This is a genomic window from Marinomonas foliarum, assembly GCF_016906065.1.
Taxonomy (GTDB): Bacteria; Pseudomonadota; Gammaproteobacteria; order Pseudomonadales; family Marinomonadaceae; genus Marinomonas; species Marinomonas foliarum.
Map to the genome: position 1 here is coordinate 2,792,956 of NZ_CP070273.1, position 115,343 is coordinate 2,908,298.

96 protein-coding genes and 2 tRNA genes (2 of these 98 only partly in view) are annotated in these 115,343 nt (G+C 44.0%); 57 read left to right on the forward strand and 41 right to left on the reverse strand.

The annotated features are described in order from the left end of the window. From JSY38_RS12990 to JSY38_RS13000, 3 genes are all read left to right on the forward strand, one after another. Positions 1–776 carry the 3' end of an ATP-binding protein gene (locus JSY38_RS12990; protein ID WP_239543969.1) on the forward strand. The gene continues 1,516 nt to the left of window position 1, outside the view, so only the last 776 of its 2,292 coding nucleotides appear in the window; the start codon falls outside the window, past its left edge; it ends in the stop codon at positions 774–776. Beyond that, a complete protein-coding gene (locus tag JSY38_RS12995) occupies positions 776–2,134 on the forward strand; it encodes a sigma-54-dependent transcriptional regulator (protein WP_114412395.1) in 1,359 nt (452 codons plus the stop codon). Before JSY38_RS12990 ends, JSY38_RS12995 begins: the two co-directional genes overlap by 1 nt. 96 nt (positions 2,135–2,230) lie before the next feature. Then, positions 2,231–2,989, forward strand: coding sequence for a sulfite exporter TauE/SafE family protein (locus JSY38_RS13000; RefSeq protein WP_114412394.1), 759 nt, complete (start codon positions 2,231–2,233; stop codon positions 2,987–2,989). Between the two features lie 20 nt (positions 2,990–3,009). Here the strand turns inward: JSY38_RS13000 and ggt are convergent, their stop codons facing one another. The 10 genes from ggt to JSY38_RS13050 form a co-directional block, all read right to left on the reverse strand. Then, positions 3,010–4,770: a gamma-glutamyltransferase gene (gene ggt / locus JSY38_RS13005; protein WP_205113546.1), complete on the reverse strand. Its 1,761-nt coding sequence runs from the start codon at positions 4,768–4,770 to the stop codon at positions 3,010–3,012. A gap of 183 nt (positions 4,771–4,953) precedes the next feature. Beyond that, positions 4,954–6,567, reverse strand: coding sequence for a TRAP transporter large permease (locus JSY38_RS13010; RefSeq protein WP_114412392.1), 1,614 nt, complete (start codon positions 6,565–6,567; stop codon positions 4,954–4,956). Positions 6,568–6,583: 16 nt separating this feature from the next. Next, positions 6,584–7,261: a TRAP transporter small permease gene (locus JSY38_RS13015; RefSeq protein WP_114412391.1), complete on the reverse strand. Its 678-nt coding sequence runs from the start codon at positions 7,259–7,261 to the stop codon at positions 6,584–6,586. 169 nt (positions 7,262–7,430) lie between these two features. Beyond that, positions 7,431–8,423, reverse strand: a complete 993-nt coding sequence (locus tag JSY38_RS13020) for a TRAP transporter substrate-binding protein (RefSeq protein ID WP_205113547.1) — start codon at positions 8,421–8,423, stop codon at positions 7,431–7,433. 269 nt (positions 8,424–8,692) lie between these two features. Then, the gene (locus tag JSY38_RS13025; protein ID WP_205113548.1) at positions 8,693–10,786 is read right to left on the reverse strand and encodes a tRNA(Met) cytidine acetyltransferase TmcA domain-containing protein; all 2,094 of its coding nucleotides are present in this window, start codon (positions 10,784–10,786) and stop codon (positions 8,693–8,695) included. A gap of 93 nt (positions 10,787–10,879) precedes the next feature. Continuing rightward, a complete protein-coding gene (locus JSY38_RS13030; protein ID WP_239543970.1) occupies positions 10,880–12,856 on the reverse strand; it encodes a methyl-accepting chemotaxis protein in 1,977 nt (658 codons plus the stop codon). Between the two features lie 468 nt (positions 12,857–13,324). Beyond that, positions 13,325–14,812 carry a 2-methylcitrate dehydratase gene (gene prpD / locus JSY38_RS13035; RefSeq protein ID WP_205113550.1) on the reverse strand — a complete coding sequence of 496 codons (1,488 nt, stop codon included), beginning with the start codon at positions 14,810–14,812 and terminating at the stop codon, positions 13,325–13,327. Positions 14,813–14,878: 66 nt separating this feature from the next. Further along, positions 14,879–16,018, reverse strand: coding sequence for a bifunctional 2-methylcitrate synthase/citrate synthase (gene prpC, locus JSY38_RS13040; RefSeq protein ID WP_205113551.1), 1,140 nt, complete (start codon positions 16,016–16,018; stop codon positions 14,879–14,881). A 16-nt stretch (positions 16,019–16,034) separates the two neighbouring features. Then, positions 16,035–16,913, reverse strand: coding sequence for a methylisocitrate lyase (prpB, locus tag JSY38_RS13045; protein ID WP_205113552.1), 879 nt, complete (start codon positions 16,911–16,913; stop codon positions 16,035–16,037). 28 nt (positions 16,914–16,941) lie between these two features. Further along, positions 16,942–17,631, reverse strand: coding sequence for a GntR family transcriptional regulator (locus JSY38_RS13050; protein ID WP_205113553.1), 690 nt, complete (start codon positions 17,629–17,631; stop codon positions 16,942–16,944). A gap of 262 nt (positions 17,632–17,893) precedes the next feature. Here JSY38_RS13050 and JSY38_RS13055 point away from each other — a divergent pair, with 262 nt between their 5' ends. Together JSY38_RS13055 and JSY38_RS13060 are read left to right on the forward strand one after the other, a co-directional pair. After that, on the forward strand, positions 17,894–18,154 hold the full coding sequence (locus JSY38_RS13055) for a DUF5062 family protein (RefSeq protein ID WP_168822450.1): 261 nt from the start codon (positions 17,894–17,896) through the stop codon (positions 18,152–18,154). 285 nt (positions 18,155–18,439) lie between these two features. After that, positions 18,440–19,147, forward strand: a complete 708-nt coding sequence (locus JSY38_RS13060) for a DUF1826 domain-containing protein (RefSeq protein WP_205113554.1) — start codon at positions 18,440–18,442, stop codon at positions 19,145–19,147. Positions 19,148–19,171: 24 nt separating this feature from the next. On the opposite strand, the gene JSY38_RS13065 is transcribed toward JSY38_RS13060, so the two are convergent. The 3 genes from JSY38_RS13065 to JSY38_RS13075 all read right to left on the reverse strand — a co-directional run bounded on the left by JSY38_RS13065 (position 19,172) and on the right by JSY38_RS13075 (position 20,842). Continuing rightward, entirely contained in the window at positions 19,172–19,897 is a 726-nt protein-coding gene (locus JSY38_RS13065; protein WP_205113555.1) for an SDR family NAD(P)-dependent oxidoreductase, read from the reverse strand. Positions 19,898–19,925: 28 nt separating this feature from the next. Continuing rightward, on the reverse strand, positions 19,926–20,318 hold the full coding sequence (locus JSY38_RS13070; protein WP_205113556.1) for a thiol-disulfide oxidoreductase DCC family protein: 393 nt from the start codon (positions 20,316–20,318) through the stop codon (positions 19,926–19,928). An 83-nt stretch (positions 20,319–20,401) separates the two neighbouring features. Continuing rightward, complete coding sequence (locus tag JSY38_RS13075) at positions 20,402–20,842, reverse strand: DUF3429 domain-containing protein (protein WP_205113557.1); 441 nt, start codon at positions 20,840–20,842, stop codon at positions 20,402–20,404. Between the two features lie 271 nt (positions 20,843–21,113). Here JSY38_RS13075 and JSY38_RS13080 point away from each other — a divergent pair, with 271 nt between their 5' ends. Next, positions 21,114–22,490 carry a glycine--tRNA ligase gene (locus JSY38_RS13080; protein ID WP_205113558.1) on the forward strand — a complete coding sequence of 459 codons (1,377 nt, stop codon included), beginning with the start codon at positions 21,114–21,116 and terminating at the stop codon, positions 22,488–22,490. A 160-nt stretch (positions 22,491–22,650) separates the two neighbouring features. Here JSY38_RS13080 and JSY38_RS13085 read toward each other — a convergent pair whose 3' ends face one another. Continuing rightward, positions 22,651–24,612, reverse strand: coding sequence for a ligand-gated channel protein (locus JSY38_RS13085; protein WP_205113559.1), 1,962 nt, complete (start codon positions 24,610–24,612; stop codon positions 22,651–22,653). 195 nt (positions 24,613–24,807) lie between these two features. On the opposite strand from JSY38_RS13085, the gene JSY38_RS13090 reads away from it, so the two are divergent. Beyond that, positions 24,808–25,701, forward strand: coding sequence for a LysR family transcriptional regulator (locus JSY38_RS13090; RefSeq protein ID WP_205113560.1), 894 nt, complete (start codon positions 24,808–24,810; stop codon positions 25,699–25,701). Positions 25,702–25,767: 66 nt separating this feature from the next. Here JSY38_RS13090 and JSY38_RS13095 read toward each other — a convergent pair whose 3' ends face one another. Continuing rightward, positions 25,768–26,862, reverse strand: a complete 1,095-nt coding sequence (locus JSY38_RS13095) for an MBL fold metallo-hydrolase (protein WP_205113561.1) — start codon at positions 26,860–26,862, stop codon at positions 25,768–25,770. Positions 26,863–26,955: 93 nt separating this feature from the next. Here JSY38_RS13095 and JSY38_RS13100 point away from each other — a divergent pair, with 93 nt between their 5' ends. Beyond that, the gene (locus tag JSY38_RS13100; protein ID WP_239543971.1) at positions 26,956–27,429 is read left to right on the forward strand and encodes a GNAT family N-acetyltransferase; all 474 of its coding nucleotides are present in this window, start codon (positions 26,956–26,958) and stop codon (positions 27,427–27,429) included. Between the two features lie 12 nt (positions 27,430–27,441). Here the strand turns inward: JSY38_RS13100 and JSY38_RS13105 are convergent, their stop codons facing one another. Then, entirely contained in the window at positions 27,442–28,782 is a 1,341-nt protein-coding gene (locus JSY38_RS13105; RefSeq protein WP_205116820.1) for a Na+/H+ antiporter family protein, read from the reverse strand. An 840-nt stretch (positions 28,783–29,622) separates the two neighbouring features. On the opposite strand from JSY38_RS13105, the gene urtA reads away from it, so the two are divergent. The 16 genes from urtA (at position 29,623) to JSY38_RS13185 (ending at position 46,420) form a co-directional block, all read left to right on the forward strand. Next, positions 29,623–30,906 (forward strand): urea ABC transporter substrate-binding protein, encoded by a 1,284-nt coding sequence (gene urtA / locus JSY38_RS13110; RefSeq protein ID WP_205113563.1) that lies wholly within the window; start codon positions 29,623–29,625, stop codon positions 30,904–30,906. 122 nt (positions 30,907–31,028) lie between these two features. After that, on the forward strand, positions 31,029–32,651 hold the full coding sequence (gene urtB, locus JSY38_RS13115) for an urea ABC transporter permease subunit UrtB (RefSeq protein ID WP_205113564.1): 1,623 nt from the start codon (positions 31,029–31,031) through the stop codon (positions 32,649–32,651). After that, the gene (urtC, locus tag JSY38_RS13120; protein WP_205113565.1) at positions 32,648–33,781 is read left to right on the forward strand and encodes an urea ABC transporter permease subunit UrtC; all 1,134 of its coding nucleotides are present in this window, start codon (positions 32,648–32,650) and stop codon (positions 33,779–33,781) included. The genes urtB and urtC overlap by 4 nt, the downstream gene beginning before the upstream one ends. Further along, positions 33,778–34,629: an urea ABC transporter ATP-binding protein UrtD gene (urtD, locus tag JSY38_RS13125; protein ID WP_114412366.1), complete on the forward strand. Its 852-nt coding sequence runs from the start codon at positions 33,778–33,780 to the stop codon at positions 34,627–34,629. Before urtC ends, urtD begins: the two co-directional genes overlap by 4 nt. Beyond that, entirely contained in the window at positions 34,626–35,333 is a 708-nt protein-coding gene (gene urtE / locus JSY38_RS13130) for an urea ABC transporter ATP-binding subunit UrtE (RefSeq protein WP_114412365.1), read from the forward strand. Before urtD ends, urtE begins: the two co-directional genes overlap by 4 nt. A 53-nt stretch (positions 35,334–35,386) precedes the next feature. Beyond that, positions 35,387–36,325, forward strand: a complete 939-nt coding sequence (locus JSY38_RS13135) for an urease accessory protein UreD (protein WP_205113566.1) — start codon at positions 35,387–35,389, stop codon at positions 36,323–36,325. Between the two features lie 66 nt (positions 36,326–36,391). Continuing rightward, entirely contained in the window at positions 36,392–36,694 is a 303-nt protein-coding gene (locus tag JSY38_RS13140) for an urease subunit gamma (RefSeq protein WP_110575688.1), read from the forward strand. 61 nt (positions 36,695–36,755) lie between these two features. Continuing rightward, positions 36,756–37,073 carry an urease subunit beta gene (locus tag JSY38_RS13145; protein WP_205113567.1) on the forward strand — a complete coding sequence of 106 codons (318 nt, stop codon included), beginning with the start codon at positions 36,756–36,758 and terminating at the stop codon, positions 37,071–37,073. Next, the gene (gene ureC, locus JSY38_RS13150) at positions 37,073–38,779 is read left to right on the forward strand and encodes an urease subunit alpha (RefSeq protein WP_205113568.1); all 1,707 of its coding nucleotides are present in this window, start codon (positions 37,073–37,075) and stop codon (positions 38,777–38,779) included. The genes JSY38_RS13145 and ureC overlap by 1 nt, the downstream gene beginning before the upstream one ends. Before the next feature lie 23 nt (positions 38,780–38,802). Further along, positions 38,803–39,246 (forward strand): urease accessory protein UreE, encoded by a 444-nt coding sequence (locus JSY38_RS13155; protein ID WP_205113569.1) that lies wholly within the window; start codon positions 38,803–38,805, stop codon positions 39,244–39,246. After that, entirely contained in the window at positions 39,227–39,919 is a 693-nt protein-coding gene (locus tag JSY38_RS13160; protein ID WP_205116822.1) for an urease accessory protein UreF, read from the forward strand. Before JSY38_RS13155 ends, JSY38_RS13160 begins: the two co-directional genes overlap by 20 nt. Before the next feature lie 174 nt (positions 39,920–40,093). Then, positions 40,094–40,735 (forward strand): urease accessory protein UreG, encoded by a 642-nt coding sequence (gene ureG / locus JSY38_RS13165; protein WP_205113570.1) that lies wholly within the window; start codon positions 40,094–40,096, stop codon positions 40,733–40,735. A gap of 70 nt (positions 40,736–40,805) precedes the next feature. Beyond that, positions 40,806–41,405: a HupE/UreJ family protein gene (locus tag JSY38_RS13170; protein ID WP_205113571.1), complete on the forward strand. Its 600-nt coding sequence runs from the start codon at positions 40,806–40,808 to the stop codon at positions 41,403–41,405. A 57-nt stretch (positions 41,406–41,462) separates the two neighbouring features. Beyond that, a complete protein-coding gene (locus JSY38_RS13175) occupies positions 41,463–44,963 on the forward strand; it encodes a hybrid sensor histidine kinase/response regulator (protein WP_205113572.1) in 3,501 nt (1,166 codons plus the stop codon). Continuing rightward, complete coding sequence (locus tag JSY38_RS13180; protein WP_205113573.1) at positions 44,950–45,861, forward strand: response regulator transcription factor; 912 nt, start codon at positions 44,950–44,952, stop codon at positions 45,859–45,861. Before JSY38_RS13175 ends, JSY38_RS13180 begins: the two co-directional genes overlap by 14 nt. A gap of 115 nt (positions 45,862–45,976) precedes the next feature. After that, positions 45,977–46,420 (forward strand): GNAT family N-acetyltransferase, encoded by a 444-nt coding sequence (locus JSY38_RS13185; RefSeq protein WP_205113574.1) that lies wholly within the window; start codon positions 45,977–45,979, stop codon positions 46,418–46,420. A 139-nt stretch (positions 46,421–46,559) separates the two neighbouring features. Here JSY38_RS13185 and JSY38_RS13190 read toward each other — a convergent pair whose 3' ends face one another. The 3 genes from JSY38_RS13190 to JSY38_RS13200 form a co-directional block, all read right to left on the reverse strand. Next, a complete protein-coding gene (locus JSY38_RS13190; protein ID WP_205113575.1) occupies positions 46,560–48,455 on the reverse strand; it encodes a methyl-accepting chemotaxis protein in 1,896 nt (631 codons plus the stop codon). Between the two features lie 73 nt (positions 48,456–48,528). Next, positions 48,529–49,830 carry an SLC13 family permease gene (locus JSY38_RS13195; protein ID WP_239543972.1) on the reverse strand — a complete coding sequence of 434 codons (1,302 nt, stop codon included), beginning with the start codon at positions 49,828–49,830 and terminating at the stop codon, positions 48,529–48,531. A gap of 25 nt (positions 49,831–49,855) precedes the next feature. Further along, entirely contained in the window at positions 49,856–50,686 is an 831-nt protein-coding gene (locus tag JSY38_RS13200) for an amidohydrolase family protein (protein ID WP_205113576.1), read from the reverse strand. Positions 50,687–50,853: 167 nt separating this feature from the next. On the opposite strand from JSY38_RS13200, the gene JSY38_RS13205 reads away from it, so the two are divergent. After that, entirely contained in the window at positions 50,854–51,591 is a 738-nt protein-coding gene (locus JSY38_RS13205; protein ID WP_205113577.1) for a GntR family transcriptional regulator, read from the forward strand. 115 nt (positions 51,592–51,706) lie between these two features. Beyond that, complete coding sequence (locus tag JSY38_RS13210) at positions 51,707–52,036, forward strand: DHCW motif cupin fold protein (RefSeq protein ID WP_072840237.1); 330 nt, start codon at positions 51,707–51,709, stop codon at positions 52,034–52,036. Here JSY38_RS13210 and JSY38_RS13215 read toward each other — a convergent pair. Further along, complete coding sequence (locus JSY38_RS13215; protein WP_205113578.1) at positions 52,023–52,967, reverse strand: GlxA family transcriptional regulator; 945 nt, start codon at positions 52,965–52,967, stop codon at positions 52,023–52,025. The genes JSY38_RS13210 and JSY38_RS13215 overlap by 14 nt on opposite strands. Positions 52,968–53,093: 126 nt before the next feature. Between JSY38_RS13215 and JSY38_RS13220 the strand changes: the two genes are divergently transcribed. The 3 genes from JSY38_RS13220 (at position 53,094) to JSY38_RS13230 (ending at position 54,957) form a co-directional block, all read left to right on the forward strand. Further along, positions 53,094–53,612 carry a cysteine hydrolase family protein gene (locus JSY38_RS13220; protein ID WP_205113579.1) on the forward strand — a complete coding sequence of 173 codons (519 nt, stop codon included), beginning with the start codon at positions 53,094–53,096 and terminating at the stop codon, positions 53,610–53,612. A gap of 173 nt (positions 53,613–53,785) precedes the next feature. Beyond that, positions 53,786–53,862, forward strand: a tRNA-Ile gene (locus tag JSY38_RS13225). A gap of 282 nt (positions 53,863–54,144) precedes the next feature. Continuing rightward, on the forward strand, positions 54,145–54,957 hold the full coding sequence (locus tag JSY38_RS13230; RefSeq protein WP_205113580.1) for a TOBE domain-containing protein: 813 nt from the start codon (positions 54,145–54,147) through the stop codon (positions 54,955–54,957). A gap of 11 nt (positions 54,958–54,968) precedes the next feature. Here JSY38_RS13230 and modC read toward each other — a convergent pair whose 3' ends face one another. Genes modC through modA form a run of 3 tightly spaced genes read right to left on the reverse strand, consistent with a single transcriptional unit; the run spans position 54,969 to position 57,534 of the window. Then, positions 54,969–56,081: a molybdenum ABC transporter ATP-binding protein gene (gene modC, locus JSY38_RS13235; protein WP_205113581.1), complete on the reverse strand. Its 1,113-nt coding sequence runs from the start codon at positions 56,079–56,081 to the stop codon at positions 54,969–54,971. A 2-nt stretch (positions 56,082–56,083) separates the two neighbouring features. Next, positions 56,084–56,767 carry a molybdate ABC transporter permease subunit gene (gene modB / locus JSY38_RS13240; protein WP_205113582.1) on the reverse strand — a complete coding sequence of 228 codons (684 nt, stop codon included), beginning with the start codon at positions 56,765–56,767 and terminating at the stop codon, positions 56,084–56,086. An 8-nt stretch (positions 56,768–56,775) separates the two neighbouring features. Further along, on the reverse strand, positions 56,776–57,534 hold the full coding sequence (modA, locus tag JSY38_RS13245) for a molybdate ABC transporter substrate-binding protein (RefSeq protein WP_205113583.1): 759 nt from the start codon (positions 57,532–57,534) through the stop codon (positions 56,776–56,778). Between the two features lie 380 nt (positions 57,535–57,914). Between modA and JSY38_RS13250 the strand changes: the two genes are divergently transcribed. Together JSY38_RS13250 and JSY38_RS13255 are read left to right on the forward strand one after the other, a co-directional pair. Further along, entirely contained in the window at positions 57,915–59,306 is a 1,392-nt protein-coding gene (locus JSY38_RS13250; protein ID WP_205113584.1) for an L-cystine transporter, read from the forward strand. Positions 59,307–59,502: 196 nt separating this feature from the next. Beyond that, positions 59,503–61,494, forward strand: a complete 1,992-nt coding sequence (locus tag JSY38_RS13255) for a methyl-accepting chemotaxis protein (RefSeq protein WP_205113585.1) — start codon at positions 59,503–59,505, stop codon at positions 61,492–61,494. Between the two features lie 55 nt (positions 61,495–61,549). On the opposite strand, the gene JSY38_RS13260 is transcribed toward JSY38_RS13255, so the two are convergent. The 7 genes from JSY38_RS13260 to JSY38_RS13290 form a co-directional block, all read right to left on the reverse strand. Then, on the reverse strand, positions 61,550–61,963 hold the full coding sequence (locus tag JSY38_RS13260; RefSeq protein WP_205113586.1) for a hypothetical protein: 414 nt from the start codon (positions 61,961–61,963) through the stop codon (positions 61,550–61,552). 114 nt (positions 61,964–62,077) lie between these two features. Further along, entirely contained in the window at positions 62,078–63,463 is a 1,386-nt protein-coding gene (locus JSY38_RS13265) for a DEAD/DEAH box helicase (protein ID WP_205113587.1), read from the reverse strand. A 192-nt stretch (positions 63,464–63,655) separates the two neighbouring features. Next, positions 63,656–64,537: a transglutaminase family protein gene (locus JSY38_RS13270; protein WP_114412323.1), complete on the reverse strand. Its 882-nt coding sequence runs from the start codon at positions 64,535–64,537 to the stop codon at positions 63,656–63,658. Beyond that, the gene (locus JSY38_RS13275; protein WP_205113588.1) at positions 64,534–67,113 is read right to left on the reverse strand and encodes a circularly permuted type 2 ATP-grasp protein; all 2,580 of its coding nucleotides are present in this window, start codon (positions 67,111–67,113) and stop codon (positions 64,534–64,536) included. Before JSY38_RS13275 ends, JSY38_RS13270 begins: the two co-directional genes overlap by 4 nt. 28 nt (positions 67,114–67,141) lie before the next feature. Next, a complete protein-coding gene (locus JSY38_RS13280; protein ID WP_205113589.1) occupies positions 67,142–70,516 on the reverse strand; it encodes a transglutaminase family protein in 3,375 nt (1,124 codons plus the stop codon). Then, positions 70,513–71,457, reverse strand: coding sequence for an alpha-E domain-containing protein (locus JSY38_RS13285; RefSeq protein ID WP_114412320.1), 945 nt, complete (start codon positions 71,455–71,457; stop codon positions 70,513–70,515). Before JSY38_RS13285 ends, JSY38_RS13280 begins: the two co-directional genes overlap by 4 nt. Before the next feature lie 2 nt (positions 71,458–71,459). Then, the gene (locus tag JSY38_RS13290; protein WP_205113590.1) at positions 71,460–72,914 is read right to left on the reverse strand and encodes a circularly permuted type 2 ATP-grasp protein; all 1,455 of its coding nucleotides are present in this window, start codon (positions 72,912–72,914) and stop codon (positions 71,460–71,462) included. Between the two features lie 329 nt (positions 72,915–73,243). Here JSY38_RS13290 and JSY38_RS13295 point away from each other — a divergent pair, with 329 nt between their 5' ends. The 4 genes from JSY38_RS13295 to JSY38_RS13310 all read left to right on the forward strand — a co-directional run bounded on the left by JSY38_RS13295 (position 73,244) and on the right by JSY38_RS13310 (position 79,620). Next, complete coding sequence (locus JSY38_RS13295) at positions 73,244–74,449, forward strand: FAD-dependent monooxygenase (RefSeq protein ID WP_114412318.1); 1,206 nt, start codon at positions 73,244–73,246, stop codon at positions 74,447–74,449. Between the two features lie 180 nt (positions 74,450–74,629). Beyond that, entirely contained in the window at positions 74,630–76,969 is a 2,340-nt protein-coding gene (locus JSY38_RS13300; RefSeq protein ID WP_205113591.1) for a glucose/quinate/shikimate family membrane-bound PQQ-dependent dehydrogenase, read from the forward strand. A gap of 295 nt (positions 76,970–77,264) precedes the next feature. Beyond that, positions 77,265–78,590 (forward strand): Na+/H+ antiporter NhaC family protein, encoded by a 1,326-nt coding sequence (locus tag JSY38_RS13305; RefSeq protein ID WP_205113592.1) that lies wholly within the window; start codon positions 77,265–77,267, stop codon positions 78,588–78,590. 139 nt (positions 78,591–78,729) lie between these two features. Next, positions 78,730–79,620: a DMT family transporter gene (locus tag JSY38_RS13310; RefSeq protein ID WP_205113593.1), complete on the forward strand. Its 891-nt coding sequence runs from the start codon at positions 78,730–78,732 to the stop codon at positions 79,618–79,620. Positions 79,621–79,648: 28 nt separating this feature from the next. On the opposite strand, the gene JSY38_RS13315 is transcribed toward JSY38_RS13310, so the two are convergent. Further along, the gene (locus JSY38_RS13315; RefSeq protein ID WP_114410941.1) at positions 79,649–80,221 is read right to left on the reverse strand and encodes a TetR/AcrR family transcriptional regulator; all 573 of its coding nucleotides are present in this window, start codon (positions 80,219–80,221) and stop codon (positions 79,649–79,651) included. A 93-nt stretch (positions 80,222–80,314) separates the two neighbouring features. On the opposite strand from JSY38_RS13315, the gene JSY38_RS13320 reads away from it, so the two are divergent. Then, entirely contained in the window at positions 80,315–81,502 is a 1,188-nt protein-coding gene (locus JSY38_RS13320; protein WP_476738609.1) for an efflux RND transporter periplasmic adaptor subunit, read from the forward strand. 3 nt (positions 81,503–81,505) lie between these two features. Next, positions 81,506–84,634 (forward strand): efflux RND transporter permease subunit, encoded by a 3,129-nt coding sequence (locus tag JSY38_RS13325; RefSeq protein ID WP_205113594.1) that lies wholly within the window; start codon positions 81,506–81,508, stop codon positions 84,632–84,634. 92 nt (positions 84,635–84,726) lie between these two features. Here JSY38_RS13325 and phnE (JSY38_RS13330) read toward each other — a convergent pair whose 3' ends face one another. The 6 genes from phnE (JSY38_RS13330) to JSY38_RS13355 form a co-directional block, all read right to left on the reverse strand. Next, positions 84,727–85,524 carry a phosphonate ABC transporter, permease protein PhnE gene (gene phnE, locus JSY38_RS13330; RefSeq protein WP_114410944.1) on the reverse strand — a complete coding sequence of 266 codons (798 nt, stop codon included), beginning with the start codon at positions 85,522–85,524 and terminating at the stop codon, positions 84,727–84,729. A gap of 21 nt (positions 85,525–85,545) precedes the next feature. Next, a complete protein-coding gene (gene phnE, locus JSY38_RS13335; protein WP_205113595.1) occupies positions 85,546–86,340 on the reverse strand; it encodes a phosphonate ABC transporter, permease protein PhnE in 795 nt (264 codons plus the stop codon). Continuing rightward, positions 86,328–87,113, reverse strand: a complete 786-nt coding sequence (gene phnC / locus JSY38_RS13340; RefSeq protein WP_205113596.1) for a phosphonate ABC transporter ATP-binding protein — start codon at positions 87,111–87,113, stop codon at positions 86,328–86,330. The genes phnE (JSY38_RS13335) and phnC overlap by 13 nt, the downstream gene beginning before the upstream one ends. Before the next feature lie 105 nt (positions 87,114–87,218). Continuing rightward, a complete protein-coding gene (gene phnD / locus JSY38_RS13345; RefSeq protein WP_205113597.1) occupies positions 87,219–88,262 on the reverse strand; it encodes a phosphate/phosphite/phosphonate ABC transporter substrate-binding protein in 1,044 nt (347 codons plus the stop codon). 218 nt (positions 88,263–88,480) lie between these two features. Next, positions 88,481–89,848 carry a sigma-54-dependent transcriptional regulator gene (locus JSY38_RS13350; protein WP_205113598.1) on the reverse strand — a complete coding sequence of 456 codons (1,368 nt, stop codon included), beginning with the start codon at positions 89,846–89,848 and terminating at the stop codon, positions 88,481–88,483. Beyond that, a complete protein-coding gene (locus JSY38_RS13355) occupies positions 89,849–91,741 on the reverse strand; it encodes an ATP-binding protein (protein ID WP_205113599.1) in 1,893 nt (630 codons plus the stop codon). Positions 91,742–92,058: 317 nt separating this feature from the next. Here JSY38_RS13355 and JSY38_RS13360 point away from each other — a divergent pair, with 317 nt between their 5' ends. Together JSY38_RS13360 and erpA are read left to right on the forward strand one after the other, a co-directional pair. Further along, positions 92,059–93,645: a peptide chain release factor 3 gene (locus JSY38_RS13360; protein WP_114410950.1), complete on the forward strand. Its 1,587-nt coding sequence runs from the start codon at positions 92,059–92,061 to the stop codon at positions 93,643–93,645. Positions 93,646–93,714: 69 nt separating this feature from the next. Continuing rightward, positions 93,715–94,062 (forward strand): iron-sulfur cluster insertion protein ErpA, encoded by a 348-nt coding sequence (gene erpA, locus JSY38_RS13365; RefSeq protein WP_147270549.1) that lies wholly within the window; start codon positions 93,715–93,717, stop codon positions 94,060–94,062. Positions 94,063–94,133: 71 nt separating this feature from the next. On the opposite strand, the gene JSY38_RS13370 is transcribed toward erpA, so the two are convergent. Both JSY38_RS13370 and JSY38_RS13375 read right to left on the reverse strand, forming a co-directional pair. Beyond that, positions 94,134–94,976 carry a hypothetical protein gene (locus tag JSY38_RS13370; RefSeq protein WP_205113600.1) on the reverse strand — a complete coding sequence of 281 codons (843 nt, stop codon included), beginning with the start codon at positions 94,974–94,976 and terminating at the stop codon, positions 94,134–94,136. A gap of 100 nt (positions 94,977–95,076) precedes the next feature. Beyond that, complete coding sequence (locus JSY38_RS13375) at positions 95,077–95,379, reverse strand: YhbY family RNA-binding protein (RefSeq protein ID WP_114410953.1); 303 nt, start codon at positions 95,377–95,379, stop codon at positions 95,077–95,079. A gap of 99 nt (positions 95,380–95,478) precedes the next feature. On the opposite strand from JSY38_RS13375, the gene rlmE reads away from it, so the two are divergent. From rlmE to JSY38_RS13450, 15 genes are all read left to right on the forward strand, one after another. After that, a complete protein-coding gene (rlmE, locus tag JSY38_RS13380) occupies positions 95,479–96,099 on the forward strand; it encodes a 23S rRNA (uridine(2552)-2'-O)-methyltransferase RlmE (RefSeq protein WP_114410954.1) in 621 nt (206 codons plus the stop codon). 60 nt (positions 96,100–96,159) lie between these two features. Continuing rightward, positions 96,160–98,136 carry an ATP-dependent zinc metalloprotease FtsH gene (ftsH, locus tag JSY38_RS13385; RefSeq protein ID WP_205113601.1) on the forward strand — a complete coding sequence of 659 codons (1,977 nt, stop codon included), beginning with the start codon at positions 96,160–96,162 and terminating at the stop codon, positions 98,134–98,136. 32 nt (positions 98,137–98,168) lie between these two features. Continuing rightward, entirely contained in the window at positions 98,169–99,002 is an 834-nt protein-coding gene (gene folP / locus JSY38_RS13390) for a dihydropteroate synthase (protein ID WP_205113602.1), read from the forward strand. Then, a complete protein-coding gene (gene glmM, locus JSY38_RS13395; RefSeq protein ID WP_114410956.1) occupies positions 99,002–100,348 on the forward strand; it encodes a phosphoglucosamine mutase in 1,347 nt (448 codons plus the stop codon). The genes folP and glmM overlap by 1 nt, the downstream gene beginning before the upstream one ends. An 85-nt stretch (positions 100,349–100,433) precedes the next feature. Continuing rightward, the gene (tpiA, locus tag JSY38_RS13400) at positions 100,434–101,183 is read left to right on the forward strand and encodes a triose-phosphate isomerase (RefSeq protein ID WP_114410957.1); all 750 of its coding nucleotides are present in this window, start codon (positions 100,434–100,436) and stop codon (positions 101,181–101,183) included. A 3-nt stretch (positions 101,184–101,186) separates the two neighbouring features. Next, on the forward strand, positions 101,187–101,540 hold the full coding sequence (secG, locus tag JSY38_RS13405) for a preprotein translocase subunit SecG (protein ID WP_114410958.1): 354 nt from the start codon (positions 101,187–101,189) through the stop codon (positions 101,538–101,540). Between the two features lie 53 nt (positions 101,541–101,593). Beyond that, positions 101,594–101,679 (forward strand) — tRNA-Leu (locus tag JSY38_RS13410). A 329-nt stretch (positions 101,680–102,008) separates the two neighbouring features. Continuing rightward, positions 102,009–102,470, forward strand: coding sequence for a ribosome maturation factor RimP (rimP, locus tag JSY38_RS13415; protein ID WP_114410959.1), 462 nt, complete (start codon positions 102,009–102,011; stop codon positions 102,468–102,470). Between the two features lie 28 nt (positions 102,471–102,498). Next, positions 102,499–103,989 (forward strand): transcription termination factor NusA, encoded by a 1,491-nt coding sequence (gene nusA, locus JSY38_RS13420; protein ID WP_114410960.1) that lies wholly within the window; start codon positions 102,499–102,501, stop codon positions 103,987–103,989. A gap of 26 nt (positions 103,990–104,015) precedes the next feature. Then, entirely contained in the window at positions 104,016–106,586 is a 2,571-nt protein-coding gene (infB, locus tag JSY38_RS13425; RefSeq protein WP_114410961.1) for a translation initiation factor IF-2, read from the forward strand. 12 nt (positions 106,587–106,598) lie between these two features. Beyond that, positions 106,599–106,988 (forward strand): 30S ribosome-binding factor RbfA, encoded by a 390-nt coding sequence (rbfA, locus tag JSY38_RS13430; protein ID WP_012068746.1) that lies wholly within the window; start codon positions 106,599–106,601, stop codon positions 106,986–106,988. A gap of 9 nt (positions 106,989–106,997) precedes the next feature. Next, positions 106,998–107,924 (forward strand): tRNA pseudouridine(55) synthase TruB, encoded by a 927-nt coding sequence (gene truB, locus JSY38_RS13435; RefSeq protein WP_114410962.1) that lies wholly within the window; start codon positions 106,998–107,000, stop codon positions 107,922–107,924. Between the two features lie 111 nt (positions 107,925–108,035). Continuing rightward, positions 108,036–108,305, forward strand: coding sequence for a 30S ribosomal protein S15 (gene rpsO / locus JSY38_RS13440; RefSeq protein WP_012068748.1), 270 nt, complete (start codon positions 108,036–108,038; stop codon positions 108,303–108,305). A 179-nt stretch (positions 108,306–108,484) separates the two neighbouring features. Further along, a complete protein-coding gene (pnp, locus tag JSY38_RS13445) occupies positions 108,485–110,593 on the forward strand; it encodes a polyribonucleotide nucleotidyltransferase (protein WP_114410963.1) in 2,109 nt (702 codons plus the stop codon). A gap of 162 nt (positions 110,594–110,755) precedes the next feature. Continuing rightward, complete coding sequence (locus tag JSY38_RS13450; RefSeq protein WP_205113603.1) at positions 110,756–111,346, forward strand: LPP20 family lipoprotein; 591 nt, start codon at positions 110,756–110,758, stop codon at positions 111,344–111,346. Between the two features lie 56 nt (positions 111,347–111,402). Here the strand turns inward: JSY38_RS13450 and JSY38_RS13455 are convergent, their stop codons facing one another. Further along, complete coding sequence (locus JSY38_RS13455; protein ID WP_114411069.1) at positions 111,403–111,813, reverse strand: acyl-CoA thioesterase; 411 nt, start codon at positions 111,811–111,813, stop codon at positions 111,403–111,405. Here JSY38_RS13455 and JSY38_RS13460 point away from each other — a divergent pair. After that, positions 111,812–112,840 (forward strand): DUF3080 family protein, encoded by a 1,029-nt coding sequence (locus JSY38_RS13460; RefSeq protein WP_205113604.1) that lies wholly within the window; start codon positions 111,812–111,814, stop codon positions 112,838–112,840. The genes JSY38_RS13455 and JSY38_RS13460 overlap by 2 nt on opposite strands. Here JSY38_RS13460 and JSY38_RS13465 read toward each other — a convergent pair. After that, a complete protein-coding gene (locus JSY38_RS13465; protein ID WP_114410966.1) occupies positions 112,837–113,160 on the reverse strand; it encodes a hypothetical protein in 324 nt (107 codons plus the stop codon). The two genes, JSY38_RS13460 and JSY38_RS13465, sit on opposite strands and share 4 nt — an antisense overlap. A 312-nt stretch (positions 113,161–113,472) precedes the next feature. Here JSY38_RS13465 and JSY38_RS13470 point away from each other — a divergent pair, with 312 nt between their 5' ends. Together JSY38_RS13470 and glk are read left to right on the forward strand one after the other, a co-directional pair. Beyond that, complete coding sequence (locus tag JSY38_RS13470) at positions 113,473–114,537, forward strand: sensor domain-containing diguanylate cyclase (protein ID WP_114410967.1); 1,065 nt, start codon at positions 113,473–113,475, stop codon at positions 114,535–114,537. Positions 114,538–114,640: 103 nt separating this feature from the next. Further along, a protein-coding gene (gene glk / locus JSY38_RS13475; RefSeq protein WP_205113605.1) for a glucokinase crosses the window boundary here: on the forward strand, positions 114,641–115,343 show its 5' portion. The gene runs 272 nt beyond the window's last position; the window shows 703 of its 975 coding nt (coding positions 1–703); its start codon is at positions 114,641–114,643; the stop codon falls past the right edge of the window.

The following is a 115,343-nucleotide window of genomic DNA, read 5'->3' on the forward strand; positions in this document are numbered from 1 at the left end:
CTCGGCTTCGTCAAGAAATTGAGGAGCATAAAGGCACCCAGAGAGAGCTTATTCAAACTGCAAAATTAGCAGTGTTAGGGCAATTAAGTGCGGGTTTGAATCATGAGTTAAACCAACCATTAACAGCTATTCGAGCTTTTGCAGGCAATGGTTTAAAGTTTTTGGATCGTGGTCAATACGAGCAGGCCCACGTTAATTTACAGCACATAAGCCAACTAGGTCACCACATGGGTGACATTATTGCGCGCTTTAAAGTGTTTGCCCGCAAAGGTGATGTTCAGCAAGGTCCAATAGCTGTTCAAACGGCTATAATGGGAGCACTTAAAATCATGACCCCACGTTATAAGGAAGTGGGCATTGAATTGGTAGTGGCTGAAGATCAAGATTTTATCGTGAATGGCGATATGGTCTTTTTAGAGCAAGTCTTGGTGAATTTATTAGCCAATGCTGCCGATGCTATTTTAGAAGATTCAAATAATGAGCGTAGAGTATTTATCAAACAAAAAGCCACGCAAGATCAGATCGTTATTTGTGTACAAGACACAGGGAACGGCTTGAGTGAAGAAGCTACCAAACACCTTTTTGAACCATTTTTTACTTCCAAATCGTCAGGATTAGGCTTGGGCTTAGGGTTATCTATTAGCCAGCGAATTGTAGACGTGATGGGAGGTCAAATTGTTGCTCAAAACCTGACCAAAGGCGGTGCTGAGTTTTGTGTTAGTCTACCTCGCTTTAAGCATCAGTCATCTCAGTCTCTTATAGCAGAGGAACCCTAATGCCAGACAGTAAGAAAGTAATATTAATTGATGATGAGCAAGCCGTTCGGATTGCGATTTCTCAGACTTTACAGCTGGAAGACTTCGATGTTGCTGAGTTTGCTTCGGCGCAAGGCGTCATTGAAAAGCTTTCTCTTGATTGGTCTGGTGTGATTGTCAGCGATATTAATTTGCCCGGTAAAAGTGGTTTAGAATTATTTGAAGACGTTAAAAAAATAGACGCGGAAATTCCTTTTATTCTCATTACGGGGCACGGTGATATCAGCATGGCGGTGAGTGCCATTCGCGATGGCGCTTATGATTTTATTGAAAAGCCTTTTTCCAATGAAGATTTTCTAGACGTAGTACGCCGAGCCTCAGAAAAGCGACAACTTACTTTAGAGAACCGCAATTTACGTTTGGAATTGGCGGCGCAAAATGCCCCTGGACCACGGATTATTGGTAATACGCCAGGCATCCATCGTCTGCGTCAGGCGTTGTTGCATGTAGCTGATACCGGTGCGGATATTCTTATTCAAGGGGAAACGGGCACGGGCAAAGAGTTAGTGGCACGTTATATTCATGAACACAGCTCTCGCCGTGGTCATGCTTTTGTGGCAATTAACTGCGGCGCTGTGCCAGATTCTATAATGGAGTCTGAATTATTTGGTCATGAAAAAGGCGCATTTACGGATGCCAAGACGCAGCGTATTGGTAAGCTGGAACACGCCAACGGCGGAACTTTGTTTCTTGATGAAATTGAAAGCATGCCGATGTCTATGCAAATCCGCTTGCTGAGAGTGTTAGAAGAACGTCGCCTAGAGCGTTTAGGTTCTAACACGGCGATTGATCTGGATCTGCGTATTTTAGCCGCGACCAAGGTTGACCTCAAACAGCTAAGTGAAGGTGGAACCTTTCGTGAAGATTTGTACTATCGACTCAACGTTGTACGAGTCGATATTCCGCCGCTAAGAGAGCGCAAGGACGATATTTCTTTGCTCTGGCAGCATTTTTGTTTGGTGGCTATAGCCCAATATAAACGTGAGGCAGAAGCGCTTTCAGCCGCGCGAATGCACAGCTTGCTGAGCTACGATTGGCCGGGGAATGTCCGTGAGTTACGTAACCTAGCCGAGCGATATGTGCTGATGGGTGAGGCGGGGTCTTTCGAGTTTGATCAGATCATTATCAATGAAAACAACCCAGGCGTGATGACGCTCCCTGAGCAATTAGAGCGCTTTGAAAAAACCTTGTTAGAGCAAGAATTGCTGCGTCAAAAAGGTTCCATCAAAGGGACGATGGATGCACTTGGTTTACCGCGTAAAACGCTTTACGACAAGATGCGTAAGTACGATCTTGATAAAGATATTTATAAGCAATAATTTTCTGTATCACGAATAAGAATAGGGTGGCTGAGATTTCAGACGCCCATTTTGCTATCCTACCGCCTTTATTTCATGTGATTTCCTGTCGACGATATGAATTTAACAGCACTGCTTTTTGATCAAGTGTCTCCGCACTTATTTATCCTTCTTGTTATTGTGTCTGGATTAACGTCTTTTTTTACCGCCAGTTTTGGGGCGGGGGGTGGCGTTATGTTGCTTGGCGTGATGGCGCAGGTGTTACCGCCACAGCTTATTATTCCACTGCATGGCGTGGCTCAGCTTGGCTCAAACGCTGGTAGAGCGGCGATGAGCTGGCGTCATATTGACTGGAAGCTAATAGCAACATTTGTTCCAGGCGCCTTGTTGGGAGCTTTTATTGGCAGTTTTGTCTTGGTTTCGCTACCACCTGCTATTATGTATTTAACGATTGCGTTATTTATTTTGTATTTATGCTGGGGGCCAAAGCTACCAAAAATGGTGCTTGGTCCTTGGGGAACCGTCATTGCAGGCGGTGTGACGACCTTTATTACTTTGTTTGCTGGCGCAACGGGGCCGTTAGTGGCCGCTTTTATCAAGCAAATTCACGCTGACCGTTTTCGAACTGTTGCCACATTTGCGGCCGCGATGTCGTTACAGCATGTGCTGAAAATTACAGTTTTTGAAGTCGCTGGATTTCCGCTAGTTGATTGGTTGCCTTTACTGTTTTGTATGGTTATTAGCGGCGCAGTAGGTACTTGGGTTGGGCTTAAAGTACTAAAGCGTATGCCTGATCGTCATTTTCATCGAATTTTTAATATAGTGTTAACCGCTATGGCGTTAAGGTTGGTTTGGCAGTCCATTGCCTTACTATAACCTATTGAGAATGTTTGCTTTTAATCCCCTAACACCAAGCCTTCTCGTCTTGGGTCCGCGCCACCAGCTAAACCATTCGGCTGAATAACGATACCTTGCACTCCGGAATTTAAATCCTGTACCGACACCTTGTAGCCCATTTTCTTGAGCGCACTTTCGTATGATGCGGCTTGTGTACCTTTTTCTAAATCAAAGGTACCGAATCGATTCAGCATATTTGGCAAGTTAATGGCTTGTTGAATATCCATGCCCCATTCAAGGTGCGCGATAAGCGTCTTGGCCACGTAACCAATAATACGGGAGCCGCCAGGGGAACCAACTACCAAATAAGGTTTGTTGTCTTTCATCACAATGGTTGGCGACATAGAAGAACGAGGGCGTTTACCCGGTTCTAAACGGTTAGCAATCGGGTAGCCATCTTGGTGAGATTTAAAAGAGAAGTCTGTCAGCTCATTATTTAGCAAAAAACCATTGCTCATCATATTTGAGCCAAAAGCATTTTCAATTGTGGTGGTTACAGAGACGGCATTACCGTCTTTGTCGACAATAGAAATATGGCTGGTGGAAGGCAGTTCAATCGCTATGTCATTGGCTTGCTTGATCGGATGGCGCCATTCTGGCTCGCCAGCCTCAACACTCTCTAATGCTTTGTTTTTCGTGATGAGCTTGGCTCGTTCGGCCAAATACGATTTGTCTAATAAGCCTTGAGGCATCGGGACAAAGTCAGTGTCTGCCATGTAACGACCACGGTCGGCAAAGGCAAGGCGAGATGCTTCCCCAATTATTTGCCAAGCTTCTGGTGAGTTAGGGCCTAAAGCTGCAAGGTCGAATTGCTCAGTAATTCCGAGAATTTGCCCAACAGTTAAGGCGCCAGAGCTTGGTGGCCCCATGCCGCAAATGTCATATTCTTTATAAGGTAAACAGATAGGTGGGCGCTCTTTTATACGATAACTAAGGAAGTCCTGCTCTGACAGAACTCCTGGGTTGTCTATGGCGCCACGTACCGATGAAACAATATTTTTTGCGATTTTCCCTGTGTAAAACTCATCGGCTCCATACGTCGAAATAAAACGTAAGGTGTCATAATATTGGGTATTGGTTAATCGAGTGCCGGCTTGGACGGGTGTATTATCTAAATTGAAGAAGTAGCCTTTTGTTGATGGGTAGCGAGATAGACGCTCAGCGCTGCTCTGGATAGCATTTGCCAAGCGAGGAGACACGATAAAACCCTTCTGAGCCAGCTCTGTGGCTGGCGCTAATAAATCTTGCCAAGGTAAAGTGCCATAGCGTTTATGTAAGTCACCCATGAGTTTAACTGTTCCTGGAGTACCAACAGAACGACCACCTACTACAGCGTCATAGAAGGCTAAAGGCTTGCCGTTTTCATCTTGAAACAGCTCGGGAGAGGCCTCTTGCGGTGCAGTTTCTCGGCCATCAAAGGTAGTGAGTTTCTGATTAGCTGCATCGTAATATACTGCAAAAGCGCCTCCTCCTAATCCGGATGATTGAGGCTCAACCAAGCCAAGAACCATTTGTACTGCAACTAGGGCGTCAATCGCTGATCCGCCAGCTTTGAGAATATCATAGCCTACTTTGCTGGCTTCTGGGTTAGCTGTCGCCACCATGAACTTTTCTGCGTGAGCTAAGGTTTTATCTTCTATGCCGTTGGCTCCTTCTGGAGCAACGGTATCGGCGGCTTGCTCTGCTGCGAGAGCAAAAGAACCAAAAGTAAGTAAGGGAATAAGACGGAATGTTTTTAACCAACGGGTTGATAGCATCATTAAAATCCTTATAGATGCAAATGAATGATAAATGCTTTACTCCATCAGAACAAAAAACAGCCATAGAGTGAAGAGGAAAAAGTGCTGTAAAGTTGTAAACAATAAACAAAAAAAACGCCCCGAAGGGCGTCAAAATTTATGAATGTTTTCGTACATTATTAAGTGCGCTTTGGAATTAAATCGTTATTGAATGATTTCAGGTCCCATGATGCTGTACGGCAATGCAGTAGAAAGAGCTGGGATGTAAGTTACCATCACTAAGAACACCATCAATACTAATACAAATGGCATGGCCGCTTTTACGACACGCGCCAAACTCATACCAGTGATGCCGGAGGTAACAAATAGGTTCAAACCAATTGGTGGCGTGATCATACCGATTTCCATGTTTACCACCATGATGATACCAAGGTGAATCGGGTCAACACCTAGCTCCATTGCAATTGGGAATACAACAGGCGCTACGATAACCAAAAGACCCGATGGCTCCATAAACTGACCGCCAATTAGCAACAATATGTTTACAGCGATTAGGAAGGTAAACCAGTTAAAGCCAACACCAAGCATCCACTCTGTGATCATTTGCGGAATACGTTCTGCAGACAAGGTGTGAGCAAACAGCAAAGCGTTTGCGATGATAAACATCAGCATGATGGTTGTCTTAGTGCCTTCTAACATAACTTTTCGAGATTCTTCGCCAAACAAAGAAGGAAAAAAGCCACGTAGCATCATAGACAAGTTTCGCCCCCAAATAGGCACACCTGCAGACAAGCATTTACCAACGGATTCTTCTATTTTACTAGAACGTTTGTAAACATAGAAAATCGCCAAGGCAACGGACATTATAGCGCCCCAAATAGCACGGTCACCGCCGGTCACTGTTTCGCTGTCTGCGAACACGAAAAAGGACATGATTTCCCACACTAGGAAGAAGGACACACCATAAACGGTACCATTAAAACCAACTCGAGCATGCGGAGCATCGTTGTCGTTTGTCCATGTTTTACCTTTTAATGGGCCCATATCGCGGTAAACAAACAGTGCGATAAACATAGAGTACACAGCAGCAACAACAGCGGCTTCAGTAGGAGTGAATACACCACCATAAATACCGCCCATGATGATAACAACTAGGAACAAGCCCCAGCCTGCTTCTTTACCACCACGAATAAGATGGCCAAAACCTTTCCACTCTTCAGCAGGTAGCTTTTTGATACGTGCAACCACATAGATTGCTAGCATCAACATACCGCCAGCCATTAAGCCAGGGATAACACCCGCCAAAAACATACGACCAACAGATACGTCAACGGATGCCGCGTACACTACCATTACAATGGATGGTGGGATCAAAATACCCAAGGTACCTGCATTGGCAATGATGCCAGCTGCGAATTCTTTTGAGTAACCTACTTGTGTCATACCCGCAATGGCAATCGTACCTATGGCAACAACGGTTGCTGGAGAGGATCCAGACAAGGCTGCGAACATCATACATGCCAATACCGATGCCATCGCCAAGCCACCACGGAAGTGACCAACGCTGGCAATGGCGAAGTTAATCAAACGCTTCGCTACGCCGCCGGTCGACATGTAAGACGAGGCAATGATGAAAAATGGAATAGCGAGCAAGGTATAGTGCTGACCAGCACCAAACAGAGAGATCGCCACAGATGACAGAGAGTCATGTGAGAAGAAAGTAATAAATAGTATGGACGATAAGCCCAATGAAATACCAACCGGCAAGCCGATAAACAGCAGGATTAGTACCAATGAAAATAGAATGATTGATTCCATAATTAAGCTCCTACGCCTAGTCTTTCAAGACGTTTTGATTTTCTTTAACAAGATCTTGTGCTTCATGGCCACTGATCAACATTGCACGTTTGCCACGAGCGATATCGATAAAGGCTTGCAGAGATCGATAAGAAAGTAGAGCCAAACTAATTGGCAGAATAACAAGAACAATCCAACGGTGAACGCGTGGGCGCAAACCAAACATTTCTTGTACGAATTCAGGGTAACGGAGTTCTTCTGAACCTATGCCAATTTTGAACATTTTCAACCAATATTCGATTGCGCCACCGCTCACATCAACACCTAGCATTGCTAACCAAGTTGAGTCGAGCAAGATAAGTCCGTATAGCATAGCGGCCGCTGCGCCAAACAAAGACATAGCTTTTGTTACTGGCTTTGGAACTGCATTCAAAACGATATCGACACCTAAGTGAAGGCCAGTTTTGATACCGTAGCTCATGCCCAATAGGATTAACCAAGAGAAGGCGACTGTATTGAATTCAAGTGCAGCATCCCAGCCCGTGTTAAACCCATAACGAGCAATAACCTGTCCGAACGATACCGCCATGATTGAGGAGATAACGATCATTAGTAGATTTTCTTCAGCCCGTTCCATGACTTTTGGGAAGCGTTTCTCTAATGCCCAAAGAATAATAATAAAAATAAGTAAATAAAGGTGCGGCCAAAGTGCCATGGGGGTCTCCTTAACTAAGTGGACCAGAACAAATTAATAAGCAGGTTAGTGGTGCATTTGGTCGGTTTTGGGAGGTAATCTGCTCGGAGCAGATTAAGCCAAGAAAAAACCAGATGAAAACCACAGAAGCTGACCCTTTCGGGTCAGCTTACTGCTGGGTAAAAAAGAATTAAGCGCCGGCAGCAGCGTTAATCAAATCTTTACCGATGTAGCTTTCAAACTGCTTCCAAACAGGCTTCATAGTATCGACCCATTCTTGGCGCTGGGCTGGCGAAAGGGTATTGATCTTGCCGCCAGCTTTTAGAATGTTTTCACGGTTAGCCGCTTCTGCTGCTTTTACATTCAAGTTGGCTGCTTGTGTCACTTCATCAGCAATTTGAGTAAATTGAGCGCGGTCTTCAGGAGAAAGGCTTTGCAAAAACTCAGAAGACGTCATAAACAAGTAAGCTAACAACTGGTGGTTGGTTTCAGTTGTACTGTCTTGTACTTCGTAGAATTTTTTCGTGTAGATGTTTGACCAAGTGTTTTCTTGTCCATCTACAACACCTGTTTGCAAGGCGCCGTATACTTCGGAAAATGCCATTGCTTGAGGCGAAGCGCCCATTGCTGCAATCATTTGTTTTGCAACATCAGATGTTTGTACACGGAATTTCATGCCTTCTGCATCGCTAGGAACCAAAAGAGGTTTGTTGGCAGAAAAATACTTCATACCAGACATCCAGTAGCCTAGACCAACAAAGCCAGCGTACTCATCCATTTCGGTAAGTAGCTTTTTGCCTTCTGGTGTTTTAGTGAAGCGGATGGCGTGGTCCATATCTTTAAAGATGAAAGGTAGATCAAATACACCATATTTATCAGTGTAAGAACCGAACTTCGATAGTGAAGGGGCAAGTAGTTGAACGTCACCTAGAAGTAGCGCTTCAAGTTCTTTTGAATCACCAAACAATGTGGAGTTAGGGAAAACTTCAACACACAATTTGCCGTTCATTTCTTTATTTACGCGGTCTGCGAAGTTATTTGCAGCAACCACTTTAGGGTGAGTAGTACCACCAGTTACGTGGCTGAATTTAACAACACGCTCACCTGAATCACAGTTTGCTACCGCTGTACCAGCAGAAAGAGCAAGAGCTAAAGATGTAAGAGCAAGGCTGATTTTTTTCATTGTTATAAGACTCCAAAAACTGAATTATTATTGTTTACCTGGTTTTTAGCCTGATATTTCTCTAAGTCCATATCGGAGGCAGGCAGAGCAAAACAGGTGGTGCTTATCATACTGTTTACACAATCCGTGCCAAATCTTTAGATTTATTCTAACTGTATGAATTTATTGAGTTAAATTTATTCTTAGCAATTTTGGTGAAGATCTTTAATCATTTAATCGGGGGGATTGCACACATGAAATAGATTTAAATGGGTGGTTGGCCACCCATTTTATGAGTGAACAGTTGAAAGGAGTTTTTTGAAACTCTGGTGCATGGCTTTCTTACCGGATAGGTTCGAACTTTGACGTGTTTGTTCAGTATTTCTACCTAATGCCGCTTCTAACAACAGCTGATGACTTGGCTCTGTAGGTGTTAATTGACCCTGTAAGGCAAGATTGAATGTCGCCTTGAGGAAAGTGGGTCGAATACTGTCAAAAGGACGGTGATATTCTACAAATAGCGCAATATTGTGAGAATCTTGCTGTGTTAGCTTAACGAAATGCGGTACTTCGGTCTGATGGAAAGAGTACTGTCTCAAAATAAGTAAAATTAACTCAATAGATAAATCGGCATATTGTAAAAGTAGGTTCATTGAGAATTGCTCCATAAACCCTGAATGCCATTTCGCTGCTTGCTGAGTGGCTAGCTTTGTTAGTGGTTTTACCATCATGATTGAGTAACTGCCGCTAGCTTGATCTTTTGCTGTTCCCAATCGAACTGGTAGGTAACCATTTTTGAGCCAAAAAGACACTACATCGGGTGTCGCTGCAAAACTGGAGCATAAAAAATCACAGCGTTTATTTGCCGACTCTTCTATGTAGCTCAGCAGCTGACTTGCTAACCCCGTGTTTTGCTGAGACTGTTCTGTTGCAATACGGCTGATACGCCAGTAGCCGTACTGTCCAGCGTTTTCTAGCCCTTCGTGAGCGAGCAACGATTGCGGTACTAAGTGTCCCCGAGGACGGCGTTTTCCTTGCATTACCGCTAGACTCAAGTCTTCTGGTAAATGTCCCTCTTCAGTTACTATTGCAACGCTGTGTATTTGCTCTGCTGTCATCGAAATAAAGCTGGTTACGGATGGGTCATCTAATATCCAGCGCAAGTTATCTGCTGACGTTTGATAGTGGGCGCTTACTAATAATTGGAAAGTATCGTTGAGTAAGTCGGAGTTTTCTAACCAGTTTTTACCAGTGAGTATTTTTTTTGCGGTTGTGCCATTGGGTGGCTTAACTGAAACACTGGTATTTACTATCTGCTCTACTTGCTCTTTAGGTGCTAGCAAGAGCGTGTTGTTTATCCAGTTTTCCAGTGGGTCATTTTCCCCCCATCGAATAGGTTGGCTTAAAACAAGCTGTTGTAACGCCAATGACTTGGTGGTTTTTTGTGATGCTAGATGTCGGCAGAAACGAATTCCAAAGCCTTTCCCTGAGCCTTCGTAACCATAATTCGTTGTACTAAACAGGCAGTGATTGGCTTTTTGGTTTAATGCCATTAGCAAAGGTAACGGGATCATTGAGGCTTCATCTACAAACAGAAAATCCCAATACGTTGAATCATCTACTAGAGCGTCAGGAGCATAGAAAGGCAGCTCGGCGTTGGACGATCCAAGGAGGCTTTCAAACCGAGCTTTTAGACTCACAATGGCATCTTGGTTGGGCGCAGTAATTGCTACACGTTTCCCCGCTTTTAAAAGCTTGGCCAAGCTATCACCTAGTAAGGTGGATTTCCCGCGGCCACGAGGCGCAATCAATACGTAAGATTGTGCTTGTTCAGCAAATAAACATGATTGAGCACTTGATTGTTCTGGTGTTAGTGGCGCATTGGCATTCAGAGGGGGCAGTTCTGGTAACGAGGAGACTTGCTGAGGCTCTAGCCATTGAAAAGGCGAAGTGCTTTTTAAGTGTTCGAGTAGATACTGTTTGAAATTTGAATAAACCTGTTCAGGCTCGTATGGCCAAGGCAAGTAACGAGATAGCTCTTGGTCGGCCATTTTCAACCAGTCTTGGTTTGGTAAAGCGATAGCAAAAAGGCCATTGCCACGAACTGTGCCCGATAAAATAGCTAGGCCACCTGCTGAGACTCCTTGGGTTAAATCCACTAAAACTGCGTCATAATTACTGCCGAGCTCTTGTCTAGTGTGTTTAAAAGAGCGAGTTTTAACTTGCTTTGTTTTCAAGAGTGGAACAAGTAATTCGTCATATTGACTCACATCATGAGCAGCAATAAGCGGTGCAGAGAAATTTTTACACAGACGAAGAAACTCTGACAAAACCTCGCAAAGCGAGCCTTTTAAAATAAAGCAATGGCGGTGGTAGTCAGACATATAAATAAAATTTCCTTGTGGTCACACTATCATACTGTGACCACAAGGAAGTGCCAACGAATGCTGATGCAAAGTTGGTTGTTTTTTCAAAGGTTATTTTTTCAAAGTGAAGATTGCCAAGTCTTTTTGTAACTGAGAGGCCAATTCACGGATATGTTGGCTGTGCTCTTGGGAGGTATTGGCAAGTCCAAGGGTGGCAATAGCCGACTGCTGAAGCTCTTCCGCGTTTTGATTAATCTGTGTTGAAGCGACACTTTGCTCTTCCGTTGCCGCTGCAACATTATTTATACCCATTTCGACGTTTAGCATCGATTGATAAATCTTCGTTAAAAGACTATGAGCATAATTCGCTTGTTGTACGCTGTTGTCGACTTGGTTACGGCCTTGCTCCATGTCATTTACCGCAGATCGGCTATTGCTTTGCAATTTCTCAACCACATTGCGAATTTCTTCAGTAGATTGCTGTGTGCGTTGTGCAAGCACTCGTACCTCATCAGCAACAACCGCAAATCCACGTCCTTGTTCGCCTGCACGGGCTGCTTCAATAGCAGCATTAAGAGCAAGCAAGTTGGTTTGTTCGGCAATATTGCTGATGACAGTAACAACATCTCCAATATTTTTTGAACTTTCTTCTACTTGCTGAATGGTGTCCGAGGCTTGGCTAAACGCTGAAGATAGGGCGCTTACTGTCTCTTCTACAGTTTGTACTGCGCTGTTACCATCTTCTGTTAGCTTTCTGGCGTTAATCGATTCTTCAGACACTTGGTTAGAGCTTTGAGCTACTTCTTGAATAGAGGTTGCTATCTGTGTGATAGCAGACCCAACCTGGGCGCTAGAATCTTGGCTCTCTGTAGCGCTTTGGCGCAAGTTAGTATTAGCGTTGGAAATGCCTTCCGTTGATGCCAGTAATTCCTGACTGGAGCGTAAAATGTTCTTAACAAGATTAATTAAGTTATCACGCATTCGAATCGAGTCGTTTTGTAATAAGTCGATTTCGTTTTTGCTGTCTGAATCTTTTTTCTGTTCAAAGCGGAAAGACAGATTGCCTTTACCTAACTGATTCAGCGCAGAAGATATTTCTTTTAACGGTGCTAAGGAATAGCGGATAAACCACCATAATACGACGCTCAAGACTAGTGCCGCTATTACGCATACACCAATAATCGCCCAAATGATGCCATTAATTTCTTCTTGATATTCATCGTTATAGGATTTCAACGTGACTACCCAGTTCCAGCCCTTTACATGCTGATAAACCGCTTTTGATGAACGTGCCTTGTCACCTTTGCCGGCAATTTTTAATGCATAAGACACGATGCCGCTGTCTTCTTGATACATTTTTTTAAAGGTATCTTTTAATTCAGGGAATTCCGTATAGAGATTCTTTCCCGCCAAGCTTGGGTGAATAAGTAGGGTTGCCTCATTACTGCCAGTGTCAGTGACGTAAATGTAACCGCTTTTTCCAAATTGCATGGCATTAATTGATTTGGCGGACGATTCAAGAATTGCGGAATAAGGAATAAGCAGTTCAATCATCAAGTTTGGGTTATTGGGAATATTCTCATAATGGCTAATGTATTTCTTGTTCCACAACAGTGTTTGAGCAATCTGGGCTGTGTTGGTTTGCTGGGCTTTTACAGCCGCGGGTATGTCAACAATACTACCTGCGGCGATACGATCCGTTGAGTCTTTTAGGGTAGTGCTCGCTCTTACCAAACCTTTAGTTGTTTTTACTAGCAAACTCGCTTCAAGTTGAGCGGAATGAGCAAAGTCGGTTAGAAATTTTGCGTTCTCATTAATGACTTGATTATTCAACGTTAGAGTAGGAGGTAGCTGATTATTGATAAGCGTAGTTTGCTCATTATCGATTGAGATAGATTCAAGTTGGTTGACTAAAATACCGCTGAAACGATTGGCCGTTTTGGTGAGAAGTTGATATTTGCTTTCTAGCTGCTCAGCCACAAGCGCGGCTTCTTTTTGTTGATGGCTGCTGACTATATCATTGATTTGGTAGCTAAATAATCGATCAATAATTAAAACAATCAAAGTGAATATTACGAGAATACTCATGAACGCACCAAAACTAAGCTGCTTTGGTAGCGAGGTTTTTTTAAAAACAGAAATCATATAGCAAAGAATCCTTGCAATTTTTTGGATAGGGAGGAATGTCCTGTATGAGACTTGTTTTTATTTTCGGTGAAAGATACATGTAAGAAGTGTTGGTTACAATTTCCTTACACTCTTCTTTTTGTGGCTTTTTGTGAGCGAAAAGAATCAAAGGTAAGAACCGATAATAGATAGGCTGTCTTTACGTATTAGAAAGTAGGCTTGTGAGTGTTTTATAACCACAAGGCTATAATTCTGACTTAAGCGTAGATAAATCTCTTTGTAAGCGATTGGTGAAGGTGCGAATTATATCGCTTTGTTCTTGTGGTATATCGGCTAGATACAAAATGACAGGCAGAGTTAAGGAAGGTGGATTTAAGCAAAGAAATAAGCGCCGAGTGATTCAGCGCTTATTTGGATGACATCGATGGTTTACGCAATAACAAATAAATCCATGAAGCGATTCACTGCCGTGCTTTCAAGAGCGGCTTGATCCTTGCAAAGCGTAAAAATGTTTTGGCATTGGCGGCTTGGGAAGCGTGTTGCCAAGTTGTTTTTAAACTTTTGTTCTAACAAAGGAATGCCTTCTTCACGACGGCGACGGTGTCCGACCGGGTATTCCACCACCACTTCTTCGGTACTGCTGCCATCTTTAAAGAGCACTTGAATTGCATTAGCAATAGAGCGCTTGTCGGCTTCTAAATATTCTGCGGTGAAGTGTTTGTCTTCGACGATCTCCATCTTGTTGCGCAGCTCATCGATGATTGGGTTGGCGGCATGAAAGTCATCTTCATAATGCTCGGCGATCAGATTACCAAACGCCAATGGCACCGCGGCCATGTATTGCAAGCAATGGTCACGATCTGCGGCATTCGCCAATGGGCCGGATTTGGAAATAATACGAATCGCCGATTCATGAGTACGAATAACGATTTTATCGATGTCGGCTAAACGGTCTTTCACAAGTGGATGCAAAATCACGGCTGCTTCAGCAGCGGTTTGAGCGTGAAACTCGGCTGGAAAAGATATCTTGAACAAGACGTTTTCCATCACGTATGAGCCATAATCTTGTGAGAAAGAAAACTCACGTTGGTCATCAGGCTTGATGGCTTGATCTTTGTTGGTTTTCGAGAAAGACACGTCATAAAAGCCCCATTGATCGGCCGTAAGCACACCGGGGATACCCATTTCGCCACGCATCGACATATCGGCCAAACGCACTGCGCGAGATGTGGCATCGCCCGCTGCCCAAGACTTACGCGAGCCAGCGTTTGGCGCGTGACGGTAAGTACGCAAAGCTGAGCCATCGACCCAAGCTTGCGAAATCGCCGCCATGATTTGCTCTCTGTCGCCGCCCATCATTTTAGTCACCACAGCCACAGAGGCTACGCGCACTAATAACACGTGACACAACCCTACGCGGTTGAACGAGTTTTCTAGGGCGATAACGCCTTGTATTTCATGGGCCATCACCATGGCTTCTAATACTTCACGCATGGTCATCGGGCTTTCGCCATTGGACAGTCGAACTTGTGAAAGGTGATCGGCGACAGCCAAAATGCCACCTAGGTTATCGGAAGGATGCCCCCATTCTGCCGCCAACCAAGTGTCGTTGTAATCTAACCAGCGAATGATACAACCAATATCCCACGCTGCTTTTATAGGGTCGAGGGACAAAGACGTACCTGGAACGCGAGCACCATTTGGCACTACTGTGCCTTGTACTATGGGGCCAAGATGTTTGGTACATTCTGGAAAGCGTAGGGCAAGCAAACCACAGCCCAAGGTATCCATTAAACAGTTACGTGCTGTGTCGAGGGCTTCTTGGCTTTCGACTTTAAAGTTCAGTACATAATCCGCGATATCTTGGATAACTTGGTCGTAATCAGGGCGGTTGTTTAAATCTACATTGTTGCTCATTTCTTATCCTTAATTGCGCAAAGGTCTCATGTGTTTGTTTGTTTGTTTGTTTGTTTGTTTGTTGGACTAATGACGATCGTCGATATCCACCCACTCTGAATGATCTGGCCCTGTGTAATCAGCGCTAGGTCTAATAATGCGGTTTTTAGCTCGTTGTTCCATGACATGAGCGGCCCAGCCAGTGACACGGGAGCAAACAAAAATAGGCGTAAATAACTTGGTGGGAATGCCCATAAAGCGATAAGCGCTGGCATGGAAAAAGTCGGCGTTGCAGAAGAGTTTTTTCTCGCGCCACATGACGGCTTCACAACGTTCTGAGACCGCGTATAAGTGATCGTCACCGACGTCTTCGCTGAGCTTTTTGGCCCATTTTTTAATGATGTCATTGCGTGGGTCTCGCTCACTGTAAATAGCATGACCAAAGCCCATGACTTTTTCTTTATTGGCGAGTTTTTGCATCAAGGCCGCTTCGGCTTCGTCTGGGGTTTTCCATGGTTCTATCATGTCCATCGCTGCTTCATTGGCGCCACCATGAAGAGGCCCACGTAAGCTGCCAATACCGCCAGTGACGCAGGAAAACATATCAGACAAGGTAGAAGCGCAAACACGAGCGGTAAAGGTCGAGGCGTTAAACTCGTGTTCAGCGTACAAGATCAAAGAGGCGTTCATCACTTGGGTGTGAAGGGCGCTTGGTTCTTTGTCATGCAGCATGGTGAGAAAATGACCTGCCAAGGAAGGCACATTGGCATTGTGTGTATTCACGCGAACGCCATCGTGGCTGAAACGATACCAATAAACCACCATAGCTGGCAGCGTTGCGACTAATCGATCGGCACTATGTAACGCCAACGAAGGTTGTTTTTCAAAAGGCAGCTCAGGTTCAAGGTTGCCTAAAAAAGAACAACCTGTGCGCATCACATCCATTGGGTGAGCACTGGCGGGAATCAGTTCTAATACCGCTTTTAGCTCGTCAGGTAAGCTGCGCAAGCTCATTAATCTTTGTTCATAATCGTGCAGTTGAGTGCGATTAGGTAACTGACCATGCAACAAGAGATAAGCGACTTCTTCAAAGCTGGCTTTGTCTGCTAATACATCGATATCGTAGCCACGATAGGTTAATCCGGAAGCGGCTTTGCCAACGGTACAGAGTGCGGTTTCGCCTGCGCTTTGGCCACGTAGGCCTGCGCCAGAAAGTACTTTAGCCATTTTCCTACTCCTGTTCTTATTTTTTAGAGAAAAGTGCGTCTAATTTATCTTCGTATTCATGGTAGTTGAGAAATTCGTAAAGCTCGTTGCGAGTTTGCATTTCATCGACCACATTGCGCTGGTGGCCATCGTTTAATAAATGCTGATAGACATTGAGGGCTGCTTTGTTCATAGCGCGAAATGCGCTGAGCGGATAAAGCACCAAATCTACGCCAGCGCTGGCTAATTCTTCTTTACTAAACAGCGGTGTTGCACCAAATTCGGTGATGTTTGCCAATACAGGCACTTTCACCGCAGCGACAAATTCTTTGTATTGATCCAAGGTGATCATGGCTTCTGGGAAAATCATGTCCGCCCCAGCGTCCACACAAGCAATGGCGCGTTCGATGGCCGACTCCATGCCTTCTACAGCCAGAGCATCGGTGCGAGCCATGATGACAAAGTCGTCGTCAACTCGCGCATCTACGCAGGCTTTTACACGGTCGACCATTTCGTCTTGGCTGACAATGGCTTTATTGGGGCGATGACCACAGCGCTTTTGCTGGACTTGATCTTCAATATGCACCGCCGCCGCGCCGGCTTTTTCCATTTGTTGAATGGTTCTGGCGATGTTAAAGGCACCACCAAAGCCAGTGTCAATGTCGACTAATAGTGGCAAGTTAGAGGCAGACGTAATGCGTCTTACGTCTTCTAACACATCGTGTAAATCTGTCATGCCAAGGTCTGGCAAACCATAGGAAGCGTTCGCCACTCCACCGCCAGATAAATACAGCGCATGATGACCAGTTTGTTCTGCCATCATGGCGCAATAAGCGTTCACAGCGCCAACAACCTGCAGTGGCGATTGGGTTGCGACGGCTTGTCTAAAACGGGCGCCTGCTGAAAGTATTGTCATTATTTTCCTCTCTTTAGAACGATTTTAATTAACTACGGGAAGCGACAGAGGAATGCTCCATCGCTTGCTTTAATAGCTGGCTGGCGCGGCTGATGTGACGGCGCATGAGTAGTTCTGCGAGATCACCTTCGTGATTGGCAATCGCATCGAGAATGGCTTTGTGCTCTCGTAAGGCTTGGCGTGGATCGCTGCGTTGGTCGGCTGTGTGGCGACGATACATGCGAATCACTGCATACAGTTCTTCGGTCAATAAACGAATAAGCTTGGCGTTGCCGCTGGCGTGAATGATGCGTAAGTGAAAATCGTCGTTGCCGCCTTGTTGCACGTAATGTTCGTCTTGATTGGCATCTAGGTGTGCTTGGTGCTTATCGAGCAATGCATACAAGTTGTTTATTTCATCTGATGGCATCTTGCTGGCGGCTAAGCGAGCGGCCATGCCTTCTAATGCTTCTCGCATGGTGAAGGTGTCGAGCATATCTTGAGTGTTCAGTTCTATAACACGAGCACCCACATTGGCGGTGCGGGTGACAAGACCAAGACCTTCTAATTTCACGATGGCTTCTCTTAATGGCCCGCGGGAAACGCCATATTGTTTGGCGAGCTCTGGTTCAGATATCTTGCTCCCTTGGGGGATCTGTCCTTGCACAATGGCATTAGTGAGCTGTTGGGCGATGTCTTCAGACAGTGTCGCAGATTTGATAGAAATAAGGTTGTTCATAAGAAGACGAAATACTTTGTTGTTAACAATATTGCTAGTTATAGTCTGGTTTTAGCGGTTTATCAAGGTAGATTGTCGACAATAAATTGAATTTGCTCTTATCCTTTGGTCGTACTTAAGTGTTTTATCTAGATGTTGGAAACAGCTAACAGAATGTTTATTAAGGTGTTTTTTACCTTTATTTGTTTGAAATGCTGGGTTGGTGATAAAAAACTGATAGAGTCGAGGAAATCGTGTGATGCACCAGTAGATAAGGAACACCATGAAAAAAATTAAAAATGAAGCCGCTCTTAGTAAAAAAGCCATTCAGGTTGGCGAAAATTATGCGCTTAAACGTGGCTACGCAGGCTTTTCTTCAACCATGTCGGCCAATGAAAAAACCGAAGCAATTTATCGATTATTGGTATTGGATAAGCTGGTGGTGGCATTGCCAGCGGATAAAGAAGACTTGCCAAGCATGAAGCACAAACTTGCGTTGTGGATTCAAAAGCTATTACCTAAAGACGATCCTCTTTTGAAGTAATAATAAGGCGCTAATCGCCAAAGGTATCGTGTTTCTCACTTCATGCATCAATTATGGTGACGTGATTTTTTGTGTTTAATTTTCTCTCCTCCTCTTCTTCTTCTTCTTCTTCTCATAAAAGATCACCATCCTATTTCTTTCTTCTATATCAATATTTACGAGAACGTGGACTTGTTTGTCGTATTTCTATACTTTATTTTAATTATGTTATAACGTAACATTTAAATTGTTGCTTATATATATTGAGAGGATGTTGTTGTGAGGGGAAACCTTAGTCTGCAAAGAATGCCACAATCGGTTGATTTGAAAAGTAGTCATTATAATTTGATTGATATGAAGGGCTTAAAGCAAGAGGACTCAGGTGAAAAGCCAGCCTTGCTGAGTGTTGTTAAGTCTTCTCATGAAGAGGTGCTTGCTGATATTTATCAAAACCACATCAGCATGGCGGTTTGGCAAAGACCCCTCGGGCATATTTCGCAATATACTGAGAGTTTATTGGAGTCTTCGCCTGACTTCGTTTTTAAATCTCAGGGAAGCTCAGAGTACTTAAATACTATGTTAAGGAAGCTTTTGCCCGAAGGTCAAGATAGGGATCTGTTTCTGGAGGATGTGACTCTATTAGTTGATATGTTCGCATGCTTATTTGACCTTGAAGAAGTCGGTTTGCGGTTGAATGTTTTGTCCAGTGCAATGTGTCCACGCTTCCACGTAGATAAAATTCCCTGCCGATTAGTATCGACGTATGCCGGAAGTGGCAGTGAATGGCTGCATGAAGCCCACGTAATTAGAGACCGCCTAGGACTGGGTGGTCATGTGACTGATCACAACAGCGGCTTACACGAAAAAGGGCGTATTAATAGATTAAAGGTGGGTGATGTAGCCTTAATGAAGGGAGACGAGTGGCCAACGTCTTTGGGGAGAGGTGTTGTGCATCGTTCGCCATCCGCAAGTCTTGAAAATAAGCGCTTATTTTTAAGCTTGGATATGATTTAGCAAATTGAAAGTTATCAGGTGTTATTACCACTCAATCGCTTGATTGTTCCAATCAAGATAAGCGGCTTTATTGTCCATGGTGACATTTTCCATAATGGATAAAAGCTGTGTCGCCACAAAATCTGCTGTAAAGAGCTTATCTTTTGGGACAGATCGCTGGAATGGTTTAGATAATGGAGTGTCTGTGGTGCCAGGGTGAAAAGCGATGAGCTTGACGTTTTTGGCTCTTCGGGCGTATTCCACTGAGCTGGTTTGAATCAGCATATTTAGAGCTGCTTTTGAGGATCGGTAGCTGTACCAACCTCCAGTTTTATTGTCTGAAATACTGCCAATGCGAGCGCTGAAAAGTGCCACTTGGGTATTTTTTTCGCCTTGTAAAATTGGTAATAAACGGCTGAGCCACAACATAGGGATGATAGTATTTGAGTGTAAAACGGCTGCTAACTGAGAGGCACTTATCTCTTCTAACTTCCTTTCCGGCGTCATGCTATCGTTGTGTAATATGCCATTACAAATCAATACCTTGGTAATTCTTCCTGAATAACCAGAAAGCGCTTGGCAAATTTTTTGAATACTCGCCTCACTGTAGTCTGATTCAAACCAATGTATTTTACTGGCAGTGTCTTCGCTTGGTAAAGCGCGGCTGATGGCAAAGATACCAAGGCAGTTTTGGTTTTCTTGAAATCGTTTTATAGTAGCTTGAGCAATGGCACTGCTGGCGCCAATCACAAGCGCATAAAAAGATGACATATGATGCTCCTAAATCAATGGTAACGCATTAAAGATCACAGCGATCTTTCTCACAGAGTTCACAGCGAGGTTTGCCAGTCACAAAGGATGATATTTGGTGGCGATAGCGTGCAAATACCTTGTAGCCCATATCTGCGAAAACGCGAATGACTGGCCAGCGCAGGACCTGCATCCATTTGTGTTTTTCTACTAGTTTCCAAGCAAGACACGTGACGTCTAATCCTTGGATAATCTTTCCATTGGTCAGCTGGCCGTGAAGTAATCTATCCGCTTCAACTGGATCAATATGCGGGAATTTCTCCGTGAAATTATCTGCGTGAATGTCTTCTAGTTGCAGTCTTTTTTTTGTATCTAAGGATTGAAGTGTCCGCATTTCTGCAGCGCAAAGAGGGCAATGGCCATCGTAGAAAATGGTTAGCATGTATCATTACTCTTTTAGTGAGTTTGTCGAGTAATGATACGTTTGGGAAAGAGACTTAGATCAGTTTGTTTAAGCTAGCACTATTAATAATGCGGGTATAAAACCAGCAAATGCATAATACAGACGAGCGATGTAATGCCAAAGTGGAGCGTCAAATAGGCTTTGTTTACATAGGATGGCTTCAACCATCTTGCTTCTAGCCAGAAAAGAGTAATGAAGCCTAGCAACAGCAATACGACTGACAATTCAGGTGTATTCAGCAGTAACGAGCACCATGCTGAGAGCAAAACGATATTAGAGGAAATCAATAATATTTTACCGGCACCACTTTCCGGTTGCTCTATTACTCGTCCCCAAATAATACCACTGAGAAAGCTCAGGATAATGGCTCCATAGGTTGCAAAAATTGTTACACCAGTTTTACCAAATAGAGTGCTGTGAGAAAGATTCAAATAAGTGGCTAAAATAAATGGAACTATGCTCAATGTAGCGAGAGTGACCACTACAGACTTATAAAAACGCATGTTGTTACCTTTGAAAAAGTACCGAAAAATATAAATATGAAAACAATGCGAATTATCTAACAAAATAGACTTTAAAACAGTACTTTATATCCTTGTTTTATCCTATTTATGTACAAATAAGTGTAAAGTTTTTTGTAGTGCTCTAATCAAGAATCGCCATTGAGCGAAATTGGGTCAACGAGTACAATGGTCGGCTATCATTACTTGAACATGATGCCAAATTGGCTCTCATGTCCTTATTTAACGAATTTTGCTTAAGGTGTGTTTAGAAATGCCAGCTAAAACAATGGATGAACTCGTCTCCCTATGTAAACGTCGCGGATTTATTTTCCAAGGCAGTGAAATCTACGGTGGTATGCAAGGTGCTTACGATTACGGTCCGCTAGGTATTGAATTAAAAAACAACCTAAAAGCCGCTTGGTGGCGCGCCATGGTTTATGAGCGCGACGATGTAGAGGGTTTGGATGCTGCGATCATTCAAAACAAACACGTCTACAAATATTCTGGTCATGAGGATACTTTTACCGATCCAATGGTAGATTGCCATGAGTGTAAATCTCGAATGCGTGCTGACCACATGAAAGATATTAAAGTCTGTGACAACTGTGGTTCTACCAATGTGACCGAGCCTCGTGATTTTAACTTGATGTTTAAAACCAACGTTGGCCCAATGGTGAACGAAGAGTCTTATACTTATCTTCGTCCAGAAACAGCACAGGGTATCTTCACGAACTTCAAAAACGTGGTTGACTCGACTTCCCGTACTTTGCCATTCGGTATCGCACAGATTGGTAAATCTTTCCGTAACGAAATCACACCACGCAACTTCATCTTCCGTGTTCGTGAATTCGAACAAATGGAGTTGGAGTTCTTCTGTAAGCCAGGTGAAGATGAGAAATGGCATGAATTCTGGGTTGGAGCACGTAAACAGTGGTGGTTAGATCAAGGTCTTGCCGAAGAAAATATCCAGTTTGAATACGTGACAGGTGACGATCTAGCTCATTATTCTAAATCTACTGTAGATATCTTGTACAAGTTTCCACATGGCTTTGAAGAATTAGAAGGTGTTGCGAACCGTACCGATTACGATCTAGGCTCTCACACGAAAGCACAAGAAGAGTTTGGTCTTTCTGCAAAAGTGAAAAAGAACGAGCATTCCACAGCTAAGTTGGCTATCCGTGACCTTGAAGCGAACAAATGGGAAGTTCCTTTCTGTATCGAACCTTCTGCTGGTCTAGATCGTGGCCTATTGGCTGTAATGACAGAAGCTTATACAGAAGAAGAACTACCAAACGGTTCGACTCGTACAGTGCTTAAGTTCAAACCGCATCTAGCACCGATCAAAGTTGCTATCATGCCGCTTAAGAAGAACAAGCCAGAGATCGTTGCGCTTGCGAAAGAGTTGAAGAACAAGCTGCAGAAACTAGGTCTTGGTCGCATTCTTTATGAAAACACAGGTAACGTAGGTAAAGGCTACCGTCGTCATGACGAAGTAGGTACGCCTATCTGTGTCACCGTCGACTTCGATTCTATCGAACAAGAAGGTGCACCAGTGACGGTTCGTGATCGTGACACAATGGAACAAATCGTTGTGCCAGCGGCAGAACTGCCTGCTTACGTGATTAACTATTTCATAAACCAAAACTAATTTTTGTTGATGACCTAAAAACCACGACTCGTTTGAGCGTCGTGGTTTTTTTTCGTCTATGATTTGGTCTGATGGAAAAAGTGAAGACAAAAAAAGACCGCAAGCTAGGTTACGGTCTTTGTGTGCATTTAGCACAAAGGGAAATTCAAAAAAGCATAAACTAGAAGACTACTTTTACTTTAGCATTATAGCGACGACCATCTAATACTTTGTTGTAAGTATCATAATCTACTTTTTCATCAAACAAATTGTATACGCCCGCATAAACAGACACTGCATTGGTTACGTTGTAGCTGATGCCTGTATCTACAAAGGTATAGGAAGGGATTGCTTCCTCCATTGATGTGCGGCCTAAACCTTCACTAGATGATCCTCGGTAGTTAACGCGAGTCCAAGAAGTTAGCTTAGGTGTTGTATCCCAGTTTAGTGTTGCATTAGCCATGTGTTCTGGCAGACGATTTAATGGTTTTCCGGCAAAATCACCCGTTTTTTGTTCTGAGTCTGTATAGGTGTAGTTCGCTGCTAAAGACACTGTTTCTGTGAATTGATGTGAAAAGGTAAGTTCAACTCCTCGCATTACTACTCGATCGACGTTTATGCGGTCCCTAGTGAAATCATAGATGTGGCCTTGATAGTTACAAGCCGAGTTACATAGTTCTCGCTCTGTGATTTTGTCTTTATAATTTGTATTGAAGATGGTTGCACTGATTTGTGTAGTTCGCTGATTATCCCAGTAAAGGCCAATTTCGTGGCTGGTACTTTCTTCTGGCTTTAAGTCTGAGTTACCTAGTATTACAGCGTTTCCGCCATTACCACCTGTTGCTTGTCCCCAGCCATCTGTTCCTTGACGAAGATCAGGTGAACGGTAACCTGTACTGATACCACCTTTAAGTGTCCAGTCAGGTGCAAAAGTCCAGTTACTATATAGTCGTGGTGATACGTTGGAACCGTAGTTTTCATCTTCGTTATAACGTAAGCCGCCTGTCACAGAGAGATCGTCAGTGACAAAATATTCATCTTCTACAAATAATGACGTGTTCCAACGAGTAAGCTCGTTCAGTCCATTCGAAAGAGTGTTGCTTTCGTCTTTTAGCTTTTGATAATCGAATTGTCCACCAAGGGTCAATATGTGAGCGTCGAATGGAAGTATTGTTTTGTTGTTTAGTACCGTATTTTGATAGTTCATATCGCGACTAGGGTTGTTGATTTCTTCGTGAGTTAGGTAAGTTTCAAGGTGGTTGCCACTTACCTTTGCATTGTGTGTGATGGCATAATGCTCACGATCGTACTCAACATCACTATCAGATGATGCCCTTCCTCCCGCAGATTTTCCTAAGCTGACCGTCCTGTTTTGTGTTTCTTTGCCAGCTTCAAAGGTTAGATTTTGTCTTTCTGACAAAATCCAAGAAAGTTTAGCTGTACCATTTGTAATTTCTTGATCTGCATAGCCATTAGCAATATCGTCTTCATCACGTTGTGAAATTTGACCATAAAGTTGTAAGCCGAGTTTGTCTTTGATTAAAGGGCCGCTCAGCATTAAGTCAGCCTGTTGGCTATCTCCTGACACTGAACTGTCTTGACGTGTTGTGCTTAATGACAGCTCACCACCCCATTTATCTTGTACTTTTTTAGTGATGATATTAATGACACCACCAAGCGCATCTGAGCCGTACAGTGAAGACATTGGGCCACGGATTACTTCGATGCGCTCAACAGCAGATAATGGTGGCGTCCAGCCTTGCTCGATACCTGGACCATCACTATTTGGTCTTGTCTCACGTGAGCCTTGGCGTTTTCCATCGACAAGTATAAGAGTGTATTTGCCGCTCATTCCACGCATGGAGATATCACTTGATGAGCCACCGCCTGTTACCATAACACCAGGCACATCTTTTAAGGCATCTGTGACATCTCTATAGGCTTTCTTTTCAAGCTCTTTTTGGGTAACGACAGTGATAGACGCAGGGGCATCAGTGATTTGTTGCTCATACCCAGAAGCCGACACAACCAATTTATCTAGGTCAACAGTATTCTCTTCTGCTAATAGCGTTGCTGAATAAGTGGTAGCACTGATTAACGCTGCCAGTGTTGTAAGTTTATAATTGCGAGCTGAAGGGGCCATTATGAACAATTTCTCCATAGTTGTGTTGGAACTAATTTTGTATAATTAAGTTCTAAAAGATATTAAGAATGCTTATCATTTGTATTATCTAGCAATATGATTTTTTTGTGTTGATACGCTCTGTTCCTTTTTTTGCAACAACTTTTAAAAAGGGTCCGTGTTTAGGGCATTTAAAAATGAGTCAAGGGAAAGTAAATGTACGATTTAAATGAAGTGAGGACGTTTGTGTCCGTTATGGAGACAGGCAACCTTAAGGATAGTGCACAGGAGCTTGGTGTATCAAAATCCACGTTAAGTCGCCGCATTAGCCACTTAGAAGAGGCGTTGAAGCAACCCTTATTACGCCGCCAAGCCAATCGATTGATTGCCAACGAAGCGGGTATAAAATTTTTACCTTTTGCCAAAAAACTGCTCCATGTCGCCGATGAAGGACACAAAGCGGTTGAAGAATTGAAAGATGAAATTAGTGGGTCGTTAGTTGTGTATGTTCACACAACGCTAGTTCGAGGTTGGTTTTCGGGACTCATGTTTGATTTCCTAGAAGAGTTTCCTCAGGTCAATATTGAAGTCCGCACTGGCAATCAGTTGTTCCAAGAAATAAAAAGCAACGATATATGCGTGTGGGTTGGTGAGCCGGTTAATGAACAGTTACGATCTGAGCAGATTGGTGCTCTATGCCAAGGTTTGTATGCCAGCTCAGACTATTTGGAACGCATTGGTATGTTAAATCATCCGACAGAGCTTAATCATTACGCTTGGGTTGATACCTTAAAGAATGAACAAAACAACATCACCCTAGAGCATGAGATAGAGGGCGATGTATCGTTTGATCTGCCGCAATCACGTCTTACGGTAGACCAATATATTTTGCATGCAGAAGCTATTATTCAAGGTAAAGGCGTTGGCTTATTGCCCCATTATTTTGCAGATAAACATATAAAACGACATCCTGAAGTGTTTGTCTCGTGCTTGCCTGAATGGCAGGGCAAGCCACTTCCGGTTTATCTGCAATATCCTTTTGGTCACCTACCCAAAAAAATGCAGACACTGATCCAATATCTACGAGAAGAAGCGAAAGCATTTTATTGACGATAGTTTCAGCGCTTGGTTATCAGAAGATAGCAAAGCGCCGAGGTCTGACGAAAGGTGGGCTGATTAAGGTGCCTGTTGCCACCAAGGCGTTAACGGCGGCAAATCGATAATGGAAAATATACGACCAAATTCTGGAGTGCTTAACGTCACTTCACGACGCTCAGCTTCAGTAACTACCCGATCAAACGGATCATGCCAGGTATGAAACGCCAAATCAAAAGTGCCATTATGAATTGGCATCATCACTTTACCCTGTAAATCCATATGTGCTTGAATACTTTCCTCTGGCTTCATATGGATATCCGCCCAGTCTTTATCGTAAGCGCCTGTTTCTACCATGGTGAGATCAAATGGCCCGTACTTGTCGCCAATCTCTTTAAATCCTGAAAAATAGCCAGAATCACCGCTGAAGAAAACGCTTTCTTGTGGCGTTTTAATGACCCAAGATCCCCACAAGGTGGCATTGCCATCGCCCATTCCACGACCAGAAAAATGTTGTGTAGGCGTAAAGGCAACCAAACCTTGGCGAGTCTGAAGTTCTTGCCACCAATCGAATGTAACAATTTTATTGGCCTCGACTCCCCAATTAATGAGATCCCCATCGACTCCTTTTGGCACCAGAAACTGTTGCGTTTTCGCGAGCAAAATTTTGATGCTCGCTTTGTCTAAATGATCGTAATGATTATGGGAAATCAAGACTTTATCGATAGGAGGTAAATCTTCTAAACTAATTGGCGGCTGGTGGAATCGTTTTGGTCCAACAAACTGAAACGGTGATGCACGATCCGAGAATACAGGATCAATCAGCCAATACTCTCCATAGACTTTTAATAAAATAGAAGAATGACCAAGTTTAACCATATGCAGCGTATCACTACTCAGCGCCTCTAAATCGGCTCGGCTAACAGGTCGTAACGGAATATTAATATCTGGTGTGGTGTCGACTTTTTTCTCAGTAAAAAAACGAACCCATAACGCCGCAGTATCAGAAAAAGACATAGGGTTACGTGGTGCAGTATTATGAAACTTCAAGCCTTCATAAGGAGCAGACGTGACTTCCTCAATAGGGCTCACTTTTGCCTTAATACTATTATTTACGATATAAATCGCCAGACCCAGCATAACGATCAAGGCAGCAACAAGCTTGATGAAAAACATAGAACACCACTTTTAAATTAGATAGTTGATTATAATTTGGGCTAATGGAATAAAAACAACACAATAAAAAAGAAAAGAATTAGAAGGATGGATATGGTTACTATTGAAAAGATGACGACTCAACACCTAGCAGAGGTTATTACACTGGGTGTTGTGGAAGCGCAGAAGCAGTTTGTTGGTAGCATTGATGACATTCTAAAAAATGCCAATGCGCAAATACGTCCCCATGTTATTTTCACAGAGGATCAAATAGTTGGCTTCTTTTTGATCGATACCACGTACGCAGAAAAATATGACTTTGTCAGTCAATCTCATTCAATCGGCCTGCGTAGCTTCTTTATTGACAAAAAGTATCAGGGAAAAGGTTATGCAAAACAGGCGATCTTGGCGTTATCAAACTACCTAAGCGAAGCTTATCCTAATCATTCAACAATCTACCTCACGGTAAATTGTCAAAATCCTATCGCCAAGGGACTGTATTTAAAGGGTGGGTTTGAAGACACCAACACCCTTTACCATGGCGGTGCTGCGGGTCCACAGCACATTATGGTCAAGGCGTTGGTGTGAGGCGTGTGTTGCTTATAGAACCATTGCGGCAATCCAAGCAAAAATAACCATGCCAAAGTTAGCGTGCATAAAGGTAGGAATCACCGAGTCACGCACGTGATCGTGTTGGCCATCGGCATTGAGGCCAGAGGTCGCGCCAAGAGTGATAGTCGACGCAGGAGAGCCAGCATCACCCAATGCTGCAGAAGCGCCTAACAAGGCGACGGCTGCCATTGGCGAAAAGCCTAGCGTCAGAGCAAGGGGAATATAAATGGGCGCTAGAATCGGCACACTGGCAAAGGAGTCACCAAAGCCGATGGTAATGAACAAGCCAACAATCAACATTATCGCAGCGGCTAGCGCTTTGTGATCACCAATCAGTTCAGCCGAGGCTTGTACCAAAGGCTTAATTTCCCCAGTTGCTTCCAAAACGCCAGCAAAGCCAGACGCGATGGTAATAATCACTGCAATCTGCACCATCATGCGCATGCCTTGCGTGAAGACATCGTCTTGCTGGTCCCAACGGAAAATACCGGCAAGGGATAAAATCATAAAGCCAAGCATGGCGCCAACAAGCAATGAATCAAAAGTGACTTGAAACACCAAAGTGACCGCAACCGCAATCAGCGTCATCACCAATTGAAATGGTTTGATTACCGTGTCTTTGGTTTTCTCTAGATGTTCTAAGGCAACGTCATTCGTTGTGTAGTCGCGCGGTTTGCGGTAAGAGAAAAACACCGCTACCAACATACCCGCAAGAATTCCCATCACCGGCAAAAACATTGCTTTTGGTACCATGTCAGCCGTCACCGCTAAACCGTAGGCAGAACCAACGTCGTTGACGTTTGCTAGCAGAATTTCATTTAAGAAAATCGCCCCAAAGCCAGTTGGTAACAACAAATAACTTGAGCTGATAGAGCACGCTAATACACAGGCAATGGCGCGGCGGTCGATGCGTAATTTATTAAAAATCACCAACAGTGGGGGAATCATCACGGGAATAAACGCAATATGAACAGGCACCGCGTTTTGCGACAAAATCGAAGCAACCATGAAAATTCCATAAAGCAGCCACTTCACCTTACTTTGGTGTTTTGTATCTTCATTGCCCAGCATGCTCACCAACTTTCTAGCGAGTAAATCGAGCACACCGCTGCGAGCAAGAGCAACCGCAAGAGCACCCACCATAATGTAGGTCATACCAACTTGTGAGCCGACCAACAAATTGTCATTGATCGCGGCAATGGCTTCTTCAGTAGACAATCCACTGTGCAAACCGCCCACTAAAGCGGAAGCAATCAAAGCAATCGTAACTGGCACTCGCGAAACACAAAGGAAAATCATCAGTCCAATCGCCAACACCACAGAGTTAATTGGCAAACTACCAGGATTCAGAATTCCAAAACCTAAGATTAAACAAACCACACAGGCAATAGCCATCACCTTTAATGGTGGCTTATTAGGCACATTCATAACGTTTTCGTTCATAGCATCCACATTTTGTATTTGGGGAGAAGAGATAGGCAGCGCCGTTAGCACGGCAGAAGGATTGAGCAAAGACCTATTCACAGAAAATAACGCGACTAATTTAATTTTTAATCGATCAACTGTAAACGGATTTATCGAGGAAATGTTTCGCAACTAACTATGTTAGGTAGAGAGACACCCAAAGTGAACACAAAACGGCGAATGTCTATTAATTCACTCGCCCATAAAAGGTTTTGCTTGCCGCTTCGGACAGTGTTATGTCAGTCCAATCTATGCCTTCTACACGTTAGGTCAGAAGATAAATATTTATACAAAAGGGTTTACTAGGCAATCTATCTTAAAGCGAATTTTTGCTTTTCTTTAAACTGAAGTTTTTGGGCGCTAGCAAAAAGTTACCCGTTTAGCCTTTTTCTGAATTGAAGAGCGGAATAAAGGCTGGGAATACAAAGCGTTCGAATGGAGCTTAAATTCCCCGTCGGGCTAAAGCCGCGACCTACCTTACAATTGGCAAGGCCGGGGTGAAAAGGGGTATGAAGACCCCTTTGCTTGAAGAAAGGGGAGGGAACAAAACCGCCCTATACGTCATTTGACGTATAGGGCTAAGTCATTTCGCGCATACCTTTCTTTCAGTGATTTTTTAATACTGGCTCTACAGATTAGAGGTTTTCTAAAAACCTCACCTGAAGACTCAAAAATATTATAAATCACAATAGGACGGCTCCAACTATGAAAATCAAAACGCTTACTTCTGCGATTGTGCTCTCTGGTGCAACGCTTATTGCGCTTCCTTCGCTGGCAGCAGACACAATTAAGGTCGGTGTGTTGCACTCCTTGTCTGGCACCATGGCGATTTCTGAAACCACGCTAAAAGACACTGTCTTGATGATGGTGGATGAGCAAAACAAAAAGGGTGGTTTGTTAGGTAAGAAGATCGAAGCTGTGGTGGTTGACCCAGCATCAAACTGGCCATTGTTTGCAGAAAAAGGTCGCGAGTTATTAACCAAAGACAAAGTGGATGTGATTTTTGGTAGTTGGACATCGGTTTCTCGTAAATCGGTATTGCCAGTATTGGAAGAGTTGAACGGTTTAATGTTCTACCCAGTTCAGTACGAAGGCGAAGAGTCGTCTAAAAACGTGTTCTACACAGGGGCTGCGCCAAACCAACAGGCGATTCCTGCGGTGGATTATTTGATGAACGATCTTGGCGTAGAGCGCTTTGTGCTCGCTGGAACAGATTACGTTTACCCTCGTACCACCAACAAAATTCTTGAGGCGTACCTAAAAGCCAAAGGTGTTGCAGCAAAAGACATCATGATCAACTACACGCCATTTGGTCATTCTGATTGGCAGTCTATCGTATCTGACATCAGTAAATTCGGTAGCGAAGGTATGAAAACTGCCGTGGTGTCTACTATCAATGGTGACGCAAATGTACCTTTCTACAAAGAATTGGGTAATCAAGGTATTTCATCTGAAGACATTCCTGTTGTGGCTTTCTCTGTTGGTGAAGAAGAGCTTTCTGGTTTAGATACAAAACCATTGGTTGGTCATTTGGCGGCTTGGAACTATTTCCAAAGTGTTGAAACACCAGAAAACGAAGCCTTTATTAAAGCGTGGCATGCCTACACTAAAAACTCTGATCGTGTAACCAACGACCCAATGGAAGCCACTTATATCGGTTTCAAAATGTGGGCGAACGCAGTAACGAAAGCGGGCACAACAGATGTTGATGCGGTTGAGCAAGCCATGATCGGCCAAACAACGCCAAATCTAACCGGTGGTGTTGCGGTAATGAACAAAAACCATCACTTGAGCAAACCTGTGCTAATTGGCGAGATCCAAGACAATGGTCAGTTTGAAGTGGTTTGGGAAACCGATGGCGTGGTGGCGGGTGATGCGTGGTCTGACTTCTTACCAGGTTCTAAAGATCTGATTTCAGATTGGACGGCGCCGATTAAGTGCGGTAACTACAACACCAAAACCAAGTCGTGTTCTGGTCAGAATTATTAATTTGACCCATCCCCAGGGGTAACCTCGACTCTCTGTCTAGCGGCTGAATAGCTAGTCTAGTCAGAGAGTCATTTTTCTCTTCAAATCGAGTTCTGATTTAAAAACCTTCCGATACATGGAGTATGACCTTGAGACGTATCACCGTGAAATATTGCATCGCACTTTGCTGCTGTCTTTTTGGGCTTTTATCCTTTCCCAGCTATGGCGCGGAGTCGACGTCTTTGGACCCTCTTTTAGTCGAGTTGGGTGAAGCAAAGATGAAAGACGTAGAGCCGATTCTGGTCAGAATTGAGGCTGCATCTGACGACAGTATTTTGCCCCTTTTCCGTACTTTATTAGAGGGCAATTTGTATTACATCGAAGCGGAAGGTCAGGTTGTTGGTCAGTCCGATGTGAATGGTGAAACTGTTTATAAAGATGTATTTACTCAACAAACTCGAACGGATCTTCAGAAAGGAGATGTGGATAAAATTCGAGTAAACAATAAATTACGTGGCTATTTACGCAATGCCATGGCCCGAATTCAACTCACTGCGAAGTCGCCTGGTGTGCGTGAAAGTGCGGTTAGAGAGCTCTTGTCTAAATTAGATGACGACACGGTCGAGGTTTTAGAAGGCCTTTACCCGAATGAGCCGAACAAAAAAGTTAAAGAAGCCATGGGATTGGCGCTTGCTATGAATACGGCATCACAAACGGGGTTGGCACCTTCTAATCGCATTGCGGCGATTGAAAAAATGTCCACAAGCTTAGAAAGTGATGTACGAAACCTGCTGACTCGACTTACCCGTGACGACAGCGCCGCTGTTGTGAGTGCTGCCAATGCGGCATTAGAAAAAATCGCGCAACGAGTGAACCGTTTTGCCTTTGTCGACCAGTTGTTTTTTGGTTTGAGCCTTGGCTCAGTATTGTTGTTGGCATCTATTGGCTTGGCGATTACTTTTGGTGTGATGGGCGTTATCAATATGGCCCATGGCGAAATGATCATGTTGGGTGCTTACACCACATATGTGGTGCAGTTGATTATGCCGAATTACATCGATTACTCGATTTGGGTAGCGATTCCTGCTGCCTTTTTAGTATCTGGCTTGATGGGCGTATTGATAGAGCGCTTAGTTATTTGTCGTTTGCATGGCCGTCCATTGGAAACCTTGCTGGCCACTTTTGGTATTAGTTTGATCTTGCAGCAATTGGTACGGACGATTTTCTCACCGCTTAACCGTCAAGTATCCACGCCTAGCTGGATGAGTGGCTCTTGGGAAATTAACCCCGTTTTATCTTTAACGCTAAACCGTTTGTATATTTTAGCCTTTGCCTTGTTGGTGTTCATCGTCTTGGTGATTGTATTGAAGAAAACCTCTCTGGGGCTAAACGTTCGTGCTGTCTCGCAAAATCGCAACATGGCAAAAGCCATGGGGGTAAAAACCAATTGGGTCGATGCGATGACCTTTGGTTTTGGGTCTGGTATCGCAGGTATTGCTGGTGTGGCGTTAAGTCAGCTGACCAATGTTGGACCAAACTTGGGTCAATCTTACATTATCGATTCCTTCATGGTGGTGGTGTTCGGTGGCATGGGCAACTTGCTTGGCACCTTGGTAGCGGCCTTTACATTGGGTATCGCGACGAAATTTCTTGAGCCAACCACGGGGGCAGTTCTCGCGGCTATTCTGGTGTTGGTGTTTATTATTCTCTTTATTCAAAAACGTCCTAAGGGACTCTTTCCACAAAAAGGGAGGGCGGCAGAATGAAACGTCTTACAGCTTGGTTTTCTGAAGGGCGCTCGACGGGCAAACACACTCTGCCATTTGTGGTGATTTTATTAAGTGTGACTATTTTGGCCTCGGCGGCGAATCTATTGTTACCCGCTGACTCAGTTTTCTATGTCAGTACTTACACCATTACCTTATTGGGCAAGTATTTATGCTACGCCATGTTGGCGCTAGCGGTGGACATTATCTGGGGTTATTGCGGTATTTTGAGTTTAGGTCACGGGGCATTTTTCGCCTTGGGCGGTTACGCTATGGGCATGTATTTGATGCGCCAAATCGGTGATCGCGGCGTGTACGGCAACCCATTACTGCCCGACTTTATGGTGTTTTTGGATTGGAAAGAATTGCCTTGGTTTTGGTTGGGCATGGATCAGTTTTGGTTCGCTATGTTAATGGCGGTGCTGGTGCCTGGCTTGTTGGCTTTTGTTTTTGGTTGGTTGGCGTTCCGTTCTCGGGTAACAGGCGTTTATCTCTCCATCATGACGCAAGCCTTAACCTATGCATTATTGTTGGCGTTCTTCCGTAACGAAATGGGCTTTGGTGGCAACAATGGCTTGACCGATTTTAAAGAAATTCTTGGCTTCAGTTTACAAGCCGACAGCACGCGGGTTGCCTTGTTCTTGATCACGGCCATCTTGCTGGCTGTGGTGTTTGTCGTAAGTCAGAAGATTCTTGCTTCTCGACTTGGCAAGGTGGTGTTGGCGATTCGTGATTCAGAATCCCGTTCACGTTTTATCGGTTACCGTACCGATCGTTACAAGGTGTGGTTGTTTGTCTATTCCGCTGTGATTGCCGGCATTGCAGGTGCTTTGTATGTACCGCAAGTGGGCATTATCAACCCGGGTGAATTTTCTCCGATTAACTCTATCGAGATGGTGATTTGGGTTGCCGTAGGTGGTCGTGGCACCTTGATTGGTGCGGTGATCGGTGCCTTGTTAGTGAACTACGCGAAAACCCGTTTTACCGCAATTATGCCAGATGCTTGGTTGTTCGCCTTAGGCGCTATGTTTGTGCTGGTTACCTTGTATTTACCAAAGGGTTTGATGGGGTTGTATGGGCAGTTAAAGGCTAAGCGAAACAGTGTAATGAAAAAGGAGTCACAAGCATGAGTACGTTAGATAGCACCCGTGAACTCTTCCGTCGAGATCAGGTTTGGCCATTTTTGGCTCCAGCGCAGGCCGAGGTAAATGTCGGTAATCAGATGATTCTGTACGTGGAAGATTTGAATTTGAGCTTCGACGGCTTCAAAGCGCTAAACAATCTTAACCTTTATATTAACGATGGCGAATTGCGTTGTTTGATCGGTGCCAATGGCGCGGGTAAAACCACTTTGATGGATGTAATTACCGGCAAAACTCAGTGCGATTCTGGCACGGTGTTCTTTGGGCAGAATCACAACTTATTAAACAAAGACGAAGCGGAAATTGCTCAGCTTGGTATTGGTCGTAAATTCCAAAAGCCAACTGTGTTTGAAGAGCAAACCGTGTTTGACAATTTAGAGTTGTCTCTTAAAACTGACAAACGTGTCTTGCCGACCTTGTTCTCGCGTTTAACACCGACACAAATCGACCGCATTGATGAAGTATTAAAAACCATTGGTTTGGCTAAGCATAGATTCATGTTGGCGGGTGCCTTGTCTCATGGTCAAAAACAATGGTTAGAAATCGGTATGTTGTTGGTGGCAGAGCCAAGACTTTTGTTGATCGATGAGCCTGTAGCTGGCATGACAGCACAAGAGACAGAACGCACGGCGGAGCTACTAACCTCTCTGGCTGGAGAGCGAACTGTGATTGTGGTCGAACACGATATGGAATTTGTGCGCAGTATTGCTCGCACAGTCACCGTTTTGCACCAAGGCTCAGTGTTGGCCGAAGGCACAATGGACCAGATTCAAAGTAATAAAGACGTGATTGAAGTGTATCTTGGTGAAGAGGCTGCGGCAGGAGAACAGGCATGATATCCATTAACAAGGTTGATCAACTTTACGGCGGCACACAGATTCTTTGGGGCTTGGATTTAGAGATAGTCCCCGGCTCGATTACTTGCATCATGGGTCGTAATGGCGTGGGCAAAACGACCTTGCTGAAAGCCATTATGGGGTTGCTGCCGATCAAAAGTGGCGACATCACCATGGAAGGCGAAACGCTAAACAAGCAAAGCGCAGAAAAGCGAGCTTACTCAGGCATTGGTTACGTTCCACAAGGTCGAGACATTTTCCCCATGCTTACTGTGGAAGAAAACCTGCGTATCGGTTTGCCTGTTCGTGGTAAGCGCACGAAAGACTCTCCAAAGGATATTCCAGAGAAAATCTTCGAGCTTTTTCCAGTATTGAAAGACATGCTGCATCGTCGTGGTGGTGATTTATCTGGTGGACAACAGCAGCAATTAGCCATTGGCCGTGCCTTGGTATTAGAACCAAAAGTCTTGATCTTAGACGAGCCTAACGAAGGCATTCAGCCCAACATTGTTAAGCAAATTGGCGATGTGATTTTAAAGCTGAACGAAGAAGAAGGATTGACCGTTATCTTGGTGGAGCAAAAGCTCGGTTTCGCTCGTCGCGTAGGTAAAGAGTTTCGTCTGATGGAAAAGGGACGCATTGTTGCGGCAGATAAAATGGAGAACCTTAACGATACTTTGATAAAGCAGTATTTGGCGGTCTGATTTTTGCATTGGTTGGAATCAGCAGCCACGCGAAAGACGCTTATAGGGCATCAATGAATAATAAACATAACCTTGCTTTGGCAGAAGAATACGACCAAAAACCGCTGCCAGAAACTCAAATGCCAGAGCGGGGAGAAGCTTCCCACTGGCATGCATTTCTGACATTAGGCTTTTCTCAAACAACTCGCGGTACCGTGTTGAAAACCTGTGATCACAAAGGGCCTTTGTACGTGCAAAAGCCTTTTTATCCTGAAGGTCGAGACACGGCGCACGTCTATTTATTGCATCCTCCAGGTGGTTTGGTTTCGGGGGATTGTCTCACGATTACGGCAAACCTAGCCGAAAATACTCATGTTTTGATCACTACTCCGGGTGCAGGGCGGGTTTATCGTGCTCGGAAGGATAAAACGCTACAACATCAAATTACTCAGTTGAACGTCGCTGAAAACAGCTTAATGGAATGGTTGCCACAAGAAACCATTCTGTATCCCAATGCCCACACACGACTTGAAAATCGTATCGATCTTGCGGATAACGCTAAGTTTATCGGCTGGGAAATCACCTGTTTTGGCTTGCCAGCCAACCAAGAAGATTTTGGCGAAGGGCAGGCAGAACAAGGCTTTCAGATTCGTCAGAACGATCGTCTTAAGGTGCGTGAACGATTGGTTATTGATGATAGTAGCCGTGCTGTTTTTTCAGCCAAAGCGGGATTAGATGGTAAGCCAATTAATGGTTTGATGATCGCAGGGCCGTTTGATTTAAAGGAACCTTCTAATTCAGTCAACCATGACGAATTGATCGACTCCCTACGCCAGCACTGTACCCAACATGGGTCATTAAGTGGCGTGAGTCTTGTAGGTGAATACATCTTAGTTCGCAGCCTTCACGATGATTCGGAACAAGTAAAACAGCTATTTATTCAGTGTTGGCGAGATATTCGCCCGGCATTAATCAACAAAAAATACAATGAACCGAGAATTTGGTCGACCTAAAAAGGTGCGCGCGCTCTTTTTTGGTTCAACGAAAACAATCATAAAGATAAGTAACGGAGCATAAAAATGGAACTCCTCCCAAGAGAAAAAGACAAGCTGTTGGTATTTACCGCTGCCTTACTAGCCGAACGACGTTTGAATCGCGGCCTTAAATTGAATTATCCCGAAGCCATGGCGTACATCACTATGGAAATTATCGAAGGCGCTCGCGATGGTAAAACCGTGGCGGAATTAATGGCCTATGGCAAAACCTTATTGAGTGCGGAACAAGTAATGGACGGTGTGGTTGAGTTGATCCATGAAGTGCAGGTGGAAGCGACGTTCCCAGATGGGACGAAGTTAGTCACCGTTCATAATCCTATAAATTAATGACTACTCGTTACGTCATTAAACGTGTGTGTCAGGTTCTTTTTTTTAAAAGGAAAACATCATGATCCCAGGTGAAATACAGGTAGCCGCTGGCGATATTGAGCTCAATGTGGGCCGTAAAACGGTGAAAATTCGCGTCGAAAATACCGGTGATCGCCCTGTGCAAATTGGCTCCCATTATCATTTTTACGAAGTGAACCCAGCCTTGTCTTTTGATCGCACAGTGACTAAGGGCTTTCGCTTGAATATTGCTTCTGGCACCGCAGTGCGATTTGAACCCGGCCAAGGCCGTGAAGTAGAGCTGGTCGAATACGCTGGCACGAAAACTATTTATGGTTTTCGTGGTGAAGTCATGGGCAAATTGGTAGGAGCAGAATAATGGCGACGATGGACAGACAAAGTTACGCGCAGATGTTCGGTCCGACTACGGGTGACCGTGTGCGTTTAGGCGATACCGATATTTGGATTCAGGTGGAAAAAGATTTCACCGTGTATGGCGACGAAGTGAAATTCGGCGGCGGCAAGGTTATCCGCGACGGCATGGGACAAAGCCAAGTGACCAACGACGTGGCTGTGGATTTAGTGATTACCAATGCCTTGGTGTTAGATCATTGGGGCATAGTAAAAGGCGACGTTGGCATCAAAGAAGGCCGTATTTTTAAAGTCGGTAAAGCCGGTAACCCAGACGTGCAAGATAACGTTGATATTGTGGTTGGACCGGGAACGGAAGTGATCGCTGGTGAAGGTTCTATTTTGACCGCGGGTGGCATCGACGCGCACATTCACTTTATTTGTCCGCAACAAATTGAAGAAGCGTTAACCTCTGGCGTCACCACCATGATTGGCGGCGGTACTGGCCCTGCAACAGGAACCAAGGCGACAACTTGTACACCGGGGCCTTGGTATCTTGGCAAGATGTTACAAGCCACAGACAGCATGCCGATGAACTTGGGCTTTTTGGGCAAAGGCAACGCCAGTTTGCCAGAAGCTTTAGAAGAACAACTGGAAGCAGGTGCTTGTGGACTGAAACTGCACGAAGATTGGGGCACCACGCCAGCGTCGATTGATTGCTGTTTGAGTGTCGCTGAAGCCTACGACGTGCAAGTGGCGATTCACACTGACACCTTGAACGAATCTGGCTTCGTCGACAGCACCATTGATGCCTTTAAAGATCGAGTGATTCACACTTATCACACCGAAGGCGCAGGTGGCGGTCATGCCCCTGATATTATTCAAGCCTGTTCCAATCCGAATGTCTTGCCATCCTCAACTAATCCAACGCGCCCTTATACTCACAACACGGTCGATGAGCATTTAGACATGCTCATGGTGTGTCACCATCTGGACAGCAATATTGCAGAAGATGTGGCGTTTGCAGATTCACGTATTCGCAAAGAAACCATTGCCGCGGAAGACATTCTTCATGATCGTGGTGCTTTCAGTATGATTTCGTCTGATTCTCAAGCTATGGGACGAGTAGGCGAAGTGGTGACTCGTACATGGCAAACCGCTCACAAGATGAAGCAGCAGTTTGGTTTGTTGGCAGAAGATCAAGAATTGGGCGCGGATAACTTTCGGGCTCGTCGCTATATTGCCAAGTACACCATTAACCCAGCCATTGCCCATGGTATTAGTCATGAAGTTGGCTCGATTGAACCGGGAAAAATGGCGGATTTAGTCTTATGGAAGCCAGCCTTTTTTGCTGTAAAACCTTCGATGATCATTAAAGGCGGTATGATTGCCAGCGCGCCAATGGGTGACCCAAATGCCTCAATTCCGACGCCACAGCCCGTGCATTATCGCCCTATGTTTGGTTCATTCGGCAAAGCTGCTGCGGCCACGTCTGTGACCTTTGTTTCACAGGCAGCATTGAACAATGGCTTGAAAGAATCCCTTGGTTTAGATCGTACCTTGGTGGCCTGTAAAAACACTCGCAATATTTCCAAGCTCGATATGATTCACAACGATTGGTTGCCGAACATTACCGTTGATCCGCAAACCTATGAAGTGCGAGCGGATGGGGAATTATTAACCTGTGAGCCAGCTGAAGTATTGCCCTTGGCTCAGCTTTATACTCTCTTTTAGGGGCGTTTTTTTAGGAACAGCATATGCTAGATATTTACGAAAGGTTAGGCACCCATTGTCACGATCCAGTCCACACCACAGTGACGCTAACCCATGAACAGCGTGATCGTGGTAGATTGAAACTTATAGGTGACAATGACGAAGAGGTTCGAGTTTTTCTTGAGCGTGGTAAGCCGCTGTTAGTCGGTGAATTTTTAAAGTCCGAATGCGGCAGGATAGTTCAAGTGACTGGCGCAGTAGAAGACGTCGCTCATGCTAGCTGTGAAGATTGGGAAGCCTTCTCCAAAGCCTGCTACCACTTGGGCAATCGTCACACCAAAATTCAAATTGGCGAACGCTGGCTACGCATCAAACCTGACCACGTTTTAGAAGACATGTTGCACATGCTTGGCTTGATCGTTATCCATGAAGAGGGCGTTTTTGTCCCAGAATCTGGAGCTTATAGTCATGGGCACAGTCACCACTAACATTGATACCACTGATATTAGCTTGCTGCGGCTTTTGCAGTTAAGTAGCGTCGGTTTGCCTGTGGGCGGCTTTGCTTTTTCTCAAGGCATGGAATACGCCATTGATCAAGGCTGGGTAAAAAACAAAGCTGAGGTGTCTGACTGGATTAGCTTGCAGTTGCAACAGTCGGTAGCACGTGTGGATTTACCTGTGCTGCGGTTATGTATGGATGCCGCTAAGCGGCAAGACACAGAAAGATTATTTGAACTGAATGATTTAGTACTGGCCTGCCGAGAAACCAAAGAGCTGCGACTGAATGATACTGCGATGGGTGAAGCCTTGTTTCGTCTAATGGGCAGCCTGCAAATAGACACTCCGTTTAAGCGTTTAGACGAGATGAGCTTTGTCACCTTATTTGCTATTGCAGCTAATTATTGGGGGGTGAAAATAGATCTTGCTTCACTCGGTTTTGCTTGGTCTTGGTTGGAAAACCAAATTGCGGCCGCTACCAAGCTGGTTCCCCTTGGGCAAACCCAAGCACAAGAATTGTTAGGTGAATTACAGACAGACATTCGACACGCCATTGCCATGTCATTAACCATTGAAGAAGACCGTGTTGGCGCAGGCCTACCGGCCATTGCCATAGCCAGTGCTCAGCATGAAACACAATACTCACGGCTATTTCGGTCTTAGGCGAATCGGTCAACTTAGCCTTATCTACCATAATGAGGAATTAGTTTTGTAGGTCGCGGCTTTAGCCCGACAAGGCGTGATTTGTTGTGGCGAGTTTTTGTCGGCATAAATGCCAACTTACAAGCGATTGGTCTAACCATAAGATTTCGAATTTATTTTTAAAAGGAACCTAGTATGAAAAAACAAACCTTACGAATTGGTGTGGGTGGTCCAGTAGGATCAGGTAAAACCGCATTACTGCGTTCTTTATGTAGCGCGATGCGTGACTATTACAACATTGCCGTGGTGACCAATGATATTTATACCCAAGAAGATGCGAAGTTCTTAACCCAGCATGAAGCCTTGGATGCGGACCGTATCTTGGGAGTGGAGACAGGTGGTTGTCCGCACACGGCGATTCGTGAAGATGCATCAATGAACTTGGCGGCGATTGATCAATTGCTAGAGCGTCATGGCGAATTGGATGTGGTGTTTGTGGAAAGTGGTGGCGACAACTTGAGTGCGACCTTTAGCCCAGAGTTATCCGATTTTACCATTTATGTTATTGACGTTTCTGCAGGTGACAAGATTCCTCGTAAAGGCGGTCCTGGTATTACGAAATCGGATTTGTTGATTATTAATAAAACGGACTTAGCGCCTTTGGTTGGTGCGTCTTTGGATGTGATGGCGCACGATGCCAAGATTCAACGAGGTGATCGTCCGTTTATCTTTTCGAATCTCAAAAAAGCCCAAGGCTTGGATGAGATTATTCAGATCATTGTGTCTGAAGGGATGTTGGAAGCAAAAGAAATACCTGCAGCGAAAGCTGTCGTTTAAATGGCTACTGTGCTCGTAACGTCGTTGGGAAGTATTAAGTTCAGGTTTTCGAAATATTAGGAGAAAAATTATGAATGCGTTGAAAGAAAGAGCATTGAAAACAAAAGGTTTGTTGGTAGCGGCTTCGGTATTGGCTTCTGGTTCCGTGTTTGCTCATCCGGGGCATGAACAAGCTTCTAGCTTTATGACGGGATTTGCTCACCCAATGGGCGGTTTGGATCATCTTTTGGCCATGGTGGCGATTGGTCTTTGGGCAGCGAGCATTGGTGGTCGCGCTTTGTGGGCGATTCCAGCGGCGTTTGTCGTGACTATGTTGTTGGGCGGCGGCTTAGCGGTGGCGGGATTAAATGTGCCATTTGTTGAACAAGGTATTCTATTGTCTCTCGTCGTATTGGGTGCTTTGGTGTTGTTTGCTAAGCGTTTACCAACAGCGGCTTGCATGGCGATTGCAGGGGCTTTTGCGTTATTCCACGGTGCAGCGCATGGTATGGAAATGCCTTTGAGTGCCAATGGTCTGCAATATGCGTTGGGTTTTGCTTTGGCTACGGCGGGCTTGCATGCGGCTGGTCTGGGTTTTGGTCAGCTGATGACGAAAATTGGTACGCCTTTAGCGACGCGCATTAGTGGCTCTGCTATTGCGCTAGCGGGTTTGGTACTTGCTTTTGCCTAACTCATTTTTGTCTCCTAAGCTAAAAAGCGTCATTTTATCGTCTAAGCACGAGATTCTATGACGGCGGCACAAAAGATCTTTAAAGTGCGACGCCACTACAATAAGTGGGTCGCCGATCAAACCATGGAAGATTACGCTCTACGCTACACTTCTCGGCATGACAACGGCTCCAAGCAGGGCCATGCGATGAGTATTGAGCGTGTTGGTCATACCGCGCTTGGTGCAACCGCGTTTTTGGCGTTGGAAGGACTGGCTGCGGTTATTACCCTCGCTTATGGTTTTACCAATGCAGTAGCGGCTATTCTCACTGTGTTGGCGTTGTTTTTCGTCACGGGTTTTCCCATTGCCTATTATTCGGCCAAGCATGGTCTGGATATAGACTTATTGACCCGAGGCGCGGGCTTTGGTTACCTTGGATCGACTATTACCTCGCTGATTTATGCGACTTTCACCTTTATATTCTTTGCCATTGAAGCGGCTATTTTGGCCTCTGCAATGGAGGTTCTATTAGGCATTCCTTTGGCCTTGGGTTATGCGCTCTCGGCCATATTTGTTATTCCCATTGTAACACACGGTATTCGTGCTATTAGTCGCTTTCAAAACGGTACCCAGTGGATTTGGTTGGTGTTACAAGTAGCGGCGATTGGCGTAGTGGTGACGCAGGAATACCAAAACTTCGAAGGCTGGACACAATATGCACCAGCTGATTTGCCGCAAAGCACGCATTTTGATTGGGTTTTGTTTGGCGCAGCAGCGTCTGTCTTGTTTGCCTTAATGGCGCAGATTGGCGAGCAAGTCGACTACTTACGCTTTTTTCCTATAAAAACCAAACAAAACCGCCGACGCTGGTGGTTTTGGCTGATTTTAGCGGGTCCAGGTTGGGTGTTTATTGGTGCCATCAAAATGTTATTGGGTTCGTTTTTGGCTTACTTGGCGATTTCCGATGGCGCTTCAGCGATACAAGCCACCGATCCAACCTATTTGTATCAGCGCATCTTTTTCTTTTTAACCACATCGCCTACCACCGCTTTGCTTTTGGCGGCGGTGTTTGTGTTTATCTGCCAGATGAAAATCAATTTAACCAACGCCTATGCGGGTTCTATTGCTTGGTCGAATTTTTTCTCACGCTTAACTCACTCTCACCCCGGTCGTGTTGTCTGGTTGGTATTCAACGTAACTATTGCATTATTGCTGATGGAATTGGGGATTTATCAGGCTTTGAGCGCTATTTTAGGCGTGTTTGCCATCGCTGCGGTGAGTTGGTTAGGTAGCTTGTCAGCGGATTTATTAATCAACAAACCGTTGGGTTTAAGCCCTAATTATGTCGAGTTTAAACGCGCGCATTTATACGACATTAACCCTGTCGGAACGGGCTCGATGTTGATTGCGACCACGTTAGGTTTAGTGAGTTATTTAGGTGTCTTTGGTGAAGTGGCGAAAAGCTTGTGTCACTTTATATCCTTAGGTTCGTGTTTTGTGTTTGTGCCGCTGATTGCGTGGCTCACCAAGGGTAAATATTACCTAGCGCGCCAAAGCCCTGAATTGATTCCGATGATTGAGCTGGCAAAACAACACAGCCCTAAGTATGTCACTCTGACTTGTGGGATTTGTGAGAATGCGTTCGAAACGGAAGACATGAGTTTTTGCTCTGCCTACATGCAGCCGATTTGTTCTTTGTGTTGCTCCTTAGATGTACGCTGTTTAGATAGCTGTAAACCACAGGCAAGCATTGGGCAGCAGAGTGACTATTTCTTAAAGCTTTTTTTACCTAAGAGACTCGTTAAGGCGCTGAGCTCTCGCTTTGGTCGTTTTGCCTCTTTGTTGCTAATAATCAATATTATCAATGCCGCACTGATGATGTTGATTTATACGCAAATGGCACCGACATCGCTGAATGAAGAAGTCTTGTTAAAAGAGACTATGTTGGCACTGTTCTTTACTCTGTTGATCGTTTCTGGCGTCTTATCATGGTTGTTTGTTCTCGCTCATGAAAGTCGTGTGGTGGCGCAGAAGGAGTCTAATAGGCAAACGAGAAAATTGATTCGTGAAGTTGATGCTCACCAAGAAACCGACCGTGCCTTGCAAGGGGCAAAAGAACAAGCCGAGCGTGCAAATGAAGCGAAAAGTCGTTATCTCACCGGGATTAGTCATGAGTTACGCACACCGCTGCAGTCTATTATTGGCTATGCACAGCTCTTATCTGAGAAGGCCAATACGCCTTCTGGGCACCAGAATGGCTTGGATATTATTCATCGCAGTGGTCTGTATTTGGCAGATTTGATCGAAGGTTTATTGGATATTTCCAAGATCGAAGCAGGGCGTTTTGATCTATATCGCAATACGGTGGATTTACCGAAATTAATCGATCAGCTAAACAGCATGTTTGCTATGCAGGCGCGTGACAAAGGCATTCAATTGCAGTCAAAAATTCTCGCACCATTGCCACAACATGTCATAACGGATGAAAAGCGTTTGCGGCAAATTTTGATCAATCTGTTGTCAAATGCCGTGAAATACACGCCAAAAGGTTCGGTATTGTTCGAAGTCAATTATCGTAATCAAGTGGCCGAGTTTGTTATCCGAGATACGGGTGTAGGCATTAAAGAAGGCCATTTAAAGCGCATATTTGATCCATTCGAGCGAGTACGTGACATCAGTACTGGCAATTTACCTGGCACAGGCTTGGGCTTGACCATAGTGAAACTGCTAACGGACATTATGGGTGGTGATTTGCAGGCGCATTCAGTGGTGGGTGAAGGCAGTGAATTTCGCGTTAGCTTGATGCTACCTTGGGTGAGCCAAGGAGATGCTTCTGCTTATGAATACAAACGCATAGTAAGTTACCGTGGCTATCAGCGTACTCTGATGGTAGTGGACGATGATCCTGTGGTACGTGGTTTGCTATCTGATATTCTCGTCCCGTTGGGTTTTAATGTATTAGAAGCCTCCGACGCTGAAGCTTGCTTGGATGAGCTGGATTCCTGCTCGCCAGATTTATTCGTATTAGATGTCTCCATGCCCGGTATGAATGGGTTGAGTTTAGCTAAGTTGCTACGTGACCGAGCTTACAGTACGCCAATTATTATGTTGTCGGCTGATGCCAAAGAGAACCAACGTAAGCCAGATGAGCAAGCAGCGTTTAATCAATATTTGGTTAAGCCTGTGAACAATAGTGATTTGTTGGATGCCATTAAAAACTGGCTAGTGCTGGAGTGGGTGTATCAAGAAACGGAAGTTGATGTGGTGGCACCTGTTGTTGAAAGGGGTACAGACCACTGTGAAGAAAATATACTGGAAGCGTTAGATCTGCAGACAGTTGCTATACCAGACCATGAAAGTGTCCGCGAGCTGATGGCATTTGCTGAAATGGGGTACAAAAAAGGCGTCGGCGGTTTGCTGAATCAGCTGGCTAAAACAGATGTCATTGACCCGAGCCATTTACAGCAACTGGAGAGCTTGTACAAAAGTTTTCAGTTTGATGCGATTGTGCTTTATATACAGAAATATTCACGCGTCACTAGCGACGTAAATGAGAAGCCTAATTATGAATCCGAGTAATAAAAGTGACATTGTTTTAGTGGTCGACGACTCGCCAGATGCGTTGAGCCTAATTCATGACACCTTGGAAGCGGCTAATATGGATGTGCTTGTCGCACTTGAAGGAAAACAAGCCTTAACCATTGCCCGACGGATTCGTCCTGACATTATTTTGCTGGATGCCATGATGCCAAATATGGATGGTTTTGAAACTTGCAGAGCTTTAAAAGCTGAGCAAAGCTTGGTATCGATTCCGGTTATTTTTATGACGGGGTTGAGCGACACTGATGACATTGTGCGTGGCTTAGAAGCCGGCGGCGTGGATTATCTCACCAAGCCAATTCAACCCAATGAACTGATTGCTCGCATGCGCGTGCATTTGTCGAATGCGCGTTTAAGCAATAACGCGCAATCGGCTCTTGATAGCATGGGACAGTATTTGATGACGACAACCTATGCAGGGGAAATTGCTTGGGCAACGCCGCAAACTTATGCTTTGCTTGCCAAAGCTCGCGCCAGCAGTGAATGGCAAAGTACGGAATTAGCTCTACAAATACGACTTTGGTTAGCTCATCACCCCGTTGTCGGCAACGTCTTGAAACTCAGCGGCTTGGAATACCCTTTGGCGCTGAAAATGATGGGTGTCACCGAACAAAAAGAAGTGCTATTACGTCTTGAAGACGGAGACAAACCCACCGGCCCGGCTTTATTAAAGAAAGAACTCGACCTTACGGATCGTGAGTCAGAAGTCTTGCACTGGATTGCCAATGGGAAAACCAACCGTGAGATCGCTGAAATTCTTGAAATGAGCCCGCGCACAGTCAACAAGCACTTAGAGCAAATTTTCCCAAAACTAGGTGTGGAAAACCGCACCTCCGCTGCCGCTATTGCTCTGCGAATTTTATCGGCAGATCGATAGGTTTGGTAGGATGTTTGCTATTGTTTAGGCTTAACTTTAGGTAAGCACTTTCTTATTTTATATATGCACAGATTATTCTATGCTGCCATTTTACCGCATCAAAAAAGGTGTCCTAATGTCTATTGAGCAATCCATCGAGTTATCGCTTCCTATCGTTTATAAGGTGGATCAGGCTATAACGGCTAAGCAGTTTGTTGAGTTGCTGGCGAAAACGACATTGGGCGCGCGTCGTCCCATCAATGAGCCTGAAACAATAGAGGCTATGTTGGAAAATGCTAATTTGCTGATTACGGCATGGCAAGGCGAGGCCTTGGTAGGCGTGGCGCGTTCGGTGACGGATTTTGCCTTTTGTTGTTACTTATCGGACTTGGCGGTGGATGAATCTGTGCAGGCAACGGGGATTGGTAAAACGCTTATCCGAATGACCAAGGAAGCCTTACAGCCTAAGTGTTCTTTGATTCTTTTGTCCGCACCGCAAGCGGTGGATTATTATCCTAAGATTGGTTTTACTCAACATAATAGTGCGTGGGTATTGACGAATATTGATGACTTAAAGTAAGGCATCTATTAGGTGAGTAACTAATTGAATTATATGGGGTTTTGTAGGTCGTGGCTTCAGCCCGACAAAACGTGATTTGTCGTCACGTTTTGTCGGCCTAAAGGCTCGACCTACAGTTATCCTCTTGAAGAAAGGCTACTTAGATCTGGAACTGGCCGACTTCGCTGTCTACTTGCTTGGCAAGTTGGTTAAGTCGTTTCGATTGTTCTACACCTGTTTTACTTTCATTGGCTAAATCGGCCGCCACTTGGCGAATGGTCTCGCTGTTTTGGCTGATTTCATTAGTCACTGCTGTTTGTTCTTCTGCAGCGGTAGCAATTTGCGTTGCCATGTCTGAAATGCTGATGATGGCATTGGCAATTTCTTCGAGGCTCTCTGTCGCTGCATCAGCATCCGCAACACTGGTTTGTGCTTTGGCGCTGCTGTTTTGCATTGAAGTAACCGCTTTTGATGTTTGCTCTTGTAGCTGCTCAATCATTTTTTGAATTTCTTCAGTCGAAGCGTGAGTACGTTGAGAAAGCGTACGCACTTCATCTGCAACCACGGCAAAGCCTCGACCATGTTCGCCGGCACGAGCTGCTTCAATCGCAGCATTAAGGGCTAGCAAGTTGGTCTGTTCTGCGATGCCGGTAATGGTCGATAGAATGCCACTAATTTGTTGAGCGTGATTGTCTAATTCAGAAATTTGTCCAGTAGCAAGGCTCACTTCGTTGGCAAGTTGGTGAGTCGAATTACGACTTTTTTGTACTTGCGCACTGCCTTTTTGTCCCAGCTCAACAGAGTGACCAGCGGCTTTGGCTGTTTGCTCTGCGTTGCCCGCGATTTCGTGAGTTGCTGCCGCCATTTCAGTAACAGCAGAAGCGACCATGTCGATTTCTTGCTGTTGAGTGGCAACACGAGAGGCGCTTTGAGTCGACGAGTTCGATACATTTTGAGCTTCGTTTGCGACGTCTTTAGAAAGTACTTTTAAGCGTTCAACTACGCCATGCATGTGACCCACAAAGTCATTAAAGCCTTGTGCTAAGACGCCAATTTCATCGTCACGTTTTACCTCTATGCGAGCGCGTAAATCGCCTTTGCCTTTAGATATATCTTGTAGTGCTTTAGAGACGCGCGTTAAGTCGCTAAATATCACTTTAAATAACCAATACAAGAAACAGCTAAATGCCACAAGCAGAACCAATGCAGTGATGATCTGACGAACCAATACTTTATAAACTGGGGCCATTAGTTCACTTTTGTCCATGGTGAAAACTAAGGTCCAATCTGTATTAGGAATATTCTGAGCGTAAGCAAATACATCTCGGTCATTTAATGTTTCTTCGGCTAGCCTATCTTCTTTTGCAAGCTTGGATAGTGCGCGAGGTGCGAAAATAGAGGAAATAGATTCGGCTTTTTTCATCACCATGTCTTTGTCAGCATGGGCAATAATATCGTTGTTGGATGCGACCATCATGGCAGAGCCTGAACCCGGGATATCAAGCTCAGCAACTTGTTTGGACAGCTGATCCAAACTTAGATTTGCGCCGACCGTACCAAAGTTTTGGCCGTTTTTTGTGACAGGATTCGTTAAGATGATAACTAATTCTTTGGTTGTAGAGCTTAGATTTGGGCCAAGAATACTTGGTTGGCCAATGCTCATTGCTTCTTGATACCAGCTCTTTTGGCGAGGGTCGTAACCCGGGCGTTTCGCGTCTAACGTAGGATCTTGACGATACATTTTGCCATCATTATTGCCGTAATAGGTTAAGGCAAATTTACCACTGTCATAAGCTTGTTTAATCGCAATATAAGGTGATTGATCAGGTGCCCGTTCTAGCGTGTTAGCAAGCGAAGCCGCAATGACTTTTCGGCTGTTTAGCCACTCACTTGTGTTATCGCCATAGGCTTTTGAGAAATGGCGAATATCTTTTACCAATGAATCGCGCATTTGCTGTGTCAGAGAAAGGGTAGTTTCTGTGACTAGATATGCCGTTGTGATAACAACAGCAAGAATGCTGACACTCAGTATCCGAGTGCGCAAAGAAAGAGTCATGAGGGTATCTCCATATATGTAAAAAAAGGCGCAGCACCATAGTGATGCATACGCCCAAAGAGGTTATCCGTTACTAAAGCACAAAAGTGATTAGCAAATTAAAGAGTAGGGCCGCAGCAAAGCCCAGTGGGGCAGCGCGAAACAGAAGTTGAGGGAACAGTTTCGTTCGACTTTCTTCTGTTGGGCAAGCCCCTAGAATCAAACTTCCTCCAGAAGAGAAAGGCGATATAGCTGTGGCCTGAGCACCGACTACGATACAGATGAATAGCATCATCGGATCCAATGACAGACTTTGTGCAATTGACGGTACGATTGGGAAAAGCGCTGGCGTAACCACGCCCAATGTACTGGCAAAAAGGGACATGAAAGCAGCAACAATACCGAATACAACGGGTACTAGCGCAGCTGGGATTGAAGTACCAATCCAAGAGGCAAGGTCATTTATTGTACCGGCTTTTATCGCTACCGAAATCAACATACCTACGCCACAGATCATAATAAGCGTCGACCAAGGCACTGAGGCAATGGCTTTTCGCTCGTCTCCAAGTTTCAATAATAAAGCGATGACAGAGAACACGCTGGCGATTAGGCCTATGTTCATCTTGGAATTAATAAAGCTAATCGTCTCATTATCAGGTAATAGAAGATGCGAAATGGGAGCAAGTAGTACTAAGCCCATCATGATAAGAGTGAGAGTTAAGGTTTGTGCTTGCTCTTTATTGAATGGCGTAGGGCGTTCTACTTGGAAGTCATTTTTGGCGACATTAGCACGGTGTTTAGTGAAAAACACCAATGCGGTAATCACAATTAAAGGAATAATAGCCGTGCTTAAGAAAATGCCAATGGAATTTATGAAGGCTTGGTTTTCGGTAACACCAGCGCTGGCCATTATACCGCGGAAGATAATGCCGCTTTGGCTAGACATGAAATTCGCGCCAGTTAATGCGCCGTAACCAACCGACATAGAACCAATCACCATGCTCATGCCTGTACGTTGGCAAAGCAATAGCGTGATAGGTGCCATAAAAGCTAAAACTGTGTAGTAGCCTGCTCCAAGTGCTGAAATGATAGTCGTCGTGATGTAAATGGCGTATGGCAACAAATGAGGAAAGCGGCGGCAACGATACATAAGATGCTCGGCGAGCTTTTCTAACGTACCATTGATAATGGCAAAACTGTAAAACAAGGACACCGAAAAAATGATGAAGAAGATCTTCAATGGCCACATTTTGATAATGTCATTAGGGCTTAGTCCAAGCGCAAAGCTGCCGATTAAATAGGCGAAAGCGATAGCGAAAAGACCAATATTTATACGGGTTTTGTACCCTAAAATAATGGAAAGAAGGATCGCTCCTACAACAAGTGAACTCATCATGATTATTTCTCTTCTTTGTTTTTATCTAAGGTTGGAATTTAAACAATTTGCTTGGATTCGAAATTAGAATTTTGTCCCGTTCATCCATGTTGGGTAGTAGCGCTTCCATGAAGTTATATTGACTTGTGTAGTCTGTTTGCGCTTCAAATTGCGTATTTGGCCAATCACTGCCCCATAAAAAGTAATCTGAATGACCATAGGCCGAACGCAGGGTTGCTAGCATTTCTTTTGCTTGCTCTATGTCAGCATTGCAGCGGTAAGCCGCCGACACTTTTGTCCAGATTGGCGCGCCACTGCTCAATAAATCTAAAAAGTCTTGGTGAGCTGAGTTAGATGGGTCAATTCCTTCATTTGTACGAGCAAAATGATCAATGACCACTTCGACACCAGATTCTAGAATTGCAGGCAGAAAAGTTGCTAAATCGTCGATTTCGCGCTGGATCTCCACGACCCATTTACGTTGTGCCAATTTGCTTAAGAAGGTTTGCCAAAGGAGAGAGGTGTAATTCTCTAACGGCTTTTTAATTAAGTTGAGGCGAATACCAACCACTCCATTAGCATCTAACGCATCCAATTCACTATCGCTAATAGTGGGATCAACAACAGCAATGCCTTTTAGTTTTTCAGGGTGTTGACGCAATGCTCGCACCATAAAACTGTTGTCAGTGCCTAAAAAACTGGGCTGAACCAATACACCATGAGAAATACGATGACCTACTAAATGCGTTAAGAAGTCTTCAGGCAGCGCATTATAGTCTGGCGCGTACCTGCGTTCAGCAGTCATAGGCAAATCAGTGCGAAAAATATGCGCATGAGTATCTATGCCTTTTATTGTTTTTTTTGTGTCCGAAATCATCAAGAGACCTTTATGTACATGTATCAAATCAATTTACAGTAAAGTAAATGTATATTTATGTAATTCATATATATGAATATATGTATTTATGGTTAATAAGTCAACAATCGTAGACAGCTTTGCTGTGCGGGCATTAGAATGACTTTCTTTAAAAATGAGGGAGTAAAATGTCGCTCTTTAAGCCTGGTCACGATCATCGATTGCCGCTTTATCAGCGTGTGCGTGATGAACTGCTAGAAAATATTAGTGCTGGGAATTGGCTGCCGGATAATCCAATTCCTACAGAAAATGAGCTGACGAAAATTTATGGCGTCGCTATCGGTACTATTCGAAAGGCCGTTGATACCTTAGTTAATGATGGTTTGCTCTATCGTAGCCAGGGGCGTGGTACTTTTGTTCGTCGTCCAGACTTTAATGCTTCGTTATTTCGCTTTTTCCGTCAAATGTCTTCTGATGGGCGCTTTGTTATGCCCAAAAGCCAACTGCTGTCTAGGACTCTCAAAAAGCCACCGCAATATGCTACCGAAGCACTAAAGATAGGAGGAAATGACGAGGCTATTTGCCTTGAGCGTTTACGCTTCTTGGAAGATCGAGTGGTATTAACGGAAGAAATTTGGCTACCAGCGCCACTTTTTGCCAGTCTGGTCGATTTAGAGTTATCTGAATTTGGCAATTTGCTATACCCATTTTATGAGCAACAATGTGGACAGCTTATTGCTTCGGCGAAAGAAACCTTAACAATAGCTTCAGCAAGCACGAGCATTGCTAAGGCTTTGAACACAGATGAAAATAGTCCTGTTGCTGTCATTGAGCGAGTGGCTTATGGCTACGACAAAACGCCTTTAGAATACCGAATTTCTCATGGTTCGGCGGAGACATTTTGTTACCAAATAGAGATCGCATAAATATTCAATATAGTGCTTGACCAAAGCTCTTTGCTAACGCTTACTACTTCTCATGTTATGCCGCTCAAATAGAGCGACATTGTTCTTGTTAGTAGAAGGATTCTAAGGCGTCGTTATGAAGATTACAGATTTACCCTTTGGCATAACAGATTGGCAAGGTGTCGAAAAAACGACCCACAAAGGTGAAAGCGGTTTTGCCTATTGGCAGACCAAGCAGTTCGGCGATATTCGCGTTAGAATTGTGACCTATTCTGCAGGGTATTTAGCGGATCATTGGTGTACCAAAGGTCACATTCTTTTTTGCATGAGCGGCGAGCTGAAAACAGTATTAAAAGACGGCCGTACCTTTGTTTTATCCGCAGGTATGAGCTACCAAGTGGCTGATGATGCCGAGCCACATCGTTCATCCACCTCGGAAGGTGCAACGCTGTTTATCGTTGATTGAGCGACACAAAACGTTGTCGAAAAGCACTGGGAGTTAATCCCATAATCTTCTGAAAGGCTTTACGGCAACTGCCCGCATCTTCATATCCTACTTGCAGGGCGATGCTCTCGAACGGCAGCGTTGTTTGTTCTAAGGCATCGCAAGTTGTTTGAATACGGATACGCTGCAAATATTCATTTGGGTTGAATCCAGTGCATTTAGCGAAGCGTCTTAAAAAGGTTCTCGGCGTTAATTTAGCGAGATCTGCCATGCTTTCTGTACGTTGCCTTTCAGCAAAATGCCCTTGCAAATAATGCTGAACCGTCAAAATTGCTGCATCACCATGGTCGAAATTAGGTTGAAACTGTTGGTAGTAGCGTTGCTCTCTTTTACCTGTATCAATTACTAATGTTTTGCCTAACTGACGAACGATATTAGCATTCGTCAGTACTTGTACTACTTCCATGGCCAAATCCACCCAAGACATCATGCCGCCAGCACTGATGATATCGCCTTGATTGATCAAAATCTTAGAGGTATCTATCGCTTGTTTCGGAAAGCGTTCTTTGAATAAGGCTTCTAGTGCCCAATGCGTCGTCATTTGGTGTTTATCTGTGTGACCTGTGTAAGCCAAAAAGAAAGCGCCAGCGCAGGCACTGCAAAGTATGGCGCCTTGTTGATGCTGTGCGATTAAAAACTCATTGATATCGGTATTTATCTTGCTGTAACTGGCTTTATGTAAGCTAGGAGGCAACAAAACTGCGTGATAGTGTAATTGCGTGTCTAAGTCTTTCTGTAAGTCTGCCTCGTGTAAAATATGCGTAGTGATACGAGCTTCCAAACCTGTTTCTTTGCAGGCTTCATTGGCCAGATCGAACGTTTCTGCAAAACCATAAACGGCTGATAAAAGAGAATATGGATAAGCAAGCACAGCGATTTGACAATGTTTCAAGGATCTATCCTGTTTGTCATTTTAGTCTTCTAATATGTCAAATTTGACACTGTAATGGAATCCGTCGTTTTGCGATTCTAGAGTTCTTGATGAAGGTCTTTTTAGATAACAGAATAGGAGCCAACAATGAGCCAAACTGCATTATTAGTCATCGACGTACAAAATGACTATTTTGACAATGGCAGCTTTCCTCTATGGAATGCCGATGAAACCTTAAAAGAAATATTTAACGCCATTCAAGCCGCGAAAGAGCAAGATGCAGCCGTGATACTTGTGCAACATGTGGCCGCAAGCGAATCACCGTTATTTGCTGAAGGCAGCGAAGGGGTGAAATTACACCAATCGATTCTAGATGCCGCACCAGATGCACCTATCGTAACAAAAGCACACGCGGATGCGTTTCAAGAGACAAACCTAACGCAACTGCTAGAAGAACTGGAAGTCGACCGCTTGGTTATCTGCGGCATGATGACGCAAAACTGCGTAACGCATACCGCCATTTCAGATGCCGTCGACCCTTATCAAGTCAGCATTTTGGCCGATGCTTGTACTACTCGTGAACAGCTACTGCACCTAATTGCCTTAGAAGCGATTAAGACCAAAGTGACCTATACCGAAATAAAGTACGCTTTTGAACGAGTTTAAATTTGCTTGTGCAGTAAATCGAAAGCGCGAAAAGGCAGAAAACAAAAGGGCTAGGCAAGTGGTTGATTGAAAAATAGCCTGTTTATCAACCACTTTCGAAAATTTATTACACATAAATTGCATCGACTTCTTGGCAAGCGGCAAGCATATCGCTATAATCTGCAACGCTTTTAGGGCCTGTAGCTCAGTTGGTTAGAGCATCCGACTCATAATCGGCAGGTCCCCCGTTCAAGTCGGGGCAGGCCCACCATATAAAATAAGCCTCTAGAGGGTTAGTTAACGCTAACTTCTAGGGGCTTTTTTATTGCCTACGATTTTTGGGTGTTCTAATAGATGTCCTACACTAAATTGTGTAAGCCATTACCCTCACTTTCATATCGACTGATATGTCATTAATGCTTTCTCGACATTAAGTTTTTTACTTCTTCTCGTTGGTTTATCTGATGATGTTTTCCAATACCATGGGTATTAAAATTGTCTTTAATATAAACTGGTTAGTAAGATTTTAGATGCGATTAGCACACAGGTTTTTATGACGGATAAGAAAACAGCATTGGCTGGGTTAAAGGGAGAGGTTTTCCTATTAACCGAGCAGCATAAACCTTTTGCGTCGGCGCAGATTGAGTTGTTGGCAGCGATTGATACGTGTGGCTCTATTTCTCAGGCGGCGAAGCAGGTGGGGATTAGCTATAAAACCGCGTGGGATCGTATTGATGCGATGAATAATATGTCGGCTCAGCCTTTGGTTGTTCGTTCTACGGGTGGCGCGCAAGGTGGCGGAACGCTGTTGACCGAGTTGGGGCACAGGGTGATTTCAGGTTTCCAAGCTTTGCAGGATGAGCATCAGAAATTCATTGAGCGCTTAGGCGATAAACTGCATAACCTAAATGATGTGGCGAGTTTTATGAGGAGCGAGAGTGTGAAAACCAGTGCGAGAAATCAATTTAGAGGCACGGTTAGCAATATTGCTCTCGGTGCTGTGAATACTGAGGTGGAGTTGGATATTGGTACTAATCAATCCATCATTGCGATGATCACTCAGGAAAGTGCTGAGCAACTTGGGCTGAACAAGAACAGTGATGTGGTGGCTTTGATTAAGGCGTCTTCAGTGATTTTAAGCACGAATACTAAGGTGGTCACCAGCGCTCGAAATAAGTTGGTCGGTACTATTTCTCGTTTGTTGCCTGGTGCGGTGAATACGGATGTGACATTGGATATTGGTGGAGGCAAGTCTGTGTCTGCTGTTATTACGAATATAAGCGCAACAGAGTTGGAGCTGGAAGTAGGGCAAGCAGCCTGCGCCTTGTTCAAAGCGCCAAGCGTTATTCTACTGAAAGACGCGTGACGCTGGCTCGGTTATCTGACCAGTGCCACGCTTTTAATTTGTGCCCAGAGCGTTTTTCCTGCCACCAAGGCTAAGTGATCAACGGATCGGTAGGTCAGTCTTGCAATAAGCGTGTTTTGCTCTGTCTGTAAGCGGACTAACGCCATGGCTGGGTCTTTGTCGGGAATAATGTCGAGCACACTGACTAGCAGTCGGTTCAATATGCTGGAATCTTCATGGCAAGTTAGCGTTAGACTCACATCGGTGGCGAGTATTCTGACTCGAACCTGCTGACCAAGACTGTCGCCGTTGTTACGAATCCATAAGTCACTGCCAGCACAAGATACTTTTGATAAGTGCCACTTCTCATCTTGTTGGACAATCTGGCCTTGCCAGATTACGCCTGTGCCATTATTGAACAGCAATGGTGATGTTAGTTGCGAGAAAACCTCTTCTACCTGTCCTTGAGTGGCGACTTCGCCATCTTCCATCAGTACAACATGATCCGCTAGGCGCATCACTTCTTCGACTGAATGGCTGACATACAAAATGGGAGTTTTGAGTGTGGACTTCAGCTTTTCGAGGTAAGGTAAAATCTCTTGTTTTCTTGCGTTATCCAGTGAAGCTAAGGGCTCATCCATCAGTAATAATTTGGGTTGAATTAATAAGGCACGCGCGATAGCAACACGTTGTTTTTCACCGCCAGAAAGCTGCTGCGAATTATTCTTTAGTATGGATTCAATGCCCATTAAGTCGATGACTTGGTCATATAAATCAGCGGGTAAGGGAATGCCGCTGCGTTTAATGGCGTAATCTAAATTGCCTTTTGCGGTTAAATGGGGGAAAAGGCTGGGTTCTTGGAAGACATAACCTAATGGCCGTTTGTGTGTCGCTAGGAAAAAACTATCGCTTTGCCATGTTTCCCCCTTCATCACAAAATGCCCTTGTTGCGCTTTTTCTAATCCGGCAATACAGCGCAATAGCGTGGTTTTTCCTGAACCTGATTGCCCAAAAATAGCGGTGACGCCGTTGTCTGGTAACGTGAGATCGACATTTAAAGCAAAGCGAGATGTTGGATGCTGTAGGTGAAATTTGGCGTGTAGGCCTTGTTCTGTATTTTCCCCTACAATCTTGTTGGTTGGCATGGCTATTTCGCTCCCCACAGGGTGTTTTTTCGTTGGAAGCTATAAAGGCTGAGTAACACCACAAAAGAAAATATGATCATGATGGCAGCGAGCTTGTGAGCTTGGTCGTATTCCAAGGCTTCAACATGGTCATAAATTTGTACGGATACTACGCGAGTTTGTCCGGGAATGTTGCCGCCTATCATTAATACAACGCCAAATTCGCCGACCGTGTGCGTAAATCCTAAAATAGCAGCGGTAATAAAGCCTGGTTTCGCTAATGGTAAAACAACGGTAAAAAAACGATCCCAGCTTCCTGCTCGCAAGGTGGCGGCCACTTCTAATGGTCGCTCGCCAATGGCTTCAATGGCATTTTGTATGGGCTGAACAACAAAAGGCAGAGAATAAAATACCGACGCGACTATTAACCCCCAAAAAGTAAATGGCAGTGTTCCTATGCCTAATTCTTGAGTTAATTGACCAATAAAGCCGTTGGGGCCCATGGCGATCAGTAGATAAAAGCCTAATACGGTGGGTGGGAGTACAAGCGGTAGGGCAACGATGGCGCTGATGGGGCCTTTTAAACGCGAACGAGTGCGTGCTAGCCACCAAGCGATTGGGGTTCCGATGAGTAGTAGAATCACCGTAACTGTGGTTGCTACTTTAAAGGTTAGCCAAATGGCTTCTAAGTCTGACGTAGAAAGCATATTGGCTGTTATTCCGTTTTATAACCGTATGAATGGATGATGTTACGGGCTTTGTCGCTGCGTAGATAGTCAAGCAGACCTTTTGCTGCGGCGTTATTGTCTGCCTTTTTCAATAGCACGGCATCTTGGCGTATTGGGCTGTATTGATCCGAGGGGATGATCCAGCTTGAGCCTGATTTAATGTGTCCTTTGCTCATTATTTGTGACAGGGCGACGAATCCTAAGTCGGTATTGCCCGTGCTGACAAATTGATAGGTTTGCGAGATGTTTTCGCCCATTACCCATTTTGATCGTGTCTTTTCTGTGAGTCCTAAGCCTTTTAGCACTTCCATTGCTGCGACACCATAAGGCGCCAGCTTTGGGTTGGCTAAGGCCAGTTTATTAAAATCTCCGTTTTTTAAACGAGCGGCATTGTTGTCGATGAAATCGGCTTTAGACGACCACAAAGCCAAGGCGCCAATGGCATAGGTGAAGCGACTGTTTGGGATTATGGCACCGGCTGTTTCTAAGGCGTCGGGTTTGTTTTGATCGGCGGATAGAAAGACATCAAAAGGTGCACCATGTTGGATTTGAGCAAAGAACTTACCAGAAGAGCCGAAGGATAAAATGACTTTATTGCCAGATTCTTCCTCGTATTGTTTGGCGATGTCTTTCATGGCGGCAGTGAAGTTAGATGCGACGGCTGCGTGGACTTCTTCGGCATAGGTTGAAGAGCTAAGCATCAAAAAACTGACTAGTATGATGCTGAGATAGTTGAATAATCGCATGGTTTTATCCTGATCTAACTGTTTGGAAATAGTATGAATATCGATTCGTTATATATTGCGTTATATAGCGAAGTGGCGCAAGAAGGATTGTGCTTGGTTGACGCTTTCAGTTAGCTTGGTTTTTTTCATGATTCTTTTTTGGTGAGCTTGATCGAAGAGATTTCCAAGATGGTATGGCTTGTGATTTCTGAATGTGTTTATAAGGCGTTCAAGTTTCTTCCTTATTCGTTTTTCTTATATAAGGTAATGATTTTTCCTTCTTATCCATTTAGTCAGCATTTTGTTAACATTGCTGCAACTTATCGGTTTTCGGTGTTTATTGATGTTTAGATAAGCAAGGAGCCGGTGTTCAATGACTAATTTGTTAAGGTTTTTTCTCCATGTTGTATCCCATTATTAACTTAGCGGTGTTCGCTTTGTTAATCGCGTTGTTGTTCAAACTGCAAAAAGCGAAAAAGACGTTATCGACTCAAGTATTTACAGGTTTGGGTCTTGGTGTGGCGTTTGGTGCTGCGTTGCAGTTTATCTATGGTGTTGGCAGTGCTGAAACCAATGAAACGTTAGAGTATGTGAATATCGTTGGTTATGGCTATGTTAGCTTGCTGAAGATGATCATTATGCCGTTGATTTTAGTGTCTATTATTGGCGCGATAATCAAGGTGAAAGACACGGGCTCTTTGGGCAAGATGTCTGGCGGTATTATCGGTATCTTGTTGGCGACCACTGCGGTTTCTGCTTTGATCGGCGTTTTTGTTAGTAACTTATTTGGCTTGTCAGCTGACGGTATCGTGCAAGGTGCGCGCGAAATGGCACGTGGTGCGGCATTGGAAACACGTCTTGATGGTCTGGCTAGTGTTTCTTTTGCTGACATGATCACATCGTTCTTCCCTGGCAACCCTTTCGCTGACTTAGCGGGTAGCCGTCCAACTTCAACCATTGCTGTGGTTATCTTTGCTGCGTTTGTTGGTGTGGCTGGTGTAACAGTTGCTCGTAAAGAGCCAGAATTAGGCGCTAGTTTTGAGCGTTTTGTTGATGTAGCTCAATCTATTGTTAGAACCTTGGTTCGTATGGTGTTAAGCCTTACGCCATATGGTATTTTGGCGTTGATGACTAAGGTGGTTGCTGGTTCTAATGTCGATGACATACTGACGTTGCTGAACTTCGTTGTGGCTTCTTATGTGGGTCTAGCACTGATTCTTGTCATGCATTTATGTTTGTTGGCATTTAACGGTATTTCACCACTACGTTACTTCAAGAAAGTATTGCCTGTGTTGTTGTTTGCTTTTACGTCTCGCTCCAGCGCAGGAACGATTCCATTGAATATCGATACTCAGGTCAAACGCCTTGGTAACGGTGAAGGTGAGTCAAACTTTTCGGCATCTTTTGGTGCGACGATGGGGCAAAATGGTTGTGCTGGTTTGTACCCAGCCATGTTGGCCGTGATGATTGCACCAACCGTGGGCATTAATCCATTGGACCCTAGCTTTATTATTTCACTGATTGCCATCGTTACCATTAGTTCATTTGGTATTGCAGGCATTGGTGGTGGCGCGACGTTCGCGGCTTTGATTGTGTTGTCGGCGTTGGATATGCCTGTTGCATTAGCTGGCTTACTGATCTCTATTGAGCCTTTGATCGATATGGGGCGTACCGCTGTGAACGTTAATGGTGCCATGACCGCAGGCAGTATCACCTCGAAATGGCTTGGTCATACTGACTCGAAAGTGTTTGGACAAGATGAAGTGCCAGAAGCAGAGCTGAGAAACAGTTAACTCTATTGGGTAGTGAAATTTTGTTTATATAAAACCACCTTCGGGTGGTTTTTTTGTTTCCGACATATCGAATTAAATAGACATTTAGGAAGTAAGAAAATTACTTGAAATCTAGATGATGTAAAAAATAAGTACTGGGCATGCAAAGTGCATAATTTAATCTAAGCTTTCTTAAAACAACGACAAGGAGAGGCTAGTGTCCTTATTCTCAAACCTAAAAGTGTCTCAATCGGTAGCCATTGTTGGTATTTTACCATCGCTGTTTGCCATTATTATTGTGGGTTTTTTAGTCAAAGATTTAAACGAACGTGTTCATGAAGGGCGTATCGCAGAGGACATGGTGAAGTTATCGTCTGTTTTAGATGGTGTGGCTCATAATTTTGCAGTTGAACGGGGTTTGAGTGCGGGCTTTTTAGGCAGTAAAGGTAATAACGGAAGAGATGCTTTATTGGCCCAGCGTAAAATTGCGGACAATGCGGAAGCCGCATTGAAAAATCTAGAGAGTCGTTCTTTTGAAGTTCTTACAGTAGAGCGCCTAGAACGCTTAAGAGCGCCTATTTTAGCTATGTTAAAAGATAAGAATCAAGTTCGACAAAAAGTTGATGCTTTGGCAGCCGATAATGGCGCATTTGATTTTTATTCAGAGGTGAATCGCCAAGCATTAAATTCCATTCAACGCGTTATTTTGGACATTAGCAACCGAGATATCGCCAAAGCATTAGAGGCTCGCTTAAGTCTATTGTGGATGAAGGAGCGTGCTGGGCAATATCGTGGTGCTTTAAATGGAGTGTATGCCGCCCAGACGACAACATTAAAGCGTCAATCACAGATTGCCGCATTCATTGAAGATGAGAGTCATCAGCTAGAGCACTTTATGGTGACGGCGTCAGATAAAGAAGAAGCGTTACTGAATACGGCGATGAGAAATGATAATTGGAAGGCCGTCACACAGGCGACAGATGCTTTTTTGGCAACGAAAGAGGTTTCTTCTGTGAATGGTCCTGCAGATTGGTTTGGACTTGCTACGGCGAAAATAGGTTTGATAAAAGGGGTTGCGGATAAAATTAGCTCCGAAATTAATAATCTCAGTGCTACGTTAACGTCTCGTAGTGAACTTTACCGTAACGGTTTGATTGTTGGTTTTATTGTATTGATTACACCGGTAATTTTCTTGGCGTTCTCGTTGACACGTTCTCTGTCCAAACGTGTAGAGCGTATCAGCCAAGCGTTATCAAATGTCTCTTCAGAGCGTAATTTGGTGGGACGAATTGAAAATACGTCAAAAGATGAGTTGGGCGAGATTATTCAATATTTAAACATGCACCTGGACCATTTGAGTGAATCTTTTCATTTGATGGTGGATATGGCGTCTGTATCAAAAGAAAGTATGAATGTGCTCAGTGGCTATTCTAGAAGCGCATTACAAGAAACCAAAGACCAATTTAATCAAACGGATCTTATGGCATCCGCAGTAGAAGAAATGTCGCTGACCAGTAATACGATTTCCCAAGATATGCTGTCTTCAGCAGACGCTACTGAGAGTATTCGAGAGCAAAGTACCCAAGGGTCAGCGCGTATGCAGACGATTCTACAATCCATTGCTAATTTGTCTTCAGAAGTGAATGGTGGATATAAAGCGGTGCAGTCTGTTACGAGTCATACAGAGCAAATTAGCAGTATTTTGCAAACCATTGAATCCATCGCTGAGCAAACCAATCTATTGGCATTAAATGCTGCTATTGAAGCCGCCCGTGCTGGTGAACAAGGGCGAGGTTTTGCGGTAGTGGCGGATGAAGTAAGAACGCTTGCTCAGCGCACGCAGAACTCTACAGAAGAAATTCGTTCTATGATTGAAGCCTTGGTCGGTTCTGGTAAGAGTGCGCTACAATCCATGGATCAGTGTGCCAGCATGGCTACGCAAACTTCTGATGTTGTCAGCGAAAACGTCACCATGATGCAGGGCTTGTTTGATGCGATTGAGCAATTAGCTCAAACAATTGAGCGTGTTGCTACCGCGTCAGAAGAACAATCTCAGGTATCGGAAGAAATTAATAAGAATATTCAGAATGTCAGCGAACGTTCGGAGCGAATTCTGGATATGGTGAACAAAACTGATGAAGGTTCTGTTCAGGCTGGAGAGCGTTTTGAAAGTGTATTGAAAGAAATTAGCTCTTATAAATTGAGTTAGTGATTGCTAAGGATGGCATCAGGTTTTGTAATTGAGAACCTGATGCCATCCTCTTCTAATAAGTCTGCTCAATATTGTTTTTTTCCATAAAAGCTTCGCTACCAAAAGCGCCAAGTAAAGTGCCTAAAGAAATAGATAATGCGATGATGAAAATAAGAGATTTGATCGATGGATTTTTTATTCGTTTTCTTAGGGTGAAGTAAGACAGCAGCGCAGCTAAGTATAGAACGGCAGCATTTAGGTTAAATAAGAAGTAAGACATAATTTCGAATGCCCAAAGAGATTCGCTGTTTTTATACTGGTTTAGAGACAGTGTTGTATAGGCGAAGGCGAGGAATATGGCTGTAATGGCTGGCAGGATTTTATAGACAAATAGCTTTTCTTCTTTCAATAAAACATAGCCTATTCGAAGAGAGAAAAGGAAGCAGATTGCCCAAAATAAAAACAGAGGAAGAAGAATGATTCCCATGACACATCCTTGAAATAAGTTAGTTGTTATCTAATTTTATGCATTGTCCAAAGAAAAGCCACAGTGGCGAGTGCTCACTGTGGCTTTATTTATTGTAGCAGATGTGTCAAAAAATTAATCAGGCTTACGATTACGACGCGCTGGCGCTAGAGGCTTGCTACGCAGACCTTGGCCTGGTGTCATTTCTGCTTTTGGTGCTGCTGGGCGACGGTTACCAGATTTAGGTGCATTACCTTTCGCTGGATTGCCACCCTGTTTCGCGCCATTGCCTTGTCTTGCTGCACCCTGTTGATCACGTGGTGCTTTTGGCTTTTTAGGTTTGTTTGGTTTGATTGGACGCGTATCCAGAGTGGTATCAGGCAACATGTGTGTTGGCATGAAGTCATCTTCGTAGCGACGCTCAATGAGCTTCTGAGTTAAACGTTCAATAGCGCGTAGCTGGTCTAATTCATCTGCAGCAACCAATGAAATTGCTTTGCCTGTTGCACCCGCACGGCCAGTACGACCAATACGGTGAACGTAATCTTCAGCCACGTCTGGTAAGTCAAAGTTGACCACGTGAGGTAGCTGTTCGATATCTAGTCCACGAGCGGCGATGTCGGTTGCCACAAGGATTCGAATGCGGCCTTCTTTAAAGTCTGCTAAGGCACGAGTACGTGCGCCTTGGCTTTTATTGCCGTGAATCGCGCTGGCACGAATACCGGCGTCTTCTAGCTGTTTGGTGATTTTATTAGCGCCGTGCTTGGTGCGAGAAAATACTAAGGCTTGATCCCAGCGACCTTGGGCAATCAGTTGAATTAACAATTCCGTTTTACGTTTTTTGTCGACAGGATGTAACCATTGCTCAACAGAAACGGCTGTCGCGTTGCGCGGCGTAACTGAAATTTCAACAGGGTTGTTTACTAAACCTTTTGCTAGCTGGCGTATTTCTGGAGAGAAGGTTGCAGAGAACAATAAGTTCTGACGTTTCTTTGGAAGTATCGCTAAGATTTTTTTGATGTCATGGATAAAACCCATGTCCAACATGCGGTCGGCTTCGTCTAGAACAAGGACTTCTAGCTTATCGAAACGTACGGCTTTTTGATTGTACAAATCCATCATGCGGCCAGGCGTGGCGATAAGAATATCAGCGCCGCGGCGAAGGGCCATCATTTGAGGATTGATTTTTACGCCACCAAATACAACAGTCGATTTAAGACCTAAATGCTGACCATAGTTTTTTACGCTTTCAGCAACTTGAGCCGCTAGTTCACGTGTTGGCGTTAATACCAATGCACGGACTTGATTGCTTTGCGCGTGTTCGCCTTTACTTAGAATTTCAAGCAAGGGTAGGGTAAAACCGGCTGTTTTGCCTGTCCCTGTTTGAGCCGCGGCCATCACATCTTGGCCTTCAAGAATGGCTGGTATTGCCTGAGCTTGAATTGCAGACGGCTCAGTATAGCCTTGATCTTCAATGGCTTTTAGGATGGGGGCAGAAAGCCCAAGTTTGTCGAAACTCATAGATGTTCTCATGTTTTATAAAGGCAGGTGCAAAGCTGAAAAGTCAGGTTATGCAAGAATTTCGCGAAGCTTACCTTATATCGTCTCTACATGCTATGTAGTATGGCTTTTGCTCGATAATTGTACATATTTAAACAGCACAGAAACTGTGAAATATGTACCTGATTATAACGAGCAAAGGGCGGTTTCTCGTTAGACCCGCTTTACATCTACCGAAACTGCTAATTGCTGAGAGCCACCACCTTCAAATATGACGCCTTGCAATGGAGTGACATCGGCATAATCTCGACCCCATGCGGTGACTATGTGTTGGTCGCTTGGCATCAAATCATTAGTTGGATCAAATTCTACCCAGCCTAATTCTGGAATAAGTACGGCGAACCAAGCGTGAGACGCATCAGCACCAACAAGCTTTTCTTGCCCCGGTGGTGGCAAGGTTTCTAGGTAGCCGCTCATATAGCGTGCTGGAATGCCAACCGAGCGCAAGCAGCCAATCGCTAAGTGAGCGAAATCCTGACACACGCCACTGCGTTGTTTAAGTACTTGTTCAAGTGGTGTCGCAACGGTTGTCGTTGTTGGGTCGAATTTGAACTCGGAGAAGATCTTATGGGTGAAAGCCAGCGCCGCCTGCAAGACTGGTTTGTCGTCAGCAAAAGTACTTTGCGCATAAGCTTTTAGATCTTCTGAACAGCGTATTTGCGGCGAATCTAGTAAGTATTCTTTTGCCATACGTAATTCAGGTGTGTTTGGATTAGCTAATTGCTCACGTAACTGACCACAGGTAAGCGAGCTCTGCGTTTGCCATTGCAGCACATCTAATGGCGAGATTTCGAAATCGGTAGTGACATCAATCACGAGTTTCTTGTGCGCTTCTTGAATCGAAAAATAAAACGTCTGATTACCGAAATAATCTTCGCCATCATTTTGATAAACTGGTGGCGGATTGATTTGTACTTTTTGATGTAAGCAGCGCTGATTACGCGTGTCTCGTGGTAACAGGTGAGCCATGTTGTAACATAAGCTCACCGGTGCTCCATAAGTATATTCTGTTATATGGCGAACGCGGTATCTCATAGACTTATCCCTATGGCGACTTCAGTCAATGACTGCGGTCCAGCGGTATGGTCAAAATACTTATCACTAATGAGGACAGTGAATTGCTCAAGCTGATCTAAAAGCTCGGTCATGAGTTGTTCTAACTTCAGACGGCTTTGGCTGTCTATGTCGACTTCGGCAAGCTCTTCCAAATCGGCAAGCTGAATATCATTGAGCGACTTTAAGATGATCTTGTTTTCTGGGCTTAAGCCTGCGGTTTTTGTTTCATTTCTTGGTAGTTCTTTAATGCATTTACGCAGCTGCTCTACTTGGTAGAGTAAAGAGCGAGGATTACTGCCATCAATCATTAATAGATCCAGTCCGTAAGCAACACGAGCGCGATTACGATAACGGCGACGGAAAGAAATCAACGCTTCTACGCTTAACAAAACGGATTCTAAAATTTGTTGCTGTGGTCCTGATGAAAGCGGTGTAGTTAACGCGGAACGTAGCAAAGTTGCCGTTTGCAGAGCCCGTTCGGTACGTCTGCCAATTTCCTGAAATGTCCAATCTAAACCGCGTAACATGCTTTCATGGTTTAATCCGGAGAGCGCCAACAAGGAAGTAACTAGGCTGTCTAATGACTCTTCTGGCGCAGAAGGCAGGCCGTTCGTGTAAGCGCGGTCTAGCTCATGGATATGGTCGCGCAGTTCATTAATGATGATGCGAGTATCTGCAGACAGCATCTCTTTGACTTGTTCGCTGCAACTTAACATGGCTTGTAAATTGGCTTTGATTGACCCAGCACGGCTGCCATCGGTAATCATAGAGATTAGTTCAGCTTCTGGGTTCTCTAGCAAATTTTCGTCGGCTTCTAAGAAGCCGGGCAAGCAACCAGTTTGTGTCGATGCCATTTCAAGGAGCATGCGTCGGCTTTCTTCTGGCAGTGGATCGATACCATTCATCTGTTTAAAAATAGTCCGTAATAAACGCATGCTAATTTCAGCTCGTTCTGCATAGCGCCCCATCCAAAATAGGTTCTCTACCACTCGGCTTGGTAAGTTTGCTTGTAAGGCTTCGTCTTGCAGTAATACTTGATCGTTAAGTAACGTTTTTGGTGCTTCTGGCTCTGCCGCAATAATCCAGGTGTCTTTGCTTTTTGAGTTAGAAATGCTGGAAACAATAGCTTCTTCTGTTGATTCGCCAACACGCGATAAACCACCAGGCATGACTGTGTAACCGGTCGGATTAGCAATGGTGAAGGCTCGTAACAAGCTTGGTCTCGATTGTAAGTTTCCGTCTAACCAAGTGGGAGATATGGAGCCCGGAATATAGTTTTGTGCGGTGAAAAGGTGCGGTGCTTTTTTAATTTTTTCTACGATGTTGAGCTTTTTTTTCTCAGTCAGTGTATGACCATAAATGCTCTTACTGCTATGGCTGCGAATCGCAGGTTTGATAATAAGATTTCCAATATTGGCGATCACATAATCGAGATCATCTTTATCACCACACCACCATGTTGTAACTGATGGCAAAGTGAGTTGTTCACCTGTTAAAAATTCGCTAATAGCAGGTAAGAATTTAATCAAAGCGGGCGCTTCTAAAATACCGCTGCCCAATGGGTTAGCAAGTACAACATTGCCTGCTCGAACTACTTCTAATAAGCCTGGAACACCAAGGAAAGAGTCCGCTCTTAGTTCAGCTTGATCGCAATAGGTATCATCGACACGACGTAAAATCACATCAACACGAGCTAAACCGTTTAAGGATTTCATCCAAACAGCGCCATTACGTACAGTTAAATCACTGCCTTGCACCAATGGAAAGCCAAGGTAGTTTGATAAGTAAGCTTGCTCAAAATAGGTACTGCTGTAGGCGCCGGGTGATAGCATGACGATACGAGGCGTGTCCGTCCATTGGCTGGCAAGTGAAGACAGCATGTTTTTGAAGGCTTGAAAGAATCCTGCCAGACGACGTACTTGGCTATCACGGAAACTGTTTGGAATAACGCGAGATACAACGGTACGATTTTCCAACGCATAGCCTGCGCCATTTGGTGCTTGGGTCCGATCGCCAATGACTTGAAATTGGCCTGTATGGTCACGCACGAGATCGACGGCATGATGTAATAATTGATGGGCACCAGGAACCATAACACCGTGGCATTGGCGTAAAAAACCTGGATGACTAAAAATAATCTCTGAAGGAACAATGCCGTTTTTTAGTAACTCTTGTGGACCATAAAGGTCTTTTAAAATGAGGTCGAATAAGTTTGAGCGTTGCGATAAACCTTGTTCGATGGCAAGCCATTCATCGGTTGGGATAATATTAGGAATAAGATCCAGCGACCAAACACTGGGTGTGAGTGGGTCACTGGTTAAATTATAGGTAGCGCCGTCTTCGCGTAAAATACGCTGTGCACGGCGCTGTCTGTCGAGCATTTCTTCGTCCGATAGATTGCTTATACTACGCAGCAAATCGTGCCAATGTGCGCGTGGTTGGCGATCTTCCGTGAAGGCCTCATCATAAGCATTTATCGGTTTATCATAGGCGAAAGATAACGTCGGTTTTTCATCTATTACCGACGTTACAAAGTTACCTGTTTGAAGTTGCATAATGAGCTTGAGCCTAAAAGATTAATTATTAGAGAACATTATACTGCTTCCTTAGATCTAATGTATGAGGATATTCATTTATTGGCTCTTCTGCTGGTGGCGACATAGCGCGAGGCTTGTCTCCATTCGGGTAAAAAGAGCGCAGTGCACTAAAGGCTGGCGGTGGGGATAATGTGCCTTGAGTGAAGCCATGATCCCAAAAACGGTTAACTCGGCGTGCTTCTGCTTCGTTGCTGTTGACCGGTACATTATCGTAGGTTCGTCCACCAGGATGAGACACATGATAGGTACAACCGCCAACAGATAAGCCGTTCCAAGTATCAATCAAATCAAATACTAGCGGCGCATCAATGCCCAAAGTGGGATGCAACGCAGATGGTGGCGCCCAAGCTTTATAGCGAACCGCACCCACGTATTCGCCTTTACGGCCAGTGGAACGAATCGGCACGCGGCGACCATTACAGCTCAGCACGTAACGTCCATCGGTTAAACCAGATAGTTTTACCTGCAAGCGTTCGACGGAAGAGTCCACATAACGAGCGGTGCCCGATCCGGTAATTTCTTCACCTAATACATGCCAGGGCTCAATTGCCCAACGAAGCTCAATTTCCATATCATCGATTTTTTGACGACCGTAATGAGGGAAACGGAACTCTTCAAATGGAGCCAACCATTCTAATTTGAATGGGAAACCATGGCGCTGAAGGTCTTCGACCACTTCTTTCACATCTTGCCAAACAAAATGCGGCAGCATGAATTTGTCATGAAGGCTTGTGCCCCAACGTACCAAAGGTTTTTTGTAGGGGTCTTTCCAAAAGCGTGCCACTAAGCAGCGCAACAGCAGCATTTGTACCAGAGACATGTGCGGATGCGGTGGCATTTCAAAACCACGGAATTCTAATAAACCTTGTCGACCACTGGCGCTGCCAGCTGCGTAAAGCTTATCGATACAGAATTCAGAGCGATGGGTGTTGCCTGTGATGTCGACCAGCAAGTTACGCATCAAACGATCGGCTAGCCATGGTTCATCGACTAAGCCTTCCGGCATGTTTTGGAAAGCAATTTCCATTTCATACAAGGCTTCATCGCGACCTTCGTCTGGACGTGGTGCTTGGCTGGTTGGGCCAATGAACATGCCAGAGAAAAGGTAAGACAATCCCGGGTGATGCTGCCAGAAGGTGACTAAACTTTGTAGTAACTCAGGGTGACGCAGCAGCGGACTATCTGCTGGCGAGCTACCACCCAGTGTCACGTGATTACCACCACCAGTGCCTGTATGGCGACCATCCAGCATGAATTTTTCCGCGCCAAGGCGAGAAAGATAAGCTTGGTGATACAAGGTTTCAGTATTGTGAACCAATTCTTTCCAGCTCGCCGCAGGGTGAATGTTAACCTCGATAACCCCTGGATCTGGCGTGATCAAAAACTTTTGCAAACGTGGGTCTTTTGGTGGTTCGTAACCTTCGACAACAATAGGTTTATCAAGGGCTTTTGCCACCGCTTCAAGATGCTCAAGAACCTCGACAAAATGTTCAAGATGCGTCATGGGTGGCATGAACACATGCAAGCGCCCATCACGTGGTTCGATACACAAGGTAGTGCGAATGACTTTTTTCAGCGTTTTTTCTGGCGCTAGCTTTTCAGGTCTAGAAGCGGGCGCTACTGACTTCTTAGCGAAGTGCTGTTTGGCGACGCTGTCTAGTACTGCGTTGTCTTTTTTGTTCGCTAAAGGTTGACGAGGATCGAACGGATCGCGTTCAGGAATGCGATCTTCTTCCGCTTGCGCAGGCAAAGAATTCAGCGGCAAACGATAGCCCATTGGGCTGTCGCCTGGAATCAAGGTGATAACGTCACTGCGCATCGGCCAAAGTGAACTGTTCCAACGATTGTTTACCGTATCGAACTCTAACGGTAAAACGTAGCCTGTTGTAGTGCTTAAACCACGGCTAAGCAGTTTCGCTAGACGGCGGCGCTCTAAGTCGTCTTTCAAATCGGCTTTGGTTGGGTCTGCATCTGCGGGAAGCGATTGCTCCATCCACAAATAATACAGGGTGTCTTCGTAAGTACTTTGAAGGTATTGCTTATCCAGTGCGAGCTTATCACACAAGAGTTCACCAAAGGCTTGTGCGTCTTTGATGGTGTGTTTGTAGTCTTTGTCTACGCGCGCTAAATATTTCGGATCATTCCACAGGGCTTCGCCGTCGGTACGCCAGAAACAACCCAGTGCCCAACGTGGTACTTCTTCACCCGGATACCATTTGCCTTGGCCATAATGAAGTAGGCCGTTAGCACCGAATTCTTGCTTCATTTTGATTAGCAAGTCTTTGGCTAATTTGAGTTTTTCTGCGCCCAACGCGCCGGTGTTCCACTGTTCTGAATCCATGTCGTCGATGGATACGAACGTTGGCTCACCACCCATTGTCAGACGGACGTCACCGTCTTCAAGCTGTTTGTCGACCGCAAAACCTAGGGCTTTGATGGTGTCCCATTCGCCTTCGGCATAGGGTTTGGTCACACGTGGGTCTTCGTGGATACGAGTCACTATGTTGCTGTAGCTAAATTCGCATTCACATTCGTCAATTAAGCCTGTGATCGGCGCTGCGGAAGCTGGTTCTGGAGTACAAGCTAATGGAATGTGACCTTCGCCAGCGAATAGCCCTGAAGTTGGGTCTAATCCAACCCAGCCTGCGCCTGGTAAAAACACTTCACACCATGCGTGTAAGTCGGTGAAATCTTCTTCAGGGCCTGATGGGCCGTCGAGAGCTTTCACATCAGAGGTTAGCTGGACAAGGTAGCCAGATGCGAAGCGTGCCGCTAAACCAAGGCTGCGAAGAATTTGTACCAATAGCCAAGAGGTGTCTCGGCAAGAACCTTTTTTCAGGGTTAAGGTTTCTTCGCAGGTCTGAACACCTGGCTCTAGGCGGATTCCGTATCCAATATCGCCCGCTAAACGACTATTTATTGCCACGAGAAAATCGTTGATTGGTGTGTTTTTACGATCAACAGTCGATAGCCATTTATCTAATAAAGAACAAGATTCGGTGACTTGTAAATAAGGTTCTAGCTCCTTTTTCAGGGCTTTGTCGTAGGCAAAAGGATACTCTTCCGCGTAGCTTTCCACGAAGAAATCAAATGGATTGATCACCGTCATATCAGCAATAACTTCTACGTAAAACTCTAGCTTATTGGTCTTTTCAGGAAATACTAAGCGAGTTTGGAAGTTACCAAATGGGTCTTGTTGCACATTAAGAAAATGCGTTTCAGGCAATACTTTGAGCGAGTAAGCATGGATTTTTGTACGTGAGTGCGCCGCCGGTTGCAGTCTTAAAACGTGGGGAGCCACATTGATAAAACGATCAAACTCGTAGGTAGTCTTGTGCTGTATTGCGACTCTAATGGTCATGCAGCGTCTCCTTGCCGAAAATGAAACCAGTTTTCGGTGATCTGGTGGTTTATTTCGATAATGGCAATCTGTATATCATTGAGATGGTTATGGAAATCTTCATCCAAATCTTCTGAACTATGGATTGGGTAATCAAACTCTAAAAGTTTATCTACTTGAGCGGTAATCAAACCTGCGCGGGGTAATTTTGTCGCCGCTTCGCCTATTTGTCCCAAGCAATACTTTAAGCTGCGAGGAAAGCATGGGTCGTTCATCAAGAATGTCGTTGCTTTGGCTCCGTTGATAGAGGTTCGAACGGTGCGACGATAATCCAAATACGCACTTTGTGATTTTAATACTTTTGACCAAGTCACTTGGCCAAGTTGGATTCTGGCTTCGAGCTCTGACTTCAACATCAAGGATACGGCAGCATCAAGAATACGAGTGCCCATATCTGCACGCTCTAAATAACGCCCCATAATCAAGAAGTGCCAACCTGAATCTCGACTCATGGCGCCAGCAAACAACCCGATGATTTTCTGACAGCCTTCAATAATGGTGTTTAAGAACAGGTGACGCTCTGAGCGATTAATACCTTGTTTAATATTCTGTTGAGCATATAAGTCCAGCTCATTGATTAGCTCCCATGTTTCTTTAGGAACCGCATCACGTGTTGTACGAATGTTTTCTCGAACCATCTTTAATGACGACAACATGGAGCTGGAGTTGGTGTCATCGGCTAGGAGAAATTTAACAACATTGCGTTCGTCTTTGACCTTGTATCTTTGCTCAAAGGTTTCTTCGCCACTTAAAATTTCGATTAAATTGTACCAAGACACTTCAATACTTTTAGGTAGGTCAAATAGCAGCTCGTCATAAACGCTGACTAAACGGGCTGTGTTCTCAACGCGCTCCAAATACCGTGCGCTCCAATATAAGCGTTCTGCGACTCTAGATAACATGATTACTGCCCCTTTGTTTCAACAATCCAAGTGTCTTTACTACCACCACCTTGTGACGAATTAACGACCAAGGAGCCTTTTTTCATTGCAACGCGTGTTAATCCACCTGTGGTGACATAGGTGTCTTTGGCTTGCAAAATGAACGGGCGAAGATCTAAGTGGCGTGGCTCTAAGACACCTTTGGATATAAGTGTTGGTGCGGTGGATAGTTTGAGTGTTGGTTGAGCAATGTAGTTGCGAGGGTTTTTGGTGATTAACTCTGCAAACAGTGCTTGATCTTTTTTGGTCGAATGTGGTCCAACCAGCATGCCATAACCGCCTGACTCATTAGCGGGTTTGACAACTAATTTGTCGAGGTTTTCGAGTACGTAGGCGCGTTGCTCTGGGTCATCACACAAGAAAGTTTCAACATTTTTAAGAATAGGCTCTTCTTTTAGGAAGTAGCGAATGATGTCTGGAACATAAGCGTAAACGACTTTGTCGTCGGCAACGCCTGCGCCTGGTGCATTGGCCAAGGCCACATTGCCTGCACGCCATGCTCGTATTAATCCTGCAACACCTAGTACGGATTCTGGATCAAAGGCTTCTGGATCGATGAATAAGTCGTCAATACGACGATAAATAACATCGACACGTTCTGGACCATCGATGGTTTTCATATAAACACAGTCGTCGCTGTCGACAAACAAATCGCTACCTTCGACCAGCTCTGCACCCATTTGCTGTGCTAAAAATGCGTGTTCAAAATAGGCAGAATTATAAATACCGGGTGTTAATACCACAATTTCAGGGTTTTCTATGTCGCGAGGTGAAAGCGCGGCTAAGGTGTCGAAGAGCTGAGATGTGTAAGAGTCGACAGGTAAGATAGATTCGTTTTCAAACATCTCGGGCAAGACTCGTTTGGTTATAGCACGGTTTTCTAACATGTAAGACACACCAGAAGGAACGCGTAGGTTATCTTCTAAGACAAAGAAATCGCCGTTTTCATCTCGCACTAAATCGGTACCACAAATATGTGCCCATACGCCGTATGCTGGCGATACACCGACGCATTCTGGTCTAAAGTTTTTTGAGTCTTTGATGATATGTTCTGGGATGATGCCATCTTTGATGACGTTTTGGTCGTGGTAGAGGTCGTTGATGAAAAGGTTGAGGGCTTTTAGGCGTTGTTTGAGACCCGCTTCAGCGACTTTCCAATCTGATGCTTCTATGGTTCGAGGGACAATATCGAAAGGCCATGCTCTGTCTATATTGCCTTCTTCTGTATAAACGGTGAAGCTGATGCCCATTTCTTGGATTGTTGCTTCTGCGGCAAGGCGTCTTTTTTCTAATTCATCTTCTGACAGGCTGTCTAAATATCCCAAAAGTTGTTTTGCAGGGGATCTTGGTGTGCCTTTGTTATCGATTAACTCATCAAAAAAAACAGATGTTTGGTACTGGCTTGTTAGTTTTTCCATGTATACCTCGTTCTCTTAATAAAGCCGGAGGTGAGTGCTTCAAACTAGCACACATTCACGTATTATTTTTGTGTCCTCGCCCTATATTGGGCTGGGCCTATACTTTCTAAAACTAAATCTAGTTATATCATTACCTTAATTACATGCTTAATGCAGATTTTTTTTGTAACGCTTATTAAACATAGCAAGGATCGAGCCACTGTATTTTAAAAATAGTAGCGTTATTTAATTTCTTGGTATGTGACATGGGTCGGTTTTATTACCTTTAAAATTCGATACTATTGGTGGTATGTGTTGTTGTTAAAATTCCCTCAGAAAAGGATAGAAAAGTGGCTTTGGTTAGTCGTGTTTTGGTGGCTGGTGCAGGCATTGGTGGATTGTGTGCTGCGTTGGCATTGGCTAAACAGGGTGTGCATGTCGTCGTACTTGAGCAAGCTCAAGCGCTTGGTGAAGTTGGTGCCGGTTTACAAATGAGTCCGAATGCCATGAAGGTGCTGCGTGAGCTCGGTTTAGAGCCTGAACTTAGTGCGTTCGCTTTTGTGCCACAGCATGCGGCTATTCGGCATTATAAAACGGGAGAGTATTATCTTAAATCTCCATTAGGCGAGCAGGCAGAAGCACGATATGGCGCGCCTTATTGGCATTTGCATCGAGCTGATTTACATCAAGTATTGGCACAAGCGTGCTCCCAAGCTGGTGTTGAGTTGGTGCTAAATTCAATGGTGACAGCTTATCGCGAGGATGCGGAGCTAAATCAAGTCTATGTGCTACTCGAAGATGGACGAGAGTTTTATGGTGACATACTGATCGGGGCGGATGGTCTTCGTTCAAAAGTGCGTGAGCAAATGCTTGGCGAAGAGCGTCCCACTTTTATGGGGCAAGTTGCATGGCGTGGTGTTATTTCTGCGAGCGACCTGACTGTTGATGTGAAACCTGATGCTTGTGTTTGGGCGGGGCCTGGTCGACATTTCGTTAGTTATTACCTGCGTGGTGGTGATTACGTTAACTTTGTCGCGGTAGAAGAACGCAGTGATTGGCAATCTGAATCATGGCGTGAAGAAGGGGATGTTGAAGAGTTAAGGCAAGCTTTTGCTGATTGGCATCCAGAAGTTAGTCAGTTGGTTGCTGCCGCCAGCAGTACTTTTTTATGGGCATTGAATGGCCGTGATGAGTTGCCTACTTGGCGCCATGGGCGAGTGGTTTTGATAGGCGATGCCTGTCATCCAATGCTTCCCTTTATGGCACAAGGAGCGGCTATGGCGATTGAAGATGGGTATGTTTTGGCTGAATATTTGTTGCGCTATGAATGGAGTGTCGCATTGACTAAGTATGAGCAAATCCGAAAGCCAAGAGCAACTAAAGTACAGCAAATGTCGAAAGCCAATGCTGGTTTATATCATATGCATGGTGGTGTGTTTGGTAAGGCGAAATTAAGGGCGCTTCAAGCAGCAGGGTGCTTTGCACCACAGGTGATTCAGTCTAAGTTGGATGGTGTCTATGGTCATGATGTGATCACTAGGTGGGCAAAAGAGTGAATTGTGCCCAATTTTGCATTGTAAATATGTAAGAAAAGAGTCTATTTTGTCATTTTGTACTCTACACTTTTTCTTTGGGTTGTCATTATCTAAGGTATATATAGGAGTAGTGGCTGTGCTACGGCCAATTTTCTCCTAACTTATAAACTAAATGAATTAAACACAAAGGGATGAGGTTATATGATAATTCTCTCGGTACTTTTCTTAGCAATAGGGCTGGCGTTGCTATTAGGTGGCGGCTGGTTAGTTGCTCTTGATGGTAGCTTTTATTACGTTGCTGCTGGCGTTGCATTTATTGCCGTTGCTCTATTGCTAAGAAAACGTAATAAAATAGCGAATCTTATTTATGCGATGTTGTTAGTGGGGACCTTGATTTGGTCGATTATGGAATCTGGCTTAAGCTGGTGGCCGTTGGCGACTCGAATGGGGCTTTTCTTAGTTCTAGCTATTCCTCTTCTGTTATTTGCATTCTTCAAACGACCTGCAGGCGGACGTTTGTTATTTCCAGTTTGGTTAGCAACAGCCTTGGTGACTATCTCGCCTTTATTTATGACATCGCCTACCACGATCGAAGGTCAAATGACTCGTTCGGTGAGTATTCCTGATGCCGACATTGGCGATGTTGCTCAAGGTGACTGGGACGCATATGGACGTAGTAATCTAGGTCAGCGCTTTTCGCCTTTGGCACAGATAACCCCTGATAATGCTGATCAACTTCAAGTGGCTTGGCAATATCAAACAGGCGATAAGAAAGGACCAAAAGATGTAGGTGAAACAACCTATGAGGCAACTCCTTTAAAACTGGGTAATGCACTTTATATTTGTACTCCACACAATTGGATTGTGGCATTGGATGCAGATAGTGGTGAAGAGCAGTGGGTTTATGATGCGAAAGTGCCAGCTGAGAGTCAGCGACAACATCAAACCTGCCGCGGCGTGTCATATTTGCCGCCATCTGATAGCGCAAAATTCCCGCCTGTTCAAAAACTGACTATGCCAGCGCAAAGTCTAACTAGCATGCAATGTGATGCGCAGTTGTTTTTGCCGACCTCTGATGCACGTTTGTTGGCGGTAGACCCTACTACGGGTGCGCGTTGCGCTAATTTTGCGGATAACGGCGAATTAGACCTAATGCACAACATGCCATTTACTCAATCTGGCTATTATTATTCGACATCTCCACCGCTTGTTGCTGGTGATGTGGTTATCGTTGCAGGTTCTGTGAATGATAACTACGCGGTGAACTCTCCTTCAGGTGTGATTCGTGCTTACGATGTTAAAACGGGAGAATTAAAGTGGAACTGGGATTCTGGCTACCCAGATGATACTGCGCCAATTGGTCCTGATGAGACTTACGCGACAAGCTCTCCAAATAGCTGGTCTGTTGCCAGTGCAGATGAAGAGCTTGGTTTGGTGTACTTCCCTATGGGGAACCGCACACCTGATCAACTAGGTATGTATCGTTCACCAGCAGAGGAAAAATACGCGACTTCTGTTGTGGCTTTGAGCCTTGAAACCGGTCAGGTTGCTTGGGTTCAACAGTTTGTTCACCATGATTTATGGGATATGGATACACCAGCTCAACCTGCTTTGCTGGATTTAGATACACCAACAGGTAGACAGCCAGCTTTGGTTGTACCAACCAAGCAAGGTGATGTGTATGTGTTGAACAGAAAAACAGGCGAACCTATTTTCCCTATTACTGAAGAGCCAGCACCACAGGGCACTATTCCTGGTGATTATGCAGCAGAAACTCAGCCTACTTCGGCTTTGTCTTTTAAGCCAGCTAAGTTGACAGAAGCGGATATGTGGGGTGGAACACCTTTGGATCAGTTAATGTGCCGAATTCAATTTAAGCAGTTGCGCTATGAAGGCCGATACACGCCACCATCTGAGCAGGGAACCATTGTTTATCCGGGTAACTTTGGGGTATTTAACTGGGGGAGTATCGCGGTCGATCCTAAACGTCAGCAAATGTTTGGTATGCCGCTTTATTTAGCGTTTACATCTACTTTGGTACCAAAAGATGGTGTCGATTTAGGTGAGGCAAATAAAGGTGAGCAGGGGTTAAATTCAAATGAAGGCGCAGACTATGCAGTTGAGTTAAAACCTTTCTTGTCACCATTGGGCGTCCCTTGTCAGCAACCACCTTGGGGTTATGTGGCTGGTGTGGATCTTAAAACGGGTAAGACGGCTTGGAAACACAAAAATGGTACCATTGAAGATATGACGCCATTCAAGTTGCCAATTGAAATGGGTATGCCCGGTATTGGTGGGCCCGTTATCACGGATGGTGGTGTTGTCTTTATGGCGGCGGCAGTAGATAACTATTTACGAGCTTATGATTTGTCTACTGGTAAAGAGTTATGGAAAGGTCGTTTACCAGCGGGTGGCCAAGCAACACCAATGACATACCTAAACAGTAAGGGTGAGCAAATAGTTGTTCAAGTAGCTGGTGGCCATGGCTCTATTGGCACCACAATTGGCGATTATGTGGTTGCTTATAAGTTGAAAAAATAATATTCAAACTGAATTTTTCTTATAAATAGGCTGTCTTTATAGCCTTCAACAGGGTCCAGTATTGAAATGCCCAGAAAGCGGGTGGTTTTAATACTGGACTTTTTATTAACTTAATATCTCATATAGCGATATTGAATAAAAAATATTTTTATGGGCGTTTTTTGTTATAACGTTTTGTGACAACGACATTGCTAATTATTATTGGTCTCGTGGACTACTTTTTACTATCATTCGCGCCTTTCTTCCCTATGACCAAAAGTTGCAGGGTTAACTCAATCTGGAATCCTCAGACGATATGACTTCTAAATCTCCTCTGGCATTGCTGCCATTGTTACTTTTCCTTGTTCTTTTTGTTGGCAGCGGCCTTTGGTATCAGTCTGAAGGTGTGGATTTTGCCTTCTATCAGATCTCTGCTCCTGTCGCTATTTTGCCTGCGATCGCCTTGGCGATTCTATTAGGAAAAGGACACTTTAATCAGCGTATTGAAACTTTTATTCAAGGTGTGGGTGATAATACGATTATTACCATGATCTTGATTTATCTATTGGCTGGTGCCTTTGCTAGTGTGGCAAAAAGCGTTGGTGGTGTTGATGCCACTGTTAACTTTGGCCTGAGCATTGTTCCTGCTTCGTTATTGTTGCCAGGCTTGTTTGTTATCACGGCATTTGTTGCTACTTCTATGGGAACGTCCATGGGAACGATTGCGGCCATCGCGCCAATAGCGATTGGGGTTGCCGAAGCTGCAGATTTACCTTTGTTGCTAACGGTAGGTACCGTCATTGGTGGTGCTATGTTTGGCGATAATTTGTCGATTATTTCCGACACTACAATTGCAGCAACACGAACTCAGGGCTGTGATATGCGTGACAAATTCCGCATGAACTTCAAAATTGCCTTGCCTGCGGCATTAGCGGCTTTGGTGTGGTTGTTTTTCCAGAGTGGCGAAGCGCAAATTGCTGATGTTCAAGATTACGAGCTGATTCGTGTCCTGCCTTATGTGGCTGTCTTAGGCTTGGCTGTGGCTGGTGTTAACGTTATGTTGGTGCTGTTCAGCGGTATTATTTTAGCAGGTGTGATTGGTTTGACCATGCAACCTGATTATTCTGTCGCTTCTTGGTCGGCAGATATTTATGCTGGTTACACTGGCATGCAGGAAATTTTGATTCTTTCCTTATTGATTGGTGGTCTTGCTGCGTTAATGAAATCGCAAGGCGGCTTGGCTTGGTTGGTTAGTGCGATTGAACGTATTAGCCGTGCTTTAGGTGCGAAAGCGGGCTCTACTCGTGCTGGTGAACTGAGCATCAGTGCCGCTGTTGCATTGACTAATTTATGTACCGCTAATAATACAGTGTCTATTTTAATTAATGGTTCTGTCGCAAAAGACATTGCTGAGCGCTACAATGTTGATCCGAAACGCAGTGCTAGCTTGTTGGATATTTTTTCTTGTGTAGTGCAAGGTATCTTGCCCTACGGTGCACAAATCCTATTAGCTTCCTCTTTAGCAAAGGTGTCACCATTAGAGCTTATTGGTTATGTCCAATACAGTTGGTTATTGGCCGTTGCTGCTTTGATTTCTATCTTTATTGGCTGGCCAAAAGGCGCAAAAGCAAATAACGCTTAGTAACAAGCAATAGGTTTTATAAAGCCTGCGTACTTAGTGGTTATTCACTCAGTAGGCGGGCTTTTTTGTGTCTTAAATTTAGCATCGGGTATCGTATCTTTTCCGTCAAACGTCATTATTTTTTAAATAAGGAAAGCTCTTGAAACATGGATCTCATCTGAAAGCTGAAATGATATTAGTCTTCGTCACTATTTTGGCGGGTTTTGGTTGGATATTTTCAAAAGAAGCCATAGCAGGGATGCCGCCGCAGTTTTTTATGGGAGTGCGCTTTATTGTTGCTGGTTTTGTTCTGTATCTTGTTGGACTGAAATATTTCCAAGGGCTGAACTGGCAGGATGTTAAGCGGGCCGGATTGGTTGGCTTGGTAATGGGGGTCACCATGATGTTTTGGGTGAAAGGATTGGATCAAGGTTCTAACTTGGGTGTTGGGGCATTTATCGCTAGCCTTGGTGTTGTTTTGGTACCTTTGATTGCTCGTTTTATGTTTGGCGCGAGACCGCCTTTGAGTATTTGGCTTGCTTTGCCTGTGGCTGTTTTAGGCTTGGGCTTTTTGGCGTTGGATAATGGTTTGGATTTTGAATTCGCTCATGTGTACTTTTTCTGCTCGGCATTGGGTATGGCGTTTCAGCTGAATTTATTATCCCGGTTTTCTATGCGGATGCATGTTTTGGTATTAACGACGATCCAGCTGTCTGTTGCGGGTTGTGTCTTACTGCTTCTATCGCTGCTCACTGAAACGCTTCCACATAGTATTAGTATTGAGGTGGCCGGTTGGTTTCTAGCAAGTACCTTGATCGCTAGTAGTCTGAGGTTTTTGTTACAAACTTATGGGATGAGTTTAACGCCAGTAAGCCATGCAGCAGTTATTATGAATTTGGAGCCTGTTTGGACTGCCATTTTTGCTGTGTTTTGGTTTAGTGAGTCGATGTCTGGTGGTCAGGTGTTGGGCTGTTTCTTAATCTTTATCGCGATGTTGATTAGTCGTTGGCCTCAAATTAGGTCCATATTTAAACCGTCTAAGTATTCATAATGGAGGCTTTAAGGCATTGTGTGAATATTCAATCTGGCAGAATAGTGTCTAAAGTTTGCTGATAGATTAGTTGTGTTTCTTCGTTAAAAGGTCTGCTTTGTGAGTCCCATCGAGCGAGCAAACCTTCTGTAAGCGTCACTAGTATTTCAATACGTGCGATGATTTCTCTTTCTTCCATTTTCGGGTAGTGAGATTGGAGAATCTTTACTGCGCGGCCTTGTAACCGGCGATTAGATTCCATATAAATTCTTTCAATAACAGAGTTGCGTGAGGCTTCTGCTTGGATTTCATAGTGCATCACCCTCATGTTATGAGTATCTTGATTTTCTTCAGAGAAATGTCGATTTAACCAATCTTTCTTATCTAAAAAAGAGGCCATAAACTGTAATCTTTTTTCGGTAAGCTGATCGACTAATGCGCAGATGATGTCATCTTTATGTGCAAAGTATCGATAAATTTGGCCGACGCTCAATCCAGCTGTTTTGGCAATTTCGCTCATGCTGGCTTTATGAAAGCCTTTAGCTAGGGCGTGTCGTTCAGTGGCATCAATAATGCATTGTTTTCGCTGATCGTTGTGGCGTGGTGGCTTAATAGATCTCATTTATTTGCACGTTTTGTCATATATCAGGTACATTTCTTGTATTATAGTGCTAGTGAATGGTCATTCTCAATATTTCGAAAGGAAGTTTCCTCAATGTTGTCTAAATCTAAGTATGCTTTAAGCGTGTTAGTCGTTTTTTTGTTGGCTGGTTGTCAAGAAGAGGCTGCTAAGTCTGATTCTGCTAAAGCGCCTGCTCCGAAAGTTCAAGTTGGAGTTGTTACTATTGAAGCCCAAAAAACGGATCTAATCGCTGAGTTACCCGGACGCACTACATCAAGCTTGGTGGCAGAAATACGTCCACAGGTTGGTGGGATTGTAAAGAAACGTTTTTTTGAAGAAGGGCAAAACGTTAAGACAGGCGACTTGCTATACGAATTGGATGACTCCACTTATGTCTCTTCTTATACACAAGCTCAAGCGGATTTAGAGTCTGCGAATGCAAGTCTCAAATCAGCGCAATTAAAACAAGAGCGTTACAGCGAGTTGCGTAAGCAAAACAATGTTTCTCAGCAAGATTTAGATGATGCCCAAGTTGCTTACCTAGAAGCTAGAGCGAAGCAAAAAGGTTCTGAGGCCGCATTAGAAAATGCTCAAATTAACTTGGGTTACACCGAAATTAAGTCACCTATTGATGGTCGAATCGGTATCTCTCGTGTCACTGTGGGCGCCTTAGTGACTGCTAGCCAAGCAGCTGTGATGACAACGGTTCGTTCATTGGATCCTATTTTTGTTGATTTATCTCAAACCAGTTTAGACCAGCTGCAGCAGCGTACATTCCTAGCTCAAGATGGTGTTGAGCGTGGCTCAAATAAAGTGTCTTTGATTCTAGAAGATGGTACTGAATACCAATATAAAGGTAGCTTGAAGGCCAGAGAAATAAGTGTTGATGAGTCAACTGGCAGTGTGACCTTGCGAGCTGAATTTCCAAATCCAGATAACCTTTTATTGCCTGGCATGTTTGTCCGCGGCTTGATCCACGAGTTAACGCATAACTCCGCGATCCTAGTGCCTCAGCAAGCAGTGTCTCGTGATGTGAAAGGTAATCCAGTTGCTTTGGTTGTGAATGATAATAATGTGGTTGAAAGTCGTATTCTAAAAGTTGAACGCACTCTGGCAAACCAATGGTTGGTGCTGTCTGGTATTAAATCGGGCGAGAAAGTGATTGTTGAAGGTTCAATGAAGGTCAAGTCTGGCGATGAGGTCACGACGGTTGCAATGAAACGAGACAGTGAAACTGGTGTTATCGTCGATGCCAATGCTTCTTCGACTCAAGGGAATTAATCTATGTTAGCTCACTTTTTTATCAATCGTCCGGTGTTCGCGTGGGTTATTTCCATTGCGATCATGTTGGCGGGGCTTGGCTCAATAACGGCCTTGCCAATATCTCAATACCCAAATGTGGCACCACCTACGATTAGTATTTCAGCGACCTATTCTGGTGCGTCAGCTGAAACGGTTGAGAACAGTGTTACTCAGGTCCTAGAGCAGCAACTGACTGGTCTTGATGGTTTGTTGTACTTTTCGTCATCTAGTAGTTCTAGTGGCCGTGCGAGTATCAACGTCACTTTTGAGCAAGGTACGGATGCCGATATCGCTCAAGTACAAGTGCAAAATAAGATCCAGCAAATTACGTCTAATTTGCCAACGTCTGTTCAGCAAAACGGTGTGGCTGTTCGCAAGGCTAACTCTGACTTTTTGATGGTAGCGGCTGTTTATGATGAGACAGATAGAGATACGGCCAATGATATTTCAGACTTTTTAGTGTCAAGTATTCAGGATCCTGTTTCTCGTGTTGATGGTGTTGGTAGTATCCAAGTTTTTGGTGCTGCCTATGCAATGCGTGTTTGGTTGGATCCACTTAAACTGGCGTCTTATAAGCTGATGCCTTCTGATATTTCGGCGGCGATTAATGCGCAAAACACTCAGGTCGCTGCAGGTAGTCTCGGAGCTTACCCAATCATTGAAGGCCAAGAGCTGAATGTCACAGTAACGGCTCAATCTAAATTACAAACGGCAGAGCAGTTTAAAGACATCATACTTACTTATGATGATAGTGGTGCGACGGTCCGTTTGAGTGATGTTGCGAGAGTTGAGCTTGGTAGTGAGTCTTATGGCTATATCCCTCGTTTGAATAAACACCCTGCCTCTGGTTTAGCTGTGATGTTGGCGCCGGGCGCAAATGCTTTATCTACGTCAGAAGCGGTTAAAAAGACGTTAAATGATTTATCCAACAGCTTGCCAGAAGGGTATAAGTTTTCTTTCCCTGTCGATAATACTGACTTTATTAAAATATCCATCGAGGAAGTGGTTAAAACTCTGTTTGAAGCCATTGCTTTGGTAATTATTGTCATGTTTATCTTCTTACAGAACTGGCGTGCGACGCTGATTCCTGCAATCGCAGTACCTGTTGTACTTTTGGGTACATTTGGTGTGTTAGAGGTGTTTGGTTTTTCCATTAATACGTTAACCATGTTCGGTGTTGTACTCTCTATCGGTTTGCTAGTCGATGACGCCATCGTGGTGGTTGAGAACGTTGAGCGAGTCATGGAAGAGGAGAAGCTCTCTCCCAAAGAGGCGACGATCAAGTCCATGAAGGAAATTACCAGTGCCCTAATTGGTATTGCAGTTGTGTTGTCTGCGGTATTCTTACCGATGGCATTCTTTAGTGGTTCTACGGGTGTTATTTATAGACAGTTTTCGATCACTATAGTAGCAGCCATGGTTCTATCTGTGATTGTAGCGCTAACCTTAACGCCAGCCTTGTGTGCGACTCTATTAAAACCAAAGGATCACGCGAATGAGAAGAAGGGACTCGGTGGTTGGTTTAATCGAAACTTTGATAGTGCAACAGGCAGATATTTTAATGGTGTTAGCCGTATTATTAAAAAGCCTATTCGCTGGATGCTGGTATACGGAATAATCGTTGCTGGTTTAAGTGGTTTGATGCTGAATTTACCATCTGGTTTCTTGCCAACAGAGGACCAAGGTCGAGTTATGGTCATGGTGTCGTTGCCTGAAGGCGCCTCTATGTCTCGTACTGATAAGGTTATGCAAGAGGTGGAAACTTACTTCCTCGAGGCAGAGAAAGATAATGTTAATGACATTTTTACTATCTCTGGCTTTAACTTTATGGGAAGTGGTCAAAATGCAGGTATGGCATTTATTGCATTAAAAGATTGGAGTGAGCGAGTTGGCCCTGCAAATAGCGCAAGTGCAATTGTTGGGCGTTCTTACGGTGCTTTTGCTGGAATACGCGACGCACAAATTTTCTCTCTAATCCCGCCTTCAATCCAAGGTTTGGGTCAAAGTAGTGGCTTTACTTTCCAGCTTCAAGCGACAGGTAATACTGACCGTGAAACCTTGTTAGAAATGCGGAATAACTTGCTTGGTGATGCCAATGCAAGTCCATTATTGACAGGTGTTCGTTTGGGGTCTCAGTCTGAAGGGCCGCAGCTGTATATCGATATAGACCAAGAAAAGGCGTCAGCGCTTGGCTTGTCTTTATCTGACATCAGTTCGACCTTGAGCAGTGCGTGGGCTGGACGTTATATCAATGACTTTATCGACCGTGGACGTGTTAAGACTGTTTATATGCAAGGTGAAGCGGAATACCGCTCTTCCCCAGAAGATTTACAGCATTGGTACGTTCGAGGCAGCGACAATACGATGACGCCATTCTCTGCTTTTGCTAAGAGTGAGTGGACATATGGACCGAAGAGTTTATCTCGTTTTAACGGTTTGGCGTCGTATGAAATTCAAGGCTCAGGTTCGCCTGGCGTGAGTTCTGGTGAGTCTATGGATGAATTGCAGCGTATTACAAACAATTTACCTGGTGTAACAGGTTCTTGGAGTGGCTTGTCTTATCAAGAGCGCTTGTCTAGTGGTCAAACGCAAATGTTATACGCTATTTCGATTTTGGTGGTATTCCTATGTCTTGCTGCTTTGTATGAGAGCTGGACTGTACCTTTCTCAGTGATCATGGTTATTCCTCTTGGGGTAATAGGTTCTGCTGCAGCGGCACATTTACGTGGTTTAGAAAACGATGTGTATTTTCAGGTGGCGTTATTAACCACCATAGGTTTGTCGTCTAAAAACGCGATATTGATTGTCGAGTTTGCGGAAGCCGCTTATCGAAGAGGTCTTGGGGTTTGGGATGCTGCTGCTCAAGCTGCTCGCTTGCGTTTGCGACCTATTATAATGACGTCTTTGGCATTCATGGTGGGAACCTTGCCATTAGCTCTATCTTCTGGTGCCGGTGCCAATAGTCGAATCTCTATTGGCTCAGGCATAGTTGGTGGTACCTTAACGGCAACCGTGCTGGCTATTTTCTTTGTGCCTTTATTCTTTGTGGTTGTACGTCGGATTTTTCCAAAACGTCCAGATGGATTATCGACTCAAGAAAACGTAGAGTAATTAGGCTTAGCTAAAAAGCAAAATCTTATGAGTATAAAAAAGGAGCCGGCTTAGGCTCCTTTTTTGTGCAATAAACTGTTTACTGAAGAGAGTTAAAGTAAGCGTTTGCGAATATTTACTACAACAATTTCAGCCAAGATGACGATGACAAAAATAGCCAAAAGAGACATGGCAACTCTATCCCATTGAAATAAGTTCATGGAATCATCCAGTACTACGCCGATACCACCAGCCCCGACCAAACCTAATACAGCAGACTCTCGGACATTAATATCCCAGCGAAATAGTACGATACTAAAGAAAGCCGGCAACACTTGAGGCCAGTAACCCTTAAGTAAAATAGACATCCAAGAAGCGCCCGTGGCTTTTAGTGCTTCGATAGACCCCATATTTACTTCTTCGATGGCTTCGCCAAGTAACTTGCCGACAAAGCCGATAGAGCGAAAGGCAATGGCTAAAACGCCAGCAATAACGCCCGGGCCGAAGATAGAGACAAAAAGCAGAGCCCAAACTAATGAATTAACTGATCGAGAAGACACTAGAAAAAACCGAGATATCCAGTGACACCAGGCTGAATTAACAATGTTACTGGCATTCATCAAGGCTAATGGGATAGCGAAAATCAATGTGATGAGCGTGCCTAGCGTAGCGATATTGAGTGTCTCTATCATGGCGTCATGAACAGCGACCGGGTAGTAAGCAAAGTCTATTGGCCACATACGGCTGAACATGTCCGCCATTTGTTCTGGTGCATCTAATAAAAATTCTGGGATAACCTCAACTGACTGAATGGACTGTACAAAGGCAATAACGAGAACCAAATATACGGCATAGCGTGAGAGCTTTTGCTTAAGCGTGAAGCGTTGCCAGTGATGATCTATTGTGTTCATAAAATTAGCTCCTAGGTCAAACTAGCGGAAAATGCGTCGAACAATGTTGGAGAGGAATTCACCAAACATGATAAGAGCAATAATGACGATAAGGATGGCCGCGACAAAGTCATAGTCGAAACGCTGGAAGGCAGAAAAAAGTGTGCCGCCTAAACCGCCAGCACCGACAATTCCCACCATGGTTGAGTTACGTAAGTTAGAGTCGAGTTGATAGGTGGAAAAACCGATAAAGCGAGAAAACACCTGTGGCATGACAGAAAATAAAATAATACTAGTAAAACCTGCGCCAGTAGCTCGAATGGCTTCCACTTGTTTAAGTGATATTTCTTCAATCGCTTCTGCAAAGAGCTTGGCAATAAAGCCGATTGAGGCCACCACAAGGGTAAGAATCCCTGCCAAAGCGCCAAACCCCACACTTTTAACAAACAAGATCGCAATGATCACCGGATGAAAGGTACGACAAAGTGCGATTAGCGTTCTTACTGGTGTACTGACCCAGCTTGGCATCATATTACGAGCTGCAAACAGCCCTAAAAATAATGAAATGAAAATACCGCAAATACTTGAAATGATAGCAATTTCAAGGCTCTCTATCAGTCCGCTCATTAGCAATGACCAGCGACTAAAGTTAGGTGGCACCATGCGCCCTAATAAGTTGCTTGCGTGTCCTAAACCCTCGTTAAAGCGTTCCCAGCTTAGGCCCATAGCGTTAAAAGAGTACAGCACATAACAAATGACCAGTAGCCAAGTTGCGGTGACAAACCAATTTTGTTTAAACGGTTTTTCTCTATTTTGGGGAGTGTTTATACCAGCCATGATTCGCCCCCATAAATTTGTTTTAGGTGTTCATCAGTAATACCTTCTGGAGGTCCGTCGTAAACCACAACACCGTTGCTCATACCTATCATGCGCTTGGCAAAACGGCTGGCCAGTTTTACATCGTGAATATTGACCAGAGCAGGAATGTTTTTTTCTGCTGAGAAGCGCTCTAGCAGCTCCATGATTTCTACGGCGGTTTTTGGATCGAGAGAAGAGGTTGGCTCATCAGCTAAGAGGATTTTAGGGTTTTGCATAACCGCTCTGGCGATGCCAACGCGCTGACGTTGGCCACCAGACAAGCTATCTGCGCGTTTGCTTGCATGTTCGGTTAAGCCAACAGCGTCTAATAGTTCAAAGGCCGTATTAATGTCTTCTTGACTGAACTTTCTTCTCCAAGCGTGCCACGCAGACATATAACCCAGACGACCTGTTAGGACATTTTCAATGACGGTTAATCGTTCAACAAGGTTGTATTCTTGGAATACCATACCGACTTGGCGACGCAGTTTACGTAATTGGGCTCCTTTGGCTAAACACAAATCGGCTTCATCAAATAAAATTTGTCCATCTGTTGGGTCGATTAAGCGGTTGATGCAGCGAAGTAGTGTACTTTTTCCTGTTCCAGAAGGTCCTATGATGGCAATGATGCCAGGTTCTGTGATGCTAATATCTATCCCTTTTAAAATGGGGTTTCCAGCGGTGTATTCTTTTTTTAAGTTTCGAATTTCTAGAAAGTTTGAACGCTCAGCTGTGTTTTGAGTAACAGACATGATGATTTCCTACAGGCGAAGGGGTCAAATAGCCCGAAATATCAGGCTATTGGAGTCCTTTAAAATAAGTCTTTTAAATTAAGTTAAATGATTAGAAATAACCGGTTATTGGCTTTTACTTGCAGCTTCTTTTTTGCGTTTATCGGCAGCGGCTTTAGCAGCATCTGCTTCAGCAAGTTGTTTAAGTCCTGCTTTGGTGTAAGCCGTACCAGATGAGTGAGCAATATCACGGATAACTTGCCAATCTTCTTTGTACGTCACAGGAAAGAAGCGATCAGCTCCGCCAAAGGTTTTTTGCATTTCTGGTGGAAAGCGGAAGGTGAAAAAGGCTTTTTTGATTTTTTCAACCAGCTCAGGGTTTAGGTCATAAGCGTAACCGAAAGAGGAGGTCGGGAAACGAGGGCTAGTATAAATGATACGGAAATCATCTTTGCTCACGCGTTTTGCATCAACCATGCGTTTGAAAACATCTGAGGCGACAGGTGCGGCATCATAGTCTCCAGATAATACGCCCATAACAGACTGATCATGTTTGCCAGAATATTTCACTTCATAGTCTTTATCTGGGGTTAGGCCTAATGCAGGGAAGATAGCGCGAGGCGCTAAATTACCAGAGTTTGATGACGCAGAAGTATGGGCAACCACTTTGCCTTTTAAATCTGTCATTTTCGTCATGTTGCTGTCTTTTCGAACAATGGTGATCAGATTATAGCCTTGGAAAGATTCCTCTGTGCCTTTGACTGCGATTGGCACTAAGCCGCCTAGGTTTACAGCGTAGCCAGTTGGGCCCGTAGAGAAGCCTGCTATGTGTAATCTGCCAGATCGTAACGCTTCTACTTCGGCAGCATTAGAATGAACCGTGTAATACACCACTTTTTTGCCAGTCACTTCACTGAGATATTTTTGGAAATCACTGAATGCGTCTTTATAAACCGCAGGATCTTCCACAGGAGTGTAGGTGAATACTAAGGTGCTTGGATCTCGCCACTGGCTTGAATCTTTTGGTAGATCGGCAACAAGGTCGTAGTTTTCGTCACAGAACTTATCGTCCAGAACGCCACGGTAGCTGCAATCATCGGCTAGGGCGGAGCTGGCACCGAATAGTAAAGAACTAGAGAGCACTAAACCTGTTAATAATTTAATAGGCATTATTTTTTCCTCGTGATGTATTTTTTTATTGTTATCACCGGTCGGGAGGTTCCGTTGTCGGAGATGGATCAATCCTTCACACATGAAGGATTGATCCAGATAGAGCAAGGCTAATGCCAATAGTTTTAAATCCTTTTAAAACAGTGGCTTATGAATTTCCTTTAGGTGAGGATAGGATCTTTGGGACGCTTTAGTCTCATTGGAAAATGTCAAATGGGTCATTCCTGTCCTTCGTCTTCCAGTATTTTAAACTGCTGTTTTTCTAGTTGGTGTTTCTTCATTTTACGGTAGAGCGTTTTACGAGACATATCTAATAGTTCGGCCGCTTCATTTAATAGGCCGTTTGTGGCTCTGAGTCCTTCTTCTATTATGTGGCGCTCGAATTGGTCCATACGCTCTTCATAGCTGCCGTTTATGTCATCATCCCGTTTAATCGATGCGAGGGAGGTTTCGCTTATCCCGAGTACAAACCTATCCGCTGAGTTTTTTAATTCACGGACATTGCCTGGCCACTGGTGCTGAATTAAATAATCCAGATAGGCTGGTGTGATGCTTGGTAGGTCTCTGGAAAAATGATCTGCCGCTTTTCGGGCATAGTGATGAAATAACGGTAAAATGTCTTCTGGTCTATCTCTAAGCGGTGGAATGGTCAGGCTGGCAACATTGAGACGGTAAAATAGATCTTTACGAAATTTTCCTTCATCACCCAGTTGAGCGAGATTGTCTTTGCTGGCCGCAATAACCGTGAGTTCGACCGGAATTGGCATGGTGCTGCCGACTCGCTCAATGGTGCGCTCTTGTAATACACGCAGCAGTTTTATTTGAACCGGTAGTGGCATGGTTTCTATCTCGTCCAGAAACAGTGTGCCGCCATTGGCTGCTTCAATTTTGCCGATATGACGCTTATTAGCTCCTGTGAACGAGCCTGCTTCATGCCCAAAAAGCTCGCTTTCAATCAGGCTTTCGCTGATGCCGCCACAGTTAATCGCAATGAATCGTCCATTGTTACGAAGGCTGAACTGGTGAAGAGCTCTGGCGACCACGTCTTTGCCGCAGCCTGTTTCACCATAGATAATAGTGTCAATGTTTGCCTGCGCCAGAGAGGATATATGTTGGCGAATATTTTTGATTGCCGCAGACTCGCCAATAATAAAGGCTGCTAAGCCTGTTTGTTGAGCGAGATTTTGTTTTAGTTTCCGGTTCTCTAGCACTAAATGTCTTTTTTCTGCAGCACGTTGCAGCTTGCTTATCAGTTGGGCTGGTTGTAGTGGTTTTTCAAGAAAGTCGTAAGCGCCTTCTTTCATCGCTTCTATAGCCATTGGGATGTCGCCATGACCGCTCATGAGCAAGACCGGCAATTCATTGTCTAGTTGTTGAAGGCGAGTCAGTAAACTCATGCCGTCCATTTGGGGCATTCTGACATCGCTAAGCACGACCGCGGCGCTATTTTTATCAAGTAGATTAATGGCTTTGTCTGCTCTGAAATAGCTTTCTATCAGGAAGCCTTCAAGCTCGAGCATTTCGGTTAATGCTTCGATGATGGTTTGATCATCGTCGATAATGATTATTTTTATTGTATTAAGCATTTATTTTTCTGCCTTTGTTAATTCCAAGGTAAATCGGCTGCCGGCTTCTGGTGTGGATGTCACTCTTATTTGGCCGCCAAAATCTTGAACTATGTTGTAGCTAATCGATAAGCCTAAACCGAGCCCTTGGCCAACTTCTTTTTGAGTGAAAAATGGATCGAAAACTTGTTCTAACTGACTCTCATCTATGCCAATTCCAGTGTCACAGACGTCAATCATTATCCTTTCGTCTTGTTCATATACTCTGATAGATAGCTGTTTCACCGGAGCACTTGATAGGGCGTCAACGCCATTGCTTATTAGATTCACCATGACTTGTTCTAGCCTGATTGGCTCGGCAAGAACATAGAATGACGCTGAGTTTGTTTGATAATCCAATGTGCAATGTTGATCGACGATCTGGTTCGACATGAGCTCGATGGCGTCTTGGATGACTGTGTCTAAACAGACGGGAGTCAATTCAGTGCCTGCAACGCGAGCAAAGGCTTTAAGGTGTTTGGTTATCCGAGTGATTTTGGTAAGCAATAAGCCAATTTTGTCTAAGCTATTTCGGGCTTTGTCCACTTGATCTTTTTCCATGTGTCGCCCAGCTGTGTGTAAGTGGCTGGCGATGGCGGTTAATGGCTGGTTGATTTCATGGGTGATACCAACGCCAAGCTGACCTAATGCCGCGAGCTTTCCTGCTTGTACCAGCTCGTTCTGAGCCGCTTTTAGCTGCGCTTCTGCCGCGACTCTTTCTTCTATTTCTGCGGCAAGAACTTGGTTGGTTTTTTCTACTTCTATGGCCGTTTTCTGGAAGTATTGTAAGTCTCTAGCCATGCTGGAGACTTCATCATGTCCCACAATGCGTATTTTCGTATCCAGTTGAGAGCTTGCAATGGCGCGCATATTTCTTTGTAGTTCGATGATGCGCTGCAACACATTGCGTCGAACATAAAACCAAGAGATAGCACAAGCAATGCTTAGGCTGATGAGAGACAGTAATAGAATATCGCGAATGCTGTTGTTGATGGATTTGATAGCACCTTCAAGAGAGCCTCGAATACTAGTGTTGGTGTAATTAGTATATTGATTGATTTGGGCTGCTAGCTGTTGGATATGTTGTTGGCTATTTTCCAGTAGAAAACTTTGTTGATAAAGCAGGTCTAACTCTTCATTTTTAAGTTGGAAAAGTTCGCCTTGTCGAGAGCTCATGATTAATAAGTCGAGTAACGATTGGCGCAATGGTAGAGGCACCTGTGGCAGCAGGGTAAGGTATTGGGCAATCTCTGAGCCTAATTTTTCAAATCGTAAAAATGTGTAATCTAGTTCATTAAAAGAGGCATCATTGCTGACTTTTTCTATTAATGCGGAGAAATAATACAGGCGATTAATGACTTGCTCTAATTCTGCAGAGCCTTCCAATTGACCCACTTGAAAAATAAGATCTTGAAATAAAGGGAAAATCAGCAATGACTGTGTTGCCAGCTCGCGTCTTATAACTTCGCGACGTTCAACACTTTGATTTAAGAGCGTTAGACTGTTTTGAATTTGGGCTATCAATTCAAGAAAATATCGGTTGTAGTCTGGTAGATTGCGCATGAGTGCATCCATTTCATTAATGGCAACTCTCAATTCGTTCATGGTTTTTTCTCTAGAGATAGAGGCATCGCTGGTCACGAGCATCGGTGCAGTCGCGACGATTTGCCGGCTTTTGTCGTTTAGCCGAGCTGCGGCATCTAAGCCTGGAATATCTTGGTGTTTTAGTAAGAGAAGACGGTCACTTAGTTGCAGATACGTGTTTGTCGCCAAGCCACTGGCAACAATAGTGATAGAAGAGATTAAGACGAAAGCTAAAAAAAGCCTGCCGCCAATACCAATATTGCGAAGCCGTAAAAACGTGGGAATACCCATCTGTATTTATCCTATTATTTTTATTATCAAGCAACCTAATGGAAAATTAGTGCCAACTTTGATTGGCACTGATTGCTAGGTTTGAGCTTATATTGAGGACAAAAATGTCCCATCGCAAGCTTTTACAAAGTATATCGTCGTTAATGAATGGTGAAGGGAATTGGGTCTATACAGAGGTCAGTGCTTAAATCATGATTTATTCATAGGGCATCGATTGTTTATAAAGTCGAGATCAGCGAAAATAGAAGTATTGAACTCACGATTAACATCACGGGGCTTTTCCTAGAAGCTCGCGTATAACATAAAAGAACTTTTTAATGGCAGACCAGACTTTTCTAAATGAAGTAAGCGATAGACGAACCTTCGCAATCATCTCCCACCCTGACGCTGGTAAAACAACGATCACTGAGAAACTATTATTACTAGGGCAGCTAATCCAGACAGCGGGCTCAGTAAAAGGCAGAAAAGGCGACAAACACGCCACATCAGACTGGATGGCAATGGAGAAACAGCGTGGTATCTCGATTACCTCTTCTGTGATGCAGTTTCCTTATAGAGATCGTACGGTTAACTTGCTAGACACACCTGGACACGAAGACTTCTCTGAAGATACGTACCGAACGTTAACCGCTGTAGATTCTGTATTGATGATTATCGATGGGGCTAAGGGGGTAGAGGATCGCACGATCAAGTTGATGGATGTCTGTCGTCTAAGAGATACGCCTATTTTAACTTTCATCAATAAGATGGACCGGGATATTCGTGATCCGATTGATTTGTTGGATGAAGTGGAAGAAGTGCTGAAAATCGCAGCGGCACCGATCACATGGCCTATCGGCATGAGTGATTTCTTTAAAGGGGTTTATAACCTTTATACCGATACTATTCATGTGTTTGTTCGCGGGCGTGGTCATACTTTGATGGATGATATTCGCATAGAAGGTTTAGAGTCCGACGAAGCGAAAGAGTTACTTGGTGATGATTGGGCTGCTTACATGGATGAGATTGAACTTGTTCGTGGTGCAAGCCATGAGTTTGACCATGACGCGTATTTGGCTGGTGAATTAACGCCTGTGTTCTTTGGTACCGCATTGTCTAACTTTGGTGTTCGCGAAATGCTAGATGGCTTTGTTAAGTGGGCCCCAGCACCGATTGACCGCGAAACAAACTCCCGTAAAGTGGAAGCGAAAGAAGAGAAATTCTCTGGCTTTATCTTTAAAATCCAAGCCAACATGGACCCTAAGCACCGTGACCGTATTGCGTTCATGCGAGTGTGTTCAGGGACCTATAGTCGCGGCATGAAAATGCGCCATTGCCGTATTGGTAAAGATATCAAAGTGACGGATGCGGTGTCTTTCACTGCCGGTGATCGTGAAGGTGTTGAAGAAGCATTTTCTGGCGATATTATAGGTTTGCATAACCATGGCACAATTCAAATAGGTGATACTTTTACAGAAGGTGAGGATTTGAAATTCACCGGTATCCCTCACTTTGCCCCAGAATTGTTTCGCCGTGTACGCTTGAAAGACCCGATGAAAATGAAAGCGCTACAAAAAGGTTTGCAGCAACTTTCTGAAGAAGGTTCTACTCAGCTATTTATGCCGCAGCGTAATAATGAGCTGATTGTTGGTGCCGTAGGTCAGTTGCAATATGAAGTGGTGGCTTACCGTTTAAAAGACGAATACAAAGTTGAGTGCATTTACGAGCCAGTTAACGTTAATACCGCTCGCTGGGTTGAATGTGACGATGCGAAGAAGTTTGAAGAATTTAAGAACAAATGTCGTGATAATTTGGCGATTGATGGTGGAGGCCATTTAACCTATTTGGCGCCAACGCGAGTAAATCTGATGATGGCGGAAGAGAAATGGCCTCAGGTACGTTTCCGTTCTACTCGTGAACATTGATCTATACTTGACTAAATTACTCGGATAAGCGGATAATTCATTTATCGAAATGGTTTTAGTGGTATTGAGATGAGCATGGTTGAATCGATTGATCCTATCGAGTTTACAGACGCAGCAGCGGCGAAGTTGCAATCTTTGATTGAAGAAGAAGAGAACGATCGACTCATGTTGCGAGTTTATGTAACAGGTGGCGGTTGCTCTGGCTTTCAGTATGGTTTTACATTTGATGAAGATCATCAAGAAGACGATACCGAGGTGCAGCGTAACGGAGTGACTTTAGTTGTTGACCCGTTAAGCTTCCAATATTTAGTTGGCTCAGAAGTAGACTATAAAGAAAATTTAGAAGGCTCACGTTTTGTGGTGCAGAACCCTAATGCTACATCGACTTGTGGTTGTGGTGCGAGTTTTAGTGTTTAGTTCTAATATTTAGTTACTGAAACCCTTCAAACCTCTGGTTTGAAGGGTTTTTTATTGGCTGGTGTTTTTAATTAAGCTTTGGTGTAGAGGTTGGATGCTTGTCTGGCGCTTTCTTCTGCGCTGTTAATGTTGCCTTCAAGGGTTCTGTAGTGACCGACAAAGAGTAGACCTATTTTATTATCCCCTAATACTATAGGTGTTAGCGTGTTGTTCTTTGCTCGCCAAATTCTTAAGCCAAACATCTGTTTTGGCATCGAGTTTTCTTCTGCTAACCGGCTTTGATTAACATGAGCATAGAGGGCTGATAGCTGGTCCGGCTCACCGTCTTGATCAATCAAGATGTGGTGATGTTTAATTTGTTGGTCCAAAAATTCTGGTGGGTATGGTGTTCTTAGGAGCGGTAGAGCGTTTTCTTTAGGGAGCGAATGAAAAAGTTCTAGTGTTTCCGGTGAGCCGTTATGTGGCGATAAAAGTAGAGTCATCTCTACTGGAATTCCGTATGACGGTTTGACAGGTATGTGGAAAATGAGTTGCTTTGCGGGTGGCCGTCGATGAATCTCTGGCGCCATGTATCCCGCTGTCTTATTGTTTTTGTTCGCGTGTATTGGTGGCACCTGCAAGAATAAGCGCCATTCTTTTTTGTCTAAATCGAGCTCTTCTGGCGAGTGAACGTGAAACTTAGCTTCAAATATGTGGCTGAGTACGTGCTCAATAAGGTTGGCGAATATGCTGGTTGATGCTGTGAGGGATTCTTTGCTTTGACTGTCTAAGTATATTTCTTTTACTTGGTGCGCGGCAGAGCTTAGGTCAACCGAGTCTTGGTTGCTGGTTATAGGGCGATATTTGACCCGAGAAATGATCTTTTTCTCGTTCGGTTGATTGGATGCTCGATTGAGCGCCTCTATAAACAGCATAATACGACTCCTTGATTAGCTATCAAGAGTATCGGCCATATAGTTGAAGAGTTTAGAGATAGTCTGTTTTTTGTTCAAAAAAGACTATCTCATGGTGTATTTAGCGAAGAAGATTCGAAAGCTTTGGGTTTGGCTCTAAAGCTGCACGGTAAAAAAGCGCTACTTTGCCAATAGTTTGAACTGTTTCGCATTTCATTATTTTACTGATTTCTGCAATAAGAGCTGTACGAACTTCGCGATCGGCGATGCTAATACGTACTTTGATAAGCTCGTGATCTTCTAATGCGCGATCTACTTCAGTTAATACGGTTTCAGTTAAACCGTTGCCCGCAATCATAACCACAGGATTAAGTGCGTGGCCGATTAGGCGATATTGCTTTTTTTGGGCGTTTGTAAGACTCATAGTTAAATTTTCTCATATTAGTTGACCCTCTTTATTGGAGGCTTAAGAGGTTAAGCGATATTATAGCGGAATATTGACTAATTTAGGTATGATGAAAACGTGGCAAGATCAAAAAGTAGTAATAATTGGATGAAGGAACATTTTGACGATCCATATGTCAAAAAGTCCCAACAAGATGGTTATCGCTCTAGAGCGAGTTATAAGCTGATAGAGATTAACGATAAAGACAAGTTATTCAAACCCGCTATGCGAGTTGTTGATCTTGGTGCAGCTCCTGGTGGTTGGTCGCAAGTGGCTGCAAAGCTTGTTGGGGATCATGGAACGATTGTGGCTTCCGATATATTGGAAATGGCACCCTTGCCGGGCGTGCGTTTTGTTCAGGGGGATTTTACTGAGCAGGAAGTGTACGAAGCTATTTTATCTGAAATTGGAGATGAAAAAGCAGATCTTGTAATTTCAGATATGGCCCCCAATATGAGTGGTAACAGTTCTTCTGATCAGCCACAAGCTATGTATCTTGTAGAACTTGCTTTGGATATGGCGGCACAAGTGTTGCGTCCCGGTGGAAATTTTCTGGTGAAAGTGTTTCAAGGTGAAGGGTTTGAAGAATACCTGAAAACCATGCGGGCTCAGTTTGGGTCAGTAGTAACACGTAAACCAGAGGCATCGCGAGCAAGAAGTCGTGAAGTTTACTTATTAGGAAGACAATATAAAGGTTAATGGGATATGTTCTGGTATGATTGCCAGATACATTTTAAATAACCGTTTAGAGGTGTGCTCTTGAACGATATGCTGAAAAATATACTGTTGTGGTTGGTAATAGCTGCTGTACTGCTAACTGTATTTAATAATTTTAATACGACATCTGATACGAATCGAATTTCATACTCTGAGTTTGTGAAAGAAGTTCAGGATGGGCGTGTTGCCAAAGTAATGGTCGATAACTCTACTATCAGTGGTACTCGAACAAGTGGCGATACCTTTGATACAGTGCGTCCAGCTGCAGCTGATCCAAAAATTATGGATGACTTGTTGAGAAACAATGTAATTGTTGAAGGGCGTATGCCTGAGCAGCAAAGCATTTGGACTCAATTGCTTGTTGCCAGTTTTCCTATTCTTCTTATTCTTGCCATTTTTATGTTCTTTATGCGCCAAATGCAAGGCGGTGGCGGCGGTAAAGGCGGTCCTATGTCTTTTGGTAAGTCCAAAGCGCGCCTTTTGCCTGAAGATCAGATTAAAACGACTTTCGCGGATGTGGCGGGTTGTGATGAAGCGAAAGAAGATACTGAAGAACTTGTCGATTTTTTAAGAGAGCCAAGTAAGTTTCAGCGTCTTGGTGGCAAAATTCCACGCGGTATTTTGATGTGTGGCCCTCCAGGTACTGGTAAAACTTTGCTGGCAAAAGCCATTGCCGGTGAAGCTAAGGTGCCATTTTTTACTATTTCAGGTTCTGATTTCGTTGAAATGTTTGTTGGTGTTGGTGCTTCTCGTGTTCGTGATATGTTCGAACAAGCTAAAAAGCACGCACCTTGTATTATCTTTATCGATGAAATTGATGCTGTAGGTCGTAACCGTGGTTCCGGTATGGGTGGCGGTAATGATGAGCGTGAGCAGACATTGAACCAGCTGTTGGTTGAGATGGATGGTTTCGAAGGTAACGAAGGTATTATTGTTATTGCTGCGACAAACCGTCCAGATGTATTGGATCCAGCTTTGCTTCGTCCTGGTCGTTTTGACCGTCAAGTGCAAGTAGGTTTGCCGGACATTCGTGGCCGTGAACAAATTCTAAAGGTGCATTTGCGTAAAGTGCCTTGCGATGATGATGTTGAGCCAAAAAACATTGCTCGTGGTACGCCTGGTTTTTCTGGTGCAGATTTAGCTAACCTGATAAATGAAGCAGCATTATTTGCAGCCCGCTCTAATCGTCGATTAGTGAATATGGAGTTGCTTGAGTTAGCCAAAGATAAAATCCTCATGGGTGCTGAACGTAAGACCATGGTGATGAGTGATAAGGAAAAACTAAACACGGCATACCATGAAGCAGGTCATACAATTATTGGTTACTTGATGCCTGAACATGATCCTGTTTATAAAGTGTCTATTATTCCTCGTGGTCGCGCTTTAGGTGTCACCATGTATCTTCCTGAGGAAGATAAGTACAGCATTAGTAAACGTGGTCTTGAAAGTCAGGTTTGTAGTTTGTATGGCGGTCGTATTGCTGAAGAAATGATCCATGGTTTTGATGGTGTTTCTACTGGTGCTTCAAATGATATTGAGCGTGCTACGAGTATTGCTCGTAACATGGTTACTAAATGGGGCTTGTCTGAAAAACTAGGACCATTTGCGTACGAAGAAGACGATAACAGTGGCAGCTTTATTACTGGACCTACAGGCAGCAAGTCGAACTACTTCTCGCCTGAAACTGGTAAAATCATTGATGCTGAGGTTCAGGATATTATTAGTCGTTGCTACGAAAAAGCGACCACTATATTAGTTGAAAATCGTCCTAAGCTGGATGTTATGGCGGAAGCTTTGATGCAGTATGAAACGATTGATGCTAAGCAAATTAAAGAAATCATGGACGGGAAAAAGCCTTCAGCGCCTGAGGGGTGGTCTGACCCAGGGGCTAAAACTCCAAAAGCAGAAGATGCTGATCACGTAGATGATACTGTGGTTGCTTCATCTGATGATGTGAAAGCTGATGATAATACTGATGCGGCTTCTGGTCAGGTGTCACCTAAATCTACAGGTGAATGATTTCGAATAGTGTTTTTTGATGTGGTTTTTTCATGTCGTTAATGTCATTTGGGGATAAGTCGTTAGACTTATCCCTTCCTCATGTTATGGGGATATTAAATATTACCCCAGATTCTTTTTCTGATGGTGGCGCTTTTAATTCACTGGAAGCGGCATTGCGTCAGTCTGAATTAATGATTCAAGAAGGCGCTAGCATTATTGATGTTGGTGGCGAATCTACGCGTCCAGGTGCTAAGGCGGTATCGACTCAGCAAGAGATGGACCGTGTCTTACCTATTGTTGAAGCAATCAAAAAGCGTTTTGATATCATTGTGTCCGTTGATACTAGTACTCCTGATGTTATTCGAAGTGCTTCTGCTGTTGGTATGGGGCTGATTAATGATGTTAGGGCTCTGGAGCGAGAAGGGGCTTTGCAGGCATCTGCTGAAACTGATTTGCCCATATGTTTAATGCACATGAAAGGTGTGCCCGAAACGATGCAAGAGCAACCGGATTATGCCTCCGTAGTGGATGATGTAGTGGGCTATTTGATGTCGAGGGTTGCTGCGTGTGAGTTAGCTGGAATTGATCGTTCTCGACTTATTTTGGACCCAGGTATTGGGTTTGGAAAGACGCTTTCGCATAATTTATCTTTATTGAATCATACTGATGCCTTCAGATCATTAGGCTTTGAAGTGTTGATGGGGCTTTCTAGGAAGACCATGATAGGTGATGTGTTGGGGAATCCGGTTGAAGAGCGACTTTTTGGTACTATGGGTGCAAATGCTTCAGCTTACCTTAAAGGTGCACGTATATTTAGAGTTCACGATGTTAGGCCGCATGTAGAAATGTTGGCGTTAATGTCTCGTATTGAGGGAGCGGTTTGATGCGTAAGTATTTTGGTACAGATGGAATTCGAGGGAAGGTTGGTACAGCGCCTATAACACCAGAGTTTATGTTGAAGTTGGGTTGGGCAGCGGGCCAGGTTTTTAAAGAGCACGATAAAAAAATTCTGATCGGCAAGGATACTCGTATTTCTGGTTATATGTTTGAGTCCGCACTTGAGTCTGGGATTGTGGCTGCTGGAGCAGATGTGCGTCTGGTTGGACCAATGCCAACACCTGCAATTGCCTATTTGACGCGAACGTTTCGTGCCAGTGCTGGTATTGTGATTAGCGCCTCTCATAACCCTTATACAGACAATGGAATTAAGTTCTTTTCCGCTGAAGGCGGCAAGATTTCTGACGAAATCGAAGAGCGTATAGAGTATTTCCTAGAGCAGCCGATGGAGGTTGTTGAATCTAGTCTAATCGGTCGAGCTAAGCGTATTGATGACGCTGCGGGTCGTTATATTGAGTATTGTAAAGGCACCTTTCCTATTGGGCTGCAGCTTAGTGGCTTAAAAATCGTTGTCGATTGTGCTGACGGCGCAACTTATCATGTTGCTCCCCGGGTTTTTTCTGAATTGGGTGCTGACGTTATTCCAATTGGTATTAACCCTGATGGGTTAAATATTAATGAATTCTGTGGTGCAACTAAGCCTGAGTTATTGCGTAAGAATGTTTTAGCTGAAGAGGCGGATTTAGGTATTGCTCTGGATGGTGATGGTGACCGTTTGATACTGGTGGACCGCCATGGTGTGGTGCGTGATGGGGATGATATCTTGTATATTATCGCTAATCATCTGATGCGTACCGGTCGATTCAGTGGTGGTGTTGTAGGTACTTTAATGAGTAACTTCGGCCTGGAGTTGGCATTTTCTGAAACAGGTATTGGCTTTAGTCGAGCAGCTGTTGGTGATCGTTATGTGAACGAAAAACTAATGCAGCATGGTTGGGTGTTAGGTGGTGAACCTTCTGGCCATATTGTATGTCGCTCTATCACTACAACGGGTGACGGTATTATTGCGGCCTTGCAGGTTCTTCGTGCAATGGTTGAAGAGGATAAGGCGCTTGATGAATTGCTCGTGGGCTTGGTTAAATTTCCTCAAAAGCTAAAAAATATTCGTGTCGCTAAGCGTTTTATTCCAAATGAAGAGCCAGCTTTGCAAAAAGCTATCGCGGTTGCTAATGAACGTTTGAATGGCCTTGGTCGAGTATTACTAAGGGCTTCTGGTACAGAGCCTTTGATTCGAGTCATGGTAGAAGGGCGAGATGATGAAACAGTTGATGAGTTAGTTGAATATCTTGTTGACGAAGTGAATGCGGTTGTTGAGTCAAAAAGCAGAGTGTAAAGTGATTTTTAAATTGAAAAAATAAATACTTGAAACCAAAGCGCCCATTCCATAGAATGGGCGCCTCGAATTTAGGGGTTAGAATATGATTCGTCAAAAGATAGTCGCTGGTAACTGGAAAATGAATGGCTCTAAAGAGAGCGTTTCTTCACTTGTTAATGGCTTACTTGAGATGGAGAATTCTGGCTCTGAAGTAGTTATTGCTCCTTCATTTCCTTATTTATCTCAGGTTGACGGTCTTATTTCTGGAAGCCGTATTGTTTTGGCTGCTCAGAACGCGAGTCAAGAGGTAAAAGGCGCTTTTACTGGTGAAGTTTCGGCTTCTATGTTGAGTGACTTTGGAGTTAAGTACGTTTTGGTTGGGCATTCAGAGCGTCGTTCTCTTTATGGGGAGTCTGATGAATTGGTTGCTGCCAAAGTAAAAACGATCTTTGAATTTGGTCTGACTCCAATGTTGTGTATCGGCGAAACATTAGCTGAACGAGAGTCTGGCAAAACACTTGAAGTTTGTGAGCGTCAAATTCAAGCGGTTATTGATCTTGTTGGAATTTCTGCATTTGAGCAATTAGTTGTTGCTTATGAGCCAGTTTGGGCTATAGGAACAGGTCTATCAGCAAGTGCAGAGCAAGCTCAAGAAGTTCATCAGTCAATTAGAGCCTTTTTGGCTAAGTTGTCAGAGTCTGTTGCTGAAAAAGTTCAGATTTTGTATGGCGGAAGTGTTAAAGCATCAACCAGCTCGGCTTTGTTTCAAATGCCTGATGTAGATGGTGCTCTTGTCGGTGGTGCATCACTTGATGCAAAAGAATTTATCGCGATTGTAAAAACAGCAGGTTAATAGATGGAAGCACTTATTTTGGTTTTGCATGTACTAGCGGCGATATTGATTATCGCGTTGGTTTTGTTGCAGCAAGGCAAAGGTGCGGATGCCGGTGCCTCTTTTGGTGGCGGAGCATCCCAAACAGTATTTGGTAGTCAAGGTGGTGGTAGTTTCTTCGGAAAAATGACTGCAGTGTTTGCCTTGGTATTCTTTTTGACTAGCTTTGGCTTGGCGTTCTTTGCCAGTGAGCAGGCGAAAAGTGTTTCTGGTGCGCTTGATTTCGTTCCTTCAGCTCCTCAAGTTGAAGAAACAGTGGGTTTACCAGAGCTAGGTGAAAAGAATAAAACAAGTTCCGATCTTCCAGTTACTGAATAATAATTATATTTAGTTTCTGAAAGGTTTGAGTTGAAGCGTTAAGAGAGAGTTTTGCGGATGTGGCGGAATTGGTAGACGCGCCACCTTGAGGGGGTGGTGAGCTATGCTCGTGGGGGTTCGAGTCCCCCCATCCGCACCAATATTGAATTGATGTCGTGTTTTGTGTATGATGTCGGAATATTGATGCAGAGTAATCTGGTTTGTTGGAAGTGTTATGTTTTTCTTTCGCTTTCTTACGGTTTTCCTATTTTAGGTATCCGCACCAGTTTGTTCTTAGAGTATTTAGTGTCAGGATTGACAACCTTCTTTCTGAAGGCTGCTCTCTCAATTAGTTTTGATGAGAGTGCTAAGAACCCCTATATGGGGTTTTTTGTTATCTGTACTGCTGCACTAAGTTTTTAATGTAAATGGGCCTTGAGCCCGTTTTTTGTTTCTGCGTTTTACAAAATTGGTTTTCGGAGAAAACGATTGTCAGCAAAATATACGATTTTAGAAGAACTTATTCGACCAGTCGTTGAAGGTTTAGGGTTTGAATTTTGGGGGATGGAGTATTTATCATTAGGTAAAGACTCTGTGCTTCGTATTTTTATTGAGACGGATGAAGAGAAAGGAATTGATGTCGAAGATTGCGCTCGTGTCAGCCGTCAGGTTAGTTCTATTCTAGATGTTGAAGACCCAATTACTGGGGAATATAACCTAGAAGTATCGTCACCAGGTTTAGATCGGCCTTTATTCAGTTTGGCTCAATATCAGGCTTATATCGGTTCTATTGTTTCTTTACGTTTACGTGTGCCTTTCGATGGCCGTCGTAAATTTAAGGGGCAACTAATGGGGATCGAAAGCGAAGATATTGTTATTCGTGTAGATCAAGAAGAATACTTATTGCCTATTGATTTGATCGATAAGGCAAATGTTGTTCCACAATTTTAACAATTAACCTTGAAGAGAGGCTAAAAGGATGAGCAAAGAAATTCTTTTGGTAGTAGAAGCCGTTTCCAACGAGAAAGATGTTCCGAAACAAGTTATTTTCGAAGCCGTTGAGATTGCTTTAGCTAGTGCTGCCAAACGCCGTTTTGAAGAAGACGCATTGATTCGTGTATCTATTGATCAACGTTCGGGCGATTACATAACTTACCGTCAATGGAACATTGTTGCGGATGAAGATTATTCTAATCCTGCTTTCGAATTAACAATTGATGATTCTGAAGAGCAAAATCTTGGCGTCGCTATTGGTGAGATTTACGAAGAAGAAGTTGAATCTGAAGTTTTTGGGCGTATTGCTGCACAAACAGCAAAGCAGGTTATTGTACAAAAAGTCCGTGAAGCTGAACGCGCAAAAATGGTTGCTTTGTACTCTGAGAAAGTGGGTAAACTTGTCCATGGTCAAGTGAAGAAAGTAACTCGAGATAGCTTGATTATTGATCTTGGTGAGAATGCAGAAGCATCATTGCCAAAAGATCAGTTGATCTCACGTGAAAGCTTCAGGATGAATGATCGAATTCGTGCTTTGTTGCTTGAGATTCGTGAAGACAGTCGTGGTGCACAGCTGATTTTATCTCGTAACGCACCTGCGTTTATGATTGAGCTGTTCCGCCTTGAAGTGCCAGAAATTTCAGAAGAAGTTATTGAAATTCGTAGCGCATCACGTGATCCAGGTTTGAGAGCTAAAATAGCGGTTAAGACGAATGACCGTCGTATTGACCCTATTGGTGCTTGCGTTGGTATGCGTGGCGCTCGAGTTCAGGCTGTTTCTAACGAAATGAATGGTGAGCGTGTTGATATCGTTCTTTGGGATGATAACCCAGCGCAATTGGTTATCAATGCTATGGCGCCAGCTGAAGTTGATTCTATTGTGATTGATGAAGATGCTCATTCTATGGATGTCGCAGTTAAGAGTGATAATTTAGCTCAGGCGATTGGCCGTAATGGGCAAAACGTTCGATTAGCCTCCGCTCTAACGGGATGGTCTTTGAATGTTATGACCAGTGAAGATGCTGAAGCGAAACAGCAAGAAGAATCGCAAAAGCTAATTGATATCTTTGTTACAGGGTTAGATATCGATGATGATTTAGCGATTCAGATGGTCGATGAGGGATTCACTTCTTTAGAAGAAGTGGCGTATATCCCAATGGAAGAAATGTTAGATATTGACGGATTTGATGAAGATTTAGTGAATGAACTTCGTTCACGAGCAAAAGAAGCTCTTTTGAATCAAGCACTTCAAGCAGAAGAACAATTAGATGATGCCAAACCTGCTGCTGACTTATTAGCAATGGATGGAATGGATAATCACCTTGCGTTGGTACTTGCCTCTATTGGGGTAATTTCAATGGAAGATTTGGCTGAACAATCAGTTGATGAATTGCTTGATGTTGAAGGTATGACAGAAGAGCGTGCAGCGAGTCTTATTTTGACAGCTCGTGCGCCTTGGTTTGCTGAATCTGAATAAAATCTGAGTACATAAGGGGGAACTTAATGACAGTTCAAACCGTAAAGATACTATCCGAATTGGTAAATACGCCAGTCGATAAGCTACTGGCTCAGATGAAAGACGCTGGTTTACCTCAAACAAGTGCGAGCCAAGAAGTCTCTGAAGTAGAAAAGCAAGCGCTATTGAATTACTTAAAGCGTCAGCATGGTGAAGAAGGCGATACAAGTCAGCGTATTACTTTGCAACGTAAAACCACAAGTACTTTGTCTCGTAGCGATGGCGGCAAAGCCGTTAATGTTGCTGTAAAGAAAAAACGTACCTATGTTAAGCGTGATGATGCAGATGAAGAAACTCAAAAGCAGGAAGAGTTGCTTGCGAAACGTCTTGCAGAAGAGCAAGAGCGTTTAGCAGCAGAAGAGCAAGCTCGTCTAGAAGCCGAGCGTAAGTTAGAAGAAGAGAAGGCAGCTAAAGCGAAGGCTGAAGCTGAAGTAAAAGCGCGTCAAGAAGCAGCAGCGAACCCTGCCGTAGCGGATGCTGGCGCGGTAAATGATACGGAGCAGTATGTTTCCGATATAGGAGCGGCAGAACCCGTGGAATCACCGAAGCAGCCAAAAACCCCGAAAAAAGTGTCTCAACCAGCAATGGACAGTAAAAAGTCGACTGTTGCACCTAAAGGCAAAAAGGGTCCAGTTAGACATGACAATGATAAAGATAAGCCTCGTGGTCGTGCTAACCCAGATAACAAGCGTTCACGTGTAAACGTGAATGACGAAGATGAATTTACTCGCCGCGGTAAGTTAGGTCGTAAGAATAAGAAGCCTACTAAACAAGAGCATGGTTTCCAGAAGCCTACTGCGAAGATGATTCATGAAGTAGCTTTGCCAGAAAGTATTACGGTTGCGGATCTTGCTGAAAAAATGGCAGTAAAAGGCGCAGAAGTAATTAAAATCATGTTTAAGATGGGCGCTATGGCGACCATTAACCAAACAATTGACCGTGATACAGCAACCTTGGTTGTTGAAGAGATGGGTCATACGGTTAAGTTCATCGACGAGAACGCAGTCGAGAATGACATGATCGAAGCGATTGACTACGAAGGTGAATCTATTAAACGTGCGCCTGTAGTCACTGTAATGGGCCACGTTGACCATGGTAAAACGTCATTGCTTGATTACATTCGTACTACTCGTGTTGCAGCGGGCGAGTCGGGTGGTATCACTCAGCATATTGGTGCTTATCACGTTGAAACGCCTCATGGCATGGTTAGCTTCTTGGACACACCTGGACACGCCGCGTTTACGTCTATGCGTGCTCGTGGTGCTAAAGCAACGGATATCGTTATCCTAGTTTGTGCTGCTGACGACGGCGTAATGCCGCAAACAATTGAGGCTATTCAGCACGCACGTGCTGGTAATGTTCCAATGGTTGTTGCTATCACCAAGATTGATAAAGAAGGTGCAGATATAGATCGTGTTAAAAACGAACTAGTTGCACAGGAAGTTGTGCCAGAAGAATGGGGCGGTGACGTTCAGTTTGTTGGTGTTTCAGCCAAATCTGGTGAAGGTATAGAAGAGTTACTAGAAGCGATTCTTTTGCAATCAGAAGTGCTTGAGCTTACCGCGGTGCCTAGTGCTCCTGGTAAAGGTGTTGTAGTTGAGGCTCGTCTTGATCGTGGCCGCGGTTCTGTTGCAACCTTGCTTGTTCAAAATGGTACCTTGAAAAAAGGTGACATTGTGTTGGCCGGTCTGCAAATGGGCCGAGTACGTGCTTTATTAGATGAAACGGGTAAGGCAATTAACTCTGCTGGTCCTTCTATTCCTGTTGAGATTCTTGGTCTTGATGGAACGCCTGAAGCGGGTGAAGAATTCATCGTTGTTGCTGATGAACGTAAAGCTCGTGAAGTAGCTAACTTCCGTCAAGGTAAATACCGTGAAGTACGTTTCGCTCGTCAGCATTCTGCTAAATTGGAGAATTTGTTCTCTGAAATGGGTAAAGATGAAGTTCGTACATTGAATGTGGTTCTTAAGGCAGATGTTCGTGGTTCTCTTGAGGCGTTGATTAAGTCTTTGACTGATCTAAACACTGACGAAGTAAAAGTGAATGTCGTTTCTAGCGGCGTTGGTGGTATCACTGAAACTGATGCGACTTTGGCTTTAGCTTCTGATGCCGTGATTTTTGGTTTCAATGTGCGTGCCGACAACTCTGCTAAGCAGTTTATTGAGCGTGAAAGTATCGATCTTCGTTACTACAGCATTATTTATAACATCATTGATGATGTTAAGTCTGCCTTGTCTGGCATGTTGTCTCCAGATCTTCGTGAGGACATCAAGGGTACTGCAGAAGTACGTGATGTATTCCGTTCGCCTAAGTTTGGTTTGATCGCTGGTTGTATGGTTATCGAAGGTACAGTTTACCGTAACAAGCAGATTCGTGTATTGCGCGATGATGTTGTTATTTATGAAGGTGAGCTTGAATCACTTCGTCGCTTTAAAGACGCTGTGAATGAAGTTAGCCGCGGTATGGAATGTGGTATCGGTGTGAAGAATTACAACGATGTCAAAGTAGGCGATAAGATCGAGGTTTTTGAAACCGTCGAAGTAGCGCGTACGCTTTAATAGGGCAAGATCATGGCAGGCGAATTTAGTCGTACTAGTCGGATTGGTGACCAGCTCCAAAAGGAGCTGGCGTCCTTGATCCAGTTTGAAGTAAAAGACCCTCGTTTAGGGTTAGTTACTGTCAACGAAGTGCGTGTAGCAAAAGATTTGGGTTATGCGGATATTTACTATACCGTCCTTGGTAAAGATGATCAGCCAGAAGTATTGGCTGAGAACCAGGCTGCATTAGATAGTGCTAAAGGGTTCTTGCGTCGTCGTTTAGCACAAGAAGTGAAACTTCGTGTTATGCCACATCTGCGTTTCCATTACGACCAGAGTGTAGTTAATGGTTCGCGCATGTCTGCTCTTATTGACGAAGCAATTCGTGATGATGAGACAAAAAACGGTAACGAAGACGAGTAATAAGTTCGTATGGCTAAGGCAACATGGCGTTCAGTGGACGGTATTGTTCTACTGAATAAGCCGATAGGTTTAAGTTCGAACCAAGCGCTGCAGCGTGTCCGTCGCCTTTATCAGGCCGCAAAAGCAGGACACACTGGAGCCCTTGACCCTTTGGCAACAGGAATGTTGCCATTGTGTCTTGGAGAGGCGACGAAGTTTTCTCAGTATTTATTGGATGCGGATAAGCGATACCTAACCTGTATTCAGCTGGGAAAGAGAACAACCACAGGTGATCGAGAAGGGGAGGTATTGACGGAAGAGCCGATTCCTACTCTTACTGATGACGAGCTTGAGGTTGTTTTTGACAAATTTCGTGGTGAAATAGAGCAAATACCGCCAATGTATTCTGCTTTGAAGCACGAAGGGAAACCTTTGTATGAGTATGCCCGTCAAGGGATTGTCATCGAAAGGAAACGCCGTCGCGTTATCATTTCTAATCTGACCCTTATTTCAAGAACAGAAGATACACTGACTTTAGATATTCAGTGTTCTAAAGGTACCTATATTCGAACCATTGGTGAGGATATTGGAGAGGTATTGGGCTGTGGTGCTCATCTTCATTCATTGCATCGTATTTCTACAGCAGGGTATTTGCCTGAAAATATGATGACGTTAGAAGAGTTTGAGTCTATTGCTGAACAGGGTTATGAGGCGTTAGATTCGCATCTAATTTCTATGGATACGGCGGTTGAGCATTTTGTTAAAGTGGATATACCAAAAGTAGATTCATTGGATATGATGTTTGGTCGAACTATTCCAAGCCCAGTCTCATTAGAGCATGAGACGGTTATTAGAATGTATGATCATGAGTCTCAGCGATTCTTAGGACTAGGGCAGATTAATGGGACGACTATTCGCCCTTATCGATTGGTTAATACCAGTGAGTTCTCTTTATAAATAGCAGTGAGTTCTGCGAAAAAGAGTGTTAAACTTGTTGGCCTAGGATAACTGAAAATATGCTCGGCTATCCTTTACTTTTAATAGCATATTAATTTGGAGATTAAGATTATGGCATTGTCTGCAGAATCAAAAGCAGCGTTGGTAAAAGAGTTTCAAGTAGCGGAAGGCGACACTGGTTCTCCTGAAGTTCAAGTAGCATTGTTGACTAAGAACATCGAAGGTCTTCAAGGTCACTTTAAAGCTCATATCCACGACCATCATTCTCGTCGCGGTCTAATCCGTATGGTAAACCAGCGTCGTAAGTTGTTGGATTACCTTAAGCGTAAAGATGCAGCTCGTTACACTAGTTTGATCAAAAAACTAGGTCTGCGTCGCTAAGACTGAGAAAGGGCCATAAGTTATTATGGCCCTTTTTTTATTGGTCTCCCAAGGGACAGCCTGTACTTCATATGCACTTTTCTTTTCTGTGATTGAGGGAAGCAAAAAGAGTTCATATGAGTACTGGCTTAAAAAGAGGTCTTTGGGAGAAGAATTATTTTTAATGAAAAGGAATACGCGTGAGTATTACTACGAAAACTTTCCAGTTCGGTAATGATACCGTAACTCTAGAAACAGGCCGCGTTGCTCGTCAAGCAACAGGTGCTGTTCTTTGTACAATTGGTGATGCACAAGTACTTGCTACTGTTGTGGGTGCTAAATCAGCTAAACCTGGTCAAGACTTTTTCCCATTGTCTGTTCATTATCAAGAGCGTGCTTACGCTGTTGGTAAAATTCCAGGTGGTTTCTTAAAACGTGAAGGTCGTCCATCTGAAAAAGAGACGCTAACTTCTCGTTTGATCGACCGTCCAATTCGTCCATTGTTTCCTAAAGGATTCATGAACGAAGTGCAGGTTGTTTGTACGGTTATGTCTACTAACACTAATCTAGACGCTGACATTGCGGCTATGTTGGCAACATCTGCAGCATTGACTATTTCTGGTATTCCATTTAATGGTCCTATCGGTGCTGCTCGCGTAGGTTTTAACGACGAGTCTGGTTACGTTCTTAACCCAAGCTATTCTGATCTAGATGGTTCTTTGCTAGACATGGTTGTAGCGGGTACTAAAGACGCAGTATTGATGGTTGAGTCAGAAGCGCAAGAGCTTACTGAAGACGAAATGCTAGGTGCTGTTCTTTACGCTCATAAAGAAATGCAATCTGCTATCTCTGCTATTACTGAATTTGCAGCTGAGTGCGCTAAGCCTCGCTGGGATTGGGTTGCAGATGCGGCAAACGTTTCTTTGACTGATGCTCTTCAGTCTGGTTATGCCGCTCAAATCGAAGATGCATACGGAATCAGTGAAAAAATGGCTCGTTACGCTCAACTCGGTGTTGTTCGTGATGCGGCTGTTGCTGCGCTAGTTACTGAAGAAGGTGAGTTCTCAGAAGCGGATGTTACTGGTGCTTTCTCTAAACTAGAAAAACGCATTGTTCGTCGTCGTGTAATTGATGGTAAGCCTCGTATTGATGGTCGTGACAACAAAACGGTTCGTCCAATTGATGTTGAAGTGGGTTTGCTAAGCAAAACTCACGGCTCTGCTTTGTTTACACGTGGCGAAACTCAGGCAATTGCAACTTGTACTCTAGGTACTAGCCGTGATTCACAAATGACTGATGGTTTGACTGGCGAAAGCAAAGATAGCTTCATGCTTCATTACAACTTCCCTCCTTACTCTGTAGGTGAGTGTGGTCGTATGGGTGGTGTGGGTCGTCGTGAAATTGGTCACGGTCGTCTAGCTCGTCGTGGTGTTCAAGCAGTATTGCCTTCTGAAGATGAATTCCCATACACAATTCGTATCGTGTCTGAGATTACTGAATCTAACGGTTCAAGCTCTATGGCGTCTGTTTGTGGTGCGTCTTTGTCTATGATGGATGCGGGCGTTCCTTTGAAAGCACCAGTTGCAGGTATTGCAATGGGTCTTATCAAAGAAGACGACGGCTTTGCTGTATTGACTGATATCTTGGGTGATGAAGATCACCTTGGCGATATGGACTTTAAAGTAGCGGGTACTGCAGAAGGTATCACTGCGCTTCAAATGGACATCAAAATTGAAGGTATCAACGAAGAAATTATGGATATCGCCTTGAGTCAAGCGCTTGAAGCTCGTACTCATATCCTTCGTGAAATGGCGAAAGTTATCGGTTATGCTCGTCCAGAAGTTTCTCCAAATGCACCTTCTATGGCGACGATCAAAATTGATCCTGAGAAAATTCGTGACGTTATCGGTAAAGGCGGTGCAACAATCCGTTCTATCACTGAACAGACAGGTGCTTCTATCGATCTAGATGACGATGGTACTGTTCGTATCTACGCTGCAGATAAAGCGGCTTCAGATGCAGCCTTGCTTAAGATTCATGAAATCACTGCAGAAGCAGAAGTGGATAAACTTTACAAAGGTAAAGTTGTTCGCCTAGCTGAGTTTGGTGCATTCGTAAATATCTTACCTGGTAAAGACGGCCTAGTTCATATTTCTCAAATCGCTGAAGAGCGTATTCGTGCGGTCTCTGACTTCTTGTCAGAAGGTCAAGACGTGATTGTTAAAGTACTAGACGTTGATGCTCGTGGTCGTATCAAGCTTTCTATGAAAGATGTAACGGAAGAAGAAAAAGCAGCTTACACTGAGTAATTACTAGTGTAAATTGATGTAAAAGGGCGCTATTTATAGCGCCTTTTTTTGTTTTTAATAGTCTGAATAGACTAAAATAACAACCATGTTTTTAATGTTTAAGTTATTTTTTGCCACTATTTATCTCTTAGTAATTCAGAAACTTAGATAAAGGAAAAAGTCATGACGATGAAGGTTGTAGGTTTATTGGCTGCTAGTATGCTTTTGGCTGCTTGTAGCAAAGATGTGGTGAATGCGCCAGTTGCTGCTGTTCCTGATTGTGTTTTTGCGGATGGCTCTAACCAGCCTGCTCCTGACTGGGTGTGTGGTGCACCTGTTGAAGGTGTGGCTTTGTCTGCAGTAGGTTATAGCGAAAAATCAGCGGCTGGACCTAATTACATGAAGCAAATGGCTTCGACGGCGGCGCGTGTTGAGTTGGCACAAGTGCTTAGTGTTGATTTGCAAAATATGGTTAAGCAGTATGTCGAGACAACGGGCGCTGGCGATGCTGAAACCGTTGACCGTGTGAATAGTGTGGTAACAAAGCAAGTAACTGAGCAAAAGCTGATTGGTTCAAAGGTGGCTCGTCAGATGCCTACGCCTAGCGGTGGTTTGGTTGTTTTGGTAGGTCTAGATCCGGATCAAGCAGGAAAAGTAGCGCAAGATATTTTGCGTACTTCTATGAAAAATGAAGCAGCTTTATTTCAGAAATTAGAAGCTGAAAAGAGTTTTGATGAATTAGCCTCTGAAATCGCTAAACGACGTGCCAATTAAATGAGTAAAGATGGGAGGCAGGCTATATTGCCGCCCATCGTTTTCTAGAATAGGTGTTAAGCATTTTCGTCTTCGTCAAAGATTGGCGTAGGTTTCTTATTGCTGTCTACTGCTACAAAGTTAAAATGCCCTGTGACGGCTTTTGTTCGTTTGTCGCTGTCGAGTTGCTCAAGAAAAATAGACACTTCTACTTTTAATGATGTTCTGCCAACATGAACTACGCGAGCGATAAGTTCAACTAAAATGCCTGAGGGGATTGGTTGTTTAAAATCGACTTGTTCTGTTGAAATGGTAACCATGGTTTTTCTTGAAAACCGAGTTGCTGCAATGTAGGCAACTTCGTCCATCCATTGTAAAGCGATACCACCAAATAATGTGTCGTAGTGGTTTGTTGTGCCAGGGAAAACCATTTTCGCCACACGTGTTTCTGAAATTTCTTCTCGTTTTTGGATGAGTAGCTTGTTCATGTTAATAAAACCTTTTTGTTCTAACATTCTGTTGCTTGCTATTATACTCGTTGTTGTTAGTGGTTGTGATACTCGCTTTAAAGCTGAAACCGTTTTGAGTGAATATATAGCAGATTTAAATCGTTCTCAGTCGCTGTCCGTCTCTTCTCCTGCGATTGTCATGCCAAAAAGCTTTCCTTCACCGCGTTATCGACAGCAAACTTTAAGCCAGTTCGATATTGGTTTATTGGATTTTCTTTCACTTCAGAAGTGTGATGTGGGCGCTGTTGCTGGAAGAAAAAACAGTATTCTTGGCAAGGTAATGCCTGACAGTCAGCGATTTTTATACGAATTAGATATTATTCGTGCAATTGAGTCATGCGACATTAAGAATGATTCATTGTCTGAGGAGTTGCATCAAGTTGCCCAGACGAAGCGGCTTGAATTGCCTAAAGCGTTTGGGAATGCGGTTTTTAATGGTGCAGAAAGTGATGCATTTTTTAGTTTGTCGAATGGTTATCTGCCACTTAACTACTCTACGGCTGAGCAGCAAGAATTACTTGATTCACTGAATAGGTTGGTGGTTATTGGTGGCAATTTACAAAGTTTACCTATTGTCGATGCGGGTACTTTCGAAGACGATCTGAAAGTCTTAATGGACAGTGAGTACGCTGGCCGTTTGTTGTACTCTTTAGCTCGAATAAGGGGGTATTTGGACCTTGTCGCAAAAAATGTACAGGCTTTAAATGGAGGTGTTTGCGGTGCGCCAATGACATTTCTACAGCAGCAATTTGAGGCGCACTATGTGAAAAAAATTCAGCCTTATATGGGGCGTATTAATCGCGGTGCTTATCAGGTTTTACCGTTATTAAATCAATTGTTCGAGGTGAGTCAGCCGCTAAGTTCTGATATGACAGTATTCTCGCGCCAATTTTCTTTGCAGCAACAGGGCAGTGAGTGGCAGCACTATCAGTTGGCTTCTCAGTATCATGCTAAAGAATGGAGTGCATTATTCGAGCGTTGCTCTATTTCTGTTCGGGATCTTTAGATACGAACGCTGAGCTGTTGCTCTAAACTTTCAACAGCATCATATTGGTAAGCAGGACCGTTTGCTAAAGGCTCTTGGCTTAATGCTTTTAACAGAGCAATGTTAGCAATTGGGTTCTCACCAATGTTATGAGAAAACTGCATTGGCCGTGTTAGTGCATGAGGTTGATGAAAACTTAATTCATCGTCCGTGTTCATTATAGACGGACCAGGTTGATTAAATAAGCTCATTAATAAGGCAAAATTAGCATTGCCAGATACAGGTTGGCCCGCTTTGCTGCTTTGGGTGACCTGCGTTTCAACAATTTCTCTTATATTCATTTGTATGCCTATTAAACAGTCTTAGATTAGATATCGGCAAAGACGATACTTTCTTAAAGAAAGCAGGCAATTAATTTAGGCTTAGTAGTATTGGGTGGTGATGTTAGGAAAATAGTATGACGTTAAATTTTGCTTAAGTGGCGTAGGAAAACACTATTTTGTATGATTATTCATCACTTTTTTGTTCCATCTATAGCTCAAAGTATTTAAGCGTCGTACTATAATGTAAGTAGATCAATGATATTTTTGGGATCTGGTGCTTCTATATAGAATTAATGAACCGCTTGAATAGATTGCGGTAAGGCATAATGCATGCATGATATTAATGAATTGATCGATAATGTTAGACACAATGAAGAGATAGCACGCAAATTTTTTGAAATTGAGCGCTGTATTCTTTCGATTGGTCGCTGTGATCAGTTTGTTTCGACTCTGACTAAAGAAGTGCAAAAACAATTTAATGTTCCTTATGTTTGGGTGAATTTAATCAACGAGGCCCCTTTGTCTCATCTAATTGAGAGTCTAGAAAAAATGCCAGATCTTCGTGATAGGGTATTGTTTACAAGACGTCGTTCAATGATTGATATCATTAAATCCAGTAATAAGACGGTTTTGGTTAATACAAATTTAAGTCGCTGCTGGGAGATTATTCCTTCGGTTTACCGAGATATTATTTCTTCGGTTGCTATTTCACCGTTAACAATTGATGGTGAGCTAGTGGGGTTATTTTGTCAGGCTGATTCGGACAGTACTCGCTACGATGCCACTACAAAAGACACCTTCTTACTTGATCAGTTGGCTATCAAAATTTCCATTTGCCTTAGTAATGTGACAGCAAGAGAAAAGCTTGAATACTTGGCGACTCGAGATCCTTTGACTGGTTTGTTAAACCGCCGACAATTGGAGTTAATGTTAGATCGTGAGTTCGCGCGTTCGAAGATGCAGGAACGTGATTTGACAACTGTGTTCATTGATTGTGATGCTTTTAAGTCGATCAATGATACGTTGGGACATAATTGTGGTGATGAGGTATTAGAATACATTGCCAAACGGTTATTGAAGTATGTGCACAAGCAGGGCTTGGCGTTTCGATTTGCTGGCGATGAATTTGTTTTTGTCATGCCCGGTAAAAGCTATGAGCAGGCTATGCAGATCGCTGAGTCTATCCAAGAATATCTACAATCTAATCCATTAAGGTATAAATCTAACCTTGTACCTATTACTATTAGTTATGGTGGTGCCAGTGTTACATCTGACAGACCAAGTAACTATAAGCATCTGTTAAAGATCGCAGATGAACGTCTCTATGATTATAAAAATAACCGTAAAAGATTGGTGCCGACAAAGGTGTTTAAATTTTTAAACAGGCTTAGATAAAGTTGTAATTTTATTACATTTAAGGGTTTGTTTTTTCGGTGTTACGGTATTTTTCACTTCATTTTTGTTGTAAAATTTCAAAAAAATTAAATAGGGTTCGTTTATGTCCCATGCTTTAATCGCCGATCTCGGCGGAACTAATGCGCGTTTTGCTTTGGTTCCTATTCATCAATACGTGCCTCTAGAAGTTAGAGTGCTTCCTTGTGAAAATTACGATAATTTTTTTGATGCTGCGGCAGACTATATAGAAAACTGCAGTATCAGTATGGATAGAATAGACGCTATTGTTTTGGCGATTGCAGGCCCAGTTAATCAGCCTGTGATACAGTTTTCTAATAATCCGTGGAAGTTTACTCGTGATGAAGTGCAGTCCTATTTTGGCGATAATAAAGCAGTTGCCTTATTAAACGATTTTGATGCTGTTGGACATTGCTTAGAAATCCTTACTCCTGAAGATATGGTGGTCATTGGAGAAAGCTCAACAGTCGATCCAAAAGGTGCTTGTTGGGTGGTTGGTGCTGGAACGGGCTTGGGCATATCATGCGTCGTACCTCAAGACAATGGACCTAATATTGTTTTGCCTGGCGAAGGCGGGCATGTTGATTTATCTGCCTGTAATGATGTTGAAGATGATATTTTAAAATTTCTTCGTACGCGCCATAAGCGAGTTTCAGCAGAGCGTGTTTTATCTGGCATGGGTCTCGAAAATATATACGAATCATTGGCTCTTCGTGAAGGTATTAAAAAGCGGTTAACCGCGCCTGAAATTGGCGATGCATTAAAGCTTGGTGATGATCCTGTAGCAA

Excerpts from the sequence above, each read along its gene's own strand:
- erpA (WP_147270549.1), top strand. The coding sequence starts at position 93,715 with ATGAGCATGGTTGAATCGATTGATCCTATCGAGTTTACAGACGCAGCA.
- JSY38_RS13085 (WP_205113559.1), bottom strand. The coding sequence starts at position 24,612 with ATGGCCCCTTCAGCTCGCAATTATAAACTTACAACACTGGCAGCGTTA.
- phnD (WP_205113597.1), bottom strand. The coding sequence starts at position 88,262 with ATGCCTATTAAATTATTAACAGGTTTAGTGCTCTCTAGTTCTTTACTA.
- JSY38_RS13220 (WP_205113579.1), top strand. The coding sequence starts at position 53,094 with ATGAGCCAAACTGCATTATTAGTCATCGACGTACAAAATGACTATTTT.
- JSY38_RS13350 (WP_205113598.1), bottom strand. The coding sequence starts at position 89,848 with ATGCTTAATACAATAAAAATAATCATTATCGACGATGATCAAACCATC.
- JSY38_RS13145 (WP_205113567.1), top strand. The coding sequence starts at position 36,756 with ATGATCCCAGGTGAAATACAGGTAGCCGCTGGCGATATTGAGCTCAAT.
- JSY38_RS13030 (WP_239543970.1), bottom strand. The coding sequence starts at position 12,856 with ATGAGTATTCTCGTAATATTCACTTTGATTGTTTTAATTATTGATCGA.
- urtD (WP_114412366.1), top strand. The coding sequence starts at position 33,778 with ATGAGTACGTTAGATAGCACCCGTGAACTCTTCCGTCGAGATCAGGTT.
- nusA (WP_114410960.1), top strand. The coding sequence starts at position 102,499 with ATGAGCAAAGAAATTCTTTTGGTAGTAGAAGCCGTTTCCAACGAGAAA.
- JSY38_RS13140 (WP_110575688.1), top strand. The coding sequence starts at position 36,392 with ATGGAACTCCTCCCAAGAGAAAAAGACAAGCTGTTGGTATTTACCGCT.
- JSY38_RS13090 (WP_205113560.1), top strand. The coding sequence starts at position 24,808 with ATGTACGATTTAAATGAAGTGAGGACGTTTGTGTCCGTTATGGAGACA.
- JSY38_RS13180 (WP_205113573.1), top strand. The coding sequence starts at position 44,950 with ATGAATCCGAGTAATAAAAGTGACATTGTTTTAGTGGTCGACGACTCG.
- JSY38_RS13080 (WP_205113558.1), top strand. The coding sequence starts at position 21,114 with ATGCCAGCTAAAACAATGGATGAACTCGTCTCCCTATGTAAACGTCGC.
- tpiA (WP_114410957.1), top strand. The coding sequence starts at position 100,434 with ATGATTCGTCAAAAGATAGTCGCTGGTAACTGGAAAATGAATGGCTCT.
- phnE (WP_114410944.1), bottom strand. The coding sequence starts at position 85,524 with ATGAACACAATAGATCATCACTGGCAACGCTTCACGCTTAAGCAAAAG.
- urtC (WP_205113565.1), top strand. The coding sequence starts at position 32,648 with ATGAAACGTCTTACAGCTTGGTTTTCTGAAGGGCGCTCGACGGGCAAA.
- ureC (WP_205113568.1), top strand. The coding sequence starts at position 37,073 with ATGGCGACGATGGACAGACAAAGTTACGCGCAGATGTTCGGTCCGACT.
- JSY38_RS13275 (WP_205113588.1), bottom strand. The coding sequence starts at position 67,113 with ATGCAACTTCAAACAGGTAACTTTGTAACGTCGGTAATAGATGAAAAA.
- JSY38_RS13300 (WP_205113591.1), top strand. The coding sequence starts at position 74,630 with ATGATAATTCTCTCGGTACTTTTCTTAGCAATAGGGCTGGCGTTGCTA.
- JSY38_RS13260 (WP_205113586.1), bottom strand. The coding sequence starts at position 61,963 with ATGGGAATCATTCTTCTTCCTCTGTTTTTATTTTGGGCAATCTGCTTC.
- JSY38_RS13265 (WP_205113587.1), bottom strand. The coding sequence starts at position 63,463 with ATGAGTTTCGACAAACTTGGGCTTTCTGCCCCCATCCTAAAAGCCATT.
- phnE (WP_205113595.1), bottom strand. The coding sequence starts at position 86,340 with ATGGCTGGTATAAACACTCCCCAAAATAGAGAAAAACCGTTTAAACAA.
- JSY38_RS13470 (WP_114410967.1), top strand. The coding sequence starts at position 113,473 with ATGCATGATATTAATGAATTGATCGATAATGTTAGACACAATGAAGAG.
- JSY38_RS13290 (WP_205113590.1), bottom strand. The coding sequence starts at position 72,914 with ATGGAAAAACTAACAAGCCAGTACCAAACATCTGTTTTTTTTGATGAG.
- JSY38_RS13355 (WP_205113599.1), bottom strand. The coding sequence starts at position 91,741 with ATGGGTATTCCCACGTTTTTACGGCTTCGCAATATTGGTATTGGCGGC.
- JSY38_RS13060 (WP_205113554.1), top strand. The coding sequence starts at position 18,440 with ATGCCACAATCGGTTGATTTGAAAAGTAGTCATTATAATTTGATTGAT.
- rpsO (WP_012068748.1), top strand. The coding sequence starts at position 108,036 with ATGGCATTGTCTGCAGAATCAAAAGCAGCGTTGGTAAAAGAGTTTCAA.
- folP (WP_205113602.1), top strand. The coding sequence starts at position 98,169 with ATGTCGTTAATGTCATTTGGGGATAAGTCGTTAGACTTATCCCTTCCT.
- prpD (WP_205113550.1), bottom strand. The coding sequence starts at position 14,812 with ATGAGCAACAATGTAGATTTAAACAACCGCCCTGATTACGACCAAGTT.
- JSY38_RS13205 (WP_205113577.1), top strand. The coding sequence starts at position 50,854 with ATGTCGCTCTTTAAGCCTGGTCACGATCATCGATTGCCGCTTTATCAG.
- JSY38_RS13250 (WP_205113584.1), top strand. The coding sequence starts at position 57,915 with ATGTTGTATCCCATTATTAACTTAGCGGTGTTCGCTTTGTTAATCGCG.
- ggt (WP_205113546.1), bottom strand. The coding sequence starts at position 4,770 with ATGATGCTATCAACCCGTTGGTTAAAAACATTCCGTCTTATTCCCTTA.
- infB (WP_114410961.1), top strand. The coding sequence starts at position 104,016 with ATGACAGTTCAAACCGTAAAGATACTATCCGAATTGGTAAATACGCCA.
- rbfA (WP_012068746.1), top strand. The coding sequence starts at position 106,599 with ATGGCAGGCGAATTTAGTCGTACTAGTCGGATTGGTGACCAGCTCCAA.
- JSY38_RS13305 (WP_205113592.1), top strand. The coding sequence starts at position 77,265 with ATGACTTCTAAATCTCCTCTGGCATTGCTGCCATTGTTACTTTTCCTT.
- JSY38_RS13455 (WP_114411069.1), bottom strand. The coding sequence starts at position 111,813 with ATGAACAAGCTACTCATCCAAAAACGAGAAGAAATTTCAGAAACACGT.
- JSY38_RS13160 (WP_205116822.1), top strand. The coding sequence starts at position 39,227 with ATGGGCACAGTCACCACTAACATTGATACCACTGATATTAGCTTGCTG.
- JSY38_RS13020 (WP_205113547.1), bottom strand. The coding sequence starts at position 8,423 with ATGAAAAAAATCAGCCTTGCTCTTACATCTTTAGCTCTTGCTCTTTCT.
- JSY38_RS13135 (WP_205113566.1), top strand. The coding sequence starts at position 35,387 with ATGAATAATAAACATAACCTTGCTTTGGCAGAAGAATACGACCAAAAA.
- JSY38_RS13010 (WP_114412392.1), bottom strand. The coding sequence starts at position 6,567 with ATGGAATCAATCATTCTATTTTCATTGGTACTAATCCTGCTGTTTATC.
- urtB (WP_205113564.1), top strand. The coding sequence starts at position 31,029 with ATGACCTTGAGACGTATCACCGTGAAATATTGCATCGCACTTTGCTGC.
- modC (WP_205113581.1), bottom strand. The coding sequence starts at position 56,081 with ATGCCAACCAACAAGATTGTAGGGGAAAATACAGAACAAGGCCTACAC.
- JSY38_RS13015 (WP_114412391.1), bottom strand. The coding sequence starts at position 7,261 with ATGGCACTTTGGCCGCACCTTTATTTACTTATTTTTATTATTATTCTT.
- JSY38_RS13315 (WP_114410941.1), bottom strand. The coding sequence starts at position 80,221 with ATGAGATCTATTAAGCCACCACGCCACAACGATCAGCGAAAACAATGC.
- secG (WP_114410958.1), top strand. The coding sequence starts at position 101,187 with ATGGAAGCACTTATTTTGGTTTTGCATGTACTAGCGGCGATATTGATT.
- ureG (WP_205113570.1), top strand. The coding sequence starts at position 40,094 with ATGAAAAAACAAACCTTACGAATTGGTGTGGGTGGTCCAGTAGGATCA.
- JSY38_RS13155 (WP_205113569.1), top strand. The coding sequence starts at position 38,803 with ATGCTAGATATTTACGAAAGGTTAGGCACCCATTGTCACGATCCAGTC.
- JSY38_RS13375 (WP_114410953.1), bottom strand. The coding sequence starts at position 95,379 with ATGAGTCTTACAAACGCCCAAAAAAAGCAATATCGCCTAATCGGCCAC.
- JSY38_RS13095 (WP_205113561.1), bottom strand. The coding sequence starts at position 26,862 with ATGTTTTTCATCAAGCTTGTTGCTGCCTTGATCGTTATGCTGGGTCTG.
- JSY38_RS13055 (WP_168822450.1), top strand. The coding sequence starts at position 17,894 with ATGAAAAAAATTAAAAATGAAGCCGCTCTTAGTAAAAAAGCCATTCAG.
- prpC (WP_205113551.1), bottom strand. The coding sequence starts at position 16,018 with ATGGCTAAAGTACTTTCTGGCGCAGGCCTACGTGGCCAAAGCGCAGGC.
- JSY38_RS13230 (WP_205113580.1), top strand. The coding sequence starts at position 54,145 with ATGACGGATAAGAAAACAGCATTGGCTGGGTTAAAGGGAGAGGTTTTC.
- JSY38_RS13025 (WP_205113548.1), bottom strand. The coding sequence starts at position 10,786 with ATGTCTGACTACCACCGCCATTGCTTTATTTTAAAAGGCTCGCTTTGC.
- JSY38_RS13065 (WP_205113555.1), bottom strand. The coding sequence starts at position 19,897 with ATGTCATCTTTTTATGCGCTTGTGATTGGCGCCAGCAGTGCCATTGCT.
- JSY38_RS13200 (WP_205113576.1), bottom strand. The coding sequence starts at position 50,686 with ATGATTTCGGACACAAAAAAAACAATAAAAGGCATAGATACTCATGCG.
- JSY38_RS13070 (WP_205113556.1), bottom strand. The coding sequence starts at position 20,318 with ATGCTAACCATTTTCTACGATGGCCATTGCCCTCTTTGCGCTGCAGAA.
- JSY38_RS13170 (WP_205113571.1), top strand. The coding sequence starts at position 40,806 with ATGAATGCGTTGAAAGAAAGAGCATTGAAAACAAAAGGTTTGTTGGTA.
- urtE (WP_114412365.1), top strand. The coding sequence starts at position 34,626 with ATGATATCCATTAACAAGGTTGATCAACTTTACGGCGGCACACAGATT.
- JSY38_RS13465 (WP_114410966.1), bottom strand. The coding sequence starts at position 113,160 with ATGAATATAAGAGAAATTGTTGAAACGCAGGTCACCCAAAGCAGCAAA.
- JSY38_RS13050 (WP_205113553.1), bottom strand. The coding sequence starts at position 17,631 with ATGAACAACCTTATTTCTATCAAATCTGCGACACTGTCTGAAGACATC.
- JSY38_RS13460 (WP_205113604.1), top strand. The coding sequence starts at position 111,812 with ATGTTAATAAAACCTTTTTGTTCTAACATTCTGTTGCTTGCTATTATA.
- JSY38_RS13280 (WP_205113589.1), bottom strand. The coding sequence starts at position 70,516 with ATGACCATTAGAGTCGCAATACAGCACAAGACTACCTACGAGTTTGAT.
- JSY38_RS13000 (WP_114412394.1), top strand. The coding sequence starts at position 2,231 with ATGAATTTAACAGCACTGCTTTTTGATCAAGTGTCTCCGCACTTATTT.
- JSY38_RS13190 (WP_205113575.1), bottom strand. The coding sequence starts at position 48,455 with ATGACTCTTTCTTTGCGCACTCGGATACTGAGTGTCAGCATTCTTGCT.
- modA (WP_205113583.1), bottom strand. The coding sequence starts at position 57,534 with ATGCGATTATTCAACTATCTCAGCATCATACTAGTCAGTTTTTTGATG.
- JSY38_RS13185 (WP_205113574.1), top strand. The coding sequence starts at position 45,977 with ATGTCTATTGAGCAATCCATCGAGTTATCGCTTCCTATCGTTTATAAG.
- JSY38_RS13195 (WP_239543972.1), bottom strand. The coding sequence starts at position 49,830 with ATGATGAGTTCACTTGTTGTAGGAGCGATCCTTCTTTCCATTATTTTA.
- prpB (WP_205113552.1), bottom strand. The coding sequence starts at position 16,913 with ATGACAATACTTTCAGCAGGCGCCCGTTTTAGACAAGCCGTCGCAACC.
- phnC (WP_205113596.1), bottom strand. The coding sequence starts at position 87,113 with ATGTCTGTTACTCAAAACACAGCTGAGCGTTCAAACTTTCTAGAAATT.
- JSY38_RS13370 (WP_205113600.1), bottom strand. The coding sequence starts at position 94,976 with ATGCTGTTTATAGAGGCGCTCAATCGAGCATCCAATCAACCGAACGAG.
- JSY38_RS13270 (WP_114412323.1), bottom strand. The coding sequence starts at position 64,537 with ATGAGATACCGCGTTCGCCATATAACAGAATATACTTATGGAGCACCG.
- JSY38_RS13210 (WP_072840237.1), top strand. The coding sequence starts at position 51,707 with ATGAAGATTACAGATTTACCCTTTGGCATAACAGATTGGCAAGGTGTC.
- JSY38_RS13075 (WP_205113557.1), bottom strand. The coding sequence starts at position 20,842 with ATGCGTTTTTATAAGTCTGTAGTGGTCACTCTCGCTACATTGAGCATA.
- JSY38_RS13325 (WP_205113594.1), top strand. The coding sequence starts at position 81,506 with ATGTTAGCTCACTTTTTTATCAATCGTCCGGTGTTCGCGTGGGTTATT.
- modB (WP_205113582.1), bottom strand. The coding sequence starts at position 56,767 with ATGCTTTCTACGTCAGACTTAGAAGCCATTTGGCTAACCTTTAAAGTA.
- glmM (WP_114410956.1), top strand. The coding sequence starts at position 99,002 with ATGCGTAAGTATTTTGGTACAGATGGAATTCGAGGGAAGGTTGGTACA.
- JSY38_RS13175 (WP_205113572.1), top strand. The coding sequence starts at position 41,463 with ATGACGGCGGCACAAAAGATCTTTAAAGTGCGACGCCACTACAATAAG.
- JSY38_RS13360 (WP_114410950.1), top strand. The coding sequence starts at position 92,059 with ATGGCAGACCAGACTTTTCTAAATGAAGTAAGCGATAGACGAACCTTC.
- JSY38_RS13320 (WP_476738609.1), top strand. The coding sequence starts at position 80,315 with ATGTTGTCTAAATCTAAGTATGCTTTAAGCGTGTTAGTCGTTTTTTTG.
- JSY38_RS12995 (WP_114412395.1), top strand. The coding sequence starts at position 776 with ATGCCAGACAGTAAGAAAGTAATATTAATTGATGATGAGCAAGCCGTT.
- JSY38_RS13285 (WP_114412320.1), bottom strand. The coding sequence starts at position 71,457 with ATGTTATCTAGAGTCGCAGAACGCTTATATTGGAGCGCACGGTATTTG.
- truB (WP_114410962.1), top strand. The coding sequence starts at position 106,998 with ATGGCTAAGGCAACATGGCGTTCAGTGGACGGTATTGTTCTACTGAAT.
- JSY38_RS13450 (WP_205113603.1), top strand. The coding sequence starts at position 110,756 with ATGACGATGAAGGTTGTAGGTTTATTGGCTGCTAGTATGCTTTTGGCT.
- JSY38_RS13100 (WP_239543971.1), top strand. The coding sequence starts at position 26,956 with ATGGTTACTATTGAAAAGATGACGACTCAACACCTAGCAGAGGTTATT.
- urtA (WP_205113563.1), top strand. The coding sequence starts at position 29,623 with ATGAAAATCAAAACGCTTACTTCTGCGATTGTGCTCTCTGGTGCAACG.